This is a genomic window from Sphingopyxis sp. EG6 (genome assembly GCF_003609815.1).
Classification (GTDB): Bacteria; Pseudomonadota; Alphaproteobacteria; order Sphingomonadales; family Sphingomonadaceae; genus Sphingopyxis.
The window spans coordinates 3,458,307-3,573,649 of the sequence record NZ_AP017603.1; the positions used below are offsets into that span (position 1 = coordinate 3,458,307).

Here is a 115,343-nt window from a genome sequence, read left to right on the forward strand (position 1 = left end):
TGGACCTTGAACGCGGCGAGCTGGTGCGCCCACAGCGCCTCGGTTTCGGCAATCCATTGCTTGAGCTCCGCCGTCGCGCCGTCCTTCAGCGAATAGATGCGCACGCGCGCGTCGAACGCGGGGTGGCCGTCCTCGACCAGCCCGCCGTCCTTCAGCGCCTTCAGGTGCCGGCTCATCGCGGGCGGCGCGAGACCGAGTTCGCGCGCGAGATCGCCCGCGCTGCGCGGCCGCCGGCCGAGCAGTTCGACCGCGCGCCGCCGCACCGGGTCGGCGAGCGCGCCGAGCGTCCGGTCGAGCGCCGCGCTCAATCGTCGAGCCGCGTCTTGGTGGTGAAGCCGCCAGCCGCGTCCCATTCACTCGGCGTTTTCGCCTCGACGGTGACGCCGAAGGACCAGATATGCCCCTCGGGATCCTTGGCGCGGTAGGTGCGGTCGCCGTAAAATTGCGTCGCGGGCGGCGCGATGATTTCGGCGCCCGCCGCGCGCGCGGCCTCGCAATGCGCGTCAATGTCTTCGCCGAGGGCGAGCTGGACGCTTGCCGACTGGGTATTCTTGCCGCCGATCGATTGCGGGCTCTTGTGGTCGTCCGACCATTCGGACCCGATCATCACGACCGACGCGCCGAAGGTCATTTCGCCATGGGCGAGCTTGCCGTCAGCATCGACCAGCGCGAAAAGCGGTTCAAATCCGAACGCCTCCTCGAGCCAGCGATAGGCGGCGTTGGGATCGCGATAGCAGACGGTGCTCGCCAGCCCCTTTGGTCGTTGCGTGTCGGTCACCGGCTTCTCCTTCGATTCGCATTTTGATTTCGCATTGATAGAATAATGTCTGAAAATTGAAAATAATAATCTGCGAAAAAGGTGGTAGAGCGAGCCATGACCCAATCGATCGATCAATCCGTGCGCGAAGCCTATCAGGAAGCGCTCGCCCTTTGCGGGCGGGGCAAGGTCGCCGACTATATTCCCGCACTGGCAAGGATCGATCCGAACAAGCTCGGTTTTGCGCTCGCGCTTCCCGATGGCACCGTCCACACCGCGGGCGACGCCGACGAGCCCTTCTCGATCCAGTCGGTGTCGAAGGTCTTCACGCTGGCGCTTGCGCTGCGCCGCGTCGGCAGCTCGCTATGGGACAGCGTCGGACGCGAGCCGTCGGGCAGCGCGTTCAATTCGGTCGTCCAGCTCGAAAGCGAGCACGGCATCCCGCGCAACCCGCTGATCAACGCGGGGGCGATCGCTACGACCGACCGGCTGATCGACGGGCGGGACGGCGACGCGGTGGCCGAGGAGATTGTCGATTTCATGCGCGCCCGCGCGAGCGATGACAGGGTCGAAATCGATTTCGACGTCGCTTTTTCCGAATCCGAAACCGGCGCGCGCAATCGCAGCCTCGCGCATTTCATGGACGCCTTCGGTAATCTGAAGCATCCGGTCGAAACCGTCGTCGGCGTCTATTTCCGCCAGTGCGCGATCGCGATGAGCTGTCGCCAACTTGCCCGCGCCGGGCTGTTTCTGGCGATGGAAGGCCGCGACCCGCTGACCGGCGAGCAATTGATCGAGCCGCACCGCGCGCGCCGCATCAACGCGATCATGATGCTATGTGGTCACTATGACAATTCGGGCGAATTCGCCTTCCGCGTCGGCCTGCCGGGCAAGAGCGGCGTCGGCGGCGGCATCCTGTGCATCGCGCCGGGGCAGGGGTCGATCGCCGTCTGGTCGCCGGGGCTCAACGAGGCGGGAACCTCGCTGGCGGGCGCCGCGGCGCTCGAACATTTCGCCTATGCGGCGGGGTGGTCGGTGTTCGATTGATCGCGCCCGATCGCGGCGCGGCTCATTCGACGCCGACGTCGAGCCCGAAAAACCGGGCTGCGACCGGTGTACACGGCTCACCGCGCAGCAGGTGGATCGCCATCGTCCAGTCGAACCCGGGCGGCAGGTCGACCAGCGCCACTCCGGCCGGTTTGATGCGTTCCAGGCTGGCCTGCACGATCGCAAAGCCCAGCCCTGCATCGACCATTTCCAGCGCGGCAAGCGGGTCGGCGGCTTCATAGCGGACATCGGGTTCGAACCCCGCCGCCGCGCAGGCCGCGAAAAATTCGTCTTTGTGACCAGCCGCCGCTGTGCCGGGCAAGGCGATGAACCGCGCCCCGTGCAGGACGCGCGCGGTGGGTGCGGCGCGACCATATCGGTGCGCAGGTATGGCAAGTTTGAAGGACTCGCGGCCTATCGCCCGAGACGACACCCCCGCACCCAAAGCAGGGCGCGCGTGGGCAAAGCCGATATCGATCTCGCCGGAGCGGAGCTGAGACTCCTGTTCGGCGGAACGCAGTTTTTTGAGCATGATGTCGACGTCGGGTGCCACCATGCGGAACGCCCGCAGCCAGCGGGTCACGACCCCGGCATGGATGGCGCCCGGAACATAACCGATGATCAGCGCCCCCGCCGACCCCGCCGCGATCGCGCGCGCCTGCTGTTCGACCCGCTCGCCATGCGCCAGCAAGGATCGGGCCTCGGCCAGAAACTGCCGCCCCGCGGCGGTGAGGCGAAGGCGCTTTTTCGCACGGTGGAACAGCGCCAGGCCCAGATCCGCCTCCAGGCTCTGGATCTGCCGACTGAGCGGCGATTGGGTCAGGTGCAGCCTTTCCGCAGCGCGCCCGACATTCTCTTCTTCGGCCACCGCGACAAAATAGCGCAGCCGTTGCAGATCAAGCATCAGTCCCATCCCGTCTCAACTTGTTCAAAAATGACATTGGACGCGACTATAGTCGCGCGCCATTCGGGTGTCGATTGGCGGCCAGCCCTTGGCCCCGCGGATGGACAGGACAAAGACCATGGCACTGACAAAATTCGGTTTTATCGTGACGGGCGGCGGTCTCGACCCCGCCAGGCATCGCATGGTGATGCAATCGGATCGGTTCGAAATGATCGCCATCGGGATCGGCGATCCCGCCGCGGGACCGGCCGCGGCGCGCGCGCTGGTCGATGAAGGCATCGAATTGCTCGAACTATGCGGCGGATTTGGTCCCATCTGGACCGCGCGGGTGATCGAGGCGATTGGCGGGAAAATTGCCGTCGGGTCGGTCGGCTATGGCCCCGAAGCGATCGCGCCGATGCACCGGCTTTTCGGCGACGGATAGACGCAGGTCGGGATGGAAAGCGCAGCGTCGCGGCGTTCGGGCCGCTCAGTCGTCGAGCAGCGCCAGCTTAACCCGCGCGGTGCCGCTGCGGTGCATGCCGATCTCGCGCGCTGCGGCATGGCTGACGTCGATCACGCGGCCGTGCGAAAACGGGCCGCGGTCGTTGATGCGGACGATCACGCTGTCGCCGTTTGCGGTGTTGGTGACGCGCACCCGGCTGCCGAAGGGCAGCGAGCGGTGCGCTGCGGTCAGCTGGCCGGGGTCAAAGCGTTCGCCGCTCGCAGTGCGGTTCCCGGCTAGCTCGTTGCCGTAATAGCTCGCCATGCCGCCAACGATTTCGGTTTCCCGATCGATTTCGACGATCGCTGCGCCGCCCATACCGGCTTCGCTGATCCCGGTATCCGTGATTTCGGCGTCCTGCGCGGCGGCCGAAACCGTAAGCAAGAGCGGCATCAGCATGGCTGCAAAAGTCCGCATGACTTCATCCCCTTGTCGAGGATGCGCCGAAAGCAGCGGCGGCGCGCCAAGACAAGCCACCGCGCGTTGGACTGAACCTTATTTGCGTTCACCCGCGTGGAATCGGTTCCAATTCATGCTCCCGCCCAGCTTCCCCCGCGATCGTCGTCGGTGAATGGCGGCATGTTTGGAAAGCGTTTCAGGCTCCCGATTGCGCCAGTCGCGTATCGGCCAAACAGCCCTTGAGGATTGACAATGCATAATTACGAAACAATAAGTCGTAATTATGCGAATCAACAGCTCGGCCGAAGCGGCCCTTCACATCATGATCCTTCTCGCCGCCGCGCCCGACGAGCGCGAGCTTGCGGCAAATGACCTTGCCGACTTTCACGACCTGGGTCGTGGCACGCTGGCAAAGGTGTTGTTGCAATTGGCTGCGGCTGGATTGGTCAAGGCGTCCGCCGGACGAAGGGGTGGATATAGGCTCGCGCGCGCTGCCGATGGCATCACCATCTATGATGTCGCGTCGGCGATCGATGGCGTTGAGCCTCACTTTCATTGCCACGAAATCCGGCGCAATGGCCCCTGCGCGGGCACAGCGGGCGAATATTCGGCGCGCTGCGCGATTGCGCGGACGATGGATGCGGCGACGTTGGCGTGGCGTGCGGCGCTGCAAGCGGTGTCCCTCGCTGACCTTGCGAGGCAGATCGGCGACGATGTCTCTCCCACCATTCAACAGCGCACCACTGCTTGGTTCACCGCGCACGGGCGCCAAGTCTGAAGGACGAAATATGACCAACCGCGAAAAGAACGAACAGTGCCTGCTGGTCCACATGAAGGCGGAGGCGGAGCATGACATGGCAGCCGTGCTGGCAACGATCCACCCCGATGCCCTGTTCGAAGATCAGCCACTTGGGCTTGTTCTGAAGGGACGGGACGCGACTGCAATACATTATCGCACATGGTGGGACGCGTTCGGCATTCAGACCGACGGCGGCGTTCTGCACTGGGTATCTGATGATCTCGCCATCGGCGAGGCCGATTTCGTCGGCACCCATGTCGGCCGTTTCCTGGGTGTCGAACCGACCGGTCTTTCGATCCGCTTTCCGTTCACCGTCTATGTCCGCTTCAAGGATGGCCTGCTGTCGGGCGAACGGTTCTTCTATGATCTCAACATGATCATGGCGCAACTCGGCCAGCCAAGCGCCGCACTTGCCGCATGAACCCGCTGCCACCCGTCCTTGGCGGATGGCCGGACGGGTTGCAGGCCATGTTGGCAGTTGATGTCGAGTGCGATGCGCAAGGGCTGCCCCTCCGCCTGCTTGAACTCGTTCGCCTGCACTGCTCGGTGCTCAACAGCTGCGATTTTTGCATCGCGTTGCACACCGAAAAGACCCTGAATCTGGGCGTGGCGCCAACGCTTGTCGACGACATTGTCTCGCAGCGCGGTCCCAGCGGCTTGGATGAAGGGGAGAGCACGGCGCTGGCTTATGCGACCGCGTTGACCCGGCTCGACCAAAATGATGAGGCGACCATCGCGGGTACGACCTCGGCGCTTCGTCAGCATTTCAGGCCAAAGGACGTGATCGTCCTGACCTATGCCGTGGCGCAGATCAACGCCTGGAATCGGCTCGCGCGCGCCGATCCTGCGAGCACGTGAAAAGACTTCGCGTCTTGCGGCGCCGCCGAATCAGTGGCGCGACGGATTTCGATACGACCGACCCGAAATCCGTGACTGCGGGCCACCAATGCGATCAAACGTCCAGATTTGCTACCGACAGCGCGTTGGTCTGGATGAATTCGCGCCGCGGTTCGACCTCGTCGCCCATCAATCGTTCAAAGATTTCATGCGCGATGTCGGCCTGTTCGGCCTCGACGCGCAGCAGCGAACGATTGGCGGGGTCGAGCGTGGTTTCCCACAGCTGCTCGGCGTTCATCTCGCCCAGCCCCTTGTAGCGGCTGATCGCCAGCCCCTTGCGGCTGTGCGCAAAGATCGCCTCGAGCAGTTCGGACGGGCGCGTGATCGGCGTGACCTTGCCGCTGGCCGCGGCGGGCAGGTCGCTGTCCCCCGCGTCAGTATCGTCGTCCACCGGCTCGGCTGCGGCCTCGGCGGCAGCGGGCGCGGCGGCGCTGCTGCCCTTCACCAGCCGGGCCGGATGCGAATAGCTTTCGGCCTGTTCGGACGCGAGCTTGTGCAGGCGGCGGCTCTCCTGGCTCGCCAGGAACGCCGCGTCGATCGTATGATGGTCGCTGACCCCGCGCCACCGCTTTTCGAGCGTGTAGCCGCCATCGTTCGCTACCACCGTCCAGCTCGCTTCGGCGCCGCCGGTCAGCGCGCGCTCGGCGGTGTTGAGCCATTCGGCGGCGCGCAGCGCGGCGGCGGCGCGCCCGGCGCTGTCGAGCGCCGGATCGAGCGCACCGTTCAAGGCCAGCGCCTCGACCAGCTCGTAATTATGACCGCGCGGCACATAGCGCATCAGCGCGCGGAGGCGGCGGCCATGTTCGATCAGCTCGCGCAGGTCGGCCCCCGACCGCGCGCCGCCCGTGGTTTCGAGCATCAGCGCGTCGATGCCACCATCGACGAGATAGTTTTCGAGCGCGCTGTCGTCCTTCACATAGACTTCGCTGCGTCCCTTGGCGACTTTGTACAGCGGCGGCTGCGCGATGTAGAGATGGCCGTTCTCGATGATTTCGGGCATCTGCCGATAGAAGAAGGTGAGCAACAGCGTGCGGATATGCGCGCCGTCGACGTCGGCGTCGGTCATGATCACAATCTTGTGATAGCGCAGCTTTTCAAGGTTGAACTCGTCGCGGATGCCCGTGCCGAGCGCCTGGATCAGCGTGCCGACTTCCTTCGACGAGATGATCCGGTCGAACCGCGCGCGCTCGACGTTCAGGATCTTGCCCTTCAGCGGCAGGATCGCCTGCACATGCCGGTCGCGGCCCTGCTTCGCCGATCCGCCTGCCGAGTCACCCTCGACCAGGAAAAGTTCACACTTGCTGGGGTCGCGTTCCTGACAGTCGGCGAGCTTGCCGGGCAGGCTCGCGATGTCCATCGCGCCCTTGCGCCGCGTCAGTTCGCGCGCCTTTTTTGCGGCCTCGCGCGCCGCGGCGGCGTCGACGACCTTCTGGATCACCGCCTTGGCATAGGCGGGATTTTCCTCGAGCCATTCGGTCATCCGGTCGGCCATCAGGCTTTCCAGAGGCTGCCGGACTTCGGACGACACCAGCTTGTCCTTGGTCTGCGAGCTGAATTTGGGGTCGGGCAGCTTGACCGACACGATCGCGGTCAGCCCTTCGCGCATATCGTCGCCGGTCAGCGAGACTTTCTCTTTCTTGAGGATGCCCGACTTGTCGCCATAGCCGTTGATCGTGCGGGTCAGCGCAGCGCGGAAGGCGGCAAGATGGGTGCCGCCGTCGCGCTGCGGGATGTTATTGGTGAAACACAGCACATTTTCATAATAGCTGTCGTTCCATTCGAGCGCGACGTCGATGCCGATGCCGTCGCGCTCGCTGCTGATCGCGATCGGATCGGGCAGCAGCGCATTCTTGTTGCGGTCGAGATATTTGACGAACGCCGCGATGCCGCCTTCGTAAAACAGGTCATGGCTGACATGCTCGGCGTGGCGGGCGTCGACAAGCTTGATGCGGACGCCCGAATTGAGGAAGGCGAGCTCGCGGTAACGATGCTCGAGCTTTTCGAAATCGAACTCGAGGACGTTTTTGAACGTCTCGGTCGACGCCATGAAGGTCACGCGCGTGCCCTTCTTGCCCGCCGGGGCGGGGCCAGTGACCTTGAGCGGGCCGACCGAATCGCCATGCTCGAAACGCATCCAATGCTCTTCGCCGTCGCGCCAGATCGTCAGCTCCAGCCACTCGCTAAGCGCGTTGACGACGCTGACCCCGACCCCGTGCAGGCCGCCCGACACCTTATACGCGTTGTCATCGCTGGTGTTCTCGAACTTCCCGCCGGCGTGGAGCTGGGTCATGATGACCTCGGCCGCCGAAATGCCTTCCTCGGCGTGGATGCCCGTGGGGATACCGCGACCATTGTCCTCGACGCTGACCGATCCGTCGCTGTTCAAGGTGATCAGGACCAGGTCGCAATGGCCTGCGAGCGCTTCGTCGATCGCATTGTCGCTGACTTCGAACACCATGTGATGCAGCCCCGACCCGTCGTCGGTGTCGCCGATATACATGCCGGGCCGCTTGCGCACCGCATCCAGGCCCTTGAGAACCTTGATTGAATCGGCGCCATAGGCGTTGGTGTTGGGCTGGTTGGAAGGCGCGCTTGGCGCGCTGGTTTCGGGCGTGTCCGTCATATCGATTATATAGGGTCGAAGGCCGCAAAACCCAAGCGAAAATGCGGGTCTTGGCCAGTTTGTGACGAGCGTTGCATGGTCCCGTTGCGACGGCTAGATTCGCGCCATGAAAACCACTCCTTCGCCTCGCTTTTCGTCCCGCCTTTCGCTGGCGTTCGCTGCGGCGCTCGCGGCGCCGCTGGCGGCGTGCAGCCAGCCCGCGCCGCCCGCCGAAAACGCTCCCGCTGTATCGGGCGAGCCGCTCGCGACGCGCGCGGTGATGATCGGCACCGAAGGACCGAGCCTGCCCGCCTGCTCGAGCATCAGCCGGGTCAAGCCGGGTGGCACCGATGTGTTCTGGGCACCGGGCGAAACGCGCGCGGTTAAGGCAAAGCTGGCCGGCGGTGCGAATGTGTCGCTCTGCGAAGCCGCCGAGAATGACGCGTGGTTCGGCATCGTCTTCGCCGCGCCCGGCACCGATCCCGACATGTGCGGGGTCGGCAAATCGGTCGCCAGCGCGCGCGAATATCAGGGTCCGTGCCGCTGGGGCTGGATCCGCGGCGGGACGGTACAGCTGGGGGGATAGCGCCCATATCCTCCCTGTCGCGTAGCGATGGGGAGGGGGACCGTCCGCGAAGCGGATGGTGGAGGGGCTTTGCGCCGGCCGCGCCCTTGCCCCTCCGTCAGCGCTTTGCGCTGCCACCTCCCCATGGCTTCGCCACAGGGAGGGTCACTCTATCGGCAATCCTCGATCACCCGGCCAATCTCCGACTGCACCGGTAGCGTCAGCGCGCCGCCGCCCGGCGTCTCCAGCGCAAAGCGGCCGCGGCTGAACGCGATGCGGTCGAGCCGAGGGTCGCGGTTGGGCAGTGTCGCGCTACCGCCGTCAAAACGTATCTGGTCGGTCCCGGCGCTGGTGCGCAGGCTGACCGCGCCGACCAGCGCCGACGTCAGGCGAATCGCGCTGCCACTGCACGTCATGCTGAGCAGCGGATTGGCGCTGCCGGTCGGAACGAAGGTCGCAGTGCGGCTGCCCGTATCGTAACGCCAGCTCCCCGCATCGACGGCGCGTTCCTCCCAGCCGCGGGTCGGGGTCGGTAATGGCGCGGGGGTCGGCGCGGCGGCGACCGGGGCGGGTCGCGGCGGCGGCGGGGCGGGGGTCGGCACCGCGGCGCATCCGGCAGCCGCCAGCAATAGCGGCACCGCCAGCCCATATCGTGTCCACATCACCTGCCGCCTCATATCAAAATCCCTGCCAATCGATCACTTCGTCCAATGCTACGCGCGGCACCGGCCACTGGTTCACTGCGGCGCCATCGTCGGCATAACCGATCGCGAGGCCGGTGAACAAAATCTGGTCGTCGCCGAGCGCCAGCGTCTGCCGCACGGTTTGGCCATACATCGCCCAGCATTCCTGCGGGCAACTGGCGAGGCCATGCTCCACGAGCAGCAGCATCACCGATTGCAGCCACATCCCCATGTCCGACCATTGCGGCGGCCCCATGATGCGCGAACAGTGGAGGAAAAGCATCACCGGTGCGCCGAAACCCCGATAATTCTCCACGAACTGAGCGAGGCGCCCCGCCTTGTCCTCGCGCGGGATGCCGAGCGACGCGTAAAGCGCCTCACCGACCCCGAAGCGCCGTGCTTCCCACGGGTCGGTCAGTCCTTTGGGATAAATGTCATATTCGGGCTGGTAGCCTTCGCGACCCATCGCCAGCCGCGCGGCGACCGCGTCCTTGACCGCCTGCCAAGGCGCGCCGGTGAGCACCGTCGCCTGCCAGGGCTGGAGATTGCCGCCCGACGGCGCGCGCTGCGCCGCGGCAAAAATCTCGCGGAGCAGTGCGGGATCGACGGGCTGGTCGGTGAATTTGCGCACCGAGCGCCGCTGGTGCAGCGCGGCGGTTACGGACATCGGGTCAGTCGCTGGCATATTTATCCTCTCGCCGTTTGCCGAACAGCAATTTGCGTTCGAGCCGGGCTTTCAGTTGGCGGTAGTAGCTGAGCAGGAAGACGTCATCCTCTTCGGCGATCGCGCGGCCGATCTTGGCGCGGATCGTGTCGGCGACCTCGCGCATCGCGCGCGCGTCCTTGCTGCGCAGCACGCGTTCGAGCTCCTGCAACTCGAAAATGCCATAGACCGAAAGCTCGGCTTCGCTGAATAGCATCGCGTCGCCCGCGGCATCGGTGGCGATGTCGGCGTCGAGCTTCACCCGCTGCGCCATCACCACCCAGGTTCCGGCGATCAGGTCGCCCATCCGCATCCGGTCGCGGTTGAATAGCAGGAACAGGCTGAGCGTCAGCGACCACAGCACCCCCGCCAGCATCGTCCACCCCGACACCGCATCCTCCGCCGCGCCGACGCCGACCATCATCAGCGGCAGGAACAGCTCAAGCTCGCGGATCAGGTTGCGCGCGACCACCGCATCGGCGGTCAGGCGCCCGCCGTCGCGCGCGACGACGCGGATGCCCATCAGCCGCTTGCCCGGGGTCGCGGCGCGCGATCCGAGCTCGAAGCCGATGAACCAGAAGGTGCGCAGCACAAAGGCGCCCAGCATCCACACGACGATGGTGATGTCCGATTGCGACGCAAAGCCGATCCACAGCATGACCAGCGAAAAGAGAAACAGCGCCAGTATGATCAGGATGAGGTCGACCAGCAACGCGCCGAAGCGCAGCCCCGAACTCGCGATCTTGAGCTCGAGATCGACCCCCTCGGGGGTGATGAACTGGCGGATTTTTTTCGCCCGCGACGCGCGCGATTTGGCATTGGCCTGCGCGGCGGTGGCGTTCATGTCACATCCTCGCGGCGCGGCAGATAATAATAGCCGATCCAGAACAACAGCATCAGCGTGCCGATGCCATAGCGCAGCATCGTGTCGGTGATCAGCTGGCGCCCGAATCCTTCGAGCAGCCCGGCCATGAACAGCATCAATATGACCCCGATCATCACCTTGCCCGCGGTCCGCCCGGCGTGCGAGGCCGCCTGCAACCGACTGCGCGCGCCGGGGAATACCACCGCGGCGCCGATGCGCAGCCCGGCGGCGCCCGACAGCGCCGCGGCGAACAGCTCGGTGGTGCCGTGGATGAACAGCCAGCCGCCGAAATCGAACCCCAGCCCCTTGCCCGCAAACACCGCCATCATCGCGCCGAGGCCGATGCCCTGATAATATTCGAGCATCATCGTCGGCACGCCGAAAGCGAAGCCGAGCGCAAAGGACAGGATCGACACGCGGCTGTTGTGGGTGAACAAATAGGTCGCGAATATGTGCAGCCCGCTTTCGCTTTTGCCCGCCGCCTTGCCATGCCCCAGCGTCGATTGCAGATATTCGGCGGTTGCGCGCGGATCGCGCCCGCCCGCCATGTCTTCGCCGACGAAATTATAATACCATTCGGGATTGCTCGCGACGAGCGAGTAGCTGGTGATCGCGCCGAGCAGGATGATCAGCGAAATGATGATCGTCTCTTTCCACACCGACCGCACCGCGGCGGGCCAGTCGTAGAGGAAGAAGCGGCGGACGCGGTTCCAGCGCGTCTCGCGCACGCCATAGACGAGGAAATAGCCGCGGATCGACAGCGCCTCGAGATGGTCGAGCAGCGCCTTGTCGAGGCTCGTCGCGCGCGCGATCGACAGCGACGACAGCGTGGCGCGATAGAGCAGGGGCAGCTGCAACAGCTCGTCGCTGGTCAGCGCCTTGGCGCCCTTTTTCTCCAGCTTGGTCAGCAGCAGGTCGAATGCGATCCAGTCGGCCTCGCGCTCGGCGCGAAAGCGGCTGGCCGAAAAGCTGGGAGCGTCGAGCGCGCGGGCAGGGGGCGCCGCGGGGATCACAGCGTGCCCGCCCGCTTGATGCCGAGATAGGCCTCGATCGCACCTGCCCCCATCGCGTCGGCGGGGACTTCGAGCACGTCGGCGCCCAGCCGCTGCAGCCGCGCGATCACCAGCTGGCGGTCGCGCAGCATCGCCGCGGCGACGTTCGACCGCGTGACATCGGCGCCGGTTTCGGGGCGGCGGCGCTCCTCGCCTTCGACTTCCTCGTCGCGGATCACGACGAACAGCAACCGGTGCTTCTTCACCAGCCGTCCCGCCGCGCGGATCATCAGGTCGGCGCTCGTCGCATCGGTGAATTCGGTGAACAGGATGATCAGCGAGCGGCGATTGAGCTGCGCGCCGAGCGTGGTCAGCGCGAGGGTAAAATTGCTCTCGACATGGGCATAATCGATCAGGCTCGCGGCGCGCTGCAACGCCAGGAAATCCTGCGTGTGCATATAGGCGGGGGTCAGCGCCTGCGGCTTGGCCGCGAAGGAGAACAGGCTGATCCGGTCGTTCAATTTGAGCCCGACATAGGCGAGCAGCAGCGCCGCCGACACCGCGCGGTCGACGCGCGGCATGCCGCCGACGGGTTCGGCCATCGTCCGCCCGCCGTCGATCGCCAGCACGACGCGGTTGTCGCGCTCGACGCGATATTCCTTGGCGAGCAATTTGACGTGGCGCGCCGACGCGTTCCAGTCGATCGCGCGCCGATCCATCCCCGGCTGATATTCGGCGAGCGCTTCATATTCGCTGCCCTCGCCGCGCAGGCGTTGCTGGCGAAGGCCGAACCAGCTGTTGCGTTGGAACAGGCGGCTGCCCTCATCGGTCACCGCGCGCAGGCTGGGGTCGACGCCGATCATGCCGTCGATGACAAATTTGCGCTGTTTCCAGACCAGCCCCAGCGGCCCCGCCCAGCGGATCCACAACGCCTCGATCGCCGCCTGCCCGCGCCGCGACGCGGTGAGCGGCAGGGAGCGGGTCAGCGCTTCGCCGTCGCTCGTCCGGCGCAGATCGCCCGCGAGCCGTCCACCCTCGACAAACCGCTCGTCGAGCGCGAGCGCCAGTTCGGCGCGCGGCGGCACCGCGCGCCCGCGCGCGGCGAGCGTCAGGTCGAACGGATCGCCGACCCCGACCTGATGCGGAAAACGCGCATCGAGGCTGAGGTGGCGCGGACTGGCACCCGCGACCGTGTCGAGGATCAGGCACGCCAGAACCACCCCGATCCACCCGGGCGCCACCAGCCACAGCTCGGGCCGCACGAGCCCCAGTGCGAGCGCCATCGGCGCGCCGAGCAGCAGCAGATAGATCGCGCGGCGGGTGGGGTAGATCATGCGAGACCATCCTCCCTGTGGCGAAGCCATGGGGAGGTGGCAGCCCGAAGGGCTGACGGAGGGGCCGTGACACTACCGTTGCCGCCCCTCCACCATTCGCTTCGCGAACGGTCCCCCTCCCCATCGCTGCGCGACAGGGAGGATTGTTTGCAAATCCCCATCACCGCGGCACTTCCTCACGTTCGAGCAGCGCCGCGACGACCTGTTCGACGCTCCGCCCCTCGATCTCGGCCGCCGCCGACAGGATGACGCGGTGGCGCAGCACGCCCGATGCCAGTTGCTGCACATCGTCGGGGATCACATAATCGCGTCCGTCGAGCGCCGCTGCGGCGCAGGCCGCGCGCGCCAGCAGCGTCGCGGCGCGCGGGCTGGCGCCGCATTCCAGGTCGGCGCTCTCGCGCGTCGCGCGAACCAGGCGGACGATATAGTCGACGATTTCGTCGGCCAGCCGGACGGTGGCGATGGTGTCGATCGCCGCCGCGATCGTCTTGGCATTGGCGACCTCGGTCACCCCGAAATCGGCGACGGCGGGGCTTTTGAAACGCCCGCCATGGTCGGCGACGATACGGCGCTCCTCGTCGGCGGCGGGATAATCGACCACCAGCTTGAACAGGAAACGGTCGAGCTGGGCCTCGGGCAGCGGATAGACGCCCTGTTGTTCGATCGGGTTCTGCGTCGCGAGCACGGTGAAGCGCGGGCTCATGACATGCGGCTCGCCGTTGATCGTCACGCGGCGTTCCTGCATCGCTTCGAGCAGCGCGGCCTGCGTCTTGGGCGGGGTGCGGTTGATTTCGTCGGCGAGCAGCAGCTCGGTAAAGATCGGTCCCTTGGTCAGCGTGAAACTCGACGTCTGGAAGTTGAACAGGTTCGAGCCCAAAATGTCACCGGGCATCAAATCGGGGGTGAACTGGATGCGCCCGAAATCGAGCCCGGTGGCGCGCGCAAAGGCTTGGGCGAGCAACGTCTTGGCGGTCCCCGGCGGGCCTTCGAGCAGCACATGCCCGCCCGCGAGCAGCGCGATGGTGACCATGCGGGTCAGCGGTCCCTGCCCGAACACGACCTTGGCGACTTCGCCTTGGATCGCGGCGCCGAGCGCCTGAACGCTTTCGATGGGATTAGCTGTCACGCAGTAGATCCTTCCTGATGTCGTGCAGCGCCTGCGCGTCTGCCAGAAATTCATGAGTGTTGCGCGCGAGCGGCAGTCGCCGGGCGAGCGCGGAAAATGTTTCATCGCCGCGCAGATGCTTGTCGATCCAGCGGTCGGTTGCGGCGTCATCGAGCCCGGCGGGGGCGTGCAGCCGCCGCGCGATCGCGCTGCGCTGGCTTTTGACATACGCGTCGGCGCCGTCGAGCTCGCGCCGCGCCTGCTTGATCAAATCGGCGCTGTTGGCGATCAATGCCGCCTTCGACACCGCGATGGCGCGCGCCGGTTTCAGCGCCGGGCCGAACCGCATCCACGCCTGCCACAGCGCGAGCAGCCCCGCCGCGATCAGGCACAGGGTGATGCCGATAAATGGCGGCACGAACGCAAAGCGCAGCAGCGAGCGCTGGCTGCCGAACCCGTTCAGCGTCAGGTCGAACGCGATCCCGTCGGCGTCGGCATCCTCCGCCACCGCGTCGATCAGCATCGCCGCGGCGCGAGCGCGATCGCGGTTCGCAAAGGCCAGGTTGTTGACGAAATCGGGCTCGGACAGGATGTAGATTTCGTCGTGGGTGCGCTTGGCGAGCAGCGCGCCGCCGTGCGGAAAGCCGATCATCGTCGCGAAGTCGCCGGAGGTCATGACCTGCGCTCGCAGTCCGCTGAGCGGCAGCGCGACGTTGCGCCCGCCGACAAAGCCGGTCGCGGTGGCGCCGCGCGCGTGCGACTCGCTGATGATCTTGTCGATCGCGCCGATCGTCGGCGGTAGCAATTTGGGCGACGGGGCGCTGGGAAAGCCTTGGCCCGACCAGCCCGCCTTGTCCGGATGCCGCCCCGTCTGCCATTTCGGCAGCACGATGAGCACCGGCCCGCCGCGGTTCCCCTTGATCACCCGCGCCAGATCGTCGGGCTTGGTCTGGTGGGAGGGGGTCAGCACCAGCAGCTCGCGCCATTCATCCTCATATTGCGGCGCCTCTTCGCTGCGGCGCAGATCGACCATCGCGTCGCTGCGTTCGAGCAGGTCGACGATCCCGGCATAGCCCGGCGCTGCTTTCGACAGCGCATGGCCGCCGCCGTCGTTGCCGCTGCTGAGCTGCGGGCCGAGCGCGATCAACGCCCACAGCGCGATGAACGCGATCACACCGATGACCACGACCCCCGCGATCAGCCGCGGGTTGAACCCGCCGTCGCTCGCCGCCCCGCCGCTCATGCCCGCGCCCAATTTTTGGGCACCGTCAGTTCGGCGTAGGCACTGCGGCACTGTTGCCACGCATTCGCGTCGATCGACCGTCCGCCGAACAGGCTGATCTCGACCGCGCGCGCAATGCGGCTGAAGGCGTCGCGGGCGACCCCGGGCAGGTCGCGCGCCTCGGCAAGATCGCGCGAGGTCATCGCGGGTTTGACCAGCCCCGGACGACGGCCGTCGATATCCTCGACGCTGCGATAGAGCAGCAGGTGCACCGCCTCGGCAAAGCGCCCTTCGGCGGCCAGCGCATCGGCCTCGCTCAGCAGCGCGCGCGCGGCGCCGGCTTCGGCCAGCCCGATGTCGTCCGCCGCGTCGTCATCGCCGCCCTTGCGCCGGAACGGCAGATTATCGACCCAGCGGGCAAAGGCGGGAACGAAATGATAGAGCAGGAACAGCGCGAGCAGCGCGACGCCGACCCACAGCAGCGGCTTGGCGGCGGGCGCGCTCCACTGGAAAAAACTGCCGATCATGTCGAACAGCGATTTCAGCCATTCGGGGGTGGGTGGCGGTGGTGGTGGCGGCGGCGGAAACGCGGTCTGGATTTCGCCGCCCGCGATCGTCTGGCTATAGGCGGGACCGACGAGTTCGGGATCGATCAGCCAGCCGCCACCGGCGCCCGGCGCTTCGGCGGCCGCTGACGCCTGGGCGATCCACAGCGACATCATGCCCAAAAGACTGTTCCGCCGTGCATTGTCATCGCGCCAAGGCGTAGCGCGATGCGGCGCGCCAAGGCAAGAGATGCTTGCGCAGGCGACTGCCCCGTTATAGCGCGCTGCCGCATGGGTCCGATGGTTGCGGGCGTAACCAGCCGCCAGAATGGGCGAGGCCGAACGGGAGGAATTTTAGGTGGACGCGGCGCAGGCAGTACATGAAAAATTCCTCGCCGCGCTGGCGACCGGCCGCTTGCCGGGCCGCGCCGATGCGCCCGATCCCGCCGCGATCGGACTGTCGCGCGCCGACGCCACCGACATTTTCCTGTCGCAGCTGACCAGCCGTCAGATGGACCGCTTGTCGCGCCACCTGCAGGCGCGCGGCGAGGGGTTCTACACGATCGGATCGTCGGGGCATGAGGGCAATGCGGCGGTCGCGGCGGCGCTGCGCGTCACCGACATGGCGTTTCTCCATTACCGCTCGAACGCCTTTCAGCTTCACCGCGCGCGCCAGTTGCCGGGCGGCACGCCGACGTGGGACATGCTGCTGAGCTTTGCGGCGTCGAGCGAAGATCCGATTTCGGGCGGCCGCCACAAGGTGATTGGGTCGAAACCGCTCAATATCCCGCCGCAAACTTCGACGATCGCCTCGCACCTGCCGAAAGCGGTCGGCGCCGCCTTTTCGATCGGCATCGCGCGGCGTCAGGGCATGAAAGATCTGCCGCTCCCCGACGATGCGGTGGTGCTGACCAGCTTTGGCGACGCGTCGGCGAACCATTCGACCGCGCAGGGGGCATTCAACACCGCGGGCTGGGCGGCGTTTCAGGGCTCGCCAATGCCGCTGATCTTCCTCTGCGAAGACAATGGCATCGGCATTTCGACCCGCACGCCGACCGGCTGGATCGAGGCGCAGTTCCGTCACCGCGCCGGGCTGCACTATATCCAGTGCGACGGCAGCGACCTCGCCTCGGCCTATGCCGGGGCGTGCGAAGCCGCCGATTATGCGCGGCGGTATCGCAAGCCGGTGTTCCTCCACATGGCGACGGTGCGGCTCTACGGCCACGCCGGGTCGGACGTGCAGGGCGCCTATCTGCCCAAGGCGCTGATCGAGGCCGACGAGGCGCGCGACCCGCTGCTCGCGGGCGCGGCATTGATGGCCGGGCAGGGGTGGATGACCCCCGCCGAGATCGCCGACGTCTATGAAGACATCGGCGCGACGCTGGCGCGGCAGGCCGAGGCGGCGATCCTGCGCCCCAAGATCACCACGCCCGCGCATGTGATGCAGAGCATCGTGCCGCCCAAGCGCGAGCTTGCCCGCGCGAACACCCCGTCGGACGAGGATCGCAAGGCGATGTTCGGCAGCGATGCAGGCGCGATGGACAAGCCGCAGCATATGGCGCGGCTCTTAAGCTGGGCGCTCGCCGACCTGATGCTCGCCCACCCCGAAATCGCCGTGATGGGCGAGGATGTCGGGCCAAAGGGCGGGGTCTATAATGTCACCGCAAAGCTGCACCAGCGCTTCGGGTCGGCGCGCGTGATCAACACCTTGCTCGACGAACAGGCGATCCTCGGGCTCGCGATCGGCATGGCGCACAACGGCTTTGTCCCGATGCCCGAGATCCAGTTCCTCGCTTATGTCCACAATGCCGAGGACCAGATCCGCGGCGAGGCGGCGACCTTGAGCTTCTTCTCGAACGGCCAGTACACCAACCCGATGGTCATCCGCATCGCGGGGCTCGGCTACCAGAAGGGTTTCGGCGGTCATTTCCATAACGACAACAGCCTTGCGGTGTTCCGCGACATTCCCGGCGTCATCCTTGCGGTCCCGTCGAACGGGCGTGACGCCGTGGCGATGCTCCGCGAATGCGTGCGGCTGGCGCGCGAGGAGCAGCGCGTCGTCGTCTTTGTCGAACCGATCGCGCTCTATATGACTCGCGACCTCCACGAGGAGGGCGATGGCTTCTGGACGAGCGTTTATGAGGCGCCCGGCGCCGCCGCGCCGATCGCTTTCGGCGACGTCGGCGTCCATGGCGACGGCAGCGACCTCGCGATCGTCACCTATGGCAATGGATATTATCTCTCGCGGCAAGCCGAAAAGCTGCTCGCCGCCGATGGCGTCAAGGCGCGCGTCATCGATCTGCGCTGGCTCGGTCCGGTCGACGAAGACAAGCTCGTCGCCGCGGTCGGCGATGCCAAGCGCGTCCTGATCGTCGACGAATGCCGCATCACCGGCTCGCAGAGCGAGGCGCTGATGGCGACCTTTGTCGAGCGCACGCCGGGCAAGAAGATCGCGCGGATCGCCGCCGACGACAGTTTCATCCCGCTCGGCAAGGCCGCAACGCTGACCCTGCCGAGCCGCGACAGCATCGTCGCGGCGGCGAAGGAGTTGCTCGCATGAGCACCCGCAAAACCGCGCTCGTCGTCGCCCCCGGCCGCGGCACCTATGGCAAGGGCGAACTCGGCAGCATCGCGCGTCTGCACGGTGCGCGCTTCCCCGATCTCATCGCCAATTTCGACGCGCAGCGCACCGACCGCGGCCAGCCGACGGTGACCGAACTCGACGGCGCCGATCGCTTCAGCGTCGCCACCCACATGCGCGGCGACGTTGCCGCACCCTTGATCTACACCGCGACCGCGCTCGATTATCTCAGCATCGACCGCGAAAAATATGACGTCATCGCGGTCGCAGGCAATTCGATGGGCTGGTACAGCGCATTGGCGCTCGGCGGTGCAGTGTCGGTCGCGGATGGCTTCCGGATCAGCAATGCGATGGGCCTCAACAGCCAGACCCACGGCCCCGGCGGGCAGATCTTGCTGCAAGTCGTCGACGAGGATTGGCGCCCGGTTCCGGGCTTGCGCGATGCGCTGTTCGCGCTGGTCGATTCCATCGCAGCGCGGCCCGGCCACGCCCTCGTGCTGTCGATCGATCTTGCCGGGATGCTCGTCTTTGCGGGCGACGAAGCGGGCCTCGCCGCGCTCCTCGCCGAAGCGCCGCCGACGCCGGGGCGCGATCCGCTGCGCCTTGCGGGCCATGGCCCGTTCCACACCCCGCTGATGTTCGGCAGCGCGGACAAGGCCAAGGCCGAGCTCCCCGCCGGGCTGTTCAGTGCCCCCGCGATCCCGATGGTCGATGGTCGCGGCCATGTCTGGCGCCGCTTTTCGAGCGATCCGGCGGCGGTGTGGGATTACACCTTCGGCCACCAGATCCTCGCGCCCTACGACTTCGCGCTGTCGGTGCAGGTTGCGGTCAAGGAATTTGCCCCCGACGTCATCATCCTGCCCGGTCCCGGCGACACGCTCGGCGGTGCGATTGCGCAATCGCTGATCGGCATCACCTGGCAGGGGATTGCGGGCAAGGGTGATTTCATGGCGCGGCAGGCATCGGACCCGATCCTGCTATCGATGGGCCGCCCCGAACAGCGCGCGCTCGTCACCGGCTGACGTTGCACCGGAAACGAATAGGGTCGGCAAGGGAAGGAACATTCCCCTGCCGACCCTGTCGGTCGCGCGCGATCAGGTGGGGTGGACCGCGCGCGGGTGAACGGCAGCGCCCATGGGGACCAACTCAAGAGCGGTGCGCCGTTCATTTGCCTTATAGGCGGGGCGCGGCGAGGTTGGCCGCGCCACGCGGCGATCATGCACCGAAATGGACCGGATTGACCGCGGCGCCGCCCGCCTGCTCGGCGATGAATTGCCACCGCAGCAGCTCGGCGACGCTGTCGGCTCCGGCGCGGCGCATGATCTTGGCGCGGTGAACCTCGACCGTGCGCGGGCTGAGATCGAGCTGCCGCGCGATCGCCTTGTTGCCGAGCCCCGCGGCGATCGCGTCCAATATGCTGCGCTCGCGCGGGGTCAGCGCCGCCAGCCGCGCCTCTGCCTCGTGGCGCCGATGCAGCGCCGCTTGCCGCACCTGCCAGTCGCCAGCCGCCGCGTCTATGACTCGGCGCACGATGCGCGGGTCGAGCGGCGCCGCGAGCAGGTCGCGCGCGCCGCCGCGCAGGATCGCGCGCGATTCGGCGATGCTCAACTGCTCGGCGGCAACAAAGACCGCCAGATCGCCGCGCCCCGCGATCCGTTCGAGCAACGCCGCGCCGCTGACCCGCCCGGGCTGGTGCCAGCGAAAGAGCAGGATCGCGCCGCCGCCCTTGCCGTCGTCGCCGTCGCCGTCGATCCAATCATCGGCGCTGGCAAAACAGCGGACAATCCGCTCGCCGCCCGCCGCCAGCGCGCGAAAACAGGCCGCGCGCTCGGCGGGATTGGGCAGGATCAGGTGGATATGGCCCGCAACATTGCTCACCCGATCCTGCTGCCCCCGCCGAGCGGACGCGGCCAGCGCGGATCGATCGGGGGCGGTGCCGTTTCGGAGCGATCGCGCGCTGCTTGCCGCGACCGGTGCGATCAGCCGGTGATCAGTTGAACCGCCGCAGGTCCGTAAAGCGCGACCATGAAGATGCCGGCGGTCACCGCGCCGACGAGCAGGCTGCGCCGGTCCTTGATCGCAAAGGCGACCGGATCGCCCTCGACCTCGCCGCGCCGCGCCATGATCCAGATACGGTTCAGCCAGTACAGCAGCGGCAGGCAGAGCAGCCACAGCATTTGCGGCTGCGCATAATTGGCCGCGGTCGCCGGATCATGGGCAAAGAGCGCCAGCACGAGGATCGCGACCATCCCGGCCGAGATGCCCGACATCATCACGACATCGAGGTCGCCGCCGACATAGCCCCGCCCGCTCAGCAGGCGTTCGGGCTCGATCGCGTCGCGCATTTCGACATAACGCTTCAGATAGGCGAGGCTGAGGAACAGGAAGACCGAAAACAGCAGCAGCCAGAAGCTCAGCGCCACGCCGATCGCGATCGCGCCGATCCAGATGCGGATCGTGTACAGCGATGCGAGCACAATCGCGTCGCCGACCATCACCGCCTTCAGCCGGAACGAATAAGCGGTGGTGATCGCCATATAGGCGATGAACCAGAGCATGAGTTCGGGCCCGCCGAGCCACCAGCCGCCGATCAGGCCGATTGCCGCCAGCAGCAACGACAGCCCCAGCGCGGCCGGGATCGTCAGATCGCCGTGCGCCAGCGGCCGTTTCCATTTGCTGCGATGCGCGCGGTCGGCGTCGATGTCGAGCAGGTCGTTCAGCAAATAAATCGACGAGGCGATCAGCGACATCAGCAGCGCCGCCGCCACCGCGGTCAGCAGCACCGCGGGATTGGTGAATTGGCCCGATGTCATCGCGGGAACGACCACCAGCGCGTTCTTGGCCCATTGGTGCGGCCGCATCGCCTTGACGATGGTGCGCACGGCGCCGGGGCGCGGGTCGCCGAGCCGCGCGACCCTGAGCCCTGCCGGAACATGGCCGATCGACCAGCCCTGCCGCGCCTCGCGCCACAGGCACGCATCGGCACGGCTGTCGCCGACATAGTCGAACGGTGCGTCGGCGCCGATGCGCGCGCGGATCGCGGCCAGCTTCGCCGGACCTTTCAGATTCGACCGGCCGCGCGTTGCGATGACCGGTTCGGCAAGCCCCAGATGATCCGCGATGCCGCGGATGTGGCGCCCGTGGCTCGCGCTCGCCAGGATCACCGGGCGCCTGTCGGCCTTTGCCTCGTCGATCAGGCGGAGCACCTCGGGCCGATAGGGCAAGCGCGCCGGATCGATGCGGTCGCGCCGCGCCGCCAGCGTCTTGGCGACCGCGCGCCCCGCGATCAGCCAGCCCAGCACCGCGATCAGCGCGGCGATGCCCGACCGGGCGATCCGCACAAAGCTTTCGAGCGAAAGATCGGCGCGCACCAGCGTCCCGTCGACGTCGACGAACAGCGGCACCGGCTTGTCGGGGCGGAGAGGTCGCTCAGGCGGCATCGGGCAATCCCCTTCGCGCAGAAAACCGCTCGATCCAGGCGGCGACCGGCACCGCCGCCAGGACGATCAACAGCGGAATCACCGGATCCCGATACCGGACGATGATATAGGCGGCGGCGTGGATCAGCCAGAAGCCCGCGATCATCGCCGCAAAAATCCATTTGGCGTCGGGCGCGACCCGCTGCGAGGCAAGAGCGAACAGCCCGAGCAGCAGGATCAGGCCATATTGCCCGACCTCGACCAGCCGGATCGCGGTGACCGCTTTCGACGCCGCCATCTCGCCCGCGTCGGGGAGGTTGGGTTGCCAGAAATAGGCGAGTTTGAGCGCCGCGAGCCGCGCCGCCGCGCCGGGGTTCGCCGCGATCCAGTCGAGCGCTTCGGCTTGCAGGCGGTCGGCGTTGCCGACCTCGCCCAGCCGTAGGCGCGTCGCGTTCCAGTCCTTGCCCAGCGGCGTGTCGGCGATGCTGACGAAGCGGCCCGTCGCCGCGGGATTGTTGCCCAGATACAGGTTGAAGGCGGCGTTGGTGGTCAGCACCGGGCGCCCGACCATCTGGTTCGTCGTATAAAGCCACGGCGCCATCAGCACCGCGGCCCCGGCGACGAAGCACAGCCCCGCGGCAAAGGCCGGCGCAAATCTGCCGCGCGCGCGCCAAAGCAGCAGCAGCGCGGCGCCGACGCCAAGGCAGAGCAGCAGCGCCGATCCGCCGGTGATCAGCGCGGCGCCCCACAATAGACCGGCCACCGATGCCGCCGCCATCGGGCGCTGGTCGCGCGCGATCGCGATCGCGCACAGCGCCATGCCGAGCAGCAAGGGCGTGGTCAGATTCTCCTTCGCCAGCATCGTCGCATTCCACAGCCCGGGCAGCCAGAGCGCATAGGCGGCGGCGGCGAGCAGCCCCGCACTGCGCTGCGCCGATAGCGCAAACCCAAGCCGGTAGATCAGCCCGAGGCTGACCATGCACAAGAGCAGGTTGATCGCGATGGCGGCGCCCGCCGAACTCCCCAATATCGTGAAAAAGGGTGCGAGCAGCAGCGGATAACCCGCGCTGTAAAAGGCGTGCTGGCCATAATGGTCGGCGAGCTCGCCGCGCTCCGCCAAACCCTCGGCCATCGTGAAATAGGCGAGCGCGTCGCTTTCGAGCGGATGTTGCAAGGCCCAGGCAGCGGCCAGTCGCAGCCCGATCGCGACCAGCATGATCGTGATGAGCAGGATCGCGCTCGTCCGCGGCGAAAGCTGCGATGACGAAGGGCTCATGACGGGCGCGGACGCGATCATCGGGCGGTGCCTGAACGCCGCGGCAAGGATTTACGCGGACCGCGCGACGAGCACGCAGCCCGCGGCGATCATCAAGGTTCCGGCGATGCGCGCCGCGCTCAGGCTTTCGTCAAGCCACCAGGCACCGGCGAGCATCGTCAATATGAAGCCGATCCCCACGAACGGATAGGCCAGCGACAGCGGCGCGCGGCCCAGCACGAACAGCCAAAGCAGCGCGCCGACACCATAAAGACAGAGGCCGAGCAGGATCATCGGCGATTGCACCAGCCCGCCAATTTCGCCGCCGATTCCCGCCGATCGCCCGCTCGCGGCGGACGTGGTCCCGACTTTCAGCGCCAGCTGTGCGAGCGCCGACAGGCTGACGCTGGCGAGAATGAGCAGGAACAGGCGCGCAGTCATGGGCGATCTTTCGGTTTATCAGCGGTTTGCCATTAGTCGCGGCGTTTCAAGATAAGATTAATTTTGCCTGGAATGTCGAGCGAAATCCTGCGCGTTTGGCGGTGCTGCCGTCCATGCGCTGCCAGCCTATTCGATCCCGATACGCCCCTCATATTGGGCGCGTATGGCGCGCGAGCTATATCCTTTTCCCGCTTTGAAGATGATTTCCGGGCTGCGCAGTGCACGCGGATCGACGGTGAGATCGCCGCGCACGAACACAAGGTCGGCGCGTTTTCCGGTTTCGATCGAGCCGATATCGTCCGCGCGGCCAAGATAGATCGCACCGTTCAAGGTCATGGCGCGGATCGCGTCGGATGCTGTGAAGCCGGCTTCGACCATGAGTTCATATTGCCTGGCCATTGCACTGCCGGGGACGACACCACCAAAACCCGTCGGGTCGGAACCCGCGATCAGCAATCCGCCCTCCCGCACGAAGCGCCGCTCCATCCGGCCGAGCCGCGGCAACAATGCCGCCACAGCGGGGCCGAACGGCGATCCCCGTGCAGCCACCGCCGTCGATTGAAAGAAATGCTTCAACCCGTCAGAAAGTGGCGCCAGCGCGTCGGCATCGGGCAGTGGCCGGTCGGCCGCAAGCGTTTCAAAGATCGCGAGGGTAGAGGTCAGCGCGACTTTGTGCTCGACCAGCATGCGGATCAGCTTGCCGATTTCGGGTTCATCCGGATCGAGCCGGTTGAGCGACTGGATCCGTTCGATCCATGGCGGGCAGACACCCGGCACGCGTCCGGACACAAAATCGCTCGCCGCGGCAAAGGAATGCTCGATGTTGTCGATACCCGCCATGGCCGCCTCGGCATAGCTCACCGCGCACAGATGCCCGGTGACGCGCATTCCGTGCCGATGCGCTGCGGCGACGGTTGCCGCGAGGGCATCCAGCTTCAGTATTTCATAGGCCTTGAACGACGTCACGCCTTCGGTCGCCCAAAAGTCGACGAAACGCGCCGCATGGTCAGCGCCATCGATGACGGGCATCCGCGCCACTGAGGGCGGTTTGCCCTCGACGTAGGCTCCGGTGACATCGATATCGGGGCCGATCCGGGTGTTTGCCGCAATCGCGCGGGCGGTGGCGAGATCGGCGTAGGGATCGATCGATCCGGCGGTTCTGATCGTGGTCGCTCCGCCCGCCAGATACAGCCGGGCGAAGGCCTCCGGATCGGCGAAATATCCCCCTGCGGAATCGGGATAGAACAAATGTTCATGCATCATGACGAAGCCGGGAAGCAGCGTCCCCCCGTCGCCGTCGACGATGAAATTGTCCGGGGAATTGTTCCGGCCTGTGCCGGAAATAGCGCGACGATGCGACCGGCGCGAATCAGCACCGTCATGTTGGACCGCGGCGGTGCTCCGGTGCCATCGATGACGGTCACATTATTGATTGCGATGGCATTTTCGGTCCGAACGATTTCGCTCTGTTCGGTGCGATTCTGCATCGCGAAAAGATCTGGTGAAGCGGTGATTGAAACCACCGCCAGCAATGTTGCAACGGCATATCTGACCATCGACCGCTCCCTCATAGAGCCGTGCATATTCGTTTCAAATCGCACGGACTTGCGAATCATGTACAATTGATTGTACAATAAAATGTATAATTTTGTCAGGCGATGGACCGGCTGAATTTATGAGCGCGACGAATTTCATCGAGTCGCACGAGCTTCGCGACGCTTTTGTCGGGAAGCTTCTCGACGGGCTGGTCAATCGGATCGTCGAACAGGGCGACGACCTGTTGTCGCGGGCCGGGGTGGTCTTTCCGTCCCGATCGGCTTCCACGGTTCTGTTGCTGGGCAACGGCAAGAATCTGTCGGCCGCCGATATCGCCAAGATACTCGGCGAACCGCACCAGCTCGCGACGCAACGGGTGGATCTGTTGATCACGCTTGGCATCGCTAGCCGCGTCGACGACCCGCGCGACGCACGGCGAAAAGTCGTCAGGCTGACGCCGAAGGGGCGACGGCAGCTGCAAAAGCTGGAGGCGAGTCTCGTCCTGGCGCGCGCCGCGATGGCGGCACTTTTCGACGAGATAGGTTGCGATCTTTCGGCCGCGGCTTTGCGCGCGATGCGCGCGCTTGACCACAAATCCTTGGCCGAACGCACCCGTGCTATCGCCGCTGCTGCCGCCTAAAAAGGTCGTCCCTGCCATGTCGCATTCGCGGTTGATGGCGTCGCTTGCGGCCATCGCGCTTTGCCAAGCGGGTTGCGTTGGGCCGGTCCCGGCCGGGGTGCCACAAGCCCCGGGGCTGTTCGCCGAGCGCTGGCGCAGCGGAGCATCGCCTGCAGAACCTTCATGGCAGACCCAGGCGATCGACGGCCGGACATTTGCTATCCGGCAATCGATCCGGACGACCTTTGAGGCGCCGTTCGTATATCTGGTAATCGGTCGCGACCGCGCGTTGCTGATCGACACGGGCGTCGCGGGTGCGGCGCTGCGGAGTGAAGTGGACCGCCTGCTCGAGCGACGACGCGCGGGCGACGGCAGATCCCTCCCGCTGGTCGTCATGCACACTCACGGTCACAGCGACCATGTCGGCGGCGACGCCGACTTCAAGGACCGTCCGGCCACCCAAATCGTCAAACATGGTCGGCAGGACGTCGTCGACTTTTTTTGGCATAAGCGACTGGCCCCAGAAGTCCGTCCCCTTTGATCTGGGGGGGACGGGTGGTCGATGTCCTCCCGACACCCGGCCATCATGGATCGCACGTCATGGTCTATGACCGTGCGATCCGCATCCTGCCGACCCCCGCGGGCGCCAGCCGCCCGACTGGTGCAACCCTTAGAACAGCTTGGTTGCAGGCGTGCTGACGCGATTGGATCCTTGTTTCCGGCGATCAAGATGACGCCCGGGCACGAGGTCGACCCGGTGGCGGCTCAAGCGTTTCTCCTCCTTGTCTCCACGGGCGGGAAATCGACGCTCGGCGTACATATTGGCGGCTGGTCAACCGTGAGCAGACAGGCGCCGGACGAGCGTTCCCAATTTGCCGACGGCCAAGATGTGCAGGCGTCGGCCTGCCTGATACACGATGGCCTCCTCGGCAAGCAGTCCTAGTTCGCGGGTGACCGACTCGCGGTTCGTTCCAATCCGCGCCGCGAGGTCAGCGTGCGTCGGTGCGTTCTCGATCGTTGCCTGGTCATTCTCGATGCCATGCTCAAGACAAAGACGCATCAATTCGCATTGCAATCGGCTCCCAACCGACATCGTCGACAGCTCATAGACCCGAGCGGTGAGAAAGCGGATCTGGGTGGTCAGATGCATTGCGACCCACCGCGCAAGAGCGCCGTTCGACCCGATCAGGTCCACGAAGGTCGTTCCGGACAGTATCGCGACCTGGCTCGGTTCAATGGCGGTGACATTGGCCGATCTCACTTCGCCGTCGATTGCCGCCAGCTCGCCAAAAATCTGGCCGGGGCCGATTTCCCGAATGATCGTCTCGCGCCCTTGCGGTGACAATAGGCTGACCTGCACGCGGCCCTCGCAAACGAGGAAAACATCGTTGGCGTCCAAGCCGGCGGCGATCAATATATGGCCTTTGCGCACGCGCACGGGGCGCGCGTGAGCAAGCAGGATATCGCGTATTTCGTCGGGGACGATTGTCTCCGACATCGGCACTCGCGCATTGGCTTGCTGCATTCGACCCCCCATCTCTTAGTGCGCGAATGTGCTGAAAATCACAAGATCGCTGTGCGGTGTGCGACCGACAAGCCTCCGACCTCCGGGCAGAACGCCGGGTAGTCATTGGAGGGGAAAAGACATGTCGCGCTACAAGGTCTGGCAAGTGGGGCCGGGTGCTGTCGAACTTCAGGTGCGCACGCTCCGGCCGTTCGTCATGAGCCCGATACTGCGATTGATGATGCCGGGCCCGGACATCGATATAGCCTTCGTGATCGACGGCCCGATCGCGATCGCCACGATCAGTGCCGCGAATGTCGCGACGCTCAGGACCGCGCCCACATCAAGCAATCCGCCATCGCTGCTTTTTTCGTGCGGTGCCGCGAAAGCGCCCGGCGCGCCCGACGACAAATGGGGCTGGTGCATGCGCGTTGTTCGCAACGGGCTGGTTTTGCCGGTCTACGACGATCAGGGTACGCCGCTGCCGCTGGACCCCGACGGTTGGCTCTGCACCGCGCTTCGTTCTTTCCCCGCCGGGAAATCCGTGACGATGGGCTTCGACATCATCACCTTCGCTTGAGGAGCATCTCGATGGGTTTCTTCCAACGGTCGATTGTGTCGGTCGCGCTCGCCGCCTCGGCGGCGGCCCCAGCCATAGCGCAGGAACCCGCCGCCGAGGCTGAGAAAATCGTGACGTTCCTTAAGGACGCTGCGCTCGACGATTCGCTGTTCGAATTCGCCTATGACTCGCCGAATTCCCCGGTGTTGCCGCTGATCGGAGTGACCAACGACCAGATCACGCGCGTCGACTCGCTACGCAAATTCGGAATCAACGTCCTCAGCGGGGTGGGGTCGGGTGACGCGTCGCCCGCCATCGCGATAGATTTCTCGCCCTATTGGCTGATGTCGACGGCGCCGACCAGCCTTTGGCACTATCGTCGCCAGTCCGCACTCGGGCGGATTGCCGCGCGGACAAAGGTCGGGCTTGCCGTCAGCGAAGGCGACAAGGCCACAGGCAAACCCTCATCTTTCGTGGCATCACTCAGCGCCAAGCTGCTCGACGCTCAGGATCGACTTTATGATGCCGACTTCGACACCTGCATATTGACGGGTCCCGTCAATCGCCATTTCCGCGAAGCGGAGGCGTTCGTCGCCGCGGCGATTAAGGATCTTCCGCTTGCTGAACGTGAGGTTGCCGCCGAGGCCAAATATGCTGAATTCGCCAAAACGAAAGAAGCGGAGATCAGCAAGGCCTATGCCGAGTGCGTGACGCAACAGGCCAAGCGCATGGTCGCGCGCCCTTCGCTCGACGCCGGTGTGGGCATACGAATGTCGGGCGAGCCTGGAAAGTTTCGCGATCTGGAGTCGTCCGGAACAATCTTATGGGCCACTTTTGCCACGGGTGTCCTCGGGCGCTCCGCTGCTCGCGAGGAAGGGCCGCTGGGCGCGCTGCACATCAGGGCGCTGGCGCACGTTCGTTACACGCTGAAGGAGACGGTCTACGACGACGCCTTTCTTCCTCAGGGCAAGCGCAACGCGCTCTCGCTTGTCGGCGGTATCGAGTCGGTTCCTTCCGACGATCCCAAGCGAACCGAGCGGTTCCGCTGGAACTTTCAGGCGGGCTGGAACCGGCAGAACGCCGTTTTGCCTGCCGAGGAAGACCGGAACTATTGGCGGTTTCTGGGCAATGCAAATTTCCGGATCAGCAACGGTATTTGGGCGACGGCATCGCTTGGCCGCGTGACCGGCAAAGGTATCGAAGATGATACGAAAGCCTTGATCGGCATTACCTTCACGCCGCCGACAAAGGCATCCGCGATCACGTCCTATTACAACAGCCGCAATTGAAGGCGCAGGGCGCGAGTTCGCAGGATGACGGCGCACCTCCGGGTCGAGCGGGTCAGCCAATTGGTCCGCGAAGACGGGGAAACACGCTGCGTCCTTTCGCCGGTTACGGCGAACTTTGCCGCCGGAATGTTCCATATCGTTTCGGGCGATCGCGGATCGGGCAAATCCAGCCTGATGTCGATTCTTTCGCTGACCACGGCTGCCGCTCGCGGCGACATATTTTTCGGTGACGATCGGCTGTCCGCGCTGGATCCCGACGAAGCGCAACGGTGGCGCGCGCGCCATATCGCGACGATCGGATCCGACAATGTTGTCGTGCCACTCCTGACGTTCCGCGAGAATCTGAAAATGACCGCTGCGCTTCGCGAGCGGCCGGAGGCCGTCCGCCGCGGCAAGGCGATGGCAGCGCGTCTTGGCATCGACCATCTTTTCGACAGCTTTCCGGCCGAGTTCGCATCCGCCGACCTGCGCAGAACGGCTCTTGTTTTGGCGCTTTGTTCCGAACCGCTCATCGTGCTGGCGGATGATCCGACAAAGGGCATGCGCGATCCGGATGCGCGCGGCGTCGCAGCGCTGCTTCGATCCTACGCGCATGACCGCCACGCGATCATTGTCGCCGCTTCGGACGACCGCCGAATGCTGGCTGCGGCGGACGCCGTCCTGCGGCTGGCTGTACCGTGACCGGTGCCATGATGCTTGGTCTGAATGCCGTTTCGCGCTTTGTACGCGAGCGAAAACATAATAGCTAGCAAGCAAGGGGGAGCAGATGGAACGCACGAAGATTGCGGTGCTGGGCAGCGGTGCGGGCGCTCTCGGTGCCGTATGGGAGATCACCGAATCGCCTGGCTGGCAGGACCGGTTCGAGATTGACGTGTATGCAATGGGGTGGCGCCTTGGCGGTAAGGCCGCGTCGGGTCGCAATGCCGATTACCGGTATCGGAACGAAGAGCATGGCCTGCATATTCTTGGCGGCTTCTACCATAATTGCTTTCAGCAGTTGCGCCCACTTTATGCCGCCTGGAATGCGCATGATGAAGATCTGCCACTGCATTTCGACGAGGCGTTTTTTCCATATGGCCGCTTTTCGATCATGCAACGCGAACCCGGCGCCGCGATGCGCGAAACGCGTTTCGACATAGCCGGCGACGAACGGGTTCCGGGTGTTGACCCGGAGGACGTCACGCCGACGATGATCATTCGGCGACTTTTGTCGTGGGCGCGCCTTGGATTTACGGCGATGAAAGAGGGGAGCGATCCCTTTGGCGGCGGGCTTGTCGGTAAGGCGTCCTTGCGGCCTGCGGGGTTCGCCAAATTTCAATCGATCGAGCTGGGCACGCTCGCAGCCACGCTGGTCGCTGCCGAGGCGGCGGCTGCCGAGCTTGGAAAATCCGATAAGGACGCGCTCATCGCCGAAGAGGCCGTCATCGACGCCGCGAGCAATGCGTTGCAATGGATAATTTCGAAAGACGACGGACTGGTGCCGGTAGAAAATGCCGATTGGCTCGGTCTTGCCGGACTCGCCATGGTGATCGTCCGTGGGCTTGTCCGGGACCGCGTGTTTGCAACGGGCTTCCAGGCGATCGACAAATATGATGCGCGCGAGTGGTTGTCGCGCCATGGTGCGAGCGAGAGGGTCCTTCGCAACGGAAACTACATGGCAGGCTACAGCTACGCCTTTGCCTTTACCGACGGCGATCCACTGCAAAAGAGTTTCGCCGCCGGTACGGCGTTGCGGGCCTATTTTCGTATGCTTTTCGCATCACACGGCAACCTGTTCTACCATATGAACGGCGGGATGGGGGAAGTCTTCGTCCTGCCATATTATGACGTACTGCGTCGACGCGGGGTTCGTTTTCACTTCTTTCACAAAGTAACCGCGCTGCGTCCCGACGACTTCGGCAGTTTGGGGTCTATCGAATTTCAGATCCAAGCCCGACCGAAAGGGGAATATGACCCGGTAATCCGCTATCGACCGGATGCTCAAGCTACCGAGCGGCGCTGTTGGCCCACCGAACCGCTTTGGGATACACTTGAAAACGGCGACGAGCTGCGCGCGGCAAATTTGGATTTTGAAGCTTTTTATGGCCCCGTGCCACCGGGCAGCCATGCCAAGCGACTGGATGCGGGGGTAGACTTCGATCTTTGCATTCTTGCGATTCCTCCGGGCATGCTGCGTATCATCGCGCGCCCGCTGGCCGATGCCAACGAGGCGTGGGAAAAAATGCTGGCGACCGCTGGGACCACCCCGACGCTCGCGGCACAATGCTGGCGGCAGGAGCGGGTCGATAGCTTTGACGGGCTTTCGGAACGGGGGCTGATGACCGCGCATGAGTTGCCGCTCGACACCTGGGCCGACATGAGCTTCCTGCTGCCTCTGGAGCAGGCCGATGCCGCCGACGAACGGGCGGGCAGTCTTTCCTATTTCTGCGGCGCCGTGCCGCTCGCGAAGGCAGATTTCGCTGATGATGAGCCGGCTGACGAACGCCAACGGGCGGCGCAGCTCGTCGAACAATGGATGCAATTGCACCTGTCCGACATATTCCCCGGTTTGCGGCGCGACGACGACGGGCTTGAACCCGATCGCGAGCGCATGACGGTGATCAATTCCGATCCGGCGAAACTCTATGTCACATCACCTGCCGGTTCGACCGACGCGCGCCTCGCCCCCGATGGCAGTGGCTTTGCCAATCTGTTCTTGGCCGGCGACTGGACAAAGCACAATTTCGACTGCGGCGCTGTCGAGAGTGCGATCATGTCTGCCCGGATATGCGCGCGCGCCATATGCGGTTATCCGCGCACCATCTATGGCGAGACTGACAGAAATTGACGATGCCATATTCGCCTGTGTCCAGCATCGACGATGTGCTGGTGGCTGGATATGACATCAACGGCTTTTCCCAAGTCGTCGACGATATGGCTCTCTGCCATGGCCGCGAGGCTGGCGAAGTTGCTGCCGCAACCTTGTTGCGAGGCAGTGAAGCGGTTGTCGAGCAGCTCGCGCAGATTGGCCTGACGCCCTTTGAAAGCAGCGGCGACGGCCTGCTTTTTGCGGGACGGGCCGAGGCCGGCGGCGTGAACGAGGCGCTGATCGCCGCTGAGCGTGCGCATGTCGAGGCGTCCGGACTTGCGATAAGGTCCGCTTGGACCGTCGGGAGGCTGCGCCGCACCGATCTTCAAGGGCTTGTTCCGGGTCAACCATTCCTGTTTTGGGGCGAGCCGATGTATCGGCTGCATTCGGCACTGGCTGCCGCGCCGCGGCGACCTGGCGAGCCCCGGCTCACCAGTCCCGGCTTCGTGCAGAAATGGGTCGCCGACAGCGATGGCAAGCTTCAGACCGGACAATGTCTGTTCGTGCGCCTTTGCGACGGCGCGACCTGGCAATCGCTCGTGGAGCATGACCTCCACACCTTTTTGGCAGCCATCCGCGATTGGTGCGACCCCGTCGGTGGGAATATGGAACGACTGGGCCATGACGAAAAGGGCATCATGCTGCGGTTGTCGCTGCGGTCCGGACACCGGCTAACGCCTGCGGATTTCGGTACGCTCGCCGACGCATTGAATGCACTAGGAGCGAACTGCGCCGTGGCGCATGCCGAGGGCGACATATTCAGGGGGCGGTTGCGCGGGATCGCGATTGTCCATGGACAACCCATCAATCAGGCAGCGAAACGATGTGGGGCGCTGGATCGCGGCGCAGTGGATGTGAGAAACCCTGCCCGCTCAGCAACCGGACGCGACAGCGAAGCGGTAGGGAAGCATCTATTTGGCCGCGATGCCGAGCTGGCCGAGGTCATCGCCTGCTTCGCCGCTGGAACAAGGCGTGTGGTAATTGTCGGTGATGCGGGCATCGGGAAAACGCAGCTGGCTCGGGCGATATGGAACCAGTTCCGAGACACCGGCGCAGCGAGCCATTGGATCGAATGCGGCGCTCGCCACAGGCTTCAGCCATTCGCGGCCGTTAGGGAATTGATAAGGGGTCTGGTTTGCGGCGCATATTCCGCGAACGCCGAAATCGATGCGCATCTCCTGCGCTCGATCATGGCGGACGCGGGCCTCATTGGCGACGACCTCAGCATCGCGGATGGCCTCTGGTTGCTCGACTCCCGCTCTTCTCCCATCGCTGCCGACGGGACGGGAAACCAGGCTGACCGCGCGGTACGAATCCAGAAGCTGGCATTAGCGATCATAACATCCTTGGTGCGCGGGCGAGCGACCTTGGTCGCGGTCGATGACGCTCATCTGGCGGATCGATATTCGGCGGAGGTGTTCGATCGATTGGCAAGCGAGCAGCCTGCCTTGCAGATGCTGTTCACGCGCCGCGAGCTTGGTAGCGGAGCGGGTTTTCAGGATGCCATCGCCATCGCGAAAGTGATCGAGCTTCGACCAATCGATCGGATCGCTGTTGCCCATCTCATCCGTTGCGAGGCTCCTGCGATCCGGGACGCTGATGTGGCCCATATTGTCGATCTCGCTCGGGGCAACCCCTTTGCCGCGCGCGCGGGTGCCGCTTGGGCGCTGCTGGGGGGCGCTGCCGCCGATAGTCTGGCGGACATTCTCCGTCAGCGCATTGCTGTTCTGTCCCGGGTCGATCGCCTCGTGCTGCGTATCTTGGCGATCGCGGCAGACGCCATTTCGCTCGATCGCATCGACGAAATATTGCGCCGCTTGGGCCAGCCAACCTCCGCAGCCGACCCTGTCGAAAGGCTTGTCGCCGCCGGCCTTGCCGAGCATGCGGGACGCCCGACCTTGTATCGCCCGTCGCACGAACTGATACGCTCCGCTGTGCGTGGTGAGATGTCCGCGGGCGCGACGGTCATGGCCGCGGAGGCTCTGGCCCGCGTTTCGCGCTTCGACGTTCCGGCGGATGCGCGTTGGAGCGCGATGGCGCAACAGTGGGATTTGGCGCGAAATCCTCGCCGGGCGGCGCAATGCTATGGCCATGGCGCCCAAGCCGCATTCGACACAGGTTTTGCCGCTGCCGCTGCGGAAATGTACGCTCTTGCGATCGAGAAGGCCACGAGCGTAGACCTCGCGGCAAACTTTGCCGTTGCGCGCTGGCGGTCGCGGCTGGCCGAAGCCTATTGGGCGGCGGGCGAACTGGCGAAGGCCGGTCAGGCGGCAACCCTCGCGGCGATGGCGCTGCGGCCCTTTGCGCGCTCTGGTCGCGGGAAGAAGGCGCTGGTGCGCACGGGCGGCATCCTATCCGAAACTGGCTATTTCACCGGTCGCATAGCCGATGTGCTGCGCGGCGGATCGATGGCGACACGATATGGCGGCCTGCAAGATGCGCGATCGCTTGAGCATTGCCGCAGCAATTCGACCATTGCCTATGCGGCGGGGTTGCTCCGGATTCCGGTGGTGCCGGGCATCCTGTTTTCGAGGGCGCACCGGCTTGCTGCGGATCGGCGAGATTTGCGGCCGGAAGCTTATGTCAGGGCGACCGAGGGTATATTGAACATGATCTTTTGCCGATGGTCGGCGTGCGATCGACAGCTTGCGCGGAGCATGGCCTGTCTGGCCGAATGGCCCGCTGAGCGACAGCTGCGCGAAGTCGTCGTCACGGCGATGGGCCATAGCGCGACCTTTCAAGGCAATTGGACTGCCGCCGAAGCACGGTTTGGCGAATTGGGCCGACTTGCCGCCGAACGTGAGAACAGGCTTCACCTTGGCTGGTCCGCCTACATGCTTGGGCTGATCCATCTTTCGAATGGCAAATTGGACGCCGCGTCGACGGAAATCGAGGCGGCGCACATCCGGCTGAAGGAATCGGGCGACGTGCTTTCGGACCATATCGTGGCGGGGCTGCGCGCCCGTTTGCTTTGCGATATCGGCGACGACACCGGCGCCCTCGCCATGGCGGAAGCGGCTGGCGAGCTGTCGCTTGTGACGCCACCGACCAATTTTTCCTCTCTCGAAGGGTTTGCGGCCCCACCGCTTGTCGGCGCCCGCCTAATGGATCGCGAAAAGGGCGTATCAGAACGCGCGCGCCAGCTCGTCGCACGCTATCGGCCGGCCCTTCGCCGTTTCGCTTGCCTGTTTCCCCACGCGCGGCCGCGACTCGCCACTATCGACGCGCTACTCGCAGCCAATGGCCGCAGTTCCGGTGCGGCGCGGGCCGCGCAGCGCGCCAGACGTTGCGCAGCGCGCAGCGGCATGGCGGGAGAATTGAACCTAGCCGAAACCCTGTTGGGTCCGGATTGATCGGAAGAGCGAAATGTCCCTGCCCTCACCCTATGTGCGACTACCCAACGATCTGCTCGGAACGCCTCCGATGGAGGCGCGCGGAGCGATTATGCACGCGATGTTGATCGACGGGGACCGTAGCGCGCAGCAACGCTATTGCGACGCGGCGCTCAACGGATTCCCGAATGCGCGCTATAAGTTCAGGGTGGTCGGTGACACCGTTCTCGTGACCGCCATCTACGTCCCCGAAATGCGCTCGCTCGACCCGCTGGAACGTCAAAACGGCTTTGTGGGCGAGGCCGATATTGCCTTTTGGAGCATCGTTCTTTGCAGTGATGTCCAACAGCAAGAACCCGATCGCATCATGTGGCTCCCCAGCTTCATGTTCGTCGATTCGGGTCCGGCTATGGCATCGGGGCGCGAGATATACGGATATCCCAAATGCGCGTCCCAGATTGTTCGTGCGTCCACCGATCCTGCGCGGGCCGACGTCAGCGTGGCCACTTTGCACTTCGAGCGATTTGGGCCCGATGAATATGCCGCGGTCAGGCCGATCTGCTCGGTCGGTGGTGCGTCATCCGCCTTGGCGGATAACAACAAGTCGGTCGCAAGTTTCGCGGAAGCGCTCAGTATCGAAGCGGTCGGCAATGTTCCGCCATTTCCTCAGCTGGGCATGCCGCAAGTGATGCTGCGGCAATATCGCGATGCAACGCGTGCCGGGATGGCTGCGCTAAAGGAAGTGCTTGTCGTCACGCCCTCGGCCGGGCCGGTCATCGATAGCGGGATGCTACCGTCGGGCCTCAAAATTGGCATCAATCCATCGGCAAGCCATGACGTTCGGTCAACATTGGGGCTGACGGAGGTAAATCCCGTCTCGCTTGGCGCATGGCTCCGCTTTGATTTCAAGGTCGGGTGGGCTCGACGCCTATTGCCGTGAATGCGCTTTCCAGGTGGACATGGGGCCGTTGACCTAATCGGCCTAGCGTTAAACTGTACGAGGCGTTGTGACTGGGCTGGTGACCCCTACGGGAGGGGTCAATCTGCGCGCAACGCCCGCATTTTCAATAACTTAGCAGGCCTCCCAAAACGCCCTTTGTGCCACCATTGTATCAAGTTTTAAGTGGCCCGGCAATGACGCCTTAGCGCCCTATATTCGGCCATTCAAGCAGCCGTAAAATATCCTCGAAGCTCTCCGTTCGATAGGCGATCCGATGCTTCCGCTGCAGGTCGTAAGTAGTCGTCCCATCGCGCGCTGCCCATCGGGTTGGCCTTCGCCTTGACTGCCGCGTTGCCACCTCTAACAACCTAGCCATGGTAAAAGAAGCGAACTCAGAAAAGGGGTCGAGCCCGGCCTCGCGGGGAGGGGCCGGCGTATATATCGAGGGCGAGCTGGGCGCCTTTTACCTCCTGGCGATGCTCGCGGGGACCGAGCCGCGAGGGCTGCCGGGCGTGAAGCTTAGCCGCGTCCGTTTCCAGGGCGTAGATCAGGGCTACGCACTGGACGACCTGATCCTGGAGGGCAGTGGCCCGGCGGGAGAGTCGCTAATGGAGATCCAGTCCAAGCGCGACGTGAGCTTTTCCCCGAAGGATGCAGTATTCGCGGAGGTGGCGGGCCAGGTCGCCCGGACCAGCTCGCGGGGCGTGCCGGAGGAGCGGCACATGCTCGCGGTCGCGACGCAGCGCCAGAGTAAAGCCATCTCCGGCCCATATCAGGATGTCCTGATCTGGGCGCGCGCTGCTGGGACGAGCGGCGAGTTCTTCAGCCGTATCGCCGCCAAGGGGGTCGCGAGCGATCAGATGCGGTCCTTCGTCTCCGCCTTTCGCGCCAATCTCGTTGCGGCCGGGATCGCTGACGAGGACGATCTGATCTGGGGCTTCCTGCGGCGCTTCGCCATCCTGGTGTTCGACTTCGAGTCCACGGCCCCGCTGGCGCGGACCCACGGGCTCGCTCTCGCCCGCCAAGTTCTAGCCGACGAGGACGTCACAAGGGCCGAGAGCCTGTGGAGCGAACTGATCGAGGTCTCGGTTTCGATAGCCAAGGTCGGCGGCGCGATAGACCGAGAGGAGCTGCGCGCCAAGCTGGTGGGGCGTAGCTTTCGTCTCGCTGGCGACCGGGACTACCGCGCGGCCCGCGCGCTTCTCGCCGAACAGGCGAGTCACACGCTAATCGGCATCGGCACGACGGTCGGAGGCGTCACGCTCATGCGGCACGCGGCCGTCGATGCCCTGAATGCGGCCTTGGAGGATAACCGCTTCGTCGAGCTGCAGGGCGGCCCCGGCGTCGGAAAGTCGGGCGTCCTGAAGCTGGTCGCGGAGCGCGTCGGGCGCGAATCTGTCCTGATCGTCCTCGAGCAGGCGTCGACACCTCCTGGTGGGTGGGCCGCCTTCGCGCAGAGGCACGGGATTCCCGGAACGGCGCGCGAATTCTTCAACGACCTCGCCGCCAGCGGGGGCGGCCTCGTCGTTATCGACGGCCTGGAGATGTTCGCCGATCCCGGCACGCAGCTGACAGTCAATCAGGTGCTGCGCGAGGCGGCGGCGGTTCCCGGCTTCGCGGTGATCGCGACCGCGAGGGCCACGGAGGCGGGCGGCGTGGCCCGATGGATTCATGACGACGTGATCGGAGCCTTCGGGGGCGTTCACCCTGTAACTGTCGGCGAGTTGACCGACGACGAGGTGGAGGTCCTTTCCGAGGAGACGCCGGAGCTGAGGGCGATTCTCGCGCCTGGTCATCCCGCATCAAGCATCGCGCGTAACCTTTACCGGCTTTCGCGCCTGGTGAAAGTTCAGGGATCCGCAGAGATTCGCACCGAAGCTGAACTGGCGAGACGGTGGTGGGAGACGGCGGACTACTCGCTCGGCGATCCCCGAGCGGGCCAGAGGATCATCGCCGAGCTGGCGCGCATCGCCTTGACGGGTGGGTCGACACTGGGGGTCCAAGAGAATTCCGATGCGCTGACGCACCTCGCCCGGTCGCTGACTCTCACCGAGGTCCGGCGCGACCAGTTCGCCTTCTACCACGACGTGCTGCGGGACTGGGCCATCGGAAGCCTGATCCACGAGGACGGCGAAAGGCTCGCCGGCGTCGACCTGACGGTCCCGGCGTCGCCGCGCATCGCCCGCGGGATCGAGTTCGCCGGGCGCTTGGATCTAGAGGGATCGGACGACTGCGCTTCCTGGCTGAGACTTCTGGAAAGGCTCTCCCCACCGGGGGCTCATGGGTCGTGGCGGAGGAATGCGCTTCTGGCGATCGTGCGGTCCGAGATCGCCGGGGACCTGCTCGAGCGCTGCAGCGCGGCCCTTCTGGCGCGCGGGGCTGCATTGTTCGTCGAGCTCGTGACGACGATCGCCGCCGTCGATACGGTTTCCACCGCGGAGCTCTACGCGAAGTTGGAGGTGAAGACCGACAAGCCGGTGCCGAAAGCTCTGCGCACCAACACGACCGGGACCGGGTTCTGGTTGCTGAGCTGGGCGCTCGCTCATCAAGATGAGATCCCCCTTCAGGCGATCGACGCAATCGTCGATCTCGTCGAGATCGATCTGCAGGTCATTCTCGCCGTTCCTGGGCTCGGGACGGCCACGGCGAACATGCTGTTCGGATGGCTGCGCCAGCTAGACGTGCGCGATGCCGCCGTCACGATCCCGTCGGACCCTGCGCTCGAACGGATGGACAGCGGCACCCGGCGACGCATGATCGGAAACCTTCGCGCTATGGCGCTTCTGCTCTCGGCCCAGGCGCCGGAGGCCGCCAGCCGATACCTCCTCGACATTGACGACGAACATGATTCCTACAAGGCGAAAGCGGTTCGTCAGTTCAGCACGGTCCTGGCACAGGTCGTGCCGACCGAATTGGCCGATGTCATGGCGAACAGCCTGATCGAGCCGCGACGCCAGCGAGAGTCCCCCTACGGCGTTTCTGGCGGGCGCGTGTTCAGCCATGCGGACAGCGACTATCTTCCGGCGTCGCCCGCCCAGCCTCCCTTCTTCGACCTGCTGGTGCACGCGAAGGAGGTCGGGCTCGGGCTGGTTCGGCGCCTCGTCGCCGCCGCGATCGACGCGCACAGCGAAGGGCGCGACCCGGGAAAGAACGGATACACCGTCGTGTTCGACGACGGGCCGCGCTTCTTTCCTTGGAAGAACACCTACTTCTGGTCGCGGGATCAGGCCCGGGAGTATTCGGCGGCGTCGGGCCTGAAGGCGCTCGAGGCGTGGGGCCACCGGCGGCTGGATGCCGGCGAGCCCGTTGACGAGGTGCTTGCTGACGTGCTGGGTCCGCCCGGCAGCTCGGCCGCGTTCCTTCTCGTCGCCGTGGACCTTCTGCTCTCCCACTTCCCAGCGACGCGATCGGCCATGGTCCCCTTCCTAGCCAACCCGGAACTCCTCGCGACCGAGCGGGGCCGCTCCGTTCACGATCGGATGGACACCGGCCGGTTCGCTATGCGCGACGAGCCGCCGGGCGCAGTGTCGCTCGCCGATCTGCGCGGCAGACCCTCGCGGAAAGCGGTGCTAGAGAATGCGCTTCCCCGCTACATCAACGAAGACGCCGATTCCGCGAAGCTGCGCGAACTTCTGCGGGCGGCGGTCGATGGTCTCGGCCCCTATGGGGAGCGCGCTGATTTCGGTGATCCGGCGTTCATGGGCCGCCATGCGCTGAATCTCGTTACGCCCGGGAACTGGGTCGAGGTCGAGGGCGGACGAACGTATCGGGCACCCACCGACGAGGAGGAGCATCTGCGCCGCCTTCAGGAGCGCCACGCCTCGTTCGCCCGCGAGAGCAACATGGACGCACTCATCCACTTGGCAGCGGACGGCGGCGAGCACGCTACGGCGGAGACGGCGCGGGACGCGGTGGAGTATGCCGCCGGCGCGCTTCCGGACGGCGCCGACGCCGACGATCCCGCGTCCATCTCAACGCGGTTGATCAGGACGGCGCTGCTGGTAGCGCGCGACGGCGACGACGCGCTTCTCGACGCGCATGAGGATTGGGTCCGTCAGGTGGTGCGGCGGGCGCTTGGCGAGAAGGCGGATCGCTATTCGGGACCGAACGAGAATCTGAGCTACAATCGCCCAGCGCTCGGCGCGCTCGCCCTGCTTCATCTCTGGCGTCGTCGCGGACTGAAGTCTGACCGCGACGAACTCGTCGCAATCGCTGCACGCTTAGATCGCGCCGCGGTGCCCGCGTTCGCGGCCGCGGTCGCGATGATCGCGGAGACTGACCCTCGTTTGCTGAAGGCGGGGATGCGGGCGGCCTTTGCCGGGACGGTTTGGCGCTGGCACCGGTATGACGAGGACGAGGCGCTGCAGAAGGTCTTCGAGGAGAAGCGAGATGCGACGACGCAAGCGGCCGTTGCGGCCGAGATCGCTTGGCTCGAGGGTGCCGCCGAGCCCGCCTGGCCGGCCTTCCCCGACGAGAAGCCGATGCTGCGGCGGCCCCATCGCATCCGCATCTCGAAGGATGACGAGAGCGAAGATGACGAGGGCAAGGATGACGAGGTCGCCGGTGACGGTTCCGTCCTGCACGTCAACAGCGATGCCGCGGCGGCGTGGTTGCAGCTACTGAACGATCCCGAGGCAAAGCGTCTGGACTGGGGCGGGGAGGTTGTCTCGGCCTATGCCGACTGGAGCGGAAGGGTCAACGGTGTGCGGCTTCCGTCCGACGCCGAGATCGATTACTCGCCGAGCGAGTGGAACGCCCAGTTTTACGCGCTTGTCGCCGTCGTTTTGCTAGATGCGGATCCTGCCGAGTTCGGACTGCTGGTCGAGCAAATCACCAGTCTCCCCGACAGGTCGTTCGGCGACGTGGCGGAGACGCTGATCCTCGCGGCGGACGTGCTCTACTTTAACGACGCGAGCCGGTCGCCAGTTCGGCCCGTCGAGCTGCGCGAGCGCCTGGCTGCACGCACGATGGCGCTGCGGCGATGGCGCGACAACTACGCGCCGGGAGAGCTGTCGATCGACCACGAGACCGGTGGTGTCGTGGCGCGGATGCTGCTCAACACGCATAATCCGTTTACTGGCACGCGGAGCTATCTGGTCCCCGCGGTCGCCGACCGCCTCGATCCGCTCCTCGATTCGTTGCGCGCTCTGCAGATGGGCGGTCCGACGACGTTCGTGGCGATGTGCACGATGAACATGCTCCTCGTCGCGCCCCGCTCGCGCCACCTAGACTTCGTGCTTGCGGCCGTCGAGGCCTGGTTCGATCGGGTTCCCACCGACGCCAGCCTGTGGGTGACCGCAGGCGTCGGGGGCAAGGTCGTCGAATGGTTCGAGGCGGCCAAGCTACAGGAACCGGCGATCCTGGAGCCGGCGCATCCCTATCGCTCGCGCATCGACAGCGTGATCGGGCAGCTAGTGTCGGTCGGCATCGCCGAAGCCCATGAGATCGAACGGCAGATCGAAGCCGCCGCCGTTCCCTCCGTGCAGAACTCGCAGTCCTGATGGGCCGTCTTCGCGACGCCGCGACGAAGCGATGCCGCTGCCCGGTATCGGCCCGACGCGGGTGCCCGCCGCTAACGATCAGGGTTTTCGGATCCGGAATTTGTCACCCAGATCCTTGATCGTCTGGTAAAGCGGGGGCTTCGGCTTGAGGCGGATCATCTCGCGCGCGGGGCCGAGGACGCAGAAGAACACCAGAGCCTCGCCGAACGACATATGCAGGCCAAGGTAGCCGTGGGCGGGATTGTAGCCGGTCTGATATCTGAATTGGTCGCCCAGATCGACGTTCGGCCGACGCGCCACCTGCAGATCGTCGAACCACTGGCTGGCGTTCTGGCGGACCTGGTCCGCGGCGGGGGTGCCGGCCTGCGCCCAGTAGACCAATCGTCGCAGCGACGAAGAGGCCGAGCGTCCAGTCACCCGGTAATACATCGCGTATAGCATCTTGATCCCGAACAGGGTGATGTGGTCCTTCGCGACACCCGGGATCGAAACGGTCCGATACTCCGCATCGGGGGTGATGAAGCGTGTGTATGACTCCGGCCCGCGAGACGGGTTACGGTAAGGCAGGGCGTCGGGCGCGTTGTTCACGATGCCTTCGATAAGTTTCTGATACTCGCCTGCGTCCAACCGCTCGTAGCTCCGATCGACGCTTCGGATGTAGAAAGCGGTCACCTGCTCGCTCAGCGCGGCTGCGCGGTTGCACTCGGCGCACGCGGGGAACTCAAAGTCGTCAGGCCCATGCTTGCCCCTAAAGACGATCCTCGCCGGCGCGTGGTCGCGCTCCGCCGTCGGGCGGCGTCCTCCGCAGAAGCAGCAGTTAGGATGAGCCTGGAGGAACTCCGCCTTGCTGAGCTTCCGGTTGCCGGCGGCCATCGGCGACTCTCCCTAAGGCCAGCGGAAGGTAGCGGGCTCGTAGGCGCGAGGATGGGCCTCTCCCCGCCACGCACCCTGCTCGAAGCTGGGCGAGCCGTCTTCGAACCCGAACCCCAGCCATATGTCGTCCATCATCGGGCGGAGAGATTCTGGAGTGAAGTCGGCGAGCGTGGGCAGCACCAGCGTCGTTGTCTCGATCCCCGGAATTCGGGACGGTCGGCTGAGTCGTGATGGGGAGGAAAGCTGGACGTCCTTGATTTCATGGAGGACGGCTTCAATCGTGATTGGTCCGGTGGCCCCGATCGATTTCAGCATCTCGATTGACCTGCGAACGGTTTCGACCAGCCTTCCTTCCAATGGAAAGCCGTCGACAATGATAGTTCGGTCGTCATCGACCCGCACGCCCACGACAACGGCCGTTTCGACCGCGCCGGGCGCGACGATCCGGGTATACCAGCGAGCTTCTGGGTTGGGCCCAGAGCCGCGGCTTTTCGGCGGATCGAAGCTCGCCCACTGGCCTAGGCTCGCCTCGGTCTGGACGAGCTCGTATTCGCTCGGCACGAACGCTTGGCGTGTGCGCTTCACCGCAGCGGGCGCCAGATACTGCGGGGGCGTCGCAGGTGCCAAGCGGACCACGAGGCGCGGGCCTGGGACGATCGCCGGAACGTCGCCGCGGCCCGTCCTATTTCGGAGTTCCGTCAGTGTCGCCCTGGCTGCTGCCAGCCCGTTCAGCGCCAGACCCCCGGCAGGCGGCTTCGCTAGGACGTAGCGGATCGATGCGTCTAGGCAGAGCGCCAGCTTCGTGGCGAACGCCGCGCGGATTCTGCGTCGTTCGACGGCGGCAGCGTCGTCCTGAAGCTCCCATGCGAGTGGAAAGCGCAGGTGAGCCAAGTCGAAGGGCAAATCTGTCGGCGGCCCGAAGGCGGTGTTCATGAGAAGCACGATCTGCTCGTCGTCGAGGACTGCCCGCGCGTATCCATATTCGGTGAGGACATTTGGATTAGGGAGTTGCTTGCCCTTGGCTGTCTCTCCCACGAAGGTGACGTCTCCGACGAACACGCCGCAGGCCTTGATCTTTTTCAGTATCGTCTCGGTCACCGGCGGCGTGCCGGCGACGCCCGAGGTGTCGGAGTCGAGAACAAGCTCCACGTTCGGATGCTGGTCGCGCAGCTCGCCGAGCGCGGTCTCGAGCGCGATCCGAACGAAGTTGCGGCACACCGAGCTGTCACGGTCGCTCTGCCACGAGTAAAAAATCGTGATCTGGTTCATCCGTTCCGTGTTTTCCCTATCGGTCTGCCCGTGCGATTTGAAACGACACCAACACGGGTATCGATCCCCTTATAATGTTAGTCGGATTATTCTCTGCCGGTCCGCTGCCGGTCCACGTTCGACCTCAAAATAAGCGGTTCAGCAGATTCGGCTCGCTGCCCTTCAGACGGTCGAGCATGCTGTTCACATAGAACATATCCGGGGTCGCCACGGCAGGCAGAACAATTACCCCATAGTCCGGCTCGCTCTTGTCCAGGGTGAAGACGACCAAACCGACGCCGTGGATGCTGCACAGCGACTTCAACCGATTCATATCGTCGCTGCTCGTGGTGCGCGGAACGACGATGTAACTCTTGTGCGAGAAAAGCCGATAGGCGACCGCCTGTCCGAAGGCGACGACAGGCTGGCTCGGCGTCGCCTTGATCTCGGCGGTTACAATCTGCGGTTCGAACTTGAACATGTCCTGGGCGCGAGGCTTCAGGACACCCATCACGTCCGGCGTGCCCCATTTTCCACCAAGGCTGCTTCCACCGAGCGCACCGGCGACTGTGACCTCGTCGTTCTCCACAAGCCATTCGGCGAAGCTCGCGTAGAAATCCTGCTCGGCCAGTGCTTCCTGAACGGCACCGTTCTTCACCGGAACGACGGGCGCGGTCGCAACGGCCGCGTCGGCGGCGATCGCCTCCGCAGCGTCCTCGTCTACGAACTTCGACAGCTGATAGGTGCCGCGGGCGACCTTTACGATGTCGTCGGAGCTCTGGAACAGCACCTGGATGGCACCGTGAATGCTATTGGGCGGCGTGTCTGGCGCGTCGGCGTGGATCAGCTTCAGGATCTCGCCCCAACGAATGCCGCCGGAATGCTCCTCGAGAATTTCGCGGGCGCGTGCGTGGATCTGCTTGCGGTTTAACTTGTCCATTCTGCCCTCTTACCCGATTGCCGCGTCGATCTGACGCGCCACACCGCCCCCGCGGTCCAGCTCTGCCCACAGGAAGACCACCTTGCCGTCACTCACTTCCTGCAGCCGCGCACCGATATTCTTCTTCTCTCGGCTGTCCGCATTATCGGTGCGATCGGCACCCTTATATTCGATGATCAGCTTGCGGCCATCCACCAACGCCGCGACGAAATCCGGATAGAACAGGTCGGTCGAGGTTGGCAGCGAATAGGACCATGCCGTGCGATCCACGTTCCGGACCCAGTGTTTGACGGCTTCGTGATCGTCTATTTGGACCGCGGCCATCCATTCTTCACCGCCATGCCGTAGGTCGCCGACCTGCGCGAACAGGTGCTTCCGTGGTCGCCACGGCCCCGAATATGGCGTGCGTGGATCATAGCCCGCCTTCGAGAAGCTGAATCCGTTGTCACCCAAGGCGAGAACAGGTGCGATATCCGTCATCAACAGCTGCACGCCCCGCATGCCGGCTTCGCGGCGTTGCTGCACAATTTTCGCGATAATGGCCCTTCGCAGCGCAAATTTCCCGCGCACGAGCTGCGCCAGCGGGATACGCTCCGCGACACCTTCAACAACGCGCCGACAGTATTCGAGGAATATAGGCTGGGAGACGTCGCGCTGGCGCGTCGTGCGATCGAGCCACCGAGACAGCGCGGCCACGTCCCAATCGGTCGCGTCATCAAGCGCCAATTCGGCGGCGGCGTCGATGCGATTGTAGACCACCTGGTCGCCATCCACGTCCATCTCGAACGTGTCGGGGCGCTCGGTCAACGCAAAGCCGGGCAAGCCTGTGTCGACCTGGCGCAGATCCCAACCTCCCACATCAACCAGCGTCTCGGGGAAGACGATTTCGAGCTGCCCGTCCCGCTCAATCGCAAGCCGAGGCAACGTCAGCACCTCGCCCTGCTCAGCAGGCGACAGAGACTCCGCGCGACGCGCGATAAAAGCCTCGACGGCCGTCGTCGGCGTAGCATCTGCGCTTGCAACCGCTATGGCTACTTCGCGGAGCACATCGTCCGGGGCAGACGTGTCGAATGTGATCGCAACTCCGCCGGCTCCGTCATCGGCCATGCGCGTTGCAGCGACCATCTCGGGGGTCCAATTGCTTTGATCGGGCCGGTCCCGGAGGTGCAGGACCGGCAACTCCGGCCGCGTGAACAGCGATCGGTCTTCGCGCCACTCGAAAGTCTCGGGCTGTTCGACGATCGCTTCCAGCGCGGTGCGCTCATCGAAGCCCATTTCGGTAAGCCGATCTTTCAGGCCCTCGGCTGCATCAAAGAAATTGCGCTCGGATACATGAGCATAGGCGCGGTTCAATTCCTCTGACGAGCGCCGCGTTGCGAACGGCATGCGCAGCACGCGGCCGAGCAACTGCTCCACGGCACCGCCGCTTCGAATGCTGGCAAGCGAACAGAACACATAGGCGAAGGAGCAATCCCAGCCTTCCTTCAGAGCATCGACGGTGATGACGTGCTCAATCGTGCAGGCCGGATCGAAAAGGTCGATACCGTCTAGCTCACGCTGGTTGCCCGTCGCCACCGCGATCCGGTCCTCTGGGATACGGCAATCTTCGATCAGGTGGCGTCTGACGACATCCACCGTCGCCTCGGCGCCTTCGCGCGCAGGCTGAGCCTGATAGAGCGCGATTGGCCGAATACCGCCGCTATCGCGGACGGCAATGCCTTCGAGCCATGCACGATTATCAACGGCGTGCGCGATCGCCTGCTGCCAGCTGCTATGCTGCGAAAGGTGGATCGGCAGCTTGATCATGTCCGCCGCCTTCAGCTCGGCGGCAGTGGCGGACACGATGACGTTCGAGCGAACGGGTGTGGCCGTAAACTCCACGACCGCTGCAGGCGCGATGCGTCCCATCGTCTCGCCGGAAAGGGTCGAGGTGAAATTGTGTGCCTCATCGACGATCACCAGCGGACGATGCAACTTCATCAGATTGGCAAAGCTGGCGATCGGCTTTCCCCGGCGCGGGCCATCCTCGTGCCGGGCCACGTCAGCGCCCCTAGCCACCGTGGCGAAATGCGGCTCCAACTCTTCGTCGTCGCGATACACATTGCGGTCAGCAACGTTGTTCACGCGGAACGCCTGCACGGTCGAGACGATTATTGTCGCCGCATCGGCCATGTCCTGCGGACGCAGCTGCCGACGCTCGTCGATGCCATAAACGCGCACCGCGCCGCCGAAGGTCGCTTCCAGCGCTTGGCGATAGGGGTGGCCCACCTTCTTGAGCGCGCCCAGCGTCTGCTCGGCGATGGTGGTCGACGTGACCAGCCACAACACCACCGGAAAGCGCCGGTTCAGTGATGTGTCGCGCGCGACGCCGATGGCGTGCGCGGCAAGCAGTGTCTTGCCGCCGCCGGTCGGGAGGCGCAGGCAGCAATAGGGCACGTCCGGCAACCCGGCGAGCGGGCGATAGGCCGCGCCATAGGCGCCCGGCTGGCCCACGGCGCAGGCCGCGGCATAGGCCTGTGCATGATCGCGGATCGTTGCCTGATCAAGGAAGGTGCGCAGCGCGTCGAGCGCCCGGCGCTGATAGTCCTTCAGCTCCATCAGCGCGCCCTCACATCATAAGGCGTCTGCTTGAACGTCACGCCTGCGTCCATCAGCCGCGCCGCACCTAGCTTGCTCCATTCTCCGTATACCGTCATCGGCCCATCCCAGCCGCTCTCCTCGCGCAGCTGGGCTAGCAACGCAGCCGTCAACACGTTTCCCCCGCTGACCGATCGGTCGCCAAGAATACCGTTGTAGAGCAGGGCATAGGCCATGCCATCATGCACCCCCAGCACCGGTGTATCCGCCGCACCGATGAACGGCGTTCCCGTCTCGCTGAACCACACGTGCGCGGCCAGTGTCGCGAAGCGTATGCCACTGGTGATGTGCCCGTCGGCGTCAAACACCGCTGCGCCGAGACGATAGAAACGATAGCCGCCGCCGCCGGTCCATCCGACCGCTTCGGACACGCCGCCCTCTTCGCCCGCGATCACCTTGTCGAGCCGGGGCTTGCAGTGGGTTTCGGCATGATCGCCCATCTCAATGCCGATCCAGCGCCGCCCCATCTTGTGCGCCACTGCCGCCGTCGTCCCGGAGCCCAAGAAGCTGTCGAGCACAAGGTCGCCGGGGTCGCTGGCGATGTGCAGGATGCGCTTCATCAGGCGTTCGGGTTTCGGCGTGCCAAACCGATCATCGCCGAAAAGCGCGAGGCTTTCCATCATTGCTTCTTGGGTGTGACCGACCTCGTCGTATCCCCAGATGCTGCGAGGCACTACCAATCCGGCGGTGGAAAGCAGCTTCTTGAACCTTGGAACGCTGCCGCGGCCGTCCTTGCCCCAGTATACAAGATCGTTTGCCACATTCTGCTCGTGACGTTCGGGACCGAAAGCCCAAACGCGCGTGCGCTTGGGCCATACTTCCTCTCCTGTGTTGGGATTGGTGATCGGATAATAAAGGTTCGGCCGCTCGTCAGCGGTCTTGGCGCAGGTGTAGGCTGCCGAATTCCAGACGCCCCGCGGATCATTGTCCGGATTGGTATAATAGGCAGTCTGCGCTGCAGTGCGGGGCAGCCGTCGGGGGCGCCAATCAGCCGCCCTCTTTCCATAAACGATTACATTCTCGTGGTCACCGCTGAACCAAATTGAGTCGTTCGCCGGTGAGACTTTCTTCTGCCAGGATGCAGAAACAATGAAATTGGAACGACCAAAAACTTCGTCCATGACGACCTTGAGGTAATGCCCTTCATTGTCGTCGATCGAAACCCAGATGCTGCCGTCCTCGGCTAGTAGGTCACGCAGCAGCACCAGACGCGGATAGATCATCGCCAGCCACTGGCTATGCTCCAGATTGTCATCATAATGTTCGAAGGCCGACCGCGTGTTGTAGGGCGGATCAATGTAGATGCACTTCACCGCGCCCTTGTAATAGGGAAGCAGCGCCTTCAGCGCGTCGAGGTTGTCGCCCTGGATAAGCATGTTGCCAGCGGCGGCATCGCCTCCATCCAGCGCGGGCACCGCTTCCAGTAGTCGATACGGCACACCCGCCGCCGCGCGCACATCTTCACCGCGCGTCATCCAATCGAGTATTGGCACCTAACCCCCAAATTCACACAGCAACTTGTGTCATGGCTGTAGCCGCTCAGCTCCTAAACGAACAGGCTTTGTGGGATGTCTGGAAAACCTGGACACGCGCCATGCTCCTTGACCGAAGATGCAGAGGGGAAAAGCCTCGCTGTCGCTCGGTCCTTCAAGGAGAACGAGCATGCACGACATTGACCACCAACAAGCGGAGACGCTGAGCCTCGGCGAGGCCAACGACCCGGATATGCGTATTTTGCGCCGTGTATCGAGACTGGACAAGTTCCCATTCCGTGCGCGCGGAGACGGACCGGTCCGGCGTATTGCGATCGTAGATACCGAAACGACGGGCACCGATCCGCTGACTGATGAAGTCATCGACATCGCCGTAGTGATGCTGGAGGTCGACGACGCTGGCGAAATCGTCGGTATCGCCAGCGCCGGGCAGGCGCTGCGCGACCCGCATATGCCGATACCGCCACAAATCACGCTCTTGACCGGCATCACCGACGACGATGTTCGCGGCAAAACGATCGACCTAGGCCGGCTCGAACGGCTGTTGGCCAGTGCGGACGTGCGGGTTGCTCATTCGGCGGCGTTCGACATCGCCTTTATCGACAACCTCATGCCGGGCCTCGCGGGCGCGGCGTGGGCCTGCTCCATGGCAGATTTCGATTGGCTAGCCGCCGGGTTCGATGGCCGCAAGCTAGGTCATCTGTTGATGCAGATCGGTCGCTTCTCCGAAGCGCATCGCGCGATGGCCGACGTCATCGCGTTGTTGCATCTGCTCGCCCACCGCCTGCCCCACGGCGGCACCATCTTGCGCGATGTGCTCGCCAACGCCGAACGACCAACGGTCCGGTTCGAGGCGACCAAAGCACCATACGAACGGCGAGGCCTGCTCAAGGCGCGCGGATATAAGTGGGACCCACGCTACCGCGTGTGGTGGATCGAGATCGATGAGGGCGAATGCGCCAGCGAAGAGTGCTGGTTTCGCGAGCGCATCTCCGCGTCCGGCCCTGTGCCCCGGATGCTGCCGATCACCTGGCATCAGCGCCACCGCTGAGCGCTGAGCGGAGCGTGACCATGCGCTCCGTCCTTTTCCGAAACTGGAGATTTGAGTGACCCAACAGTGGGGAAAAGCTCGGGTTTCAGCCGTCACACGAAAGGAAATAGCAAATGGAAATGATCGTGCATCACCAGAATATTATGATTGCCCTCCGCCGAGAGATGGGGTGGCCGGCGTTCACGCCTGCGAACGACTCCATCGCATGGTCGTCCGGCATGCCGATGGACGCCGCGGTGGGCATGGAATTGGCACGCGTCGCACAGGCGCTCGGCAAGGACATCGTTTACGGCAGCTGGAAAAATGCGAAGGCACGCGAAACGGAGGGTCTGAGCGTCGTATATCGCCAGCTGCTGACCGTGGACATCGTCGAAGGCCTCGTGCCTTGGGCGGCCAACGATACCGCTCCGCTCCTTTTGGTCAGCACGCGTCGGGACGAGATGTTCGGCATCGACCACCGCGGCACGCTGACGCGGATGCATCCAAAGCCCCGCGCTATCGGTGCCGGCCGAAAACTCGCCGAGAAGCGTATCCGGGCCGCCGCCGCAAAAATGGGCGACGCGCTGCTCCCCAACAATCGTCACGTCCCGTGGGGCGACACGTCGATCACACGCGATGTGCCGACCGAAACCATCGTCCGCTTCGGCTGACCGCTGCGACCTGACCAGGAGAACATTGCAATGAAAACCGAACAGAAGAAGTGCGGACCGCGATCGTGGGTCGTGCTCGATATCGAATCCGCCGTGCTCGATGACACCGCCCATAAGCGCTATCAGGCTATGGAGCGCTGGGTGCCGACCGAGGGCAAGCCGAGTCGGCGCGGATACCGGCGCAGCGAGGATCCGCTCAGTTGCCCGCGCTGGGTTTTTCAGACCATCACCACGGCATCGCTGATGGTGCTGGTGGAGGATGCACAGGGCGGCGTCGATGTGACTCGCTTTGTCACCTTGTCGGCGCCGGATCATGACGAGCGGGACGTCATCGCCGGCATCCTGCGCGTGCTGGCAGACGCTCCGGACGACGCCGAGATCGTGACGTGGATGGGCCTGGCGCATGATCTGCCCATCCTGATCAATGGCTGCATGCGTTATGGGTTGAATTTGCCGCGAGGCTGGGGCTGGCTGGCGCATGGTGGTTTCCACCACACCCGCCACCTGGATCTTGCCCGGGCCTATACCGCCGGGATGCGCATGAAGCCTATCCACCTGGCCGAAGTTCTTGCCGTGCTGGATATCCCCGGCAAGATTACGTGTCCGCCCTTTGCTGTCACCAATCTGATATATTCTGGAAAATGGGACGAGGTGCAGAGCGCCTGCGAAGTCGATGTCATATCCACGGCATTACTGCTTGCGCGCTGGCGGCGTCTAACCGACCCGCGCGCCGAAGCGGATTCCGTCGAGGACCGCATCCTTCGTCGCGTCATCGCACTCCGGGCTGGGCGCGAATATGTCACTCCGCTCGAAGTGCATCGCGAGCGGCGATTTGCAGCTAAGCGTCAGGCGGCCGCGAATGATGCCCGCTGGCTTGCGCCGTGGCTTGATCGCGACGCGGCCTGAATGACGACGGGGCACCGCTACAGAGCGGGCCCCGTCATTCGGTCGACTACATGCCGCGACCTTGGCGGTTCGAAAGCGCTGCTGCTGTTTTCCCCACAGCGTAGCGAACCTCCTCAGCGACAAGCTGTTGGGGAGGGGTGAGGACGGAACCAGCCTTCTCGAGCAATGCTGCGAGCTGCTGGACTTGCATCAAGGCCAGACGGTCTCTCTCGGCCAGCACGTGGCGTTGCTCGGCGATTTCCAGTTCCCGCGTGAGCGCCTCATCGGCCCACTTGGGTGGGCGCGATGCTATGGTTTCGGCGAACTCCTCACCCAAAGTCTTCGCAATCTGCGCATCGAACGAGGCCACCCCTTTCTCGTCGATAGTAATTACATTCGGTGTGTTCGCAATTGCCGCCAAGGCGCGACCCCAACGAGCATTGAAGGCTGCCGCTGCCGAGGCTGTCTTTTCGCACTTGGTTGCTATTTCGATCCGTGCTTCCGCATCTGCCCTCGAGCGGACCGCGTCAGCATGTGCGGCATCGACAGCTGCCTGGCGCTCATTCAGGTCCTTCATCGCGAGGCGGTGTTCATGCATTTGGGCGGCGCGGCGTTCTTCCAACCGCAGATTAGCCTCCGCTTGTTCCGTTGCCATGCGGGTTTCTCGATTCGCGATGGCGCGTTCTTGCTCGAACACCTTGGCCGCCGCGCCGCGGATGATTGCGAGAGCGCGGGCGAGAGCTCGAGCCATCGCCGCAATCGCCGGCGGCCAAGGCTTGCTATAAGCATTCCGTTCCATGGCAGACATATGCTGCTCATCCATGGTGAAGCCCGCATCAGACAATGGATGCCGCCCAATTTGAAGATGCAATCCTTCCTTGTCGTCAGCGGAGCGTGACAGAAGGGCAATCTGCTCTTGGTGGAGGGTGCGGTCGTTTGCGAGCTGTCTGGACTGGGCCGTTGCAGCCTGGATCATAGCGGCCGCTTTCGCACGGTCGCGTTCGGCGGCTTGGTTTTCAACCCTCCAGCGTTCAGCCTGCAGTTCGGCCTCCGCCTCCTTCACTTTTGCGGCCGCGAGTTTTTCCTGCAGCTCGGCATTAAGGCTGGCATTCGCCGCTTCCATTTTAGCCAATGCGACTGTCATCCTTTCGGCAGATTGCTGTTGCGCCAATCGGCGCTCATGCGCCGCCTCGGCCTCCTCAATACGCACGGCCTGGGCTCGAGCTAGTTCTGCTAAGGCTGCGGATCGAGCTGCGTCAGCTTCGGCGAGCGCATTGTCGGCCTCAGCCTTCAACGCCCCCAGCTCTTCTTCACGCAACTGCTCGCGGCTTTTCCAATCGGGATCGAGGGACCATTTTTGCTCACCGCGCTCGACGCCGTCCAACTGCATCTCATCGCGCAGATACTCGAAGAACGCCGTTTGCAAGGCGCGCCCTTCATTCCGCAAGGTGGTCTTTTCAAAACCATATTCCGCCGCCAGCGCCTTTAAGTGCTTGGTGGTCGAGACTGCGACTTTGTCTTGGCGTTTCGTTTTCTTCGAATAGATTGGTGCAACGAATAGGTCGACAACCTGCTGCCCTTGCTCATCCCGGTCGATGCGATCTGCGAATATGGCACGATCCCCGAATACCCGCTCTGCAAACTGGCGAGCATGGAGAAGCATGCCACTGGCATCAGCTCCGTCGACCAGGTCGGTCGGGAATTGCACAAGTACGTGAAGCGCTCGACACTCTGCCTTGGGAACGAACGCACCTTCGATGTGCTCTTCATAAAGGGCGCACAAATCTAAGCCTGTGGTGGTTACAGCGGGAGTGTCCTTTATCACCCGGCGCTTGCTGCTTTCGTCCAGCCGCTTGCCATGGTTTTCTGCTTTGGTGATGCCCTGCAGAGTGAGCCGGTCAATTCTCACGGAACCGGCAAGACCGGAGACGGAGCTCTTTTTCATGGCGCCCTCCAAGTACTGAAGAGCGGCCGATGGCCAAAAAAGGATAACACGCTCATCTTTTTTCGCTGCGCGAAAAAAGGCGTGTCAGGGGAGCGCCCCTGAACCCCCGTTACGCCCCACCGCTCATCGCTATGGGGCGTGTCTTTCCCCGCCACGGGAAAGACGAAGAAGGAAGGGATGGAACGGAAAAGCGTGCCGCCACCATAACGGTGGCGGCACTCGAACAGCCGATCAGTCTTCATCGAGATCACCGTCGGTCGCGTGTTCGCCGCCGGTGCGGTCGGCGAAGGGCATCTCGACCCGATCACCTTGGCGGCGATCAACCGGATCGGTCGAAGCCACCTCGGCTCCGTCCTTCTCGGACGCTGTGCTTTGAGAAGGGACTTCGTCCGGGATGACCGTTGCCGCAGTGTCGACCGTCATCAGCTTCACCGTCCTGAGCAACGCGTCGCGCTCCTCCAGCCGGACAATGAGTGCTTCCTCATGTCGTTGCGCGTCGGCGAGCGCGTGCACAAGTTCAGCCACCCGAATCTGGGCGGCATCCCGTTCGGCTTCCGCAGCCGCCCAGTGATCGAGCAGGCCGTCGGCCTCTGCCCGCGCATCCTCGGCACGGCGCTCAGCATCGGCCACGCGGAGCATTGCCGTTCGATTGAAATCTCCACCTATGAGGCGCACCGCATGGATGAAGCTGTTCATCGCGTCGTCCGTGAAGCGATCGACCGTCTTGCGGAACTCCGCTTGCACATGCGGCGGCACCTCCATCACCGGCGCATCGCACTCCGCGGCGCGGCGCTGCTTCCAGTCGCGCACCTTCCTGTAGAATTCGCCGCTGGGCTCGATTTCGAGCGCCTTGGCGGCGTCGTAGGGGATCAGTTCAGCGGGCGTGCAGCCGCGCTCCTCGACCAGCTGGTCGAGCATTTTGTCGAGGCCCGGCTGACGGACCCAGTCACTACTTTTTTTCATAATACCGAACTCGCTTTCCGCGAGCCGGGCCATCCTGCGAGACCTTCGATACCCGCGATATCGCAGGTGTCGAAGGTTCATGATTATGGATGGCGACCGACCGCGCATCGTCGTCAGCGCACGGTCGCCACGCGGCGGCCGGGCGCGGTTAGTCGACGAGAATGGTTACGGTGCTGCCCAGCATTGCGGTGGACAGCGAAGATGCCGAAGCGCTCGCGATGCCGTGACAGTCGCCCAGCTTTGCGTTGCAATCGCGTTTTCCCGCACGATCAACGAGACAACGAACGCGACAAACAAGGCAATTATCGACGTGATTCGACGGTCCATTCCTGGACCACCTCGCCTGCGCATTGCCTCGCCATCGAGGATATGTCCAACGGCAGCAAGGACCGTGCCGAGCGCCTCAAACACAGCATCCGATATCGAAACGCGAGAGTCGACTTTCTGGTCTGGAAATGTATCGGCGGCGTCCATACATACTATTATAGGCGTCGAAATGAATATCACCAATGCCATTATTTAAAATCAGTATGTCCGACGTCGCGATATGGACAGAAAGGCCCCTGCATGGACGAATCAGCACTTCGCAAATGGGGCGTCGCCGCACAGTCCGCTGGCATCGACGCATTCGCTACTGACGTTACGGGCTTCCCTATTATTCTCGAACCAGCTCTTGTGGGCCGGATCGGGCATGACGACGCGCAGCTGGTCTCATCGCTTGGCGCAAATGCCGCATGGCTCGCCGACACCTCCGTCCAGACGCGGCTCGCTGCTATCTTGGTATATCAGCGTGCGTCGCGGCACCCGGTGCGGATATTAGCGCGCACCGATCGGCCGGTAGAGATCGCCAATCCGCTGTTCGGAGCGACGCTAGTCGCCGACACCGAGGGGGCGGGCGACGCCGTCACGCGTATTCTGGCGGATGCAGCCCGGCGGCAGGACAATTACCTAGTGCTGGCTGCCGCCATCCCCGAATGGTGCGAATTCCGCATCTACCAGTTGAGCAGTGCGCCCTCCAACCAGATCACCTGGTTGCCACGGAACCGGCGCCAACGCCGTCGCCGCGTTTCTGCAATGCTGGCATCGCGGCGTCGTTGAAACCGGTCAGCTGACGCTCCTTCGGCCATACGCACATTCGTCGGTCGCAAGTTGGCTAAATATCTCGAGGCACTGGCAGAGTCGCACGAGCAAGCCTTACTAGTCGCTGGTGAGCACAGGCGACCACCGCGTCCCACGGCACGCTACGAAATTCGAAGCGGTCGATGCTTTCCTTGAGAGTATCGATTGGCGACCCTTGACCATATTTGCGGCCAACGTTGGTGGAGGCATGGCCAGCCATCTGGTCGAGATCGTGCTCCGGCACGCGCCTACGACGACCCTCGCGCCTCCAGCTGTGCCTCGTCGAGTAAAATGCCTTGTCAGGATCATCGATACCAACAGCGCGAATGGCGTCGTTGATCTCGCTCGACAGGTATTTGTAGCGGTCGCCATATTTGTCCGCCTCAAGGTCGCCAAAAACCCAATGCTCGCCACGCTGTATTTGGAGCGCGACCCAGTCGAGGAAACCGGCCTCTATGACAATCCAGTGTAGTGGCACGTCGCGCACCGACTGCAGGGTCTTCTGCCGACGCGGGCGCGTCTCAAGAGCGTCCGATACGCGCCGCTGTCTCGAGTCGGTGCGGAAGCGCATGACCCATTCTTCTCCCTCGCGGACAATTTCGTGCGGCTTAAGCTTGCAATGTTCGCCTGGCCGCGAACCGTGGAAAGGCGCAAGCAGGAGGATCCAGAACATTGTATCGCTGCAGGCTTCGGGGTTGGTCATCAAAGGCGCCGTGTAAATCTTTCGCAGGTCTTCATCGGAGAAGTGGTCGCGCTCGGTCCCAGTGTGCTTTGCTCCAGTGACGGCCAGCCCAGCCGCGGGATTGGCGGCGATCCATTCCTTGTCGAAGGCAACCGCCAGCACAGAGCGGATTGCGGCGAGGTGTTTCCCAACCGTGGGCGGGCTCAGCGTCGGAAGCTTCGCGGCGCGAGCGGCGGAGATCTGTTCGCGCAAAGGCAGCTCTCCAACCGCCTTTTTGGGGCGCGAGGGCAATTGAGCCACGTCCTCAAGGAAGGATTTAACCATCTTGCGCGAAATGGCGCTGATGTCATCGGTGCCGGTCAATTCTCGGAATCGGTCGAGTGCGACCTTCCATTCGTCGCTGGTCTTGTCAGGAAGCTCTGGGTCGATGCCGTTGTGCTTCTGCCACGCCGCAAAAGCGTCATTAAGGGTTCGCGCTGGCGCGGACGCCCCGGCGATCGCTGGAGCGGGCAGATGGTTCGCCATTGCCGTCATCATCGGCAGCAAAACCTTCTCCACGCCCGTCGGCCAGTGGCTGAAGCGGTGCTCCGCTAAACGGCGTAGGATGCGTTCTGCCACCGCCTCGAACAAAGGCCCTCGCGGCTTGAACACAATGCCAGCGGCCTGCGCCACGATTGTCGCCTCGATCTCCACTGCTTTCCAATCGCGTGTCAACAGATGAGCTCGGGCTACTTCGCGAAACGCAGCACCCTTGAACAGGGAATTGCTTTCGAACAGGTCGATATTCAGGGTCACGGCGTCGCGGTGCGCGAACGTGGGGAAGGCTCCCACCGGGTCGGGCTGCTCAACCGGCCAGAGATCCTCGTCCACCTCGCCGAGCGCTTCTTCTTGCGCCTTGGCTGCGTAGCTTCCGCCCCAGTCCAGCCGAGCGCGGAAGCTCATCATCTTCAGCATGGTGAAGCAAACGTGATCAAGCCCGCGCGTCAGATCATAATCGGCAGCGATCTCGTGTGACTTGACGTTCGAGCGGGCTAATGCATCGAAACCGGCGGAGACGATTTTCTCCGCCTCGTCGTCGACGGCCACAGTATCAGTAGCGTCGAGCCTTCGTATGAGGTCGTGGACTTCAACGAGCTTTTGCGCATGCAGCGCCCGCGCCTCCGCCTCGACACTGGTGCCGAGACTCTCTTTCCATTCGCGCTTGCCGACGCGCGCGCGGTATCTCTCCGGCACGCTCATGCGGAACCAGAACATTTTCGACCTAGGATGACGCCATAATCCAGCCACGCGCAATCTCATCTTTGTGCCACCTTTTTGTATCACCAGGCGGCTGCTAAGTCGATGAAATGCGTTATTTTGGCAGAAATCCAATCTTCGGTGAGAAGATGGTGACCCCTACGGGAATCGAACCCGTGTTTCAGCCGTGAGAGGGCCGCGTCCTGACCGCTAGACGAAGGGGCCGCAGGGGGTCAGAAATTTTCGGAAAGAAAGCCCGCCGACCGCGCGCTTGACCGTGGTGACCCCTACGGGACTCGAACCCGTGTTTTCGCCGTGAAAGGGCGACGTCCTAGACCGCTAGACGAAGGGGCCGTCATTCGGTGAAGCGGCGCATTAGACGCGCATCTCCATGCGGTCAAGCATGGTGGTGCGGTTTTTGTGCATTGCCGCGTCAGTCGGCCCAGGCGGCGTCCTCCAGGTGCAGCTCGGCGGCGGGGCGGCTGCCCCAATCGTCGCGTTTGGCGCGGCCCGCGAGCCATAGTTTGCGGCCGCCGCGGGCGTGGAGCAAGGTCTGGCCGAGCTCGGTTTCGGCGCTGCGGAACGCGACCGCCTTGAACCGCGCGCCGTCGTCGCCCGCGACGATCAGGCGGACATGGTCGGTGCCGACGATCCCCGCTTCGACGATTCGCACCGGTCCGGTAGCGACGCGCGGCGCGGGCCAGCCGGCGCCATAAGGTCCGGCGCTTTCGATCGCCTCGCACCAGAGCGGGCTGATCCCGCGCGGCGCGAGCACCGCGTCGATCAACAGCGACTTGTCGCCGCTCGCGCGTTCGACGTCGGCGGCGAGGCGGTCGTTGAGGAAGGCACCGAGCGCGTCGACCTTGTCGGCGGCAACCGTCAGCCCGGCGGCCATCGCATGCCCGCCGCCCGCGACGAGCAGCCCGGTCTCCTTCGCGGCGAGGATCGCGGCGCCGAGATCGACGCCGCCGATCGAGCGTCCCGATCCCTTGCCGATGCCGTCCTCGTCCAGCGCGATGACGATCGCGGGGCGGTGCAGCCGCTCCTTCAGCCGCCCGGCGACGATGCCGATCACCCCGGGGTGCCAGCCCTGCCCCGCGACGATCGCCACCGGCGCGTTGCCGCATGCGGCGCTGGCGGTCAGCGCTTCTTCAAGCACCCCCGCCTCGATCGCGCGGCGCTCCTCGTTGAGCCGGTTGAGCTCCTGCGCGATCTCGGCGGCTTCGTGCGCGTCCGACGTTGTGAGCAGGCGCACGCCAAGGTCGGACTTGCCGACCCGCCCGCCCGCGTTGATACGCGGCCCCAGCGCAAAGCCCATGTCGCTCGCGGTCGGCGGCTTGGTCAGCCGCGCGGCATCCATCAGTGCCGCGAGCCCCGTGTTGCCGCGCCGCGCCATCACCTTCAGCCCCTGCGTCACCAGCGCGCGGTTGAATCCGGTGAGGCGCGCGACATCGGCGACGGTGCCGAGCGCGACCAGGTCGAGCAGGTCGATCAGCGCGGGTTCGTCGCGGGTAGCGAAGAAGCCGCGCGCGCGCAGGGTGCGGAGCAGCGCCGCGCCGAGCAGGAAAGCGACGCCGACGGCGGCCAGATTGCCGTGGATCGCCGCGTCAGCCGCTTCGTCGAGCCGGTTGGGGTTCACCAGCGCCAGCGCCGCGGGCAGCGTCGTCGCGCACTGGTGATGGTCGACAACGATCACCTCGACCCCCGCCGCATTGGCCTCGGCGATCGCGTCGAACGCCTGCGCGCCGCAATCGACGGTGACGACCAGCTTCGATCCCGCTTCGCCGATCCTGACCAGCGCGGCGCCCGAGGGGCCATAGCCCTCCATCAGTCGGTCGGGGATATAAGCGCCCGCCGGCAGTCCGAGTCCGCGCAGCAGCCGCACCAGCAGCGCCGCCGAGGTCGCGCCGTCGACATCATAATCGCCAAAGATCGTCACCGCCTCGCCGGCTTCGACTGCATCGGCGAGCCGCGCGGCGGCGGCGTCCATGTCGCGGAACAGCGACGGGTCGGGCATGAAACCGCGCAAGGTCGGGCTGCGCTGGCGATCGAGATCGTCGCGCGCGACGCCGCGTGCCAGCAGCAGCTGGGTCACCAGATCGTCGGGGGCGAGATTTTCGGTTCCCATGTCGGCGCTGGCGCGCCGCCAACGCCACGGCTGGCCCAGGATCGAACGCGTGATGCCGAGCGCCGTCTCGCTCATGCCCGCGCCCGCGCGGTCAGAATGCGGTCGCGCAGGTCACGCGCGGTCGCCAGTGGGATTGCCGGAATTTCGTGCGTGGCCAGCGCGCTGCCGCCGGGCACCCCGAACACCAAGGTCGCGAGGCCGAGCGGACGCTGGATGAAATCGCTCTTCAGGTCGACGCTCTGCACCGATGCATGCGGCAACAGGGTCAGCTTGGGTTTCCAGAAACCGCGGCGGATCGCGACCTGTTCGCCCATGTCGGTCCAGCGGTGAAAGCGCGCGCCAAACAGCGACACCGCGCCGATCAACCCGCCGATGACCAGCCCGAACCAGCCGAGCGCTTGCCCGAACGATACCGCGACCAGCCCGCCGGTGGTCGCACCCAGCGCCCCGACCAGCCCACCGAGCGCGATGATGCGGTGGCTTTGCTGCCATGGTTGGTCGTTATCGGGGCGGACGATCGCGACTTCGCTCAGTACCGGGTCGATCGCACCCAGCTGGGCGAACGGCACGACCTGATGATCACGCTCCTTCTCGCCGTCGCTCGCCAGACTTTGCAGGCGCAGCTCGTGCCAACCAAAGCGCTGGCGAAACCAGCCGGTGACGAGAATCGCCGCCTGCACGCGCTTCACCGGCACCGCGACGTCGGTGCGCGTAGTCAGCCCGCGGGTGCGGCGCAGCGTCCGCGGCTCGCGGGTCAGGCGGAAATCCCAATTGGCGAAAAACATCGTCGCGATGCCGCTGGCGAAACCGATGAAGAGCAGCGAAACGCCCGCGCCGACCCCCGCGATCCAGCGGTGCGCGATGACCCACTGGTCGAGCCCATATTGGCCCGCGAGGTCGATCCAGTCGCGCGGGTTGAAGACGTTGAAGTCGAACGGCAGCAGATCGTCGAAAAACTGCATCGCCGCGCCGACCACCGCCAGCGCGGCGAGCGAGAAGTTGAACAGCCCCGCGACCAGCAGCTGGCGCGGCGTCATCGCGAACAGCAACCGGTCGGTGGCGACCGGCGCCGCGTCAAAGGTATTCGTCGCCGCTGCCACGACCGCCGCCTCGCCGCTGCGGTGGGCGCGGATCGTCGTGCGCAGCGCCTGCGCCGCGTCCAGCCCGATCGCGTCGAGGCTGGCGTCATTCTCCTTGCCGCCTGCGCCGGTTTCGAACCCGACCTTGGCGATGCCTAGCGCGCGCGATACCAGCCCTTGTTCGATACTGACGTCCTGGATGCGGTCGAACGGGATGGTGCGGTGCTGGCGCGAGAGGACGCCGCTTTCGATCACGACTTCGTCGTCGCCGACCCGAAAGCGGAAGCGCAGCCACTGGAACCACGCCGCGACCAGCGAGATCAACACGAAGGCCAGGATCGCCGGGACGATATAGACCCAGTTGCCAGTGAAACCGAGCGCCGCGACTGCGGGCAGGAATTGCAGCGAGCGCGGTCCCAGCTTGACGATCGCCAGCGCCAGCGTCGCCGGGTGCAGCCGCTGCCAGCCTGCGTCGTTATCGATGGTCGGGGCGGCAGGCACCGCGGCGGCGTCGGTCATGCGAAATCGGTCTGGATGTGGCGCCGGATCGTCTCGCGCATCGCCGCTGCGAGGTCGGCGGGCAGTCCGGGCAGGGTGACGGTGCTGTTGTGCGTTCCCGATGTGTGGACGATCAGGTGCGACAGCCCGAACCAGCGTTCGACCGGCCCCTGCCCGACGTCGATATGCTGGACGCGCACGAACGGCACGATCGTGTCGGTGCGGAACAGCCAGCCGCGCGCGACGCGCAGCTGCCCCGCGCCGATCTTGTACCCCCATCGCGACACGCGCCGCGACGGAAAGGCGATAATGACCGTGATCGCGACCAGCCACGCCAGCGCGGTGATCAGCCCATATGGCCCCTCGATATGCCGAATCAGCAGCCAGTCGAACACGCTTGCCCCGATCGCGAGCGGGATCAGATGGAGCGCCGTCGCGACGCGCAGCACCTGGGCATAGGCAGGATCGACCGGGTCGAGTCCTTCTGCGGCGTTCAGCGCTTCGGGATCGAACGGATCGGTCGGGTGGACGGCTTGGGTGTCGGTCATCCTGCCCCGATACCGTGTTAGCGGCCTATGGCACAACCACATTAAAGCGTGGGTCGGCGGGCGGATGCAGCGCGAACCAGCTGAGGAACGCCATGCGATCGCCGTCGATCCGGATCGCCCCCGACTGCATCAGCGCCGGAAACTGCGCCTCCCCCAGCATCACATCGTCGAGCGTCTTGCGGTCGAGCGTCACCGTCGCGGTCGGCGCGGCATCGGTGACGCCGTAACGCGGCACCTCGACCCCGCCGCCGACGACGATCGCCACCGTCTCCTTGCTGTCGGGCAGTATGAACTGGAACGTCCCTTTCAGCGCCGCGCCCTTGGCGGCATCGAAACGCGTCGCCAGCGCGTCGAAGAAAACGCTGGTCGGGATCGCGCTGACGAAGCTGCGGCTTTGCCCGTTGCCGGTGACATTTTCGATCGCAGTGCCGCGCAGTGTCGCCGCGGCAGCAAGATAATAGTTCCGCCACGCCCCCGATTCGGCCTGATACCCCAGCTGGTCATAGGCCGACGCCAGCGCCGCACGCGCCGCCGCATTGTCAGGCTGGGCAAACACCAGCTTGTTCAGCAATTCCGCCGCCCAGCGATATTCGCCCGCCTTGATCGCAGCCTGCCCCGCCGCGAGCAATTTGTCGGCGCCCCCGGCCAGCGCGACATATTTGGGCGCCGACTGTTCGGGCGCCAATGGATTGAAATTCGCCGGATTGCCGTCCCACCAGCCGAAATAGCGCTGATACACCGCCTTCATGTCGTGGTTGACCGTGCCATAATAGCCGCGCGCGCTGAAATCCGCCGCCTGCCCCGGCGCCTCGGGCGTCGCATCGGCGAATTCGTGCAGCGTCGCGCCGCGGTTGGCGAGGAACAGGGTGCGGTCGTGGACATAGCGATAGATGTCGCGCTGGCTGGACAACAGCGCCGACACCTCGCTCGCCCCCCACGTCGGCCAGTGGTGCGACGCCAGCGAGACCTCGGCCTTGCCGCCCCATTTCAGCAAGGTCGCGTCAATCACCTTCGACCAGTGCAGCGCATCGCGCACCTGCGCCCCGCGCAGGGTCAGCACATTGTGCAGCGTGTGGGTGACGACCTCGGTCGTGTGCAGCGCCTTGTAGGCGGGGATGTAAAAGACGAACTCCGACGGCGCCTCGGTCCCCCCGGCGTCGAGGAAATCGAACGCCAGCCCGTCGATATTGAGCGTGCCGCCCGCCGTGCTCACCGTCTCGGTCGGCTCCATATAGCCGATCGTTCCCGACGACAGTTTCGGACCCAGCCCGGTATCGACCTGTCCCGCAGGTCCCGGCGGCAGGATCGCGCCGAACATATACAGCGCGCGCCGCCCCATTGCGGTCCCCGCCAGCACATTTTCGGCGGTCGCTTCTTCGGAAAAGCCGTGCGGGGCGATGATGCGGATCTTGTCGCGCTTGACCTGTTCGGGCGTCACGATGCCGCCGACGCCGCCGAAATGGTCGCTGTGGCTGTGCGAAAAAATCACCGCCTTGATCGGTCGCTGGCCCGATTTGGCCTCGACCGTATCGGCGAACAATTTCCAGCTCGCCGCGGCGGCTTCCTCGGTCAGCAGCGGGTCGACGATAATCCACCCGCTCTTGCCGCGGATGATCGTCATCACCGAAATATCATAACCGCGCGCCTGCCAGATCTTGTCCGGTACCACTTCGAACAAGCCGTGCACCGCGTTCAGCCGCGCCTGCCGCCACAGCGACGGGTTCACCGTGTCGGGTGCCTCTTTCGCGTCGAGGAAGGCATAGGGCCGCCGGTCCCACACCGTCTTGCCATTCTTGTCGAGGATGACCCCGCCCGGGATCTCGGCCAACTTGCCGCGCAGCACATTGGCCTCGTCGCGCGGGTCGCTCAGCGGCAGGCGCGCCGCAATCTCGGCTTGCGCCGCGCGCGTCGCGTCGCTTGCGGCGTCCTGCGCGATCGCGGCAAAGGGCAGGGCGCTGGCGAGCAGCAGGGCGGTCCATCGGTGCATATCGTTTCTCCCCCATATTTTGCGCCAGCTTGCGCCGCACGTCAGCGCTTGGCAAGCATCGCTGCATGACCGACGCACCCGCGCTCCTGATCGTCTGGCACAGCCGCACCGGCGGCAGCGAAGCGCTGGCGCGCGCCGCCGCCGAAGGCGCGGGGGCGGCGGGGCAGCTGGTCCGCGCCGAGGACGTCACGCCCGATCGTCTCATCGCCGTGGGCGGCTATCTCTTCATCGGCCCCGAGAACCTCGCCGCGCTGTCGGGCGCGATGAAGGAGATGTTCGACCGCTGCTATTACCCCTGCCTTGGCCAGCTCGAAGGCCGCCCTTACGCGACGATCATCTGCGCGGGGTCCGACGGCGAAAACGCCCAGCGCCAACTCGACCGCATCGCGACCGGCTGGCGCCTGAAGCGCGTCGCCGAGGGGGTGATCGTGAACACCGCGGCGCAGACGCCGGAAGCGATCCTCGCGCCTAAGACGATCGCGAAGGACCGTCTCGCCGAAGCCCGCGATCTGGGCGCGGCGCTGGCGGAGGGGCTGGCAGCGGGCATTTTTTGAGGCGCGCGATGGCGGCTTTGGGGTGGGAGCGGACGGAGCCGATCCTCCCCGGAACGGGGAGGGGGACCAGCGAAGCTGGTGGAGGGGCACCATCGGTTTGTCTTGCCGCCGAAGTCGTGCGCCCCTGCTACGTTCCCGGAACGCTTGGTTCTTCTCGCCCAGCGCCGCGTAAACCGCCGGTGCCCCTCCACAACCCTTCGGGTGGTCCCCCTCCCCCGGTGGGGGAGGATCGGCTACGTCCGCAATCGGTCGTTTTCTGACATTCGTCACCCCGGACTTGATCCGGGGTCCATTAGGTCAGGCACCGCCCGCCACTGCGAGGGCGTATGGATCCCGGGTCAAGCCCGGGATGACGACGAAATAAAGGCTGGCCGCAGCGCGGAAGCCATCACCCGACGCGGTGCTCGCCCTTCACCCACCGCACCGTTCCCGACGAAGCGCGCATCACCACCGTCTCCGTCGTCATCACGCCGTCGCGGCGCCGCTTGACCCCCGACAGCAACGATCCATCGGTCACGCCGGTCGCGGCGAAAATGACGTCGCCCTTGGCGAGATCCTCAAGGTCATAGACGCGGTCGAGATCCTCGATGCCCCATTTCTTCGCGCGCTTGCGCTCGTCGTCGTTGCGGAACAGCAGGCGGCCCTTGAACTGGCCGCCGACGCAGCGCAGCGCCGCCGATGCCAGCACGCCTTCGGGCGCGCCGCCGCTGCCCATATAGATGTCGACATTGGTGTCGGGGTTGGTCGTCGCGATCACCCCTGCGACGTCGCCGTCGGGGATCAGCGCGACGCCGCAGCCGATGCTGCGCAGCTCGGCGATCGTCGCTTCGTGGCGCGGACGGTCGAGCACGCACACGATGATTTCCTCGGGCTTGCAGCCCTTTTCGCGCGCGACCGCTTCGACATTTTCGCGCACGCTATTGTCGAAATTGACGATGTTCGGCGAATAGCCGGGGCCGACCGCCAGCTTGTCCATATAGACGTCGGGCGCGTTGAGCAGGCAGCCTTCCTCGGCGATCGCCAGCACGGCGAGCGCGTTCGGCCCGGCCTTGGCGGTGATCGTCGTGCCTTCCAGCGGGTCGACCGCGATGTCGATCTTCGGTCCCTTGCCCGGCGCATTGCCGACCTTTTCGCCGATATACAGCATCGGCGCTTCGTCGCGTTCGCCCTCGCCGATGACGATCGTGCCGTCCATGTACAGCGTGTTGAACGCGGTGCGCATGGCTTCGACCGCGGCGGCGTCGGCGGCTTTTTCGTCGCCGCGCCCGATCAGCTTCGCGGCGGCGATCGCCGCGGCTTCGGTGACGCGCACCATTTCGAGCACGAGCACCCGGTCGAGGTTGCTGCCGCTATTCGTCATGTCCGCTGATCTCCGTCATTTGATCTTGCCTTGTCGCCCGGCTCGGGCATGGTGCGCGCCATATGGCCGGTCGCTCCGCTTGTCGAGGATGCTTCGCCCGATTCGGAGCCGCTGTCGCGCTATTGTGCGTCATGCCCGTGACGGCCATGGCGCAGGTGCAGGGGCCGCCCGCGCCGCCGCCGCCGCGCAATGCCGAAACCGCCGCCGCCAATGCGAAAGAGCTGGTCGATCCGATCCGCCGCTGCAAACCCGCCGACGACGGATCGATCAACGTGTGCGGCACCGATACCGAACGCCACCGGCTGACCCCCGAATTGCGCGCGATCGCCAATGAAGGGCGCGAAGCGCCGCCGAAGCTGCCGCGCGCCGAGGCAAAGGCGATGAGCCTCGACAAACTGCCCTATAACTGGATGTCGATCGGCGGACGGATGAAGCCCGGCCCCGAATATAACGCGCTCTACGAACAGGCGAAGCGCGCGACCGATCCCGCGACCGGCACCCCGCCGCCGCCCGAAGGCGAACGCTGAACCCCGCCCTGTGCTGCCATCACCGTAGCCCTGAGCTTGTCGAAGGGCGCTTCTCGAATAGGCGCCCCCTTCGACTGCCTTGCAGGCGCTCAGGACAGGCTTCGACAAGCTCAGGGCTACGGTGATGGGGCACGTCAGGCGAAGATTTCGCTCGCCGCGACCTCGGGCTCGCTGGCGCGGTAAAGCCCGGCGGGGATCAGGATCTGGCCGAGGAAATAGAGCGCGAACAGCAGGATCCAGCCAAAGCTCATCAGCGTTTCGATCGTGCTGCCCGGCGTATTGTTCAGGATCACCGCGCCGTGGACGATGATCAGCGCGGACGCTGCGATGCCATAGGGCAGGCCGTAGAGCAGGTAGAAACCGAACAGCCGCCACTGTGCGGTGCGGGTGCGCCGCCAGGATTCGACGAAGGCCGCGAGCGGCTCGAGTTTGCCGCGCCCGCCCATGATCGCCCCCGCAAGGCAGAGGCGCGCCGCGATCCAGCTGCCGACGAGCGCGACGAGCAGGCGGTAAAGCGCGACGACGATGTCGAGCGCACCGCCGGTGCCGAACAGCGCGTCGGGCCCCAGCGCGAACAGCGGCAGCGCCGAGGCCAACCCGAACAGGATCGCGAGCACCAGATTGGCGAGCAGATAGGCGACGCCCGCGACCATCCCGTACATCACTTCGGACAGATAGCCTTCGCGGAGGTCTGCCTGAAGGCCGTTCCACGCCGCCAGCATCGCGCCCGCAGCGACCACCGCGACGATGCCGAGCAGATAGAGCGGACCGGTGATCGATCCACCGACGCGGTAGGTCCAGGGATCGGACAGGATCGCCATCACCGCGCGCAGGCTGAAGATCGGTTCGCTCGACAGCAGCAGGAAGGGGACGACCACCCCGATCGCGACATAGACCGCCAGCATATTGCGGTGCGCGGTCGCCAGCGCCCACGCCTCGGCCAGCCCGCGCCGGATTTCGATGTCCATATTTGCCCCCTGCTCCCCGCCACCGGGGTAACAGCGCGCGCGGCGATTTCAAGCCGGGTTACAGCGCCAGGATCGGCATCAGCATCGGCGTCCCGACGACATGGTCCGACCCCGCGAGGATCGCGAGCGCCGCGTGGATCGCGCTTGCCGGTCCTTCGTGGGTGACCAGCACGATGACGACGCCATCCTCTTCATCGGTGCCGCGCTGGATAAAGCTTTCGATCGAGACCCCGGCATCGCGCATCGCCGTGGCGATCTCGGCAAGCACGCCGATGCGATCCTCGACGATCAGGCGGACATAATGTTTGCCGACGCGCGCTCCGGCGTCGGCGACCGGCGCCGCGTCGAGCGAATCGACGGGCATGGCAAAGGCGGGGCCATATTCGTCGCGCGCGATGTCGATGATGTCGGCGACGATCGCCGACGCGGTCGGGCCCGCCCCGGCGCCCGCGCCCTCAAAGAACAGCCGCCCGACAAAATTGCCCTCGGCGACGACGGCGTTCAGCGCGCCCGGGACATAGGCCAGCGGGTGATCGGCGGGGACCAGGCACGGCTGGACATGCTGATAGAGCCCGCCTTCGCTGCGTTCGGCCATGCCGATCAGGCGGACGCGGTGGCCGAGCGCTTCGGCCTCGCGAATATCGGCGGCGATCAGTCCGCGGATGCCGTCGGCTGCCACTGCGGCAATATCGAGCCGCGTGCCGAAGCACAGTGCCGCCAGGATCGACAGCTTGTGCGCGGCGTCGATGCCGTCGACGTCGAACGTCGGGTCGGCCTCGGCAAAGCCTTCGGCCTGCGCGGCGCTGAGCGCATCGCCAAAGCTCGCCCCGTTCCGCTCCATCTGCGTCAGGATATAATTGCAGGTGCCGTTGAGGATGCCATAGACGCGCGCGATTTCGTTCGCCGACGCGCCTTCGCGGATCGCCTTGATCACCGGAATGCCGCCCGCCACCGCGGCTTCATATTTCAGCGGCGTGTCGCGCTCCTCGGCGATTCGCGCGAGGTCGAGCCCGTGATGCGCGATCATCGCCTTGTTCGCGGTGACCAGCGCCTTGCCCGCGCCCAGCGTATGGCGCGCGAGGGTGAGCGCCGATCCGTCGGCGCCGCCGATCATCTCGACGACGACATCGACATCGTCGGCGGCGACCAGCGCGTCCATGTCATCTTCCCAGCGATAGCGCGAAAGGTCGATGCCGCGGTCCTTGTGGCGGTCGCGCGCCGACACCGCGACGATCTCGATCGCGCGCCCGGCGCGGCGGGCGATCAGGTCGCGGTTCGTTTCGAGCAGGCGCACGACCCCGCCGCCGACCACCCCGATTCCGGCGAGCGCGACGCGCAGCGGCGGACGGGGAGCGGTCGGGGCGGGATGGGGCGACATGCTGGACTCCGTATTTCAATGCGGAGCCGCGCCCCGCCGTTGCGAGCGCCCTATCGGCTTTTGCCACCGAAACAACCCCGGCGCAGCTAGGCGGCGCCCAAGCTGGTCTTTATCAGCCTGCCGGTGCTTTGCGCGTCCGCGTGCATTGGCCGAGCGCGCCCAGCACGATGCCATAATCCGATGCCGCCTTGCGGCGATCCTCGGGCGCGGTCCCCGCCAGCTTGTTCAGCGGCAACTGGCGCGGCAGGCCGCAGGCGAGTCGGTACCAGGCCAGCGTCCCGCGCGCCGGGACCGCCGCCGACCCGTCGACGATTTCTCCGAAAGCCGCCGCCCAGCGCCGCGACCCGTCGGCGGCGGTCAATATCGTCAGCGACACCGGCTCGCCGGTGCTGGTGTTGAGAAACAATTGCGTCTCCCCCTCGCCGGGCAGCGTGCCGGGGACGTGAAAGCCGTTGGCAATGCCGGTGATCGCGGGCGGCGCGCCAGGTTTGACCAGTTCGGTCAGCACCGCGCGCAATTGCGCCTCGGTCGCGGCATCCCATGGCAATTGCGCGTCGGGGGCGACCAGCCGGACGCTGCTCGTGCTGTTGCTGCCCGCCGCGGCGCCCGCGACGGGGCGGGCAAAGAGCAGGACCGGCGCCTTCTTTTTCAGCTTCTGCGGCTTGCCCTTGGCGTCCAGCGGCAGGTCGACCAGATAGGAAATGCGCGACGCCAGCGGACCGGCGCCGCGAATCAGGCTGACCACATCGGCCTCGACATAGAATCGGCTTTGTCCCGCGCCGACGCCCGGCGCCTGCGCGGCTTTCAGCGCCACCGCGCTGTGGATACGCGCGTGCAGCGCGATCGGCGCCGCGGTCGCCAGATCGGCGATGTCGGCATAGCTGTACGGGCTCGCCGCGGCGGTCGGCGGCGTCGGCTGCATCGCTGAAACGCCAGCGAATCCGGGGGTCAGGGCAAGAAGTCCGGCGATCATAGCCGATCGGTACACGCGCATGGTCGATTACTTTCCGTTGCTTTCGGTCAAATATGACACCGGTGGCGCCGTATCAGTCCCCATCATGGGACAAGCCACATTAACCGCTGATAAAGGGTTTGCGAACTCGGCGCCACCGCGATAGGACGGGCGACGAAGCGTCCGGTCAGAACATAATAAACCGAACGTAGCTCCGCCGGGTCTGTGGAACGCATCGGAATCATCCGAGCATTTGGCAACGGGACCCGTCGGGTGGGAATTGGTGTCAGGATGATCTAGCAAGGAGCGTCGTCCCTGAATGGCTTATGGTGATAATGTCGACCCTAAAAACAGGGTAGTGGCGATTGTCTTGGTTGGTCTGCTTACGGCGGTTCTGGGCTATGGCCTGGTCAACGGCCTGAATATCAGTATCGTCAAGAAACTCGCCGAAAAATTGGACGTGGTGGACGTGGAAGAGCCGCCGCCGCCGGAAGAGCCGCCGCCGCCGCCGCCGCCGGACAACAAGCTGCCGCCGCCGCCGCCGGTCGTGACGCCCCCGTCGCCGATCCCGCCGCCGGTCACGACCAATACGGTCCAGTCGGTGCCCAAGGCGCCGCCGACGCCGCCGCCGCCGGTCTATACGCCGCCTGCGCCGCCCGCGCCGCCGCCCGCGCCCGACCTCAGCCAGGCGGGTACGCCGCGTGGCAACCCCGGTCGCTGGGCGACGAACGACGACTATCCGGCGCGCGCCATGCGTGAAGAGCGCGAAGGCACGACCGGGTTCCGCGTCACCTATGGCGTCGATGGCAAGATCACGTCGTGCGACGTGACGTCGTCGAGCGGCCATGCCGATCTTGACGCGGAAACGTGCAAGCTCATCCAGCGTCGTGGCCGCTTCAACCCGGGCAAGGACCGGGCGGGCAACCCCACGGGCGGAACTTACAGCAATCGTATCCGGTGGCAGATCCCGCGCTGATCCAGCGCGCGGTCGTCTGACTTCGAATTTACCAGAATTTCTTGAGAGGGAATATCCAACATGTTTAATCTGATCGCAAATGCCGCTGCTGCGGCGCCGGCACATGATGCAGGGCTCAGCCTGATGCCCGCTTCGATGTGCGTCAAGGAAGAGGGCGCCAGCCCCTATGGTATGATCCCCGCGCTGTGCGAGGGCGGCATCGTGTCGCAGGTCACCTTCCTGGTGCTGCTGATCATGTTCGTCGGCACGCTCTACATCCTGTTCACCAAGCTGTTCGAACAGAATAAGGTGATGAGCCAGGGCAAGGCGGTCGACGCCAATTTCTGGCGCGCGCCGACGCTGGCCGATGGTGCGGCGAAGCTCGAAAAGAACAGCGCCTATCGTCAGGTCGTCGAAGACGGCCTGCGCGCCAACGAAGAGCATAACAAGCTGACCGACCCCGTCGAAGCACACGACTGGATGCACGGCACGCTCGAGCGTTCGCAGAACCACATCAACTCGAAGCTGAACAGCGGCCTCGCCTTCCTCGCGACCGTGGGTTCGACCGCACCGTTCGTCGGTCTGTTCGGTACCGTTATCGGCATTCTGCGCGCGCTGGTGAAGATCGGTGCGTCGGGTCAGGCGTCGATCGACACCGTGGCCGGTCCGGTCGGTGAAGCGCTGATCATGACCGCGATCGGTCTGATCGTGGCGGTTCCCGCGGTGCTCGCGTTCAACTGGCTGCAGAGCCGCAACAAGGCGATCGCGCGCCGTCTGTCGACCTTCTCGAACGACGTGCTCGGTTCGATCATGTCGAACGGCCAGGTCAAGCCGGTCGTAACCGGTCCGGCACCGAAGGCTGCTGCTCCGGCTGCGGCCCCGAAGAAGGCCTGATCGGGCCGAAGGGATCCCTGCCTGCCGCAATAGTGGCAGGCGGGGTCCGCTGGACAGGGCGATACGCCGGTGGCGCACCGACCCGATGTCCGTGACAGAAATTTTGTGACAGGATACTGATCCTATGTCGATGAGTGTAGGCGACAAGGGCGGCGAAGACGCCCCGATGTCCGAAATCAACACGACGCCGCTGGTGGATATCATGCTGGTGTTGCTCATCATCTTCCTCATCACGGTTCCCGTGGTGCTGGAGACGGTGAACCTCGAACTGCCCGACGTGGCGTTCGAAGTGACGACGACGAAACCCGAAAACGTGCTGCTGTCGATCCGTTCGGCGGACACCGACGGCGACGGCCTGCCCAATCCGGAAAGCACCGCTTGCGAAGTTTACTGGGGCCAGGCTCCGGTAGATTCGAAGCAATTGCTGGAACGCGGCCAGGCGAAACTCGAACAGCTGCTCGAGGATATCGGCGGCCCGCAGAACATCACCGAAGAAAACTTCCCCGAAGTGCACATCCGCGGCGACGTCAACACGCCGTATCAGTGCATCGGCGGGGTGATTTATACGATGCAATATGCCGGCTTCCAGAAGATCGGGTTCATTTCCGAACCGGCTGCTGGTTCGGGTACCGTTGGCCGCCTGTAAGGGCGCCCGACGTTTAGGAATGAAGGAATAATCGCATGTCCATGGCAGTTGGAGAGCGCGACGACAATGAACCGATGATGGACATGAACACGACGCCGCTGATCGACGTCATGCTCGTGCTTCTCATCATGTTCATCATTACCATCCCGGTCCAGACCCACGCGGTGAAGATCGATCTGCCGGTGCCGACCGATGCCGAAAGCAACGTCGATCCGGAAAAGAACAAGGTGATGATCGACCCCGCCGGGACGATCACCTGGAACGGGACGCCGGTCGACCTGGCGCAGCTGGCGCAGTATCTGGAACAGACCAAGGCGCTGCCGGTCGAGCCCGAACTGCAGGTCCAGCCCGACCCCTTCTCGCGCTATATCGTCGTCGACAATGTGATGGCGGTGATCAAGCGCAGCGGCGTCGGCAAGCTGGGCTTCGTCGGCAACGAACAATATGCCCGCGTCTTCTGATCTTTGATCAGCGCCGTTCGGCAAAACAGATGGGGCCGCGAAGCAATTCGCGGCCCTTTTCTTTTTGGGGCAGGCGCGGGTGAATGGCGAGGTTTGATCGCTTGCGGACGCAACTGATCCTCCCCCACCGGGGGAGGGGGACCACCCGAAGGGTGGTGGAGGGGCACAGGCGGTTACCGCAGCGCCGGGCCGGAAGCGCCAAACTTTCGGGGCACGTGGCAGCGGAGCGCCGCTTCGATGGCAAGGCAAACCGATGGTGCCCCTCCACCAGCTTCGCTGGTCCCCCTCCCCGTTCCGGGGAGGATCAGCAACGACCGCCCCCACCCCAAACCGACTATGCCCTTGGAACTTGCGCCAAAACGCGCCATCGTCGCGGCGAGGGGATCGAAACGCGTCAACCGGACGTTTTGATTCCGATGTTGATGACAGGGAGCAGCATGATGACGACGGGTTCGTACCATAAACCGGCCATGACCGCGGGCCTCGCCCTGCTCGGCGCGCTCGCGCTCGCCGGCTGCGCCAATATGGGCAAGGCGCCGACGTCCAAGCTGCCCGTCCCCGATGCCTATGCCAATCTGGTCGATGCGCGCGGCGCTGATCGCGGGCGCGTCGACATCTTCAAGGATGGCAGCGGGCTGCGGCTCGAACTCGTCGCGCGCGGCTTTGGCGCGGGCACCTATGGCATGCATGTCCACGCCACCGGGCTGTGCGACGCCCCCAAATTCACCACCGCCGGTCCGCACTGGAACCCCACCGGCGCGCAGCATGGCCGCGAAAACCCGATGGGCGCGCATCATGGCGATTTGCCCAATCTGGTCGTCGAACCCGACACCATCGGCCGCGCGACGCTGCAACTGGTCGGCACCCGCCTGACGGGTGACGGCGCCATGCTCGACGCCGATGGCGCGGCGTTTGTGATCCACGCCGGTCCCGACGATATGAAAACCGACCCCAGCGGCAACAGCGGCGACCGCATCGCCTGCGGCGTGATTACGGCGACGCCTGCGGACTAGGGCCTGTCCTGCTCAGGCTGACTCATATCACCGTAGCCCTGAGCCTGTCGAAGGGCGCTTATCGGCGAGAAGCGCCCTTCGACAGGCTCAGGGCTACGGATCAATTTGTACAGGACAGACTCTCGGGCGCGACCATTCCCATTTGAATCGTCATCTCGGCAAAGGCCGGGATCTCGACCTTGCAACCGAAAGCCCTGATGAAATCCCGGCCTTTGCCGGCGAGGCGTGTCACCCCGCCTGCGGATCAGCCCGCGGCGGCGCGTTCGACGATCGTCGCTTCGGCCTGCGGAACGGCGCGATAGGCATAGAGCAGCAGGACCAGCGCGATCGGCGCCACCCCGATCAGCGACAAAATCCCCGTGCGCAGGTCGCCGACCGGCTTGCCGTCGACGATCGTCCCCGCCAGATCCGAAATCTGCCCGACCATATACGGGCCGAACGACAGCCCGACCAGCGTGGTGCCAAGGAAGAAGGCGGCGGTTGCGGTCCCGCGCATCCGCGGCAGCACCAGATCCTGCGTCGTCGCGGCCGCGGCGCCGAGCGCGGTCGCGCCGAACATCCCGGCCAGGAAGTTCATCACATAGAATAGCGTGCTGTTGTCGGTCGTGTAGCCGATCCAGATCGGGATGATCGGCGCGACGACGCCAAAGATGATCATCAGGATGCGCCCCGCCGGATTCTTCGCGCGCAGCGCGTCGGCAAGCCGCCCGCCCAGGATCACGCCGACGAAACCGCTGATCGCGCCATTGGCGCCCAGCCAGAAGGCCAGTTCCTGTTTGGGCAGTCCCAGCACGATCTCGGCATAGGGCGCCGACCAGAAGGCGAGGGCATAAGCGGCGAGGCTGACCATGCCGTAACCCAGCGTCGTGCAGATGAACGCAGGGGTGCCCCAGATCAGCCGGAAGGTCGCGCTATCGCGCGCGCGGAGCGTGCAGGCCCAGGAAAAGACCGCATAATAGCCAAGGCCGACGGCCGACCATTGCGGCAAATTGCCGGTCAATTCGATCATCCACCAGGCAAAGGCCGCAATGGCGGCGGCAAAGCCGATGTTGATCGCCAGCGCCGCGGGGCCGCGCTGCCACGCCCCGATCAGCGTGAAGGGCGGCACGATCGTCGACAGATCCTGCGCGAACTGACGAAACGGCGCGGGCGAGCTCGGGCTCGCCACCCCGTCCATCGCGCCGCGCACCGGCTCACGCAGGGTCGCCACCCACAGCGCCACGAGCAGCCCGGGGATGCCGACCGCCAGGAATGCCGCCTGCCAGCCGACGAGGCCCAGCGGACCGCCGCCCGGATAGGCGTCGTTCCACGCCTTGACGATCAACGCGCCGATGAACAGCGAAACGCCGCCGCCGATATACAGCCCCGACGAATAGATGGCGAGCGCGGTGGCGCGCTGTTTCTTGGGGAAATAGTCCGAAATCAGCGAATAAGCGGTGGGGCTGGCGGTCGCCTCGCCGACGCCGACGCCCATGCGGGCAAAGGTCAGCGTGATCTGGTCGCGCGCAAAGCCCGACAGCGCGGTCATCGTCGACCAAAGCGCGAGCCCGATCGACAGCAGCTTCACCCGGCTCCAATTGTCGGCCAGCCGCCCGAGCGGGATCCCGAACAGCGCGTAAAAGACCGCAAAGGCAGCGCCGCCCAGAAAGCCCATGTCGGCGTCGGTCAGCCCGAGGTCGGCCTTGATGTCGACGGCAAGGATGCTCAGGATCTGCCGGTCGATGAAGTTGAGGATATAGACGACGACCAGCACCGACAGCACATACCAGCTGTAGCCGGTGGCTTTCGGCTCCTGAAATTCCGGCGCTGCGGCCGCGTTGGTTTCGCTGGCGGTCTCGGCCATCTGGCAACCCTCTCCCTGACCCACTATCTGTTATCGCTCATGGCTAGCAGAGCCGAAAAATGGCGCAAGTTGAAAGTCGGTTCAACTTCGGCGCGAACAGGAGCGACATGAGCAACAATAGCGACAATGGCCCGGCGATCCTGTTCCTCTGCCTCGGCAATATCTGCCGATCGCCGCTCGCCGAGGGCGCCGCGCGCGCGGCGTTCGCCGCCGCCGGCATCGCTGCAACGCTCGATTCGGCGGGAACCGGCGACTGGCATGTCGGCCATCCGCCCGATCGCCGCGCCGCGGCCGAAGCCCGGCGCCGCGGCACCGACATTTCGGACCTGCGCGCGCGGCAATTGGCGGTGGAGGATTTCTACCGCTTCGACCTGATCCTCGCCGCCGATGCCACGAACCTGCGCGACGCCCGCGCGCTCGCGCCCGCCGATGCGACCGCGCGCGTCCGGCTGATGCTCGATCTCGTCCCGGGGCGGCAGGGCGAAAGCGTGACCGATCCCTATTATGGCGCCGACGATGGTTTTGCCGCGACTTGGGCCGACGTCAGCGCGGTCGCCGCCGCGCTCGTTGCAGAAACGTCCAAAGGATAGCGCGCTACAGGGTGATAGCGCGACCCGCCATGCCCCATTTCGCTTTCGTAGAGGATGACGTGGTCGAAGACGAACGGCGCGCTCGCCAGATCGCCGTGCTGCGCCAGGAAGGGCGCGACCGGCCCCGCCAACCGGTTGAGCCGCGCCAGCGTGATGTGCGGGACAAAGGCGCGGGCTTCGGCGTCGATGCCGACGCGCGCAAGCAATTGATCGACCTTGCGGTGCAGTCCCGCCAGCGCCGCCGCCGGTTCGACCCCGGCCCAGGCGGTGTGTGGCCACCCTTTGCGCTCGAACATCCCCACCCCGGCGATCCGCGCGATGATCGCGGCGGCATGCAGGCCGCCCAGCGCCGCGGCGATGTCTTCGGCGCGGTGGCGGTCGACCTCGCCGATGAAGCGCAAGGTCAGGTGCTGCTGGTCGTCATCCTGCCAGCGCGCCGCCGATATGCCGTGCATCGCGGAGCGCAGCAGGTCGCGGACGGGGCGCGGCGGGCGCAGCGCGACGAACAGGCGGTGGGTCGACATCGTGCAGCCAGCATAATCGCTCGCGCAGCGGCAGCCACCGAAACTTGGGCCATTTCCGGTTTCGCTTGAAAGCCGGAGAGAAAATCACGATATTGCCCCCTACGGTCGGTATGGGCTGACCGGTGATGGAGTAATGACAATGGCGAATTGGAACGACCCCAATATGGCGGCTTCCGGTTTTGGGGCCGGCGCGAACGCAATGGACCAGGCCGTCGATGCCGGCCTGCGGTCGTACATGCTGTCGGTTTACAATTATATGGCGTCGGGCGTGCTGCTGACGGGTATCGTCGCGCTGCTCGCCTTCCAGTCGGGCTTTACCGCCTCGATGGTCGGCACCCCGCTGATGTGGGTGGTGATGCTGGCGCCGCTGGCCTTTGTGCTGGTGCTCAGCTTTGGTATCAACAAGCTGTCGACGACGGCGGCGCAGGCGCTGTTCTGGGTCTATGCCGCGGTGATGGGTCTGTCGATGTCGACGATCTTCATCGCCTTTACCGGCACGTCGATTGCGACGACCTTCTTCGCGACGGCGGCGGCCTTCCTTGGTCTCAGCCTCTATGGCTACACGACCAAGAAGGATCTGTCGGGCTTCGGCACCTTCCTGATCATGGGCGTGGTGGGCATCCTGGTTGCGATGCTGATCAACCTGTTCGTGCAGTCGAGCGCGCTGGCGATGGCGATCAGCGTCATCGGTGTCCTGCTGTTTGCAGGTCTGACTGCCTATGACACGCAGAAGATCAAGAGCATGTATTTCTATGTCCGCGGGACCGACTTTGTCGGCAAGTCGGTGGTGATGGGCGCGTTGACGCTCTACCTCGACTTCGTCAACATGTTCACATTCCTGCTCAATCTGCTGGGCAGCCGCGAATAAGCGGACGGACATCGAACGAGCAAGGGAGCCCGGCGGAGCGATTCGCCGGGCTCTTTCTTTTTTGCGGGGGGATGATGATGACGCGGATATGGGCGGCGGTGGGCGCCGCGATGTTGATGACGGCGCTGCCCGGCGCGGCAAAGGCCAATGAAGCTTGTGCGGTCGCGCGGCCCGACGATGGCGATCTCAAGGCCTTTGCCGCTCGTTATTTTGCAGCCGCCGACAATGCCGCGATCGACGCGCTCATTGCCTGCCTCGGCAACCCCGACCCCGCGATCCGCGACGATTTCGCCTTCGCGCTGTGGACGCAGGCACTGCGCGGCAAACATCTGCAACCCGATGGCCTGCGCCACGCGATGCAGCGGCTGACGGCGATCCTTGCCGCGCCCGACGACCCCGCGGGCTTCCGCCGTCCCTTCGCCGTGCTGGCGCTGTCGGAAGTCGCGCGCGCCGATCGCGTCGAACCCTTTTTGACCGAAGCCGAATTGCACGCGCTCGCTGCGACCGGCGCGACCTATTTGCGCGGCGTCACCGACTATCGCGGTTTTGTCGAGGGGCAGGGCTGGCGGCACGGGGTCGCGCATGGCGCCGACCTGTTGATGCAGCTGGCGCTTAATCCGCGGCTGGCGCGCGCCGATGCCGACCTGCTGCTCGGCGCGATCGCCGCGCAGGTCGCGCCTGCGGGATCGCATCCCTATGTCCATGGCGAGGCGCGACGACTGGCGCGGTCGCTGCTGTTTCTGGCCAAGCGCACCGACATCGACGATGCGGCGTGGGCGGCGTGGTTCCAGACGCTGCACCCCAGCGATGCGGCGCGCTGGAAAGCGCCTTATGCCAGCGCCGCTGGACTCGCCGCGGTTCATAATAGTACGGCCTTTGCCGACGCCGTCTATGTCGCGGCGAGCGAATCGCAGGATCCGCAGGTGCGACGGCTGGCGCCGATGGCTGCCGGATTGCTGAAGGCGCTGCCTTAGCTCCGCTGCTTCATTCAAACCGTAGCCCTGATCCTGTCGAAGGGCGCTTCTCGGCGAGGCGCCCTTCGACAGGCTCAGGGCTATGGTGAGAATTTACGCCGGGTTCGCGGCCTGCATCTCGGCGATCAGCGCATTGTCGATCTCCTTCGCGCGCTTGTACGCGGCACGTTCGCGCAAGAGCGCAACATAGGCCTCGAATGCCGGGCGCGAGGGGATCGTCCCGAATTGCAGCCCCCAGTCGAGCTGGCTGCCGACATAGACGTCGGCGGCGCTGAACCGGTCGCCCGCCACATAGTCCTTGCCCGCCACTGCGGTTTCGAGCGCGTCGAGCGCCATTGCCAGCGAGCCGAATCCCGCCATCCGTTGCTGCTCGCCCTCCGGCTCCAGCCCGAACTGTTTCGATATGATCGCCTGTTCGACCGGCCCGGCGGTGAAGAACAGCCAGCGATAATAATCGGCGCGGTCGGTGGTCGGCGGCGCCAGGCCGGCATCGGGGAAGGCATCGGCCAGATAGGCACAGATCGCGGCGCATTCGGTCACCACCTGACCGCCATGGACGATCGCTGGAACCTTACCCATCGGATTGATCGCCAGATAGGCGGCGTCCTTCATCGTCGTGCCATAATCGAGGATGCGCGGCTCATAGGGCGCGCCGACCTCCTCCAGCATCCAGCGGACGATCTGGCCGCGCGACATCGGGTTGGTGTAGAAAATCAGCTCGTCGGCCATCGCGTTTCTCCCTTGCGCATTACGAGTCGAGATTGAACATAACAAGAACAAGGATACGGGTCCACCGGACTTGTTTTGTCGCGGGGTGCGGTTAAGGCAGAGTGATGGCCGAAGAACGCATCTGGACTGCCGCCGTGCTGGTGATTGGCGACGAGATTCTCTCGGGCCGCACGCAGGACAAGAATATCGCCCAAATCGCGACTTGGCTCGACGCGCAGGGCATCCGGCTGCGCGAAGTACGCGTCGTGCCCGATCTCGAGGACGAGATCGTCGCTGCGCTCAATGCGGTGCGCGCGCGCTACGATTATGTTTTTACGACCGGCGGTATTGGCCCGACGCACGACGACATCACGGTCGATGCGGTGGCGAAGGCGCTGGGCGTGGGCGTCATCATCCACCCGGAGGCGCGCGCGATCCTCGAACGCTATTATGGCGGGCGCGGGCTGGAACTCACCGAGGCGCGGCTGCGCATGGCGCGCACCCCCGACGGCGCCGAACTGATCCCAAATCGCATGTCCGGGGCGCCGGGCATCCGCATCGGCAATCTGTTCGTGATGGCGGGGGTGCCGCACATCACCGCGGGCATGCTCGACGCGCTGACCGGTCAGCTGGAGGGCGGCGCGCTGCTCGTCGCCCACACGATCGGCGCCTGGTCGCCCGAAAGCGAAGTCGCCGACCTGCTGCGTCAGGGTGAAAAGGATCATCCGGGGGTCGTGATCGGCAGCTACCCCTTCTTCCGCGACGGCAAGGTCGGCGCCAATTTTGTCATCCGCTCGACATCGGCCACCGATGTCGCCGCTTGCGTCGCGATGCTCACCGCAGGGCTCGAGGCCGCGGGCTATGCGGTGACCGACGGAGGTATCTGATCGCCGGCGTCGTCGCTGGTCCGCGTCACGCGCGGCAGACGGCGCAGCATCAGGATCGCAAGCAGGCCAAAGATTGCCGCGACGATGAACGCGGCGCCCGGAAAATGCACCGGCGCCTTATCCGCCGTGAAATAGGCCATGGTGCCGGTCAGCAGGATCGGCGCGACGAGCTGGCCCAACCCCATCGCCATTGCCGAAATCCCCTGCACCTCGCCCTGCGTGTCGGCCGTCGCGCGGCGTGACATCAGCGCGTTGAGCGACGGCTGTACCGGCGCCTGCAAGGTGATCGGCAGCAACAGCAGGAATGCGCCCCAGGTCGAGGTGACAAAGGCATAGCCAAGATAATTGGCGACGGCGATCGCGATGCCGATCGTCGCCGCGTCGCGCTCGCCAAAGCGCGCGACCATCGGGCCGACAACGAACGTCTGCCCCAATGCGATCATCACCCCGACCGCCGCGAGGCTGGCGCCGATCATTCCCGGCGTCCAGCCGAGCTGCGCGATGCAGTAAAAGCTCCATGTCATCGGATAGACGAGGCTGGCGATCTGCCATAACGTCAGCACGCTCGCGACCCCGCCCATGCCGGGCAGGCCACGCATCGTCTGGAGTGCGCCGAGCGGATTGGCGCGCCGCCAGCTGAAGGCGCGGCGGCGCTCGGGCGGCAAGGTTTCGGGAAAGATGAACAGGCCATAGAGCATGTTGGCGGCGGCGAGGATCGCGGCGGCGACGAAGGGCGCGCGCGGGCCGATCTCGCCAAGGAAACCTCCGATCGCCGGCCCGGCGACAAAGCCGACCCCGAACGCCGCGCCGACGAAGCCGAAATTGCGCGCGCGCTGCTCGGGCGGGGTGATATCGGCGATAGCGGCTTGGGCGGCGGCATAGCTGCCGCCGAACACCCCCGACAAGGCACGCGCGACGAACAGCCACGGCAATGTTTCGACGATTGTCAGCAGCGCATAGTCGATCGCGAGGCCGCCGAGCGACAGCAGCAGCACGCGCCGTCGCCCGAACCGGTCGGACAGATTGCCAAGGACGGGCGAGGCGAAAAAGGTCGCGACCGCCATCACCAGCCCGATCCACGCCCCGACCTCGATCGCTTCGGCCAGGTCGATGCGCCCGACCTCCATCACCAGCTGCGGCAGCACCGGCATGATGATCCCGAAACCGACCGCGTCGATAAAGATGGTGGCGACGATGAAGGGGATGGTACGCGATGCGATCACAAAATTACCCTTGCGTGAATGGGTTGGCGGCTCATAGCGCGCGGGCGCCAAATCGCGCCAATGCTTTTCGTCGATATTTTTGATTGTGCTGATGTTTTTCCGGCCCTAGCGGCACCGATCCCGTTTTGGAGCGTTTCCAGCCGATGAAACTCGAAATCACCGCCGCGCTGGACTATCGCCTCGGCGATCCGGTCGACCTGATGCTGCATATCGAGGCGGCGGCAATCCCCGAGCAACTGATCCTGAACGCGGTGCTCGACGTCGGCGACTGCGAATATTTTGCCCGCGTTCCCGCGCAGGACATGATCGGCGACCGCATCTGGCTGCGCCGCGGCGGCGAGCTCAATGTCCGGTACCGCACGACGGTCGAAATCGTGCGCGATGTTGTAGACTACAGGACGCTGCGCAAGGTGGCGATGCACCGCTTGCCCGGCGAGACGGTGCAATATCTCAACGAATCGCGCTATTGCCCGGCGAACAAGTTCATCCACTTCGTCCAGGACGAGTTCGGCGATGTCGAGGGCGGGGCCAAGATCGGCCGGATGCGCGACTGGATCGAGGCGCATTTCACTTATGTTTCGGGGTCAAGCGATGCCGAAACCGGCGCGCTCGACAGCTTCGTCGAACGGCAAGGCGTGTGCCGCGACTATGCGCATGTGATGGTCAGCCTGGCACGCGCCGCGGCGATTCCCGCGCGCATCGTCAGCGTCTATGCGCCGCACGTCGAACCGCAGGATTTCCATGCGGTGGCCGAAGTATTCCTCGGCGGTGCCTGGCATCTGGTCGATGCCACCGGCATGGCCAAGGCAGACGAAATGGCGAAGATCGCCGTCGGCCGCGACGCCGCTGACATCAGCTTCCTGACCGCCTATGGCGAGATCGAGATGCTGAACCAGCAGGTGACGGTCACGAAACTCGGATCATGAGCGACCCGGCAAAGCCGCTTATTCGGTCATGTTGAAAAACTGGAGCGGGTGAAGGGAATCGAACCCTCGTCGTAAGCTTGGGAAGCTTCTGCTCTACCATTGAGCTACACCCGCCCGGGGCTGCGCGATTGGCACAGGTGGCGGCGGCGGTCAATATGGCGGTCAGCGTGCGGTCTCGCTGATCGTTTCCATCGCCACGAAGGTCGAGGTGCTTGCCACGTGCGGCAGGCTGGAGATTTTTTCGCCGAGCACGATGCGGTAGCGGCGGATGTCGGGGGTGCGGACCTTGAGCAGATAGTCGAAGCTGCTCGCGATCATGTGGCATTCCTCGACCTCGGGGATTGCGCGCACCGCCGCGTTGAATTGCTTCAGCGCGGCTTCGCGCGTGTCGGACAGCTTGACCTCGGCAAAGGCGACATGGTCGAGCTCGACCTTGGCGGGGTCGACGATCGCGGCAAAGCCCGTGATCACGCCCTTGTCGACCAGCCGACGGACACGTTGCTGGCACGGGGTCTTGGATAGGCCGACCTGCTGCGCGAGGTCGGTGAAGGTGATGCGGCCGTCGCGGCGCAGAACCGACAGGATTTTGCGGTCGAAGTCATCCATATCGACTGTAGTTGGCGCGTCTCTCATATCAATCGACTAAATTAGATCTAAAAATAGGTCAAAAGATATACTCGCGCGCGACCAAATGGTCGGATTGCCGTATCGTCCTGCGCTATGGTGCGGCATGACCGAACTCACTGCCCGCGCGCCCCTTCGCGCCCTCGCCCGCCGCAACGAGGCCGACATCGTCGCCGACCTGCGCGCCGCCCTTGCCACCGCGCCCGCCAGCGTCGAGGCGGTGACCCGGCGGGGTCTTGATCTCATTCGCAAGGCCAAGGCCGAAGGCGACCGCGAGACGCTCGTCGCGCAACTGATGAACCGCTACCGCCTGTCGACCGAGGAAGGCGTCGTGCTGATGTGTTTGGCCGAGGCGCTGCTGCGCGTTCCCGACAGCGCGACCGCCAATGCGCTGATCCGCGACAAGATCGCCGGGCGTCACTGGAAGGAAGGCGAGGACGAGGACAGCCCGCTGATCGTCGCGCTGTCGGCGCGCGGCCTGTCGCTGGGGTCGGCGACGCTGATGCTGGATGCGATGGGCAGCAAGGCCAATCCGCTGACCCTGCTCAAATCGATGATCCGCCGTTCGGGCGAGCCGGTGATCCGGCAGGCGGCGCTCGCGGCGATGAAGCTGCTCGGCCAGCAGTTCGTGATGGGCGAGACGATCGACGCCGCGGTCAAGCGCGCCGACAAGGAGAAGGCGGAGCTCGCGAGTTTCGACATGCTCGGCGAAGCGGCGCGCACGGCAGAGGATGCGGCGCGCTATTATGACAGCTACGCCGATGCCATCACGCGGATCGGCAAGGATGCGAAGCCGGGCGATCCGCACGCCAATCATGGAATTTCGATCAAGCTGTCGGCGCTGCATCCGCGCTATGAATATCTTCAGCGCGACCGGGTGATCGGCGAGCTGGTGCCGAAGGTGATCGAACTCGCGAAAGCGGCGCGCGCGGTCAACATCCCGCTGATGATCGATGCCGAGGAAAGCGACCGGCTGGAACCGCATATGGATGTGTTCGCGGCGCTGATCGACGCCGGGATCGCCGATGGCTGGACCGGCCTTGGCATCGTCATTCAGGCGTATCAGAAGCGCGCTCCCGCGGTGATCGACTGGCTGGCAGAACGCGCCCGGACGCGCGGGGTGAAATTGTCGATGCGCCTCGTCAAGGGCGCCTATTGGGACACCGAGATCAAGCGCGCGCAGACGCTGGGCCTCAGCGACTTTCCGGTGTTCACGGCAAAACTCCACACCGACCTCAACTATATGCGCTGCGCCCAGCTGCTGCGCGACGCGCAGGATTGCATCTATCCCGCCTTTGCCAGCCATAATGCGATGACGCTGGCGTTCGTCGCCGAGCTGTTCGCGGGCGCCGATTACGAGTTGCAGCGGCTGCATGGCATGGGCGAGGGCGCACATGACGCGCTCGTCGCGCTGTTCCCGCCGCCGCGCCCCGTGCGCGTCTATGCCCCCGTCGGCACCCACCGCGACCTGCTCGCCTATCTGGTCCGCCGCCTGCTCGAAAATGGCGCGAACTCCAGCTTCGTCCATCAATTTTCCGACCCCGACGTCAGCGCCGAACAGCTCGCGGTCGATCCGCGCAGCGTCGCCAGCGCGGCCTCGCCAAAGATCGCAACCGGCATCGGCCTGTTCGATCCGGCACGCCGCAATTCGCGCGGCTATGACCTTGGCCAACCCGGCGTCCCCGAAGCGCTGGTCGCCGCGATCGGCGCGGCGCGGCGCAGCGACAGGGTCGCCGCCCCGATCGTCGGCGGGGTGACGCGCGGCGGCGCGGCCGAAGCGGTGCACAATCCTGGCACCGGCGCCATCGTCGGACAGGTGATCGAGGCGGACAAGGCCGTGGTCGATGCGGCAGTTGCCGCGGCCATCGCCGCGCAGCCCGACTGGAGCCTCGCTGGCGGTGCGTTCCGGGCCGAGCGGCTCGAACGGGCGGCCGACCTGCTCGAGGAACATGACGCGCTGTTCCTCGGCCTCGCGATCGACGAAGCGGGCAAGACTTTGGTCGATGCGATCGCCGAAGTGCGCGAGGCGGTCGATTTCCTGCGCTATTATGCGGGCCAGGCGCGCGCCGACTTCACTTACCCTGTCGAACTCCCCGGCCCGACCGGCGAGCGCAACGAGCTGATGCTCGAGGGCAAAGGGGTGTTCGTGTGCATCAGCCCGTGGAACTTCCCGCTCGCGATCTTCCTGGGGCAAGTGTCGGCAGCGCTCGCCGCGGGCAATGCGGTGCTCGCGAAGCCCGCCGAACAGACGCCGCTGATCGCCCACGCCGCGGTCGAACTCCTCCTCGAAGCGGGGATTCCCGGCGATGTGCTCGCGTTTCTTCCGGGCCGCGGCGAGACCGTCGGCGCAGCGCTGACCGGCCATCCCGACATCGCCGGGGTCGCCTTTACCGGGTCGACCGAGGTCGCGCGCGCGATCAACCGCGCGCTGGCCCTCCGCGACGGCCCGATCGCGACGCTGATCGCCGAAACCGGCGGCGCTAACGCGATGATCGTCGATTCGACCGCGCTTCCCGAACAGGTCGCGCGCGATGCCGTAGCGTCGGCATTCCAGTCGGCTGGCCAGCGCTGCTCGGCGCTGCGCCTGCTGTGCGTGCAGGAGGATGTCGCCGACACGATGATCGAGATGGTCGCGGGCGCGATGGCCGAGCTCAACATCGGCGACCCGTCCCTATTGGCGACCGACGTCGGCCCGATCATCGATGATGAAGCGAAAGCGAACATCGCCGCCTATGTCGCCGAAGCGCGCGCCGCGGGCCGCGTGATCGCCGAAGCCGGGCGCACGAACCTGCCCGCGGGCGGTCATTTCGTGCCGCCAGTGGCGATCCGGCTCGACCATGTCACCGATTTGAAGCGCGAGATTTTCGGCCCCGTGCTGCACGTCGCGACGTGGAAGGGCGGCGAACTCGACGCGCTGATCGATGCGATCAACGCCTCGGGTTACGGCCTGACGCTCGGTGTCCATACCCGCATCGACGGCGTCGCCGCGCATATCGCGGCGCGCGCGCAGGTCGGCAACGTCTATGTCAACCGCAACCAGATCGGCGCGATCGTCGGCTCACAGCCCTTCGGCGGGCGCGGGCTTTCGGGGACCGGGCCCAAGGCGGGCGGGCCGCACTATCTGCACCGCTTTGCCGAGGAAAAGACGATCAGCACCGACATCACCGCGGCGGGTGGCAATGCGGCGCTGATGGCGGGGTAGCAGGGTTCACGCTGAGACAATCTGCCGTCGCCCCCGCGAAGGCGGGGGCGACGAAATAATTCTCCGCGCCTCCGCGTGAAAAACTACGCCCCCGGCACGCCCAGCAACTGCGCTTGCGCCTTCAGCCGCCCCGCCGCGGCCGGGTTCGCCGCAATCCCGTCCTTAAGCGCCTGCGCGGCTTTCGCGCTTTCGCCCAGCGTCATCCGGCTGCGCATCAGCATGATCCAGCGATCAACGTCGGCCGGATTGGCTTTCAGCTTGGCCTCCAGCCCGTCGACCATGCCCTGGATCATCGCATCCTGCTGACCCTTGGGCAGCTGTGATGCCGCTTCCATGTCGGCGCGGCTCGGCCCCGGAATCGCGCGCGCCGCGACGGGCATCTCGTCGGCGGTCAGCGGACGCGGCTGCGTGCTGGCGAGCCGCGCCGCGACGTCGATCTTGTGGATCGCGCCAACCTGTTCGATCGTGCGGCGGAGGTCCGCTTCCCAAGGCGCACCCTGCGGCGTGTCGGCGAGCAGCGCGAACCAGTCGTCGATCGCGCCGCGGTGATCGCCGCCAATATCCTTTTTGACCGCGAGGAAATAGCGCGCGCGCGGATCCTTGGCGTCGAGCGCGATCGCCTTGTCGAACGCGGCGAGCGCCGCGGCGGGCATCGGATCGCTGTCGCTGCCCATCACCCGCGCCTCGCCCAGCGCCGACCAAAGGCCCGCCGAATTGGGGGACAGCGCCGTCGCCTTTTCATACGCCGCCGCCGACGCGCCAAAATCGCCAAGGTCGAATCGCGCCGCGCCAAGTGCGGTCCAGGCGTCGGCGCTGTTCGGATCGCTTTTCGTTCGCGCCTCCAGCGCGGCGAGCTGGTCGCCCGGCGCGGTCGCATTTGGCGCCGCCGCGCCGATCGCGGCGGGCGCCGAATCGCGCCAGATCGCATAACCGATCGCGGCGGCGAGCAATATGATGGCGGCGATCAGGATGACGCGATTGGTGCCGGTCATGCCGCGCTGCTTGTCGTCGGCCATGCTCTTGGTCTCGCTCATTTTTGCCCCTTTACCCAGCGCGCGAAAAAATGCCGCCTGTGCGCGCTGTCATATTGCCTTTGCTTGGCGATGGTGTAGCCTTTGACATACAAGGTCGGTCAACGATTAAAATATCGTCGGGGTCGCACCGGCTTTCCCAGTCATCAGGGGAGGGGTGCATGGCAGTATCGGATCACGTCGATTTTGCGACGTTCATGGAGGGCGTGAAGAAACGCAACCCGGGGCAACCCGAATTCGTCCAGGCGGTGCAGGAGGTGTCCGAGGACATCTTTGATTTCATCGCCGACAAGGAAGAATATCACGCGCAGCAGATTTTGCGGCGGATCGCTGAGCCCGACCGGGTGGTGTCGTTCCGCGTCTGCTGGGAAGACGACAACGGCAATATCCGCGTCCAGCGCGGCTGGCGCGTCCAGAACAACAACGCCATCGGCCCGTACAAGGGGGGCATCCGGTTCCACCCGTCGGTCACCGAATCGGTGCTGAAATTCCTGGCGTTCGAACAGACGTTCAAAAATGCGCTGACCGGGCTGCCGATGGGCGGCGGCAAGGGCGGGTCGAACTTCAACCCCAAGGGCAAGAGCGTGCGCGAGATCATGCGCTTTTGCCAAAGCTTCATGACCGAACTCTATCGCCATATCGGCGCCGACATCGACGTTCCTGCGGGAGACATCGGCGTCGGCGGGCGCGAAATCGGCTTCATGTTCGGCCAATATAAGCGGATCACCAACGAATTTACCGGCGTGCTCACCGGCAAGGGGCTGGAATGGGGCGGCTCGCTCATCCGCACCGAGGCGACCGGTTATGGCGCGGTCTATTTCCTCGCCAATATGCTCGCCGCCAAGGGGCAGGATCTGACCGGCAAGACCGCAGTCATCTCGGGTTCGGGCAATGTCGCGACGCACGCGGCCGAAAAGATCGTCCAGCTGGGCGGCAAGGTGCTGACACTCTCCGATTCGGGTGGCTTCATTCACGACCCCGACGGCATCACCCAGGAGAAAATCGACTGGGTGAAGGCGCACAAGACGCACCGCCGCGGCCGGATCGAGGAATATTGCGAGGAGTTCAAGGGCGCGAGCTTCACCGCGGGCAAGACCCCGTGGGGCGTCAAATGCGACGTCGCCTTGCCATGCGCGACGCAGAATGAGCTGCTTGGCGACGATGCCAAGACGCTGGTCGCCAACGGCTGTATCGCGGTGTCGGAAGGCGCCAACATGCCGACCAACCTTGAGGGCGTGCATGTGTTCAAGGATGCGAAGATCATGTTCGCGCCGGGCAAGGCCGCCAATGCCGGCGGGGTCGCGGTGTCGGGGCTGGAAATGAGCCAGAACAGCGGACGCCGCAGCTGGAGCGAGGCCGAGTTGCAACAGATGCTCAAGGACATCATGGACGGCATCCACAAAAGCTGCCTGACCTATGGCGATCGGGGCGGCGGCTATATCGACTATGTGAAGGGTGCGAATATCGCCGGTTTCAAGAAAGTCGCTGACGCGATGCTGGCTTTCGGGGTAGTGTAGTTGCGGTCCTGAGCGCAAAAGCGCCGGACCGGGGGAAAAGGGGTATTCGCGAATGACGACGCACGCTGGAAAGGAGCGCGGCGATCGGGTCTGGGCGGCGCTTGCTGTTCTGGCGCTGATGCTGCTCGCGATTGCGGCGTTCGCCTTCGCTCCCCCGGCGCAGTCGCAAGGCGACGTCGGCGCCCGCTACACCGGCGTCGCTTCGTGCGCGGGATCGACCTGTCATGGCCGGATGGAAGGCGACGGTACCGTCGTCCGCCAGGACGAGCTGATGAAATGGCAGGAACCCTCGACCCCCGGCGGCGCGCACAGCCGCGCCTGGGCGGTGCTCAGCAACAACCGCAGCCAGTTTATCGCGCGCAACCTCGGCATCGGCGACCCTGCCACCGCGCAGATGTGCATCGGCTGTCACGCCACCGCAGGTGCGGTCGCCGCCAAGGGCGCAATGCGCGGTAGCGTGCCGACCGAGGATGGGGTCGGGTGCGAATCCTGCCACGGTCCCGCGGGCGGCTGGCTTGCCAGCCATTATGCCGGGGTCGGGACCAGCGCCAATCCCGACGCCGAAATGCGCCAGAAACATCTCGCCAATCTGGCGGCGGGCCTCAAGAAGCTCGAGGATCCGGTGGTCCGCGCCGGAGTTTGCGTCGATTGCCATTTCGGGTCGGCGGCCGACGGCCAGTTCGTCACCCATCGCATCATGGCGGCGGGGCATCCGCGCATCGCCTTCGAGCTCGACCTTTTCTCCTCGCTCCAGGCGCATCATCAGGAAGATGCCGACTATGGCTGGCGCAAATTCGGTTCGGCGACCGGTCGCACCGACCATGTCCAGATGTGGGCGGTGGGACAGGCGACCGCGATCGAGCGCAGCCTGGCGCTGTTCCAGTCGCGGCGCGGGACCGAAGGGATGTTCCCCGAATTCTATTTCCTCGACTGCCACAGCTGCCATCGCCGCATCTTCGACCAGGCCAAGCCGGTGCGCACCGGCGTCGACAATCCGGGGCGGCAAATCCCCGAGGGGATGCCGCCGTACAACGACGAAAATCTGATCATGCTCGCCGCTGCCGCGCGGTTGGCCGCCCCCGCGCTCGCCGACCAGCTCGCGGCACGCACCGCAGCGTTCCACAAGGCGATGGCCACCGACCGCCCCAGCGCGGTCGCCGCCGCGGCGCAGCTGTCGCAGACGGTGGCGGCGCTCAAGAGCGCGTTCGCCGCGCGCAGCTTTTCGGGCACCGACGCCTTCGTCATGGTTGATGCGATCTCGGCCAAAGCGATCGGCGACCGCTTCACCGACTATTCGGGGTCGCAGCAGGCGGTGATGGGGGTCGATACGCTGCTCAACGCGATGGTATCCTCGGGGCGCGTCACCGTCGGCGCAGCTGCGGGCATCCGCAGCGACATCGACCGCGCCTATGCCGCGGTGAAGGATCCCAACGCGTATAAACCCGCCGAATTCCAGGCATCTTTCGGCAGCGCGGTGCGCGCGATCCGGGCGCTGCGGTAAGGCCATGCAGGGCAAGGCGCATCTTTTCCGCTCGGCGGCGATTGCGGCGATGGCGGCGCTGCTGCTGACATCGTGCGGCGGTGGCGGCGGAGGGGGTGGCGGCACGCCTACGCCCAGCCCGACCCCGGCGCCGACGCCAACCCCGACCGGCGGTTTCTACACGCCGCCCGCTGCCGAAGCGCTGACCGTTGCCGATGTCGAACGCGTAATGGCGCAGGCGATCGCCGAAGCGCAGGCGCGTAATCTGCCGTCGGTGATCGCGGTGACCGACCGCGTCGGCAATGTCCTCGGCGTCTTCCGCATGACCGGCGCGCGAGCCACCGCGACGACGTCGGCTGCGCCCAATGGTGTGAACATCGACGCGCAAAACGTCACCTTTCCTGCCGAGGGCGGCGCGATCGCCAAGGCGGTGACCGGCGCCTATCTGTCAAGCGGCGGCAACGCCTTTTCGACCCGCACCGCGAGCCAGATCGTTCAGGAACATTTCCCGCCCGCGCCGACCACCGTCGGGCTGGAGAGCGGCCCGCTGTTCGGGGTGCAGTTCAGCCAGCTGCCGTGCAGCGACCTGTCGGCGCGCTTTGGCGCGGCGGGGGGCGCGGCGCTGATCGGCCCCAAACGCTCCCCGCTCGGCCTCGCCGCCGATCCAGGCGGGCTGCCGCTTTACAAAAATGGCGTATTGGTCGGCGGCATCGGCGTGATGGGCGACGGCGTCTACGGCAGCGACCCCAACATCCTCGACATCGACAACGACCCCGAGGAGTTCATCGCGCTGGCAGGAACGCGCGGATTCGAAGCACCGACGACGATCACCGCCGACAAGATCACCGTCGATGGGACATCGCTGCGCTTTTCCGACGCGACCTTTGCCGGGGTGATGACCAGCGGCGGCGCCAGCTTCGCCAGCCTCAACGGCAGCGCGGGCAATCTGGTCGCGGTGATCGGCTATGCCAATGCCGCGGTCACCGCCGGCATCGCTTATGGCAGCGAAGCGTCGGGCATCCGAGCCGCAACGGCGGCCGAGTTTTCGAACCGCGACGCCTTTGTACTGACCAACGGCAGCGGTACGAACCGCTATCCGCTGCGCGCCGGGACCGACGGCGCGACCAACAGCGCGCCGCTGACGCAGGCCGAGGCGCGCGCGGTGCTCGAAGAAGCCTTTGCGGTGATGAGCCGCGCCCGCGCCCAGATCCGCCGCCCGCTCGACAGCCGCGCGCAGGTGACGATCAGCATCGTCGATACGCACGGTGCGGTGCTCGGCATCGTGCGCTCGCCCGATGCGCCGATCTTTGGCACCGACGTCAGCTTGCAGAAGGCACGCACCGCCGCCTTCTTCTCGGGCGCGCAGGCGGGGAATGAGCTTGGCGCCAATGCCAGCGCCGACATCCGCCAGTTCGTCCCCGCGACGCGCAGCTTTCTGAACAATTCGGCGGCGCTCACCGGGACGATCGCCTTTTCCGACCGTGCCAATGGCAACCTGTCGCGCCCCTATTTTCCCGACGGCGAAGTCGGACGGCCGCAGGGTCCGCTGTCGCGCCCGATCGCGCAGTTCAATCCCTTCTCGACCGGGCTGCAATCGGCGCTCATCATCGGTAATCTCGGCGCGCATCTGGGTTTTGTTTCGGGCGCCAGCGCGACCGACACCCCGGCACGCTGCACCACTTTGCCCGACGTCGCGGCGGGGCAGAACCGGCTGCAGAACGGCATCCAGATTTTCCCCGGCTCGGTCCCCATCTATCGCGGCAGCCAGCTCGTTGGCGCGATCGGCGTGTCGGGCGACGGGATCGATCAGGATGACATGATCAGCTTCCTCGGCGCGCATAATGGCGGCGCGCGCGTCGGCGGCATCGGCAATGCGCCAAGGGCGATCCGGTCGGACAATGTGGTCGTGACGCTCGCCGACAATCGCACCGTCCGGCTGCGCTATATCAGCTGTCCGTTCGCGCCGTTCCTCGACAGCGCGACCCAAAATGTCTGCGACGGGCTATAGGCGATGATGACGGGGGGCAGCCTGTGGCCGATCATCGCAACGCTCGCGGCGCAGGGTGCGCCGGGCGGCGAGGTCGCGACGCCGCCGCCCACGCCTGCCGATCCCGCAGTCGCAACGGACACCGCGACCGCCGAGCAGCCTGTCGACGAACTGACGCCACCGCCGCCGCCGGTCGACTGGCAAGAGATGATCAAGGACGATCTCGTCACCCAGATCATCGAGGGGCGTCGCCGCCCCGGCTATCGCCCCGACCTGCCCGATGCGTTGACGCAGGATAATGTCGGTGCGCTGCGCCCGCCGCCGCCGCAGGCGTTTCCGGGGATGGAGGACCAGTTGCCGGTCCCCGACCGCTGGCGCCTGATCGAAAGCCTGGGGGTGGTCAAGGAACGCTGGTTCGACCCCTATCACCAGAACACCTATAAGGGTGACCGCGCGATCGATCCCGCGAAGGTGCCATGGCTGCCGATCAAGGGCGACGACTGGTTCATCGTCGCCAATGCAGTGTCCGACACCGTGTTCGAACCACGCACCTTCCCGATCCCCGTCGGGGTCCAGACGACCGAACGGCCGGGCAGCCTCGACGTGTTCGGCAAGGACCGCAGCTTTGTCTTCGCGCAAACCTTCATCGTCGGCGCGGCGCTGATCAAGGGGTCGACCGCGTTCAAGCCACCCGACATCGAATATCGCGTCACGCTGGCCTACCAGGCCAATTATGTCGACGTCCCCGAACGGCGCGTGCTCGACGTGCGCCCGTCGAAGCCGAGCCATCGTTACGACAGCTTCCTCGGCGTGCAGGAATTGTTCGTCGACAAACATCTCGGCAACACGTCGGACCGTTATGATTTTTACTCGGTGCGGCTCGGCATCCAGCCGTTCCAGAGCGATTTTCGCGGCTTCCTGTTCAACGACAGCCAGCTCGGACTGCGTTTCTTCGGCAATCGCGACAACAACCGCTTCCAGTATAATTTCGCGGCCTTCTGGCGGCTCGAAAAGGATACCAATTCGGGGCTCAACGACATCACCCAGACCCCGCGCGACGATTTCATCCTGACCGCCAATCTTTATCGCCAGGATTTCCCGTTCGTCGGGCTGACCAGCCAGGTCAGCGTGACGTACAATATGAACCGCGAAAAGAATGATGTGCAGATCGACCACAACGGCTTCCCGGTGCGTCCGGCGCTGCTCGGCGACCTGCGCGGGCGCGAATATGATGTCGTTTATCTGGGCTACAGCGCCGACGGGCGGATCGGGCGGATCAACCTGACCGCCAGCTTCTATGCCGCGCTGGGCGAAGACCGGAACAGCTTCTTCACCAGCAAACCGGCGCAGATCCGCGCCGGGTTTGGCGCGGTCGAACTCAGCTATGATGTCGACTGGCTGCGCTTTCGCCTCTCCGGCCTTTACGCCACCGGCGACGGCGACCCCTATAACGACACCGAAGGCGGCTTCGACGCGATCTTCGAGAATCCGATCTTCGGCGGCGCCGACACCAGCTACTGGATCCGCCAGACGATTCCCTTTGCGGGCGGCGGACGCGTCATTTCGATCAATGGGCGCAACGGCATTTTGAATTCGCTGCGCTCGTCGAAAGAGGAAGGGCAGTCGAACTTTAACAATCCCGGCACGGTGTTTGTCGGGGTCGGCGCTGATCTGGACCTGACCCCCGAATTTCGCGTCAGTGCCAACGCCAATCATCTGTGGTTCGAAAACACTTCCTCCTTGCAGGCGCTGCGCATGGAAGGCTCGATCCCCAAGGACATCGGTTTCGACCTGTCGGTGGCGACGATCTGGCGGCCGAAAGCGACGCAGAACATCGTCGGCCGCCTCAGCGGCGCGGTGCTGCTGCCGGGCAAGGGGTTCAAGGACCTGTTCGACAACAAGCAGAAGAACGATGCCTATGTGTCGATCCTCGCCAATGTGATTTTGAGTTTTTGAGATGCTGATGCGCAAACTCTTTGCCCTGTTGGCCTTCGCCGCGATGTGCGCGGCCTTTGGCGTCAGCGTCACGCGCGCCGCCGAGGAGGAGAAGCCGCTCAAGATCACCTATCGCTTCACCCCGCCCGCGCCGCGCGAACAGAGCGAGGCCGATGTCGCCGCCAAGTCGGAGGGGTGCTACAGCTGTCACACGCGCACCGACCAGCCGTCGATGCACGCGACCCCCGCGGTTCGGCTCGGCTGCACCGACTGCCACGGCGGCGACGCGAGCCAGGTCGGCACCCCCTCGCTCGGCTATAAACATCCGACGAACAAGGCGGTGATGGCGCTCGCGCATCCGCAGCCGACGCTGCCCGGCGCCTGGCACGACAGCTCGGCGAACCCGGTGCGCAGCTACACCCTGCTCAACAAGGAATCGCCCGAATTCATCCGCTTCGTGAACCCTAGCGACTATCGCGTCGCGCGCGAGGCGTGCGGCGCGTGCCACCTTGAGGTGATCGAGGCGACCGAACGATCGCTGATGTCGACCTCGGCGATGCTGTGGGGCGGGGCGGCGTACAACAACGGCATCGTGCCATATAAAAATTATGTGTTCGGTGAGGCTTATACACGTGACGGCAAGCCCGCGTGCATCCTTTCGCCCTCGTCGCGGCTGACGAAAGAGGAATATGCCGAGGCGTGCAAGCCAAGCTTCGGCTTCGACAAGATTTTGACCGACGAAGAGAAAAAGCGCGGCGCGCTGGCGAAAATGTACCCGCTGCCGCGTTGGAGCGTCATCCCGCCGGGCGACGTGTTCCGCGTCTTCGAACGCGGCGGACGCAACATCAACACGCAATTCCCCGAAATCGGCCTGCCCAATCCGACCGGCAGCATCCAGCGGCTGGAGGAGCCCGGCCGCCCCGACCTCAAGCAATCGAACCGCGGACCCGGCACCGGGCTGCGCGTCGCGATCCCCGTGCTCAACATCCACAAGACGCGCCTCAACGATCCGCTGATGTGGTTCATGGGCACCAACGACCAGCCGGGCGACTATCGCCATTCGGGCTGTTCGGGCTGCCACGTCGTCTATGCCAACGACCGCGAGCCGCGCCACAGCCTGACCTACGCCAAATATGGCCGCGACGGTGAGACTGACACCATCGACCCGACGATCCGCGAGAAACTATGGACCGGCAGCGGTTACGACGGGAGCAAGAAGCCCGCGGGGGGCGGGCATTCGGACGCGGCGCATATGGCCCCCGACGACGGTTTTGTCGGCGGCACCGGCCATGGCGGCTTGATCGACCCCGCCGCGGCGACGCCCGGCGCGCCGCAACACGAACCGCGCCCGCGCCGCGAATCGGGGCACCCGATCAGCCACGCCTTTACCCGCGCGATCCCGACGTCGCAGTGCATGACGTGCCACATGCACCAGCCGAACATCTTCCTGAACTCGTACCTCGGCTACACGATGTGGGATTATGAATCGGACGCGCCACAGCTGTGGCCCGGCCCCGACAATAGCGCGCCGCGCCCTCCGGGGATGAGCGACGAAGACTATCAGAAGAAATACAAGCAACAGCGCTATCCGACCGCCGCCGAGGCGCACAAGGTGCTCGAACGTAACCCCGAAGGCGCGGCGACACGCGGACTGTGGGCCGATGTCGAATTCCTGCGCGACGTCTATGACGTCAACGACACCAACAAGGACACCCAGTTCGCCGACTATCATGGCCATGGCTGGAATTTCCGCGGCATCTTCAAACGCGATCGCAACGGCAATCTGCTGAACGCCGACGGCAATATGTCGACCTATGGCACCGACACTGCGAACATCATCGATCCTAAGGATCCCGAAAAATGGCGCAAAAGCTGTAGCCATTACACAGATCTCAAGGATCGCGACCTCTGCCTGTCGAGCGCCGATCCCGAGAGGCCCGGTGTCGAGGGCAAGTTCGTCGCGCCCGGCATCAACCCCGGCAAAGCGGTCCATATGATGGACATCCACGCCGAAAAGGGCATGCAATGCGCCGACTGCCACTTTGCGCAGGACAGCCACGGCAATGGCTATATCCAGGGCGAGGTGGCGAACGCGGTCGAGATCAGCTGCAAGGATTGCCACGGCACCGCCGACGCCTTCCCCAACCTCTTGACCTCGAACGTCGCGGCGCGGCCGCAGGGCAATAATCTCGCGCTGCTCCGCAATCCCGACGGGCGGCGGCGCTTCGAGTTCCAGTATAATGACGATGCCGAGGTCATCGGCCTGATCCAGCGGTCGATCGTCGATCCCAAGCTCGAATGGCAGGTCAGCCTGGTCAAGCAGGCGGTGACCCCGGGGCCGCATTTCAACGCCAAGGCAGCGCGCGCCAAGCTGATGGCGCGCGCGGGTAGCGAGGACGGCAAATATGAATGGGGTCCGGGGGTTTCGAAGGAAGACCGCGCGCATGGCGACGACAAGCTGACCTGCTTCACCTGTCACCTGTCGTGGACGACGAGCTGCGGAGGGTGCCATTTGCCGATCGAGGCAAACTGGAAGACCAAGATGCACCATTTCGAGGGCGAGGAGACGCGCAACTTCGCCACTTACAATCCGCAGGTCGCGCGCGACGAAATGTTCCAGCTCGGTCGCCACCAGCTCACCAAGCCCGGCGAACCCGGCCCGAACGGCGAGGTGCGCGGCATCATCACCCCGGTCCGCTCGACCTCGGCGCTGATCCTGTCGTCGACGAACATCAACCGCGAGCGCATCTATGTGCAGCAGCCGCCGATCTCGTCGGCGGGCTATTCGAGCCAAGCCTTTGCGCCGCATTTCCCGCACACGGTGCGCCGCCAGGAAACCAAGCAGTGCAGCGACTGCCATGTCTCGGCGAATGACGACAACAATGCGATCATGTCGCAGCTGATGCTGCTCGGTACCAACTTCGTGAACTTCGTCGGCCTCAACGTCTGGTCGGGGATGGAGGATGGTTTCCAGGCGACGCGCGTCACCGAATGGGACGAACCGCAGGCGGTGATCGGCAGCTATCTGCACAAATATAGCTACCCCGATTACTGGCGCCTCCACGTCGACCAGAACGGTCGCGAGCTCAAGAACTGGGTGCGCGGCAAGACCTTCGACAAAAAAGGGTCGGGCGAGACGCAGGCGCTCGAGGAGTTCGCCAATATCGTCCAGGGGACCAGCGGGCGCGTGAACTGCCTGCAACAGCGCGGCGAATATATGTTCGTGGCGGAGGGCAAGGGCGGCTTTCGCGTCTATGACGTCGCCTCGATCGGCAACAAGGGCTTCTCCGAACGCATCGTCCGCGCCCCCTTCTCGGCGCTCGGCCACGACACGCATGTAAAAACCAAAAACGCGACCTGCATGGCGCTGGCGACGACCCAGCCGATCAGCGTCAGCCGCAACGAGGCGATCGTCCGCGACTTCCCTGAAAACCACGAACAGGTGATGCACGACATCTATCGCTACGCCGTCATCACCGACAGCGTCGAGGGGCTGGTGCTGGTCGACGTCGATACGCTGGCCGATGGAGAGTTCCGCAACAACAAGTTCAAGCGCGCGCTGACCTGGAACGAGGGCAATGTGCTGGCGGGCGCGCGGCATGTGACGCTGGCGGGCAGCATCGCCTATATCACCACCGACGCTGGGCTCGTCGTGCTCGACCTGACGGCGCCGCTCGCACCCAAGGTCACCGCGCAGCTGCCGCTGACCGATGCGCGCGCGTCGGCGGTGCAGTTCCGTTACCTCTGGGTCACCGACGCCGAAGGGGTGAAGCTGTTCGACGTCACCAACCTGGCGCAGCCGGTTGCGGTGCCCGAAGGGACGGTGCGCCTCGCTAATGCGCGCAAAATCTACCTCGCGCGCACCTATATGTATGTCGCGGCAAAGGCGGACGGCCTCGTGATCGTCGATGTCACGCGCCCTGCGGCGCCGATCGTCTGGCCGGGCCTGACCTTTGGCGGCAGCATGACCGACGCCGAGGACGTCATCGTCGCATCGACCAACGCCTCGCTGTTCGGCTATGTCGCCGACGGGCGCGGCGGGATCAAGGTGATCCAGCTGACCAGCCCCGACAATCCCGGGCTCTATGGCTTCTCGCCCAAGCCGACCCCCGAACTGATCGCTTGGGCCAAGACGCCGTCACCCGCGCTCGCGCTGTCGAAAGGGCTCGACCGCGACCGCGGGGTCGACGAGACCGGCGGCCAGATGGCGGTGTTCGGCCGCCTCGGCTCGCGGCCGTTCACTCGGCCCGAAATGGAGAAGCTGTTCCTGAACAGCAAGGGGCTGGTGTACAAGGTCCGCGACGAGGTCGATCAGGGCGCGTGGCGACCGCCACTAGCCTATCCGAACTGACGACAAGGACAGGTAACGACCGGAAGTGGACGTACGTCATTTCCTCTCTCCCCTTGTGGGAGAGATACGAAGGCTTGGCAGCTTTGCTGCCTAGCCGCAGTTGAGAGGGGGTTTGCGCGTGCTGGCGTCCGTCCCCTCACCAAGCTTCGCTAGCTCCTGACGGAGCAAGCTGCGCTATCCTCTCCCACAAGGGGAGAGGAGCTTGTGACCGCTCCCCACCCCAAAGCTGACGTCACCACCGCAGCTAAAGGCGCTCCGCCTGCACCACCGTGTCCGACGCGCGCAGCGCCGACAATATCCGCATCACATGCTGCACGTCGCGCACTTCGACGACAACGTCATAGGTGTGGAAACCGCCCTCGCGGTTCGACAGCCGCAAATTTGTGATGTTCGCCGAATTGGCGGCGAGGATGCCTGACATTTCGGCGAGCGTCCCGGGTTCGTTCAAAATGACGATGCACAGCCGCGCATTGCCGCCTTCACTGTCTTCCTGCCAGCGGAGGTCGATCCAGTCGGCGTCGACGCCGTCGGCGAGGCTGGGGCAGTCGATGACATGGACCTCGATTCCCTCGTCGGGCCGCGCCAGCCCGACGATGCGGTCGCCGGGCACCGGGTGGCAGCAATCGGCGAGCTGATAGGCGACGCCGGGGGGCAGCCCCGCGATCGACACCGCGGCGCCTTGCGCCAGCTTGCCGGGCTTTGCTTTCATCTCGGCGGTGATGCCGGGGACCAGCGCTTCGAGCACCATATTGTCGGTCAGCCGCTGCTTGGCGATCGCAACATACAGCGCAGCGTCGCTGTCTAGCTTGAGCCGGGTCAGCGCCGCGGCACGCGCCTTGTCGCCGACCTTGTTGGGCAGGCGCGCGACGATTTCGTCGTACATCTTGCGGCCGAGCGCCGCGAGCTCGACCTTTTCCTTTGACCGCACATGGCGGCGGATCGCCGCGCGCGCCTTGCCGGTGACCGCAAAGCCGAGCCACGCGGGTTGCGGCGTCTGCTTGTCCGACGACAGGATTTCGACCGTATCGCCGTTGTTGAGCTGGGTGCGCAGCGGCACCAACCGCCCGTTGACCTTGGCGCCGACGGTGCGGTCGCCAAGGCCCGTGTGGACGGCGTAGGCGAAATCGACCGGGGTGGCGCCCTTGGGCAGCTGGTGCAGGCTGCCCTTTGGCGTGAAGGCAAAGATGCGGTCCTGATACATCGCGATGCGGGTGTTCTCGAGGAACTCCTCGGGATCATGCGTCTGCTCGAGGATTTCGATCAGGTCGCGAATCCACCCGGCCTGGCCGTCGGGCGTGCTGCCGCCCTGCTTGTACGCCCAATGCGCAGCGAGCCCGAATTCGGATTGCTGGTGCATGCCGAGGCTGCGGATCTGGATTTCGATCCGCATATTCTGTTGGTGCATGATCGTCGTGTGCAGCGACTTATAGCCGTTGCGTTTCGGGGTCGAGATATAGTCCTTGAACCGCCCGGGGACCATTTTCCATTTGCGGTGGAGCAGGCCAAGCGCGGCGTAACAATCGGCGTCGGTCGGGGTGATGATCCGGAACGCGATGATGTCGGTCACCTGTTCGAAACTGACGTGGCGTTCCTGCATCTTGCGCCAGATCGAATAGGGGTGCTTTTCGCGGCCCGATACTTCGGCCTCGATGCCGCTTTTCGCCAGCAGTTCCTTGAACTCGCGGCTGATCTCGGCAACCTTGTCCTTGCCGCCGGCGGTCAGCTTGGCGAGCCGCCCGGTGATCGTCGCATAGGCTTCGGGTTCGAGCTCGCGAAAGGCAAGCAGCTGCATTTCGCGCATATATTCATACATGCCGATCCGCTCGGCGAGCGGGGCATAGATATCCATCGTCTCCTTGGCGATGCGGCGACGCTTGTCGGGGTTTTTGATGAAATGCAGCGTCCGCATATTGTGCAGCCGGTCGGCCAGCTTGACGAGCAGCACGCGGATGTCGTCGGACATCGCGAGCAGGAATTTGCGCAGATTTTCGGCGGCGCGCTCATTCTCGGTCTGCGCCTCGATCTTGCTGAGCTTGGTCACCCCATCGACCAGCCGTCCAACGTCGGCGCCGAACAGTCGCTCGATCTCTTCGGGCGTGGTCAGCGTGTCTTCGAGCGTGTCGTGGAGCAGCGCGGTGACGATCGTCTCGCTGTCGAGATGGAGGTCGGTCAAAATCCCCGCCACCTCGACCGGATGGCTGAAATAGGGGTCGCCCGAGGCGCGCTTCTGGCTGCCGTGCTTCTGGACGGTGAAGACATAGGCGCGGTTGAGCAGCGCCTCGTCGACGTCGGGATCATAAGCGCGCACGCGCTCGACAAGTTCATACTGCCTCAGCATTACGTTCAATGTCGTTCATGTCGGCGCAATTGCAATGCGAAATTTGATTGCGCCGTTCGCCAGTGCGTTAGCAACTTTGATAACGGCGAGTGGAAGCATCGGTCGCGCGGGGGCGCATGATGGCAGGCGCGAAGCGAGTCGCGAGCGTCGTCGGGCGGATTCGCGTGGCCTGCCACAGCAAATGTATCGCGTTGCGAAATGAAACGAAGCCCCTATATTTTTTTGGCGCAGGGGTCGATTTTACGTTAGGGCATAGGGCATGGGAAAATTACGCGAACTGCTGAACGACATGGATGGGGGCAATTGCGCCCTGCCGCTGGCGCTGGAAGCGATGGGCGAACGCTGGTCGTTCATGATCCTGCGCGCTGCCTTTAACGGCGTCCATCATTTCGAGGAGTTTCAGCAGGAACTGAACATCGCGCGCAACATCCTGTCGAACCGGCTGTCGCGGCTGGTCGATCATGGCATCATGGCGCGCGAAGTGATGGCCGAAGACCGCCGCAAGGTGCGTTACCAGCTGACCCAAAAGGGTATCGAGTTGCTGCCGGCGATGATCGCGCTGCGCCAATGGGGCGAGAAATGGGGCGCGGGTGTGCCGTCGACCCCGGTGCTGGTCGACGCGCGCGACGAACAGCCGATCGGGCCGGTGACGCTGACCGCGCATGATGGGCGCGTGATCGGTTACAAGGAACTGCTGTGGAAGCATCGCGCGGAGCTCCAGCCGCTTGGTCAGGCGCGCCAGCGCGCCGACGGTGCGATGGCGCCGGTGGCCGCCGAATGATCGGCTGCGCCGGGTTCCGGCTGCGTATCCGCGGCCGCTGACCATCGCGACCTACCGGACCCCCATGCCGCTGTTTCGCCTGTCTTCGCCGGGACCCTTTTTCGACAACAAGGTCCGCGCCTTCTGGAACCTCCAGCTATTGGGCTGGGCCGCGTGGCTCGGCCTGCGCGGGGTTTCGGGCCTCGCCAACGGGCAGCCGCTGACCTTTCTGATCCCGCAGACGATTTCGGCGATCACCGGCTTCTCGCTCTCGCTCATTCTGGCGGTCTGCTACCGCGCCTTGATCAGCCGCCGCCCCCTGCTGATGTGGGGCGTGAGCTTCGGCCTGTCGGGGCTCGCGACGGCGCTATGGGCGTTTATCGACGCCTGGGTGGCGCAGATCCAGAATCCGAACAGCGAGGCGGGTTTCACTAGCCTGCTTCTCGGCGCCGTCTATATCGACGCGACGTCGCTCGCGGCGTGGTCGGCGCTTTATTTCGCGATCAACTATTTCCTCCAGCTCGAGGAACAGAATGACCGCGTGCTGCGGCTCGAGGCGCAGGCTGCGTCGGCGCAGCTTGCGATGCTGCGCTATCAACTCAATCCGCATTTCCTGTTCAACACGCTGAACAGCATTTCGACGCTGGTTTTGCTCAAGCAGACCGAACCCGCCAATGCGATGCTGTCGCGGCTGTCGGCGTTCCTGCGCTATACGCTCGCGAACGAGCCCACCGCGCAGGTCACGCTGGCGCAGGAGATCGAAACGCTGAAGCTCTATCTCGACATCGAAAAGATGCGTTTCGAGGACCGGCTGCGCCCGCATTTCGAGATCGATCCGGTTGTGGCGCGCGCGAGGCTGCCCTCGCTTTTGCTGCAACCTCTGGTGGAAAACGCGATCAAATATGCGGTCACACCGCAGGAAAACGGCGCCGATATCACGATTTCCGCGCAACTGGCCGGTCAAAATGTTCGGATTACCGTGTCCGACACCGGGGCGGGATTGTCAGCCGACCGCTCGGACCCCACGACGGGCTTTGCAACGGAATCGACCGGCGTGGGTTTAGCCAATATCAGGGACCGTCTGGCGCAGGCTTTTGGCGACCAGCACCGGTTCGACGCTCAACGTGGCGCTGATGGCGGGTTCACGGTGATTATCGAGTTTCCGTTTCAGCCCGATGGGCAAATGACGATTGGAACCGAACGGACATGACGATCAGAACCATCCTGGTGGATGATGAAAAACTGGCCACCCAAGGCCTGCAACTGCGGCTCGAACCGCATGCGGACGTCGAAATCGTCGACACAGCGCAAAATGGCCGCGAGGCGATCCGGAAAATCAAGACGCACAAGCCCGATCTGGTCTTTCTCGACATCCAGATGCCGGGTTTCGACGGCTTTTCGGTGATCCAGGGACTGATGGAGGTCGAACCGCCGCTGGTGGTGTTCGTCACCGCCTATTCGGACCATGCTATCCGCGCGTTCGAGGCGCAGGCGGTCGATTATCTGGTCAAGCCGGTCGAACCCGAACGGCTGGCCGATGCGCTCGACCGCGTGCGCCAGCGCCTCACCGAAAAGCGCGGCGCGGCCGAGGTCGAGCGGCTGAAGACCGTGCTGGCCGAGGTCGCCCCCGATGCGGCGGACGATTATGGCAGCGAGGCGGCGCCCGACGCGCATGCCGCCGATCGCTATGAAAAGATGATCAATATCAAGGATCGCGGCCAGATCTTCCGCGTCGATGTCGACAGCATCGAACGCATCGACGCCGCGGGCGACTATATGTGCATTTACACCGCCGACAACAGCCTGATCCTTCGCGAAACCATGAAGGATCTGGAAAAGCGGCTCGACCCGCGCAACTTCCAGCGCGTGCATCGCTCGACGATCGTCAACCTGTCGCAGGTGAAGCAGGTGAAGCCGCACACGAACGGCGAATGTTTCCTCGTGCTGGGTTCGGGCGCGCAGGTGAAGGTCAGTCGAAGCTATCGCGACGTGGTTGCGCGGTTCGTGCATTGAATTGGCCGTCGCCCCCGCGAAGGCGGGGGCCGCCATCGGCGTAGTGCTACGTTGCCTGCGGCCCCCGCCTTCGCGGGGGCGACGTGTTTCTAAAGCTGGTGACCGGTGCGATCGCGTTTCGTCGCGAGATATTGCTCATTATATTTGTTGGTCGGCAGCGCCAGCGGCAGGCGTTCGACCACCTCGACGCCCTCCTTTTCCAGTCGCGCCACCTTTTCCGGGTTGTTCGTCATCAGCCGGATGCGCGGGATGTTGAGCAATTCCAGCATCCGCCCAGCGATCGCAAAATCGCGCGCCTCCACCGGAAAGCCGAGGCGCAGATTGGCATCGACGGTGTCATAGCCTTGATCCTGCAGTGCATAGGCGCGCAGCTTGTTGACGAGGCCGATGCCGCGTCCTTCCTGCCGCAGGTACAACAGCACCCCCCACGGCGCATCGGCCATCGCATGCAGCGCGGCGTGGAGCTGCGGCCCGCAATCGCATTTCAGACTGCCGAGCACGTCGCCGGTCAGGCACTCGCTGTGCAGGCGAACGACCGGGGGATTGCCGTCGCGCTGGCCGATGACGAGCGCGACATGGTCGGAGGCTTCTTCGGGCGAACGGAAGGCGACGATCTCGGCGCTCTCGCTCGCCGCCACGGGCAGGCGCGCGCGCGCCGCAATCTGAAGCCGCGACGGCTCGAGCAGCGCCGCGACATCCTCGGCATGGCACGCTGTTTCGGCGTCGCCCGCCGCCGCGCGGACAAAAAAGGCCGGGAGCAGCCCGGCGTGGCGCGCCATCGTCATCGCGGCGGAGGCGGCGCTTTCGCTCCCGGTGGCGACGGTGCGAAACGGTCCCTTGAGCGGATTGGCGAGGTCGAGCGCCGGATCGGCGATCGCCAGCGCCGCGGCGACGGTCGGGGCGGCGGCATCGAGGCGCACCGGACCCGGGGTCGCGGCGACGCGCTGGTTGGTGAGCTTCAGCGTGACCGCGCGCTCGCCCGACAGCAGCACATCATGGCTCCCGAAATCGGCGAGCGCGTCGTCGCGCGCGCTTTCGACTGCGAGCAGGTCGAGCGCGCCGTCGGCGCTCTCGACGCGAAAGGGCCAGCCGCGGCGTAAGGCGTCGATCGCGCGCGCGGCGCGGCGGGCGCCTCTATGGTCGGCGTCGCTCAAAAAGCGAATTCCGTGACCAGCGGGATATGGTCCGACGGCCGCTCCCAGCTCCGCGCCGGCTGCACGATGCGGTGCGACACCGCTTTGTCGAGCAGGTCGGGGGTCACCCACATATGGTCGAGGCGGCGGCCGCGGTTTGATGCTTCCCAATCCTTGGCGCGGTAACTCCACCAGGTATAGAGCCGCTCCGGCGCCGGAACGAAATGGCGACCTAGATCGACCCAGTTCGACGCCGCCTGCAACCGCGCGAGCGTTTCGACCTCGATCGGCGTGTGGCTGACGACATCGAGCAACGCCTTGTGATTCCATACGTCGCTTTCGAGCGGCGCGACGTTGAAGTCGCCGGTCAGCACCGTCGGCGTACCGTTCAGCGCCCCCGACCATTCGGTCATGCGGCCAAAGAAATCGAGCTTCTGCCCGAATTTCGGATTGAGATCGCGGTCGGGAATGTCGCCGCCCGCGGGAATATAGACATTGTCGAGCCGCACCCCCGACGGCAGGGTGACGCCAACATGGCGCGCCTCGCCATTTGCCTGCCAGTCATATTTGCGCACGTCGGCCAGCGGCACCTTGCTGACGATCGCGACGCCATGGTGCATCCGCTGGCCGTGGGTGATGATGTGTTCGTAGCCTAGCGACTGGAACATGTCCCTGGGAAAGATGCCGCATTCGACCTTGGTCTCCTGCAGGCACAAAATGTCGGGCGCTTCCTCGCGCAGGAATTTCTCGACGATGCCGATGCGGGCGCGGACGCTGTTGATATTCCACGATGCGATGCTGGTGCGAGTCATGCAGTCGGCTCTATCGGCGCGGTGCATTGTTCGCAATGCGATTGCGGACTGGTGCCGCAACGCCGCGTTAGCGGAAAAAGCGCCGCGGAATCATAAACCCCCGTCCCAGGGGCGGTGGAACGGGGGTTCAAGGTCAGCGTTCGTCACGCTCTTGAATGAAGACACCGGGCAATCCGGGTGGGGCAACAGGGGGAAACCCAAATCCGGGGCCGTGTTGGCGTCTTCGAGAGTCGAAATAGCCCGCTCTCCCTGTCGCCAAGCTGAACAGAAATTGGCCGCAATGCGCCGATTTTGCAGTTCGTCGATGCTGGGCGACGGTTCGGCGGAAAAAGGCCGGGGAATTTTGCAAGAAAACGCCCCGGCCTGAATTTTTCGTTCAGCTTCAACTACCGACCACGCTTGTTCGGGCGCGGATCGGTCCAGCGGAACGCCGAATCGGCGACCGCGACGTTGAATTTCTGGTTGCTGAGGTCGATGCGCGTCCGGTTGTTCTGCGAATCGAGCGCGACCCAGCCGCGTAGGCGCAGCCCGGCGGGCGCCGATCCGTCGCGCACGAACACCATCGTGATCGTGCCATATTCGGGGCGCTTGGGATCCTTGACCTCGACGCTCAGCACATCGTTGCTGCCGGTGGGCAGGACCTTGGCATATTTGGTGAGATCACGGTCGGGGTCGAGCAATGCGCCCAGCGGCGAATTCTTCACCGGCCAACGCTGCACCTGCCGCACCTCATAATCGATCATCGTCAGCGAGCTGCCGTCGCCGACGATCAGTAGCGGCACGTCCTTCTGATATTGGAACCGGATCTTGCCGGGGCGCTTCAATGTCAGCTTGCCCGACAGGCGCTGGCCGTTGCGGTCGGTCTGGACAAAGTCCGCGGTCATCGAACTCGTCGATTTGAGGTGCGATTGGACCGACGCCAGCGCGTTCGCCGATTGCGCGGTGGCGGGTGCGGTCGCGGCAAGGCCGGCCGCGGCCAGCGGCGCAAGCGCCAGCGCGGCGGCGCGCGTCAGGTTCAGGCGAGGAAAAGTCAGGGTCATGATGCTCTCGTTCTGCAAAAATCGTGGTTCGCATGTGACGTTGGGGCGTTGAATATCCACTGAACCGTCGTTTCATCTCTCCGTCATCCCGGCGAAGGCCGGGGTCTCACCCTCGCGCAATGACGCCATGGCGAGATCCCGGCCTTCGCCGGGATGACGATGATGGGAAGTCCGGATTGAAACCCTAAACCCCGTAAAAGTTCCCTACCGCGGCTGGCCATATTGATCGGTCAGCACGTCGCGGCGACCGACATGGTTCGGCGGGCTCACCAGCCCTTCCTCCTCCATGCGCTCGATCAACCGCGCAGCGCTATTATACCCGATCCGCAATTGACGCTGCAGCCAGCTGGTCGATGCCTTCTGGCTTTCGACGACGATCTGGCAGGCCTTGGCATACATGCGGTCCTCGGCGCTGTCGCCGCCCGCGGGGGCGCCCTCCATCGCAAAGCCGCCGTCCTCGGGGTCTTCGGTGACGCTCTCGATATAGTCGGGGCGGCCCTGCCCCTTCCAGTGATCGGCGACCGCGCGCACTTCGTCGTCGGACACGAACGGGCCGTGGATGCGGGTGATCTGCTTGCCGCCGGGGACATAGAGCATGTCACCCTTGCCGAGCAGCTGTTCGGCGCCCGCTTCGCCCAAGATCGTGCGGCTGTCGATTTTCGACGTGACGTTGAAGCTGATGCGCGTCGGCAAATTCGCCTTGATGACGCCGGTGATGACGTCGACCGAAGGGCGCTGGGTCGCAAGGATCAGGTGGATGCCCGCCGCGCGCGCCTTTTGCGCGAGCCGCTGGATCAGGAACTCGACCTCCTTGCCCGCGGTCATCATCAGGTCGGCGAGCTCGTCGACGACCACGACGATCTGCGGCAGCGGCGCATAATCGAGCGTCTCTTCCTCGTAGACCGGCTGGCCGGTGTCGGGGTCGTACCCGGTCTGGACGCGGCGCCCCAGCGACTTGCCCTTGGCGAGCGCCGCGCGCACCTTGTCGTTGTACGACGCGAGGTTGCGCACCGACAGCGACGACATCATCCGGTAGCGATCCTCCATCTGCTCGACCGCCCATTTCAGCGCGCGGATCGCCTTCTTGGGTTCGGTCACCACGGGCGCGAGCAGGTGCGGAATATCGTCATAGACGCTGAGTTCCAGCATTTTGGGATCGATCATGATCATCTTCACCTGATCGGGGCCGAGACGATAGAGCAAAGACAGGATCATCGCGTTCAGCCCGACCGACTTGCCCGACCCGGTGGTCCCCGCGATCAGCAGGTGCGGCATCGGCGCGAGATCGGCGATCACCGCGTCGCCGCTGATATTCTTGCCCAGGATGATCGGCAGCGCACCGGTCTGGTCCTGGAACAGCGCACTGCCGATGATTTCGTGCAGCACCACCGATTCGCGGTGCGCGTTGGGCAGTTCGATGCCGATCACGGTGCGGCCCGGGATCGGCGCGATGCGCGCCGACAGCGCCGACATGTTGCGCGCGATATCGTCGGCGAGGTTCGACACCCGGCTGGCCTTCGTCCCCGGCGCGGGCTCGAGTTCGTACATGGTGACGACCGGACCGGGACGGACCGCGGTGACGACGCCCTTGACCTGAAAATCCTCGAGCACCGATTCGAGCAGCCGCGCGTTGCGCTCCAGCCCCGCCTTGTCGATCTGGCCGGTCGGTCCCGGCGGCGGCGGCGCGAGCAGGTCAATCGATGGCAGCTGGTAATTGGTGAACAGCTCGGTCTGAGGCTTGGGCCGGGGCTTCGACGGTGCGGTGCGCTCGGCTGGGTCGGCGATTTCGGGCGGGGCGCGGTCGCTCGGCTCGGCGATCGCGCGGGGGCGCACGACGCGCTCCATCAGGTTTGGCGCGCGGGCGCCCTCGTCGGCGACGCGGACCGGCTCGGCGACGCGGCTGCGCTCGACGGCGGGGAGACGAAAGCGCGAGGCCCATCCCTTTTCAAGCCGCAGCGCGCGCCAAGCGAGCCACAGCCCCGCGGTCACCAGCAGCAGGATGGTGGCAATGCGGATCAGCGCGGCGGCGGGTTCGCCCGCGGCGGCGAACAGCGGCGTGATCGCCCCGCCGACAAGCAGCGCGATGATGCCGCCCCACCCCGCGGGCATCGGCGCGCCGGTCGCGGGCGACCACAGTTCGGCACCCAGCCCGACAAGGAGGATGCCGACGAAGCTGTACGCAAGCTGGCGCGGCCAATAGGGTTGGGGTTCGCCCAGCCACAGCCGCCACGCGAGCAGGCCGAGCAGCGGCAGCAGCAACGCGATCCCGACCCCGCCGATCGACAGCCCCAGATCGGCGAACCACGCGCCGGTGCTGCCCATCCAGTTGGCGGCGGTGCCGTCGGCGGCGGTGTTGAGCGCCGCATCGGTGCTGTCGTAGGTAACAAGCGCAAGCGCCAGGAACACTGTGAAGAGCCCAAGCGCGGCCGCCGCGGCGATCACCAGCGATCGCGCGATGCTCTGGCGGAAAACGGTGCGCCAATCGGCCTTTATCGGTGCGGCCTTGCGGCTAGCCATGTTCTTCACGGTCCCTGTCAGTTAACCACGGCGATATGCGCATGGGGGGGAGTCGCCGTCAAGCGCGGCCCGGCGCGCACACGGCCTTTCCAACCGCCCTGCCGCGCGCTAGGGCAGCCCCATGAGCGAAACGCTGCACAGCGATGTCCTGATCTCCGGCGGCGGCCTCGTCGGCCAGGCGCTTGCCCTTGCCCTGGCGCACCATGGCCTGTCGGTCCAGATCGTCGATCCCGCCGACCCGGTGGCGACGATCGCACCGGGATTCGATGGCCGCGCCTCGGCGATCGCCAGCGCGACCTGGCAGATGTTCGAGGTGCTGGGGATCGCGCAGCGGCTGGCGGGTCATGGCTGCCCGATCCGCGCGATCAAGGTCGGCGATGGCGCCCCCGACAGCGGCCGCGGCGGCGAGCTCGATTTCGTCACCGCCGACGGCGATCCGCCGCTTGGCACGATGATCGAGAACCGCCAGCTGCGTCTGGCACTCGCCGCGGGGTTGGCCGATGCACCGCTGGTGCGGCTGCATATGCCCGCCACCGTCACGACCCGCGACATCGGCGTCCATGGCGTCACGCTGACGCTCGCCGACGGGACAAGGCTTGCCGCGCCGCTGTTGATCGTCGCGGAGGGTCGCCGCTCGCCGACGCGCGATGCGGCGGGGTTCAGTATCGCGAGCTGGTCGTACCACCATCACGCGATGATCGGGGCGGTCGCGCATGAGCGGCCGCACGGCAATGTCGCGCACGAAATCTTCTATCCGTCGGGACCTTTCGCGCTGCTGCCGCTCGTCGATGACGGCGAAGGGCGGCATCGCTCGGCCTTTGTGTGGACCGTCGCCGAAAAGGACGGCCCCGGCTTTGCCAAGCTGGGCGACCGCGGCTTTGTCGCCGAAATCGAAAAGCGCGCCGGCGGGGTGCTCGGCGCGATGGAGCTCGTCGCGCCGCGCATGACCTATCCGCTCGGTTTCCACCACAGCGCGTCGATCGTCGCCGAGCGGATCGCGCTCGTCGGCGACGCCGCGCATGGCATTCATCCGATTGCGGGGCAGGGGCTCAACCTTGGCCTCCGCGATGTCGCGGCGCTCACCGAAGTGCTTGTCGAGGGGGCGCGGCTCGGGCTCGACCTCGGCGATGCGGCGCTGCTCGCGCGCTATCAGCGCTGGCGCGGGCTCGACAATATGATGGTCAGCCTCGCGACCGACGGGCTGACCCGGCTGTTCGGTATTCCGGGCCGCACCGCCGCCGCGGTGCGCCGCACCGGGCTCGGCGCGGTGCAGCGGCTGCCGATGCTCAAACGCTTCTTCATGGACGAAGCGCGCGGCGAGGCCGGTGATCTGCCCAAGCTGCTCGCGGGGGCCGAAGTCTAAAGTCTGTCCTGCTCAAGCAGAATCATTTCACCGTAGCCCTGAGCCTGTCGAAGGGCGCTTCTCGGCGATAAGCGCCCTTCGACAGGCTCAGGGCTACGTTTCCGTTTGAACAGGACAGACTCGAACCGGTTTTGTTCATCCGTCATCCCGGCGAAGGCCGGGATCTCGCCGGTGCGTAGAACCGCGAGGTTGAGATCCCGGCCTTCGCCGGGATGACGGAACATCTAAGCCTTGTTCGGCCGCGGTACGTATTTCTACCTAGCCCTCCAGCAGCCCACCGCTCACCCTGTTTCCTTATCCTTGTCACCGCGGCACCCCCGCCGCGGCACGATGGGGACGGACCATGTCGGCAAAAAGCGATGCACTCGAAACAGCGGTGACGGACTATATCCAGGCGCGAACCGCGCTCGATATGGCACCGGGCGCGCGGGCACGGACGCGCGCCGACCGAGCCTTCGCGCGCCTCGCGGAGCTGGCAGCGCCGCGCATCCGCTATTTCACCCGCCGCTACGGCCTCTCCGATGTCGCCGACGACGCGGCACAGGTCTGCGCCATCGCGCTGCACCGCGCCGCCGAACGCTATGATCCCGCCCGCGCACGTTTCACCACCTATGTAAACTGGCAGCTCCGTGCCGAGCTGCAGGCGCTGCGCCTGCGCCTCCACGGCGACCAGCGTTCGGCGGGGCGACGGCATGTCACCGCGACCTTGTCGCTCGAAGCCATGCAGGCGGATGGCGACGACGACTGGCTGATCGATCCCGCCGCCGAAGCCGCGACCGAACAAGCCGCTGCCGACGGGCTGGCGATGCTTGCCGCCGATCGCCTGGTTGCCGATTGGGCGACGCGGCGCCGCGCGACAATGTCGCGGACGGCGCGACACACGGATGCGCGGATCGAGGCGCGCGTCGCTGCCGAACAGGCGCTGGTCCGCCGCCAGCTGACCGTGACCGCAACGACCGAGCGACTAAGCGAAAGCGACCGCCATATCGTGCGCCGCGCGCTCGCCGACATCGCGCGCCACGCGGCGCCGCGCAAATTGCATTGAATGCCGCCTATTGCAGCGTGGCGCGGCCGTCGTCGCTATCGTAGCGACCGAAAAACTGCATCAGCTGGACGACCAGCTCCGCGCGCGCGTCGATCGGCGATGCTTCCAAGAGCGCCTGCTTGGCGGCGGCGTCGAACGGCGCGACCTGCGCGATGCCGTTGACCAGCGTCGCATCATCGAGCTGCCCGACCGAATCCCAATCGACGACATAACCCTGTCTGGTCGCAAAGCGCTTTGCCTCGCGTTCCAGACTGGCGCGCTCGACGCTCGACAGCACCGCATCATCCTCGATTTCGGCCTCGATCTCGGCCTCCACCTGACGAAAGGGGGTCGTGACGTCGAGTTCGCGGCGGACGCGAAACCGCGCCACGCCTTCCAGCACCAGATTGAAACGTCCCTCGTCGAGCGCTTCGACATCGACAATACGCCCGACGCAACCGACGTCATAGAGCGCGGGCGGCTCGCGGCTTTCCTCGCCCGGCAGCATACGCGGCTGGATCATCCCGATCTGGCGGTCGCGCGCCAACACCTCCTGCACCATCGCCGAATAGCGCGGCTCGAAAATATGCAGCGGCAGGTGCAGCCCGGGAAACAGCACCGCGCCGGGCAGCGGAAAAATCGCGATCCGCTGAATGGTCAGGGGCGCGTCCGCGTTCATCAACCAAACAGTACCAGCGACAGGCGGCGGCGCTGCGCCGCCACCCACGGGTCCTCCAGCCCGACGGCTTCGAACAGCGACAGCAGCTTGGCGCGCGCCGCGTCCTCCTGCCATTCGCGATCGGCGGCGACGATGTGGAGCAGATTGTCGGCAGCCGCGTCGCGTTGCCCCGCGCCGATCTGCGCACTGGCGAGGTCGAAGCGCGCCTGATGATCGGCAGGATCGGCGGCAAGAGCGGCTTCAAGCGCCGCCAGTTCGCCCGCATCGGGAGCGTCGGCGGCCAGTGCGAGTGCGCTTTTCGCCTGCGCGATCGCGGGGTCGTCGGCGATTTCAGCGGGCAGCATGTCGAGTGCACCTTGTGCGCTGGTCAGATCGCCTGCGAGGACAAAGGCGCGGATCAACCCGCCATGTGCCGCAGCATTGTCAGGCGCCATTTCGAGGATCTGCCCGAAGATGCTCGCGGCACGCTCGCCGTCGCCTTCGGCCAGCACGGTTTCACCCATGTCGATCAGCGGCGCGATCTCGACCGCGCGTGCCGTCGCTTCGCTTTCGATCGGCAGCTGCGCGAGCAGCTGGTCGAGCATCGACTTCAGCTGGCTTTCGGTGCGCGCGTTGGTCAGGTTGGCAACCGGCTGGCCCTGGAAAATCGCATAGACGGTCGGGATCGACTGGACCTGGAACTGGCTGGCGATGAAGCGATTCGCATCGACGTCGATCTTGGCGAGCAACACGCCCTTGTCGGCATAGTCGGCGGCGACCTTTTCCAGGATCGGGGTCAGCTGCTTGCACGGTCCGCACCATTCGGCCCAGAAATCGAGGATAACGAGGCTGGTCATCGACGGTTCGACGACGTCGCGGCGGAACGCTTCGACGGCTTCCTTTTCTTGCGGATTCAGACCCAATGTGGCCACGAAATCATGCTCCTGTTACGCGTCCCCGGTCGTCGGCGCGCCGACCGCAGAGACTCTTGTCCTGCTTATGTGGGAATTGCGGGCGATATGCCAACCCTTCGGCAAAAAACGCAAACAGGGCTTGCCGAGTCAAAAAGCCGGTGCTAATCGCCCGCCTCACCCGCTGGAACCGACCGGTTTCCAGCCGCCAGAGCGGGCGTAGCTCAGGGGTAGAGCACAACCTTGCCAAGGTTGGGGTCGAGGGTTCGAATCCCTTCGCCCGCTCCAGTTTTCCTAACAATTTCAGACACTTACGCCGAATGGCGGCGTAATACGCGTCGTTACGTGGGCTCGATTTTTGCCTCGCGTAATAAGGACGTAATATGATGGGAGCGAGCTGTCGGGTGCCTCTAGGGCAGGATCGGCGACGTTGTTCGCAGAGGTCCGAACATTCTTCCGCCGATCCGACACGCCTCACATGCTCTAATCTTTCTGCTGTTTGGCCTCTTGGCGGGCGTCGCGAAGGATTTCGATGCCGCCCTTGATCGCGATCAGCGCAGTCGCAAATCCAACCAGAAGGTCCGGCCAGTTCGTACCGAGCCACCAGACGAGGACACCCGCGATCAGGATGCCGCCGTTCGAGATGAAGTCGTTGTAGCTGAAGGTTGTCGCGGCTCTGAGGTTGACGTCCGGATCCTGAATGCGCTGCAAGAGCTTCAGACAAGCATAGTTCACCACCGCAGCGACGGCCGACATGATCATCATTGTCGGACCGATCGGTTCGCTGCCTTCGAAATAGCGCCGTCCTACATCGAACAGGACGCCGGCCGCGAAGACCAGCAGCATGACACCCGATGCCGTGGCAGCACGGGTTTTCCATTTCAGGCCGTGGCTGAGCGCAACGAGGCTCAAGGCATAGACCGCGGCGTCGGACAGATTGTCGAGCCCATTGGCGATGAGCGCGCTCGAATCGCCGAGCCCGCCGGTTACGAGGAAGGCGATCGCGATAGCCGAGTTCAGGACGAGAACGATCTGGAGCGTTCGCTTTTCGCGTTCGCTCCCGGATGCTTTTTCATTCATTGCAAGCTCCTCAATCCTCACCATCCCTAAAAGGAGGCGGAACCCGCTTGGGTTCCGCCCCAGTCAGCACTCTCGGTTGCCGCCGACAGGGGGGAATGGCGGCCATCCGGGAGTGTCTCAGCCTTCGGGGCTGGGGACGCTGCTCGGGCGCGCCAGCTCTTCCTCTTCGGCCTTCGCGGTCCGTCGATGGACCAGGAGGTACAGGGCCGGCAGCACGAGCAAAGTCAGGATCGTCGACGAGATGATCCCGCCGATGACGACAGTTGCCAGCGGCCGCTGCACCTCGGACCCAGCCCCGACATTGAGCGCCATCGGTACGAACCCGAGCGACGCCACCAGCGCCGTCATCATCACCGGTCTGAGGCGGGTCAGCGCGCCTTCGCGGATCGCCTCGACGAGCGCTTTTCCGCGTTCGCGCAGATCCTTGATGAAGGATAGCATCACCACGCCGTTCAGCACCGCGACCCCGGACAAAGCGATGAAGCCGACGCCCGCCGAGATCGATAACGGAATGTCGCGCAGCGCCAGCGCCGCGACCCCGCCCGTCAGCGCCAGAGGCACGCCCGAGAAGACGATCGCAGCATCGCGCACCGTGCCGAACAGCATGAACAGCAGCCCGAAGATCAGCAGCAGCACCAGCGGCACGACGATCTGGAGGCGCTCGGTCGCGGACTGAAGCTGCTCGAATGTGCCGCCATATTCGATGTAGTAACCATCGGGCAGCACGACCTCAGCTTCGACCTTTTGCGTGAGCTCGTCGATGAACGAGCCCAGATCGCGCCCACGAACATTCGCCGTGATCACCGCGCGGCGCTTGCCATTTTCGCGGCTGATCTGGTTCGGCCCCGCCGCGAGCGATATCTCCGCCAGCTCCGAAAGCGGCACGAAGCCGCCGGCCGGAAGTGCAACGGGGAGATTGCCGAGCGACGCGAGATCGGTGCGAATGGCCTCGGGAAGCCGGACGATGACGTCGAAGCGGCGGTCACCCTCGAAAAGCTCGCCGGCCTGACGGCCGCCGGTCGCTGTCGAAACCGCATCCTGCACCGTTTCCATGCTGACACCGTAGCGCGCGAGCTTGTCGCGATCGGGCGTGACCGAGAGCATCGGCAGGCCGGTGACCTGTTCGAGCTTCACGTCCTGCGCGCCCGCAATCCCGCCCGCGACTTCCTCGATCGCCTGCCCCGATTCGAGCAATTGATCGAGGTCGTCGCCGAACAACTTGATCGCCACGTCGGCGCGAACGCCGGCGATCAGCTCGTTCATGCGCATCTTCACCGGCTGGGTGAACTCATAATTGTTCCCTGGCACCTCGTTCGCCGCCTTGTTGAGTTCGGCAACGAGCTGGTCGCGCGTCTTTCTCGGATTGGGCCATTCCTTCCGGTCCTTGAGCATGATGAAATTATCGGCGACCGACGGGGGCATCGGATCGGTCGCTACCTCGGGAGTGCCGATCTTCGCGAACACCCGCTCGACTTCGGGGAACTGCCTGATCCTCTTCTCCAGCGCCTCCTGCATCGCGATCGACTGGGTGAGGCTCGTCCCCGGAATGCGCATCGCGTGCATCGCGATATCGCCTTCGTCGAGGTCCGGGATGAACTCGGACCCGAGACTGGTCGCCGCCACGCCG

General features: G+C 65.0%; 96 protein-coding genes and 4 tRNA genes (2 of these 100 cut by a window edge). 45 read left to right on the top strand and 55 right to left on the bottom strand.

Features of this window, described 5'->3' with window-relative positions; translation table 11 throughout:
- On the bottom strand, positions 1-308 hold the 5' portion of the coding sequence (locus SPYCW_RS16800) for an ArsR/SmtB family transcription factor (protein ID WP_120217776.1). It extends 19 nt beyond the left edge of the window; the window shows 308 of its 327 coding nt (coding positions 1-308); the start codon lies at positions 306-308; its stop codon lies off the left edge, out of view.
- Positions 305-778, bottom strand: coding sequence for a VOC family protein (locus SPYCW_RS16805; RefSeq protein WP_120218374.1), 474 nt, complete (start codon positions 776-778; stop codon positions 305-307). The genes SPYCW_RS16800 and SPYCW_RS16805 overlap by 4 nt, the downstream gene beginning before the upstream one ends.
- 96 nt (positions 779-874) lie before the next feature.
- On the opposite strand from SPYCW_RS16805, the gene SPYCW_RS16810 reads away from it, so the two are divergent.
- On the top strand, positions 875-1,804 hold the full coding sequence (locus SPYCW_RS16810; RefSeq protein WP_120217777.1) for a glutaminase: 930 nt from the start codon (positions 875-877) through the stop codon (positions 1,802-1,804).
- Positions 1,805-1,826: 22 nt separating this feature from the next.
- Here SPYCW_RS16810 and SPYCW_RS16815 read toward each other — a convergent pair whose 3' ends face one another.
- Positions 1,827-2,708, bottom strand: coding sequence for a LysR family transcriptional regulator (locus SPYCW_RS16815; protein WP_172595537.1), 882 nt, complete (start codon positions 2,706-2,708; stop codon positions 1,827-1,829).
- A 118-nt stretch (positions 2,709-2,826) separates the two neighbouring features.
- On the opposite strand from SPYCW_RS16815, the gene SPYCW_RS16820 reads away from it, so the two are divergent.
- Entirely contained in the window at positions 2,827-3,132 is a 306-nt protein-coding gene (locus SPYCW_RS16820) for a DUF6506 family protein (protein ID WP_145986003.1), read from the top strand.
- A gap of 45 nt (positions 3,133-3,177) precedes the next feature.
- Here SPYCW_RS16820 and SPYCW_RS16825 read toward each other — a convergent pair whose 3' ends face one another.
- Positions 3,178-3,609, bottom strand: coding sequence for a septal ring lytic transglycosylase RlpA family protein (locus tag SPYCW_RS16825; protein WP_120217780.1), 432 nt, complete (start codon positions 3,607-3,609; stop codon positions 3,178-3,180).
- A gap of 304 nt (positions 3,610-3,913) precedes the next feature.
- Between SPYCW_RS16825 and SPYCW_RS19545 the strand changes: the two genes are divergently transcribed.
- From SPYCW_RS19545 to SPYCW_RS16840, 3 genes are read left to right on the top strand one after another with little or no spacing between them, the layout of a single operon-like run.
- The gene (locus tag SPYCW_RS19545) at positions 3,914-4,369 is read left to right on the top strand and encodes an RrF2 family transcriptional regulator (protein WP_443029469.1); all 456 of its coding nucleotides are present in this window, start codon (positions 3,914-3,916) and stop codon (positions 4,367-4,369) included.
- Positions 4,370-4,379: 10 nt separating this feature from the next.
- On the top strand, positions 4,380-4,811 hold the full coding sequence (locus tag SPYCW_RS16835; protein WP_172595538.1) for an ester cyclase: 432 nt from the start codon (positions 4,380-4,382) through the stop codon (positions 4,809-4,811).
- The gene (locus SPYCW_RS16840) at positions 4,808-5,248 is read left to right on the top strand and encodes a carboxymuconolactone decarboxylase family protein (protein ID WP_120217783.1); all 441 of its coding nucleotides are present in this window, start codon (positions 4,808-4,810) and stop codon (positions 5,246-5,248) included. Before SPYCW_RS16835 ends, SPYCW_RS16840 begins: the two co-directional genes overlap by 4 nt.
- A gap of 94 nt (positions 5,249-5,342) precedes the next feature.
- Here the strand turns inward: SPYCW_RS16840 and gyrB are convergent, their stop codons facing one another.
- A complete protein-coding gene (gene gyrB / locus SPYCW_RS16845; protein ID WP_120217784.1) occupies positions 5,343-7,910 on the bottom strand; it encodes a DNA topoisomerase (ATP-hydrolyzing) subunit B in 2,568 nt (855 codons plus the stop codon).
- Positions 7,911-8,016: 106 nt separating this feature from the next.
- Between gyrB and SPYCW_RS16850 the strand changes: the two genes are divergently transcribed.
- A complete protein-coding gene (locus tag SPYCW_RS16850; RefSeq protein ID WP_120217785.1) occupies positions 8,017-8,475 on the top strand; it encodes a hypothetical protein in 459 nt (152 codons plus the stop codon).
- Positions 8,476-8,624: 149 nt separating this feature from the next.
- On the opposite strand, the gene SPYCW_RS16855 is transcribed toward SPYCW_RS16850, so the two are convergent.
- The 8 genes from SPYCW_RS16855 to SPYCW_RS16890 all read right to left on the bottom strand — a co-directional run bounded on the left by SPYCW_RS16855 (position 8,625) and on the right by SPYCW_RS16890 (position 16,080).
- A complete protein-coding gene (locus tag SPYCW_RS16855) occupies positions 8,625-9,116 on the bottom strand; it encodes a hypothetical protein (protein ID WP_120218375.1) in 492 nt (163 codons plus the stop codon).
- 16 nt (positions 9,117-9,132) lie between these two features.
- Positions 9,133-9,822: a nitroreductase gene (locus SPYCW_RS16860; RefSeq protein ID WP_120217786.1), complete on the bottom strand. Its 690-nt coding sequence runs from the start codon at positions 9,820-9,822 to the stop codon at positions 9,133-9,135.
- Positions 9,809-10,684, bottom strand: coding sequence for an RDD family protein (locus tag SPYCW_RS16865; protein ID WP_120217787.1), 876 nt, complete (start codon positions 10,682-10,684; stop codon positions 9,809-9,811). Before SPYCW_RS16865 ends, SPYCW_RS16860 begins: the two co-directional genes overlap by 14 nt.
- Positions 10,681-11,718 (bottom strand): stage II sporulation protein M, encoded by a 1,038-nt coding sequence (locus SPYCW_RS16870; protein ID WP_120217788.1) that lies wholly within the window; start codon positions 11,716-11,718, stop codon positions 10,681-10,683. Before SPYCW_RS16870 ends, SPYCW_RS16865 begins: the two co-directional genes overlap by 4 nt.
- Entirely contained in the window at positions 11,715-13,031 is a 1,317-nt protein-coding gene (locus SPYCW_RS16875; RefSeq protein ID WP_120217789.1) for a DUF58 domain-containing protein, read from the bottom strand. Before SPYCW_RS16875 ends, SPYCW_RS16870 begins: the two co-directional genes overlap by 4 nt.
- Before the next feature lie 160 nt (positions 13,032-13,191).
- Complete coding sequence (locus SPYCW_RS16880) at positions 13,192-14,157, bottom strand: AAA family ATPase (protein WP_120217790.1); 966 nt, start codon at positions 14,155-14,157, stop codon at positions 13,192-13,194.
- Positions 14,147-15,379, bottom strand: a complete 1,233-nt coding sequence (locus SPYCW_RS16885; protein WP_120217791.1) for a DUF4350 domain-containing protein — start codon at positions 15,377-15,379, stop codon at positions 14,147-14,149. The genes SPYCW_RS16880 and SPYCW_RS16885 overlap by 11 nt, the downstream gene beginning before the upstream one ends.
- A complete protein-coding gene (locus SPYCW_RS16890) occupies positions 15,376-16,080 on the bottom strand; it encodes a DUF4129 domain-containing protein (protein WP_120217792.1) in 705 nt (234 codons plus the stop codon). Before SPYCW_RS16890 ends, SPYCW_RS16885 begins: the two co-directional genes overlap by 4 nt.
- A 181-nt stretch (positions 16,081-16,261) precedes the next feature.
- Here SPYCW_RS16890 and SPYCW_RS16895 point away from each other — a divergent pair, with 181 nt between their 5' ends.
- Together SPYCW_RS16895 and SPYCW_RS16900 are read left to right on the top strand one after the other, a co-directional pair.
- Positions 16,262-18,463 (top strand): dehydrogenase E1 component subunit alpha/beta, encoded by a 2,202-nt coding sequence (locus tag SPYCW_RS16895; RefSeq protein WP_120217793.1) that lies wholly within the window; start codon positions 16,262-16,264, stop codon positions 18,461-18,463.
- Positions 18,460-19,506 (top strand): ACP S-malonyltransferase, encoded by a 1,047-nt coding sequence (locus SPYCW_RS16900; RefSeq protein WP_120217794.1) that lies wholly within the window; start codon positions 18,460-18,462, stop codon positions 19,504-19,506. Before SPYCW_RS16895 ends, SPYCW_RS16900 begins: the two co-directional genes overlap by 4 nt.
- Positions 19,507-19,699: 193 nt before the next feature.
- Here SPYCW_RS16900 and SPYCW_RS16905 read toward each other — a convergent pair whose 3' ends face one another.
- From SPYCW_RS16905 to SPYCW_RS16930, 6 genes are all read right to left on the bottom strand, one after another.
- Complete coding sequence (locus tag SPYCW_RS16905) at positions 19,700-20,362, bottom strand: response regulator transcription factor (RefSeq protein ID WP_120217795.1); 663 nt, start codon at positions 20,360-20,362, stop codon at positions 19,700-19,702.
- Positions 20,363-20,463: 101 nt separating this feature from the next.
- Entirely contained in the window at positions 20,464-21,924 is a 1,461-nt protein-coding gene (locus SPYCW_RS16910) for a UbiA family prenyltransferase (protein WP_120217796.1), read from the bottom strand.
- A complete protein-coding gene (locus SPYCW_RS16915; RefSeq protein ID WP_120217797.1) occupies positions 21,914-23,200 on the bottom strand; it encodes a hypothetical protein in 1,287 nt (428 codons plus the stop codon). Before SPYCW_RS16915 ends, SPYCW_RS16910 begins: the two co-directional genes overlap by 11 nt.
- A gap of 30 nt (positions 23,201-23,230) precedes the next feature.
- Positions 23,231-23,599, bottom strand: a complete 369-nt coding sequence (locus SPYCW_RS16920) for a small multi-drug resistant family protein (protein WP_120217798.1) — start codon at positions 23,597-23,599, stop codon at positions 23,231-23,233.
- 126 nt (positions 23,600-23,725) lie between these two features.
- Complete coding sequence (locus SPYCW_RS16925) at positions 23,726-24,862, bottom strand: amidohydrolase family protein (RefSeq protein WP_120217799.1); 1,137 nt, start codon at positions 24,860-24,862, stop codon at positions 23,726-23,728.
- Positions 24,859-25,155 carry a hypothetical protein gene (locus SPYCW_RS16930; RefSeq protein WP_145986005.1) on the bottom strand — a complete coding sequence of 99 codons (297 nt, stop codon included), beginning with the start codon at positions 25,153-25,155 and terminating at the stop codon, positions 24,859-24,861. The genes SPYCW_RS16925 and SPYCW_RS16930 overlap by 4 nt, the downstream gene beginning before the upstream one ends.
- Before the next feature lie 119 nt (positions 25,156-25,274).
- Between SPYCW_RS16930 and SPYCW_RS19550 the strand changes: the two genes are divergently transcribed.
- Entirely contained in the window at positions 25,275-25,775 is a 501-nt protein-coding gene (locus SPYCW_RS19550) for a MarR family winged helix-turn-helix transcriptional regulator (RefSeq protein ID WP_120217801.1), read from the top strand.
- A gap of 34 nt (positions 25,776-25,809) precedes the next feature.
- Entirely contained in the window at positions 25,810-26,295 is a 486-nt protein-coding gene (locus SPYCW_RS19555; RefSeq protein ID WP_172595539.1) for an MBL fold metallo-hydrolase, read from the top strand.
- 291 nt (positions 26,296-26,586) lie between these two features.
- Here the strand turns inward: SPYCW_RS19555 and SPYCW_RS16945 are convergent, their stop codons facing one another.
- Positions 26,587-27,279: a Crp/Fnr family transcriptional regulator gene (locus tag SPYCW_RS16945; RefSeq protein ID WP_172595540.1), complete on the bottom strand. Its 693-nt coding sequence runs from the start codon at positions 27,277-27,279 to the stop codon at positions 26,587-26,589.
- 121 nt (positions 27,280-27,400) lie between these two features.
- Here SPYCW_RS16945 and SPYCW_RS16950 point away from each other — a divergent pair, with 121 nt between their 5' ends.
- From SPYCW_RS16950 to SPYCW_RS16965, 4 genes are all read left to right on the top strand, one after another.
- Complete coding sequence (locus tag SPYCW_RS16950; protein WP_120217804.1) at positions 27,401-27,838, top strand: hypothetical protein; 438 nt, start codon at positions 27,401-27,403, stop codon at positions 27,836-27,838.
- A gap of 35 nt (positions 27,839-27,873) precedes the next feature.
- Complete coding sequence (locus tag SPYCW_RS16955; RefSeq protein WP_145986007.1) at positions 27,874-29,106, top strand: hypothetical protein; 1,233 nt, start codon at positions 27,874-27,876, stop codon at positions 29,104-29,106.
- Positions 29,107-29,130: 24 nt separating this feature from the next.
- Complete coding sequence (locus SPYCW_RS16960; RefSeq protein ID WP_120217806.1) at positions 29,131-29,787, top strand: ATP-binding cassette domain-containing protein; 657 nt, start codon at positions 29,131-29,133, stop codon at positions 29,785-29,787.
- Positions 29,788-29,872: 85 nt separating this feature from the next.
- Positions 29,873-31,933: an FAD-dependent oxidoreductase gene (locus SPYCW_RS16965; protein WP_120217807.1), complete on the top strand. Its 2,061-nt coding sequence runs from the start codon at positions 29,873-29,875 to the stop codon at positions 31,931-31,933.
- Here SPYCW_RS16965 and SPYCW_RS19075 read toward each other — a convergent pair.
- Entirely contained in the window at positions 31,909-32,577 is a 669-nt protein-coding gene (locus SPYCW_RS19075) for a hypothetical protein (protein ID WP_172595541.1), read from the bottom strand. The genes SPYCW_RS16965 and SPYCW_RS19075 overlap by 25 nt on opposite strands.
- A gap of 15 nt (positions 32,578-32,592) precedes the next feature.
- Between SPYCW_RS19075 and SPYCW_RS16970 the strand changes: the two genes are divergently transcribed.
- The 3 genes from SPYCW_RS16970 to SPYCW_RS16980 all read left to right on the top strand — a co-directional run bounded on the left by SPYCW_RS16970 (position 32,593) and on the right by SPYCW_RS16980 (position 41,727).
- Positions 32,593-35,307, top strand: a complete 2,715-nt coding sequence (locus SPYCW_RS16970; RefSeq protein WP_172595542.1) for an AAA family ATPase — start codon at positions 32,593-32,595, stop codon at positions 35,305-35,307.
- Positions 35,308-35,320: 13 nt separating this feature from the next.
- The gene (locus SPYCW_RS16975; protein ID WP_145986008.1) at positions 35,321-36,226 is read left to right on the top strand and encodes a hypothetical protein; all 906 of its coding nucleotides are present in this window, start codon (positions 35,321-35,323) and stop codon (positions 36,224-36,226) included.
- 374 nt (positions 36,227-36,600) lie between these two features.
- On the top strand, positions 36,601-41,727 hold the full coding sequence (locus tag SPYCW_RS16980) for a hypothetical protein (protein ID WP_120217810.1): 5,127 nt from the start codon (positions 36,601-36,603) through the stop codon (positions 41,725-41,727).
- 78 nt (positions 41,728-41,805) lie between these two features.
- Here the strand turns inward: SPYCW_RS16980 and SPYCW_RS16985 are convergent, their stop codons facing one another.
- The 5 genes from SPYCW_RS16985 to SPYCW_RS17005 form a co-directional block, all read right to left on the bottom strand.
- Positions 41,806-42,600 (bottom strand): HNH endonuclease, encoded by a 795-nt coding sequence (locus tag SPYCW_RS16985; protein ID WP_120217811.1) that lies wholly within the window; start codon positions 42,598-42,600, stop codon positions 41,806-41,808.
- Between the two features lie 12 nt (positions 42,601-42,612).
- Positions 42,613-43,869: a hypothetical protein gene (locus SPYCW_RS16990; RefSeq protein ID WP_120217812.1), complete on the bottom strand. Its 1,257-nt coding sequence runs from the start codon at positions 43,867-43,869 to the stop codon at positions 42,613-42,615.
- Between the two features lie 124 nt (positions 43,870-43,993).
- Positions 43,994-44,788: a hypothetical protein gene (locus tag SPYCW_RS16995; protein ID WP_120217813.1), complete on the bottom strand. Its 795-nt coding sequence runs from the start codon at positions 44,786-44,788 to the stop codon at positions 43,994-43,996.
- 9 nt (positions 44,789-44,797) lie between these two features.
- Entirely contained in the window at positions 44,798-47,386 is a 2,589-nt protein-coding gene (locus SPYCW_RS17000) for a DEAD/DEAH box helicase (protein WP_120217814.1), read from the bottom strand.
- Positions 47,386-48,900: a site-specific DNA-methyltransferase gene (locus SPYCW_RS17005; protein WP_172595543.1), complete on the bottom strand. Its 1,515-nt coding sequence runs from the start codon at positions 48,898-48,900 to the stop codon at positions 47,386-47,388. The genes SPYCW_RS17000 and SPYCW_RS17005 overlap by 1 nt, the downstream gene beginning before the upstream one ends.
- A 187-nt stretch (positions 48,901-49,087) precedes the next feature.
- Between SPYCW_RS17005 and SPYCW_RS17010 the strand changes: the two genes are divergently transcribed.
- From SPYCW_RS17010 to SPYCW_RS17020, 3 genes are all read left to right on the top strand, one after another.
- Entirely contained in the window at positions 49,088-49,969 is an 882-nt protein-coding gene (locus SPYCW_RS17010) for a 3'-5' exonuclease (RefSeq protein ID WP_120217816.1), read from the top strand.
- Positions 49,970-50,082: 113 nt separating this feature from the next.
- The gene (locus SPYCW_RS17015; RefSeq protein WP_120217817.1) at positions 50,083-50,619 is read left to right on the top strand and encodes a hypothetical protein; all 537 of its coding nucleotides are present in this window, start codon (positions 50,083-50,085) and stop codon (positions 50,617-50,619) included.
- A gap of 30 nt (positions 50,620-50,649) precedes the next feature.
- Complete coding sequence (locus SPYCW_RS17020) at positions 50,650-51,525, top strand: hypothetical protein (RefSeq protein WP_120217818.1); 876 nt, start codon at positions 50,650-50,652, stop codon at positions 51,523-51,525.
- 46 nt (positions 51,526-51,571) lie between these two features.
- Here the strand turns inward: SPYCW_RS17020 and SPYCW_RS17025 are convergent, their stop codons facing one another.
- The gene (locus SPYCW_RS17025) at positions 51,572-53,449 is read right to left on the bottom strand and encodes a hypothetical protein (RefSeq protein WP_145986009.1); all 1,878 of its coding nucleotides are present in this window, start codon (positions 53,447-53,449) and stop codon (positions 51,572-51,574) included.
- A gap of 231 nt (positions 53,450-53,680) precedes the next feature.
- Complete coding sequence (locus SPYCW_RS17030) at positions 53,681-54,445, bottom strand: hypothetical protein (protein ID WP_120217820.1); 765 nt, start codon at positions 54,443-54,445, stop codon at positions 53,681-53,683.
- A gap of 534 nt (positions 54,446-54,979) precedes the next feature.
- On the opposite strand from SPYCW_RS17030, the gene SPYCW_RS17035 reads away from it, so the two are divergent.
- Positions 54,980-55,510, top strand: coding sequence for a hypothetical protein (locus tag SPYCW_RS17035; RefSeq protein ID WP_120217821.1), 531 nt, complete (start codon positions 54,980-54,982; stop codon positions 55,508-55,510).
- 55 nt (positions 55,511-55,565) lie between these two features.
- Here the strand turns inward: SPYCW_RS17035 and SPYCW_RS17040 are convergent, their stop codons facing one another.
- The 7 genes from SPYCW_RS17040 to SPYCW_RS17065 all read right to left on the bottom strand — a co-directional run bounded on the left by SPYCW_RS17040 (position 55,566) and on the right by SPYCW_RS17065 (position 63,689).
- The gene (locus tag SPYCW_RS17040) at positions 55,566-57,512 is read right to left on the bottom strand and encodes a DUF6538 domain-containing protein (RefSeq protein WP_331852374.1); all 1,947 of its coding nucleotides are present in this window, start codon (positions 57,510-57,512) and stop codon (positions 55,566-55,568) included.
- 87 nt (positions 57,513-57,599) lie between these two features.
- Positions 57,600-57,674 (bottom strand) — tRNA-Glu (locus SPYCW_RS17045).
- Positions 57,675-57,727: 53 nt separating this feature from the next.
- Positions 57,728-57,803, bottom strand: a tRNA-Glu gene (locus SPYCW_RS17050).
- A gap of 79 nt (positions 57,804-57,882) precedes the next feature.
- Positions 57,883-59,652 (bottom strand): single-stranded-DNA-specific exonuclease RecJ, encoded by a 1,770-nt coding sequence (recJ, locus tag SPYCW_RS17055; RefSeq protein ID WP_120217823.1) that lies wholly within the window; start codon positions 59,650-59,652, stop codon positions 57,883-57,885.
- Entirely contained in the window at positions 59,649-61,175 is a 1,527-nt protein-coding gene (locus SPYCW_RS17060) for a PH domain-containing protein (RefSeq protein WP_232014749.1), read from the bottom strand. Before SPYCW_RS17060 ends, recJ begins: the two co-directional genes overlap by 4 nt.
- Positions 61,172-61,702 carry a PH domain-containing protein gene (locus tag SPYCW_RS19380; protein ID WP_232014750.1) on the bottom strand — a complete coding sequence of 177 codons (531 nt, stop codon included), beginning with the start codon at positions 61,700-61,702 and terminating at the stop codon, positions 61,172-61,174. Before SPYCW_RS19380 ends, SPYCW_RS17060 begins: the two co-directional genes overlap by 4 nt.
- 25 nt (positions 61,703-61,727) lie before the next feature.
- Positions 61,728-63,689, bottom strand: a complete 1,962-nt coding sequence (locus SPYCW_RS17065; protein WP_120217824.1) for an alkyl/aryl-sulfatase — start codon at positions 63,687-63,689, stop codon at positions 61,728-61,730.
- A gap of 65 nt (positions 63,690-63,754) precedes the next feature.
- Here SPYCW_RS17065 and SPYCW_RS17070 point away from each other — a divergent pair, with 65 nt between their 5' ends.
- Positions 63,755-64,243: a flavodoxin family protein gene (locus tag SPYCW_RS17070; RefSeq protein WP_120217825.1), complete on the top strand. Its 489-nt coding sequence runs from the start codon at positions 63,755-63,757 to the stop codon at positions 64,241-64,243.
- A gap of 388 nt (positions 64,244-64,631) precedes the next feature.
- On the opposite strand, the gene glpX is transcribed toward SPYCW_RS17070, so the two are convergent.
- Positions 64,632-65,603: a class II fructose-bisphosphatase gene (gene glpX / locus SPYCW_RS17075; protein WP_120217826.1), complete on the bottom strand. Its 972-nt coding sequence runs from the start codon at positions 65,601-65,603 to the stop codon at positions 64,632-64,634.
- A 131-nt stretch (positions 65,604-65,734) separates the two neighbouring features.
- On the opposite strand from glpX, the gene SPYCW_RS17080 reads away from it, so the two are divergent.
- Complete coding sequence (locus SPYCW_RS17080; protein WP_232014751.1) at positions 65,735-66,130, top strand: hypothetical protein; 396 nt, start codon at positions 65,735-65,737, stop codon at positions 66,128-66,130.
- 134 nt (positions 66,131-66,264) lie between these two features.
- Here the strand turns inward: SPYCW_RS17080 and SPYCW_RS17085 are convergent, their stop codons facing one another.
- The 3 genes from SPYCW_RS17085 to SPYCW_RS17095 all read right to left on the bottom strand — a co-directional run bounded on the left by SPYCW_RS17085 (position 66,265) and on the right by SPYCW_RS17095 (position 69,398).
- Complete coding sequence (locus tag SPYCW_RS17085) at positions 66,265-67,098, bottom strand: hypothetical protein (protein WP_120217828.1); 834 nt, start codon at positions 67,096-67,098, stop codon at positions 66,265-66,267.
- A gap of 58 nt (positions 67,099-67,156) precedes the next feature.
- Positions 67,157-68,476, bottom strand: coding sequence for a homoserine dehydrogenase (locus tag SPYCW_RS17090; protein WP_120217829.1), 1,320 nt, complete (start codon positions 68,474-68,476; stop codon positions 67,157-67,159).
- 112 nt (positions 68,477-68,588) lie between these two features.
- Positions 68,589-69,398 carry a hypothetical protein gene (locus SPYCW_RS17095; RefSeq protein ID WP_232014752.1) on the bottom strand — a complete coding sequence of 270 codons (810 nt, stop codon included), beginning with the start codon at positions 69,396-69,398 and terminating at the stop codon, positions 68,589-68,591.
- Between the two features lie 349 nt (positions 69,399-69,747).
- Between SPYCW_RS17095 and SPYCW_RS17100 the strand changes: the two genes are divergently transcribed.
- The 5 genes from SPYCW_RS17100 to SPYCW_RS17120 all read left to right on the top strand — a co-directional run bounded on the left by SPYCW_RS17100 (position 69,748) and on the right by SPYCW_RS17120 (position 73,397).
- The gene (locus SPYCW_RS17100) at positions 69,748-70,404 is read left to right on the top strand and encodes an energy transducer TonB (protein WP_120217831.1); all 657 of its coding nucleotides are present in this window, start codon (positions 69,748-69,750) and stop codon (positions 70,402-70,404) included.
- 60 nt (positions 70,405-70,464) lie between these two features.
- A complete protein-coding gene (locus tag SPYCW_RS17105) occupies positions 70,465-71,277 on the top strand; it encodes a MotA/TolQ/ExbB proton channel family protein (RefSeq protein ID WP_232014753.1) in 813 nt (270 codons plus the stop codon).
- A 124-nt stretch (positions 71,278-71,401) separates the two neighbouring features.
- The gene (locus SPYCW_RS17110; protein WP_120217832.1) at positions 71,402-71,923 is read left to right on the top strand and encodes an ExbD/TolR family protein; all 522 of its coding nucleotides are present in this window, start codon (positions 71,402-71,404) and stop codon (positions 71,921-71,923) included.
- A 35-nt stretch (positions 71,924-71,958) separates the two neighbouring features.
- Positions 71,959-72,384, top strand: coding sequence for an ExbD/TolR family protein (locus tag SPYCW_RS17115; protein ID WP_120217833.1), 426 nt, complete (start codon positions 71,959-71,961; stop codon positions 72,382-72,384).
- A gap of 440 nt (positions 72,385-72,824) precedes the next feature.
- Positions 72,825-73,397 carry a superoxide dismutase family protein gene (locus SPYCW_RS17120; RefSeq protein WP_232014754.1) on the top strand — a complete coding sequence of 191 codons (573 nt, stop codon included), beginning with the start codon at positions 72,825-72,827 and terminating at the stop codon, positions 73,395-73,397.
- Between the two features lie 244 nt (positions 73,398-73,641).
- Here SPYCW_RS17120 and SPYCW_RS17125 read toward each other — a convergent pair whose 3' ends face one another.
- On the bottom strand, positions 73,642-75,240 hold the full coding sequence (locus SPYCW_RS17125; RefSeq protein WP_120217834.1) for a spinster family MFS transporter: 1,599 nt from the start codon (positions 75,238-75,240) through the stop codon (positions 73,642-73,644).
- A gap of 107 nt (positions 75,241-75,347) precedes the next feature.
- Between SPYCW_RS17125 and SPYCW_RS17130 the strand changes: the two genes are divergently transcribed.
- Positions 75,348-75,830: a low molecular weight protein-tyrosine-phosphatase gene (locus SPYCW_RS17130; protein ID WP_120218379.1), complete on the top strand. Its 483-nt coding sequence runs from the start codon at positions 75,348-75,350 to the stop codon at positions 75,828-75,830.
- Here the strand turns inward: SPYCW_RS17130 and thpR are convergent.
- Positions 75,743-76,354, bottom strand: coding sequence for an RNA 2',3'-cyclic phosphodiesterase (gene thpR / locus SPYCW_RS17135; protein ID WP_120217835.1), 612 nt, complete (start codon positions 76,352-76,354; stop codon positions 75,743-75,745). The two genes, SPYCW_RS17130 and thpR, sit on opposite strands and share 88 nt — an antisense overlap.
- Before the next feature lie 139 nt (positions 76,355-76,493).
- Between thpR and SPYCW_RS17140 the strand changes: the two genes are divergently transcribed.
- Together SPYCW_RS17140 and SPYCW_RS17145 are read left to right on the top strand one after the other, a co-directional pair.
- Entirely contained in the window at positions 76,494-77,222 is a 729-nt protein-coding gene (locus SPYCW_RS17140) for a Bax inhibitor-1/YccA family protein (RefSeq protein ID WP_120217836.1), read from the top strand.
- Between the two features lie 77 nt (positions 77,223-77,299).
- Positions 77,300-78,196, top strand: a complete 897-nt coding sequence (locus SPYCW_RS17145; RefSeq protein WP_172595544.1) for a DUF2785 domain-containing protein — start codon at positions 77,300-77,302, stop codon at positions 78,194-78,196.
- Positions 78,197-78,289: 93 nt separating this feature from the next.
- On the opposite strand, the gene SPYCW_RS17150 is transcribed toward SPYCW_RS17145, so the two are convergent.
- On the bottom strand, positions 78,290-78,925 hold the full coding sequence (locus SPYCW_RS17150) for a glutathione S-transferase family protein (protein ID WP_120217838.1): 636 nt from the start codon (positions 78,923-78,925) through the stop codon (positions 78,290-78,292).
- Between the two features lie 104 nt (positions 78,926-79,029).
- On the opposite strand from SPYCW_RS17150, the gene SPYCW_RS17155 reads away from it, so the two are divergent.
- Positions 79,030-79,791, top strand: coding sequence for a competence/damage-inducible protein A (locus tag SPYCW_RS17155; RefSeq protein ID WP_120217839.1), 762 nt, complete (start codon positions 79,030-79,032; stop codon positions 79,789-79,791).
- Here the strand turns inward: SPYCW_RS17155 and SPYCW_RS17160 are convergent.
- Entirely contained in the window at positions 79,764-81,014 is a 1,251-nt protein-coding gene (locus SPYCW_RS17160; protein WP_120218380.1) for a TCR/Tet family MFS transporter, read from the bottom strand. The two genes, SPYCW_RS17155 and SPYCW_RS17160, sit on opposite strands and share 28 nt — an antisense overlap.
- A 143-nt stretch (positions 81,015-81,157) precedes the next feature.
- Here SPYCW_RS17160 and SPYCW_RS17165 point away from each other — a divergent pair, with 143 nt between their 5' ends.
- The gene (locus tag SPYCW_RS17165) at positions 81,158-81,940 is read left to right on the top strand and encodes a transglutaminase-like domain-containing protein (protein WP_120218381.1); all 783 of its coding nucleotides are present in this window, start codon (positions 81,158-81,160) and stop codon (positions 81,938-81,940) included.
- Positions 81,941-81,980: 40 nt separating this feature from the next.
- On the opposite strand, the gene SPYCW_RS17170 is transcribed toward SPYCW_RS17165, so the two are convergent.
- Positions 81,981-82,054, bottom strand: a tRNA-Gly gene (locus SPYCW_RS17170).
- 48 nt (positions 82,055-82,102) lie between these two features.
- Positions 82,103-82,573, bottom strand: coding sequence for an Lrp/AsnC family transcriptional regulator (locus tag SPYCW_RS17175; protein ID WP_120217840.1), 471 nt, complete (start codon positions 82,571-82,573; stop codon positions 82,103-82,105).
- Positions 82,574-82,670: 97 nt separating this feature from the next.
- Between SPYCW_RS17175 and putA the strand changes: the two genes are divergently transcribed.
- On the top strand, positions 82,671-85,766 hold the full coding sequence (gene putA / locus SPYCW_RS17180; protein WP_120217841.1) for a bifunctional proline dehydrogenase/L-glutamate gamma-semialdehyde dehydrogenase PutA: 3,096 nt from the start codon (positions 82,671-82,673) through the stop codon (positions 85,764-85,766).
- 83 nt (positions 85,767-85,849) lie between these two features.
- On the opposite strand, the gene SPYCW_RS17185 is transcribed toward putA, so the two are convergent.
- Complete coding sequence (locus tag SPYCW_RS17185; protein ID WP_232014755.1) at positions 85,850-86,800, bottom strand: tetratricopeptide repeat protein; 951 nt, start codon at positions 86,798-86,800, stop codon at positions 85,850-85,852.
- Between the two features lie 158 nt (positions 86,801-86,958).
- Here SPYCW_RS17185 and gdhA point away from each other — a divergent pair, with 158 nt between their 5' ends.
- From gdhA to SPYCW_RS17210, 5 genes are read left to right on the top strand one after another with little or no spacing between them, the layout of a single operon-like run.
- On the top strand, positions 86,959-88,314 hold the full coding sequence (gdhA, locus tag SPYCW_RS17190; protein ID WP_120217842.1) for an NADP-specific glutamate dehydrogenase: 1,356 nt from the start codon (positions 86,959-86,961) through the stop codon (positions 88,312-88,314).
- Between the two features lie 52 nt (positions 88,315-88,366).
- On the top strand, positions 88,367-89,815 hold the full coding sequence (locus SPYCW_RS17195) for a multiheme c-type cytochrome (RefSeq protein WP_120217843.1): 1,449 nt from the start codon (positions 88,367-88,369) through the stop codon (positions 89,813-89,815).
- Between the two features lie 4 nt (positions 89,816-89,819).
- Entirely contained in the window at positions 89,820-91,802 is a 1,983-nt protein-coding gene (locus SPYCW_RS17200) for a heme-binding protein (RefSeq protein WP_120217844.1), read from the top strand.
- Positions 91,803-91,805: 3 nt separating this feature from the next.
- Complete coding sequence (locus tag SPYCW_RS17205) at positions 91,806-93,737, top strand: hypothetical protein (protein ID WP_232014756.1); 1,932 nt, start codon at positions 91,806-91,808, stop codon at positions 93,735-93,737.
- Positions 93,738-93,744: 7 nt separating this feature from the next.
- On the top strand, positions 93,745-98,067 hold the full coding sequence (locus tag SPYCW_RS17210) for a hypothetical protein (RefSeq protein ID WP_120218384.1): 4,323 nt from the start codon (positions 93,745-93,747) through the stop codon (positions 98,065-98,067).
- 244 nt (positions 98,068-98,311) lie between these two features.
- On the opposite strand, the gene SPYCW_RS17215 is transcribed toward SPYCW_RS17210, so the two are convergent.
- Positions 98,312-100,405: a RelA/SpoT family protein gene (locus SPYCW_RS17215; protein WP_120217845.1), complete on the bottom strand. Its 2,094-nt coding sequence runs from the start codon at positions 100,403-100,405 to the stop codon at positions 98,312-98,314.
- Positions 100,406-100,664: 259 nt separating this feature from the next.
- On the opposite strand from SPYCW_RS17215, the gene SPYCW_RS17220 reads away from it, so the two are divergent.
- The 3 genes from SPYCW_RS17220 to SPYCW_RS17230 all read left to right on the top strand — a co-directional run bounded on the left by SPYCW_RS17220 (position 100,665) and on the right by SPYCW_RS17230 (position 103,178).
- Entirely contained in the window at positions 100,665-101,186 is a 522-nt protein-coding gene (locus SPYCW_RS17220) for a winged helix-turn-helix transcriptional regulator (protein ID WP_120217846.1), read from the top strand.
- Between the two features lie 64 nt (positions 101,187-101,250).
- Complete coding sequence (locus tag SPYCW_RS17225) at positions 101,251-102,375, top strand: sensor histidine kinase (RefSeq protein WP_120218385.1); 1,125 nt, start codon at positions 101,251-101,253, stop codon at positions 102,373-102,375.
- A complete protein-coding gene (locus SPYCW_RS17230; protein WP_120217847.1) occupies positions 102,372-103,178 on the top strand; it encodes a LytR/AlgR family response regulator transcription factor in 807 nt (268 codons plus the stop codon). Before SPYCW_RS17225 ends, SPYCW_RS17230 begins: the two co-directional genes overlap by 4 nt.
- Before the next feature lie 89 nt (positions 103,179-103,267).
- Here the strand turns inward: SPYCW_RS17230 and ribA are convergent, their stop codons facing one another.
- The 4 genes from ribA to SPYCW_RS17250 form a co-directional block, all read right to left on the bottom strand.
- Positions 103,268-104,332: a GTP cyclohydrolase II gene (ribA, locus tag SPYCW_RS17235; protein WP_120217848.1), complete on the bottom strand. Its 1,065-nt coding sequence runs from the start codon at positions 104,330-104,332 to the stop codon at positions 103,268-103,270.
- Positions 104,329-105,123 carry an exodeoxyribonuclease III gene (locus SPYCW_RS17240; protein WP_120217849.1) on the bottom strand — a complete coding sequence of 265 codons (795 nt, stop codon included), beginning with the start codon at positions 105,121-105,123 and terminating at the stop codon, positions 104,329-104,331. The genes ribA and SPYCW_RS17240 overlap by 4 nt, the downstream gene beginning before the upstream one ends.
- Positions 105,124-105,509: 386 nt before the next feature.
- Positions 105,510-106,163, bottom strand: a complete 654-nt coding sequence (locus SPYCW_RS17245) for a LolA family protein (RefSeq protein WP_120217850.1) — start codon at positions 106,161-106,163, stop codon at positions 105,510-105,512.
- Positions 106,164-106,367: 204 nt separating this feature from the next.
- A complete protein-coding gene (locus tag SPYCW_RS17250; protein WP_120217851.1) occupies positions 106,368-108,680 on the bottom strand; it encodes an FtsK/SpoIIIE family DNA translocase in 2,313 nt (770 codons plus the stop codon).
- A gap of 121 nt (positions 108,681-108,801) precedes the next feature.
- Between SPYCW_RS17250 and SPYCW_RS17255 the strand changes: the two genes are divergently transcribed.
- Positions 108,802-110,043 carry an FAD-dependent monooxygenase gene (locus SPYCW_RS17255; RefSeq protein WP_120217852.1) on the top strand — a complete coding sequence of 414 codons (1,242 nt, stop codon included), beginning with the start codon at positions 108,802-108,804 and terminating at the stop codon, positions 110,041-110,043.
- A gap of 343 nt (positions 110,044-110,386) precedes the next feature.
- A complete protein-coding gene (locus SPYCW_RS17265; RefSeq protein ID WP_120217854.1) occupies positions 110,387-111,088 on the top strand; it encodes a sigma factor in 702 nt (233 codons plus the stop codon).
- A 7-nt stretch (positions 111,089-111,095) separates the two neighbouring features.
- Here the strand turns inward: SPYCW_RS17265 and SPYCW_RS17270 are convergent, their stop codons facing one another.
- Positions 111,096-111,746 carry an LON peptidase substrate-binding domain-containing protein gene (locus SPYCW_RS17270; RefSeq protein ID WP_120217855.1) on the bottom strand — a complete coding sequence of 217 codons (651 nt, stop codon included), beginning with the start codon at positions 111,744-111,746 and terminating at the stop codon, positions 111,096-111,098.
- Entirely contained in the window at positions 111,746-112,657 is a 912-nt protein-coding gene (locus SPYCW_RS17275) for a tetratricopeptide repeat protein (RefSeq protein ID WP_120217856.1), read from the bottom strand. The genes SPYCW_RS17270 and SPYCW_RS17275 overlap by 1 nt, the downstream gene beginning before the upstream one ends.
- A 192-nt stretch (positions 112,658-112,849) precedes the next feature.
- On the opposite strand from SPYCW_RS17275, the gene SPYCW_RS17280 reads away from it, so the two are divergent.
- Positions 112,850-112,924 (top strand) — tRNA-Gly (locus tag SPYCW_RS17280).
- 195 nt (positions 112,925-113,119) lie between these two features.
- Here the strand turns inward: SPYCW_RS17280 and SPYCW_RS17285 are convergent.
- Together SPYCW_RS17285 and SPYCW_RS17290 are read right to left on the bottom strand one after the other, a co-directional pair.
- Positions 113,120-113,716, bottom strand: coding sequence for a cation transporter (locus tag SPYCW_RS17285; RefSeq protein WP_003046522.1), 597 nt, complete (start codon positions 113,714-113,716; stop codon positions 113,120-113,122).
- Positions 113,717-113,833: 117 nt separating this feature from the next.
- Positions 113,834-115,343, bottom strand: the final stretch of a protein-coding gene (locus SPYCW_RS17290) for an efflux RND transporter permease subunit (protein ID WP_120217857.1). It continues 1,652 nt past the right edge of the window; 1,510 of the gene's 3,162 nt are visible here — the last part of the coding sequence; its start codon lies off the right edge, out of view; it ends in the stop codon at positions 113,834-113,836.

Excerpts from the sequence above, each read along its gene's own strand:
- SPYCW_RS16810 (WP_120217777.1), top strand. The coding sequence starts at position 875 with ATGACCCAATCGATCGATCAATCCGTGCGCGAAGCCTATCAGGAAGCG.
- SPYCW_RS16815 (WP_172595537.1), bottom strand. The coding sequence starts at position 2,708 with ATGCTTGATCTGCAACGGCTGCGCTATTTTGTCGCGGTGGCCGAAGAA.
- SPYCW_RS16820 (WP_145986003.1), top strand. The coding sequence starts at position 2,827 with ATGGCACTGACAAAATTCGGTTTTATCGTGACGGGCGGCGGTCTCGAC.
- SPYCW_RS16825 (WP_120217780.1), bottom strand. The coding sequence starts at position 3,609 with ATGCGGACTTTTGCAGCCATGCTGATGCCGCTCTTGCTTACGGTTTCG.
- SPYCW_RS19545 (WP_443029469.1), top strand. The coding sequence starts at position 3,914 with ATGATCCTTCTCGCCGCCGCGCCCGACGAGCGCGAGCTTGCGGCAAAT.
- SPYCW_RS16835 (WP_172595538.1), top strand. The coding sequence starts at position 4,380 with ATGACCAACCGCGAAAAGAACGAACAGTGCCTGCTGGTCCACATGAAG.
- SPYCW_RS16840 (WP_120217783.1), top strand. The coding sequence starts at position 4,808 with ATGAACCCGCTGCCACCCGTCCTTGGCGGATGGCCGGACGGGTTGCAG.
- gyrB (WP_120217784.1), bottom strand. The coding sequence starts at position 7,910 with ATGACGGACACGCCCGAAACCAGCGCGCCAAGCGCGCCTTCCAACCAG.
- SPYCW_RS16850 (WP_120217785.1), top strand. The coding sequence starts at position 8,017 with ATGAAAACCACTCCTTCGCCTCGCTTTTCGTCCCGCCTTTCGCTGGCG.
- SPYCW_RS16855 (WP_120218375.1), bottom strand. The coding sequence starts at position 9,116 with ATGTGGACACGATATGGGCTGGCGGTGCCGCTATTGCTGGCGGCTGCC.
- SPYCW_RS16860 (WP_120217786.1), bottom strand. The coding sequence starts at position 9,822 with ATGCCAGCGACTGACCCGATGTCCGTAACCGCCGCGCTGCACCAGCGG.
- SPYCW_RS16865 (WP_120217787.1), bottom strand. The coding sequence starts at position 10,684 with ATGAACGCCACCGCCGCGCAGGCCAATGCCAAATCGCGCGCGTCGCGG.
- SPYCW_RS16875 (WP_120217789.1), bottom strand. The coding sequence starts at position 13,031 with ATGATCTACCCCACCCGCCGCGCGATCTATCTGCTGCTGCTCGGCGCG.
- SPYCW_RS16885 (WP_120217791.1), bottom strand. The coding sequence starts at position 15,379 with ATGAGCGGCGGGGCGGCGAGCGACGGCGGGTTCAACCCGCGGCTGATC.
- SPYCW_RS16890 (WP_120217792.1), bottom strand. The coding sequence starts at position 16,080 with ATGATGTCGCTGTGGATCGCCCAGGCGTCAGCGGCCGCCGAAGCGCCG.
- SPYCW_RS16900 (WP_120217794.1), top strand. The coding sequence starts at position 18,460 with ATGAGCACCCGCAAAACCGCGCTCGTCGTCGCCCCCGGCCGCGGCACC.
- SPYCW_RS16910 (WP_120217796.1), bottom strand. The coding sequence starts at position 21,924 with ATGCCGCCTGAGCGACCTCTCCGCCCCGACAAGCCGGTGCCGCTGTTC.
- SPYCW_RS16915 (WP_120217797.1), bottom strand. The coding sequence starts at position 23,200 with ATGATCGCGTCCGCGCCCGTCATGAGCCCTTCGTCATCGCAGCTTTCG.
- SPYCW_RS16920 (WP_120217798.1), bottom strand. The coding sequence starts at position 23,599 with ATGACTGCGCGCCTGTTCCTGCTCATTCTCGCCAGCGTCAGCCTGTCG.
- SPYCW_RS16925 (WP_120217799.1), bottom strand. The coding sequence starts at position 24,862 with ATGATGCATGAACATTTGTTCTATCCCGATTCCGCAGGGGGATATTTC.
- SPYCW_RS16930 (WP_145986005.1), bottom strand. The coding sequence starts at position 25,155 with ATGGTCAGATATGCCGTTGCAACATTGCTGGCGGTGGTTTCAATCACC.
- SPYCW_RS19550 (WP_120217801.1), top strand. The coding sequence starts at position 25,275 with ATGAGCGCGACGAATTTCATCGAGTCGCACGAGCTTCGCGACGCTTTT.
- SPYCW_RS19555 (WP_172595539.1), top strand. The coding sequence starts at position 25,810 with ATGGCGTCGCTTGCGGCCATCGCGCTTTGCCAAGCGGGTTGCGTTGGG.
- SPYCW_RS16945 (WP_172595540.1), bottom strand. The coding sequence starts at position 27,279 with ATGCAGCAAGCCAATGCGCGAGTGCCGATGTCGGAGACAATCGTCCCC.
- SPYCW_RS16950 (WP_120217804.1), top strand. The coding sequence starts at position 27,401 with ATGTCGCGCTACAAGGTCTGGCAAGTGGGGCCGGGTGCTGTCGAACTT.
- SPYCW_RS16960 (WP_120217806.1), top strand. The coding sequence starts at position 29,131 with ATGACGGCGCACCTCCGGGTCGAGCGGGTCAGCCAATTGGTCCGCGAA.
- SPYCW_RS16965 (WP_120217807.1), top strand. The coding sequence starts at position 29,873 with ATGGAACGCACGAAGATTGCGGTGCTGGGCAGCGGTGCGGGCGCTCTC.
- SPYCW_RS19075 (WP_172595541.1), bottom strand. The coding sequence starts at position 32,577 with ATGGCCCAGTCGTTCCATATTCCCACCGACGGGGTCGCACCAATCGCG.
- SPYCW_RS16970 (WP_172595542.1), top strand. The coding sequence starts at position 32,593 with ATGCTGCGGTTGTCGCTGCGGTCCGGACACCGGCTAACGCCTGCGGAT.
- SPYCW_RS16975 (WP_145986008.1), top strand. The coding sequence starts at position 35,321 with ATGTCCCTGCCCTCACCCTATGTGCGACTACCCAACGATCTGCTCGGA.
- SPYCW_RS16980 (WP_120217810.1), top strand. The coding sequence starts at position 36,601 with ATGGTAAAAGAAGCGAACTCAGAAAAGGGGTCGAGCCCGGCCTCGCGG.
- SPYCW_RS16985 (WP_120217811.1), bottom strand. The coding sequence starts at position 42,600 with ATGGCCGCCGGCAACCGGAAGCTCAGCAAGGCGGAGTTCCTCCAGGCT.
- SPYCW_RS16990 (WP_120217812.1), bottom strand. The coding sequence starts at position 43,869 with ATGAACCAGATCACGATTTTTTACTCGTGGCAGAGCGACCGTGACAGC.
- SPYCW_RS16995 (WP_120217813.1), bottom strand. The coding sequence starts at position 44,788 with ATGGACAAGTTAAACCGCAAGCAGATCCACGCACGCGCCCGCGAAATT.
- SPYCW_RS17000 (WP_120217814.1), bottom strand. The coding sequence starts at position 47,386 with ATGGAGCTGAAGGACTATCAGCGCCGGGCGCTCGACGCGCTGCGCACC.
- SPYCW_RS17005 (WP_172595543.1), bottom strand. The coding sequence starts at position 48,900 with ATGACGCGCGGTGAAGATGTGCGCGCGGCGGCGGGTGTGCCGTATCGA.
- SPYCW_RS17010 (WP_120217816.1), top strand. The coding sequence starts at position 49,088 with ATGCACGACATTGACCACCAACAAGCGGAGACGCTGAGCCTCGGCGAG.
- SPYCW_RS17015 (WP_120217817.1), top strand. The coding sequence starts at position 50,083 with ATGGAAATGATCGTGCATCACCAGAATATTATGATTGCCCTCCGCCGA.
- SPYCW_RS17020 (WP_120217818.1), top strand. The coding sequence starts at position 50,650 with ATGAAAACCGAACAGAAGAAGTGCGGACCGCGATCGTGGGTCGTGCTC.
- SPYCW_RS17025 (WP_145986009.1), bottom strand. The coding sequence starts at position 53,449 with ATGAAAAAGAGCTCCGTCTCCGGTCTTGCCGGTTCCGTGAGAATTGAC.
- SPYCW_RS17030 (WP_120217820.1), bottom strand. The coding sequence starts at position 54,445 with ATGGCCCGGCTCGCGGAAAGCGAGTTCGGTATTATGAAAAAAAGTAGT.
- SPYCW_RS17035 (WP_120217821.1), top strand. The coding sequence starts at position 54,980 with ATGGACGAATCAGCACTTCGCAAATGGGGCGTCGCCGCACAGTCCGCT.
- SPYCW_RS17040 (WP_331852374.1), bottom strand. The coding sequence starts at position 57,512 with ATGAGATTGCGCGTGGCTGGATTATGGCGTCATCCTAGGTCGAAAATG.
- recJ (WP_120217823.1), bottom strand. The coding sequence starts at position 59,652 with ATGAGCGAGACGGCGCTCGGCATCACGCGTTCGATCCTGGGCCAGCCG.
- SPYCW_RS17060 (WP_232014749.1), bottom strand. The coding sequence starts at position 61,175 with ATGACCGACGCCGCCGCGGTGCCTGCCGCCCCGACCATCGATAACGAC.
- SPYCW_RS19380 (WP_232014750.1), bottom strand. The coding sequence starts at position 61,702 with ATGACCGACACCCAAGCCGTCCACCCGACCGATCCGTTCGATCCCGAA.
- SPYCW_RS17065 (WP_120217824.1), bottom strand. The coding sequence starts at position 63,689 with ATGCACCGATGGACCGCCCTGCTGCTCGCCAGCGCCCTGCCCTTTGCC.
- SPYCW_RS17070 (WP_120217825.1), top strand. The coding sequence starts at position 63,755 with ATGACCGACGCACCCGCGCTCCTGATCGTCTGGCACAGCCGCACCGGC.
- glpX (WP_120217826.1), bottom strand. The coding sequence starts at position 65,603 with ATGACGAATAGCGGCAGCAACCTCGACCGGGTGCTCGTGCTCGAAATG.
- SPYCW_RS17080 (WP_232014751.1), top strand. The coding sequence starts at position 65,735 with ATGCCCGTGACGGCCATGGCGCAGGTGCAGGGGCCGCCCGCGCCGCCG.
- SPYCW_RS17085 (WP_120217828.1), bottom strand. The coding sequence starts at position 67,098 with ATGGACATCGAAATCCGGCGCGGGCTGGCCGAGGCGTGGGCGCTGGCG.
- SPYCW_RS17090 (WP_120217829.1), bottom strand. The coding sequence starts at position 68,476 with ATGTCGCCCCATCCCGCCCCGACCGCTCCCCGTCCGCCGCTGCGCGTC.
- SPYCW_RS17095 (WP_232014752.1), bottom strand. The coding sequence starts at position 69,398 with ATGCAGCCGACGCCGCCGACCGCCGCGGCGAGCCCGTACAGCTATGCC.
- SPYCW_RS17100 (WP_120217831.1), top strand. The coding sequence starts at position 69,748 with ATGGCTTATGGTGATAATGTCGACCCTAAAAACAGGGTAGTGGCGATT.
- SPYCW_RS17105 (WP_232014753.1), top strand. The coding sequence starts at position 70,465 with ATGTTTAATCTGATCGCAAATGCCGCTGCTGCGGCGCCGGCACATGAT.
- SPYCW_RS17110 (WP_120217832.1), top strand. The coding sequence starts at position 71,402 with ATGTCGATGAGTGTAGGCGACAAGGGCGGCGAAGACGCCCCGATGTCC.
- SPYCW_RS17115 (WP_120217833.1), top strand. The coding sequence starts at position 71,959 with ATGTCCATGGCAGTTGGAGAGCGCGACGACAATGAACCGATGATGGAC.
- SPYCW_RS17120 (WP_232014754.1), top strand. The coding sequence starts at position 72,825 with ATGACGACGGGTTCGTACCATAAACCGGCCATGACCGCGGGCCTCGCC.
- SPYCW_RS17125 (WP_120217834.1), bottom strand. The coding sequence starts at position 75,240 with ATGGCCGAGACCGCCAGCGAAACCAACGCGGCCGCAGCGCCGGAATTT.
- SPYCW_RS17130 (WP_120218379.1), top strand. The coding sequence starts at position 75,348 with ATGAGCAACAATAGCGACAATGGCCCGGCGATCCTGTTCCTCTGCCTC.
- thpR (WP_120217835.1), bottom strand. The coding sequence starts at position 76,354 with ATGTCGACCCACCGCCTGTTCGTCGCGCTGCGCCCGCCGCGCCCCGTC.
- SPYCW_RS17140 (WP_120217836.1), top strand. The coding sequence starts at position 76,494 with ATGGCGAATTGGAACGACCCCAATATGGCGGCTTCCGGTTTTGGGGCC.
- SPYCW_RS17145 (WP_172595544.1), top strand. The coding sequence starts at position 77,300 with ATGACGCGGATATGGGCGGCGGTGGGCGCCGCGATGTTGATGACGGCG.
- SPYCW_RS17150 (WP_120217838.1), bottom strand. The coding sequence starts at position 78,925 with ATGGCCGACGAGCTGATTTTCTACACCAACCCGATGTCGCGCGGCCAG.
- SPYCW_RS17155 (WP_120217839.1), top strand. The coding sequence starts at position 79,030 with ATGGCCGAAGAACGCATCTGGACTGCCGCCGTGCTGGTGATTGGCGAC.
- SPYCW_RS17165 (WP_120218381.1), top strand. The coding sequence starts at position 81,158 with ATGAAACTCGAAATCACCGCCGCGCTGGACTATCGCCTCGGCGATCCG.
- SPYCW_RS17175 (WP_120217840.1), bottom strand. The coding sequence starts at position 82,573 with ATGAGAGACGCGCCAACTACAGTCGATATGGATGACTTCGACCGCAAA.
- putA (WP_120217841.1), top strand. The coding sequence starts at position 82,671 with ATGACCGAACTCACTGCCCGCGCGCCCCTTCGCGCCCTCGCCCGCCGC.
- SPYCW_RS17185 (WP_232014755.1), bottom strand. The coding sequence starts at position 86,800 with ATGAGCGAGACCAAGAGCATGGCCGACGACAAGCAGCGCGGCATGACC.
- gdhA (WP_120217842.1), top strand. The coding sequence starts at position 86,959 with ATGGCAGTATCGGATCACGTCGATTTTGCGACGTTCATGGAGGGCGTG.
- SPYCW_RS17195 (WP_120217843.1), top strand. The coding sequence starts at position 88,367 with ATGACGACGCACGCTGGAAAGGAGCGCGGCGATCGGGTCTGGGCGGCG.
- SPYCW_RS17200 (WP_120217844.1), top strand. The coding sequence starts at position 89,820 with ATGCAGGGCAAGGCGCATCTTTTCCGCTCGGCGGCGATTGCGGCGATG.
- SPYCW_RS17205 (WP_232014756.1), top strand. The coding sequence starts at position 91,806 with ATGATGACGGGGGGCAGCCTGTGGCCGATCATCGCAACGCTCGCGGCG.
- SPYCW_RS17210 (WP_120218384.1), top strand. The coding sequence starts at position 93,745 with ATGCGCAAACTCTTTGCCCTGTTGGCCTTCGCCGCGATGTGCGCGGCC.
- SPYCW_RS17215 (WP_120217845.1), bottom strand. The coding sequence starts at position 100,405 with ATGCTGAGGCAGTATGAACTTGTCGAGCGCGTGCGCGCTTATGATCCC.
- SPYCW_RS17220 (WP_120217846.1), top strand. The coding sequence starts at position 100,665 with ATGGGAAAATTACGCGAACTGCTGAACGACATGGATGGGGGCAATTGC.
- SPYCW_RS17225 (WP_120218385.1), top strand. The coding sequence starts at position 101,251 with ATGCCGCTGTTTCGCCTGTCTTCGCCGGGACCCTTTTTCGACAACAAG.
- SPYCW_RS17230 (WP_120217847.1), top strand. The coding sequence starts at position 102,372 with ATGACGATCAGAACCATCCTGGTGGATGATGAAAAACTGGCCACCCAA.
- SPYCW_RS17240 (WP_120217849.1), bottom strand. The coding sequence starts at position 105,123 with ATGACTCGCACCAGCATCGCATCGTGGAATATCAACAGCGTCCGCGCC.
- SPYCW_RS17245 (WP_120217850.1), bottom strand. The coding sequence starts at position 106,163 with ATGACCCTGACTTTTCCTCGCCTGAACCTGACGCGCGCCGCCGCGCTG.
- SPYCW_RS17250 (WP_120217851.1), bottom strand. The coding sequence starts at position 108,680 with ATGGCTAGCCGCAAGGCCGCACCGATAAAGGCCGATTGGCGCACCGTT.
- SPYCW_RS17255 (WP_120217852.1), top strand. The coding sequence starts at position 108,802 with ATGAGCGAAACGCTGCACAGCGATGTCCTGATCTCCGGCGGCGGCCTC.
- SPYCW_RS17265 (WP_120217854.1), top strand. The coding sequence starts at position 110,387 with ATGTCGGCAAAAAGCGATGCACTCGAAACAGCGGTGACGGACTATATC.
- SPYCW_RS17270 (WP_120217855.1), bottom strand. The coding sequence starts at position 111,746 with ATGAACGCGGACGCGCCCCTGACCATTCAGCGGATCGCGATTTTTCCG.
- SPYCW_RS17285 (WP_003046522.1), bottom strand. The coding sequence starts at position 113,716 with ATGAATGAAAAAGCATCCGGGAGCGAACGCGAAAAGCGAACGCTCCAG.